This is a genomic window from Prevotella scopos JCM 17725, from assembly GCF_018127785.1.
Classification (GTDB): domain Bacteria; phylum Bacteroidota; class Bacteroidia; order Bacteroidales; family Bacteroidaceae; genus Prevotella; species Prevotella scopos.
Genome location: NZ_CP072389.1, coordinates 173,015 through 288,357, shown reverse-complemented (window position 1 = coordinate 288,357; position 115,343 = coordinate 173,015). Strand labels below are relative to the sequence as shown.

The 115,343-nt window shown below is 41.8% G+C and carries 64 protein-coding genes, 3 tRNA genes, 3 rRNA genes, 2 pseudogenes and 1 CRISPR repeat array (1 of these 73 cut by a window edge); of the genes and pseudogenes, 37 read left to right on the top strand and 35 right to left on the bottom strand.

Annotated features, from left to right (window positions below; genetic code table 11):
- The 4 genes from dpp5 to J4856_RS01020 all read right to left on the bottom strand — a co-directional run.
- Nucleotides 1–1,096, bottom strand: partial view of a dipeptidyl-peptidase Dpp5 gene (gene dpp5, locus J4856_RS01035; protein WP_025839740.1) — the 5' portion only. It extends 1,064 nt beyond the left edge of the window; only the first 1,096 of its 2,160 coding nucleotides appear in the window; the start codon lies at nt 1,094–1,096; its stop codon lies beyond the left edge, outside the window.
- 2 nt (nt 1,097–1,098) lie between these two features.
- Nucleotides 1,099–3,030: a membrane protein insertase YidC gene (gene yidC / locus J4856_RS01030; RefSeq protein WP_025839739.1), complete on the bottom strand. Its 1,932-nt coding sequence runs from the start codon at nt 3,028–3,030 to the stop codon at nt 1,099–1,101.
- Nucleotides 3,031–4,641: a CTP synthase gene (gene pyrG / locus J4856_RS01025; protein WP_025839738.1), complete on the bottom strand. Its 1,611-nt coding sequence runs from the start codon at nt 4,639–4,641 to the stop codon at nt 3,031–3,033. It abuts the gene before it with no gap.
- A 115-nt stretch (nt 4,642–4,756) separates the two neighbouring features.
- Nucleotides 4,757–4,993 carry a hypothetical protein gene (locus J4856_RS01020; protein ID WP_025839737.1) on the bottom strand — a complete coding sequence of 79 codons (237 nt, stop codon included), beginning with the start codon at nt 4,991–4,993 and terminating at the stop codon, nt 4,757–4,759.
- Between the two features lie 546 nt (nt 4,994–5,539).
- Between J4856_RS01020 and J4856_RS01015 the strand changes: the two genes are divergently transcribed.
- From J4856_RS01015 to J4856_RS00950, 14 genes are all read left to right on the top strand, one after another.
- Nucleotides 5,540–5,627 (top strand) — tRNA-Ser (locus tag J4856_RS01015).
- A 219-nt stretch (nt 5,628–5,846) separates the two neighbouring features.
- A complete protein-coding gene (locus J4856_RS01010; RefSeq protein ID WP_172823695.1) occupies nt 5,847–6,095 on the top strand; it encodes a hypothetical protein in 249 nt (82 codons plus the stop codon).
- Nucleotides 6,092–6,817, top strand: a complete 726-nt coding sequence (locus J4856_RS01005) for an SDR family NAD(P)-dependent oxidoreductase (RefSeq protein ID WP_025839735.1) — start codon at nt 6,092–6,094, stop codon at nt 6,815–6,817. The genes J4856_RS01010 and J4856_RS01005 overlap by 4 nt, the downstream gene beginning before the upstream one ends.
- Nucleotides 6,818–7,022: 205 nt before the next feature.
- Nucleotides 7,023–7,835 (top strand): PepSY-associated TM helix domain-containing protein, encoded by an 813-nt coding sequence (locus J4856_RS01000; protein ID WP_025839734.1) that lies wholly within the window; start codon nt 7,023–7,025, stop codon nt 7,833–7,835.
- A gap of 826 nt (nt 7,836–8,661) precedes the next feature.
- The gene (locus tag J4856_RS00995; RefSeq protein WP_025839733.1) at nt 8,662–10,281 is read left to right on the top strand and encodes a BACON domain-containing protein; all 1,620 of its coding nucleotides are present in this window, start codon (nt 8,662–8,664) and stop codon (nt 10,279–10,281) included.
- A 33-nt stretch (nt 10,282–10,314) separates the two neighbouring features.
- Complete coding sequence (locus J4856_RS00990; protein WP_065368005.1) at nt 10,315–11,916, top strand: BACON domain-containing protein; 1,602 nt, start codon at nt 10,315–10,317, stop codon at nt 11,914–11,916.
- A 17-nt stretch (nt 11,917–11,933) separates the two neighbouring features.
- Nucleotides 11,934–14,690 carry a S8 family serine peptidase gene (locus J4856_RS00985; protein ID WP_025839732.1) on the top strand — a complete coding sequence of 919 codons (2,757 nt, stop codon included), beginning with the start codon at nt 11,934–11,936 and terminating at the stop codon, nt 14,688–14,690.
- Nucleotides 14,691–14,701: 11 nt separating this feature from the next.
- Nucleotides 14,702–15,655: a PorV/PorQ family protein gene (locus J4856_RS00980; RefSeq protein WP_025839731.1), complete on the top strand. Its 954-nt coding sequence runs from the start codon at nt 14,702–14,704 to the stop codon at nt 15,653–15,655.
- Between the two features lie 44 nt (nt 15,656–15,699).
- Nucleotides 15,700–17,268, top strand: a complete 1,569-nt coding sequence (locus tag J4856_RS00975) for a hypothetical protein (RefSeq protein ID WP_065368004.1) — start codon at nt 15,700–15,702, stop codon at nt 17,266–17,268.
- A 321-nt stretch (nt 17,269–17,589) separates the two neighbouring features.
- Nucleotides 17,590–18,057 (top strand): transposase, encoded by a 468-nt coding sequence (locus J4856_RS00970; RefSeq protein ID WP_244885767.1) that lies wholly within the window; start codon nt 17,590–17,592, stop codon nt 18,055–18,057.
- Nucleotides 18,058–18,070: 13 nt separating this feature from the next.
- Nucleotides 18,071–18,847: an IS3 family transposase gene (locus tag J4856_RS00965; protein ID WP_244885761.1), complete on the top strand. Its 777-nt coding sequence runs from the start codon at nt 18,071–18,073 to the stop codon at nt 18,845–18,847.
- Between the two features lie 731 nt (nt 18,848–19,578).
- Nucleotides 19,579–21,255 (top strand): class I SAM-dependent DNA methyltransferase, encoded by a 1,677-nt coding sequence (locus J4856_RS00960; RefSeq protein WP_065368003.1) that lies wholly within the window; start codon nt 19,579–19,581, stop codon nt 21,253–21,255.
- Nucleotides 21,256–21,262: 7 nt separating this feature from the next.
- Nucleotides 21,263–22,336 (top strand): restriction endonuclease subunit S, encoded by a 1,074-nt coding sequence (locus tag J4856_RS00955; RefSeq protein ID WP_025839977.1) that lies wholly within the window; start codon nt 21,263–21,265, stop codon nt 22,334–22,336.
- A 14-nt stretch (nt 22,337–22,350) separates the two neighbouring features.
- Nucleotides 22,351–25,551 carry a type I restriction endonuclease subunit R gene (locus J4856_RS00950; protein ID WP_065368002.1) on the top strand — a complete coding sequence of 1,067 codons (3,201 nt, stop codon included), beginning with the start codon at nt 22,351–22,353 and terminating at the stop codon, nt 25,549–25,551.
- 428 nt (nt 25,552–25,979) lie between these two features.
- On the opposite strand, the gene J4856_RS00945 is transcribed toward J4856_RS00950, so the two are convergent.
- From J4856_RS00945 to J4856_RS00915, 7 genes are all read right to left on the bottom strand, one after another.
- Nucleotides 25,980–26,870: an IS256 family transposase, variant Zn-binding type gene (locus tag J4856_RS00945; protein ID WP_143150379.1), complete on the bottom strand. Its 891-nt coding sequence runs from the start codon at nt 26,868–26,870 to the stop codon at nt 25,980–25,982.
- Nucleotides 26,871–27,008: 138 nt separating this feature from the next.
- Entirely contained in the window at nt 27,009–28,154 is a 1,146-nt protein-coding gene (locus tag J4856_RS00940; RefSeq protein WP_025839900.1) for a DUF1735 and LamG domain-containing protein, read from the bottom strand.
- Between the two features lie 40 nt (nt 28,155–28,194).
- Nucleotides 28,195–29,313, bottom strand: a complete 1,119-nt coding sequence (locus J4856_RS00935; protein ID WP_025839899.1) for a glycoside hydrolase family 18 — start codon at nt 29,311–29,313, stop codon at nt 28,195–28,197.
- Nucleotides 29,314–29,330: 17 nt separating this feature from the next.
- Entirely contained in the window at nt 29,331–30,956 is a 1,626-nt protein-coding gene (locus J4856_RS00930) for a RagB/SusD family nutrient uptake outer membrane protein (RefSeq protein WP_065368079.1), read from the bottom strand.
- A 6-nt stretch (nt 30,957–30,962) separates the two neighbouring features.
- Nucleotides 30,963–34,073 (bottom strand): SusC/RagA family TonB-linked outer membrane protein, encoded by a 3,111-nt coding sequence (locus J4856_RS00925; RefSeq protein ID WP_065368001.1) that lies wholly within the window; start codon nt 34,071–34,073, stop codon nt 30,963–30,965.
- A gap of 411 nt (nt 34,074–34,484) precedes the next feature.
- Nucleotides 34,485–35,588, bottom strand: a complete 1,104-nt coding sequence (locus J4856_RS00920; RefSeq protein ID WP_025839898.1) for an Mrp/NBP35 family ATP-binding protein — start codon at nt 35,586–35,588, stop codon at nt 34,485–34,487.
- 140 nt (nt 35,589–35,728) lie between these two features.
- The gene (locus J4856_RS00915; RefSeq protein ID WP_025839897.1) at nt 35,729–36,100 is read right to left on the bottom strand and encodes a hypothetical protein; all 372 of its coding nucleotides are present in this window, start codon (nt 36,098–36,100) and stop codon (nt 35,729–35,731) included.
- A gap of 254 nt (nt 36,101–36,354) precedes the next feature.
- Here J4856_RS00915 and J4856_RS00910 point away from each other — a divergent pair, with 254 nt between their 5' ends.
- Complete coding sequence (locus tag J4856_RS00910; protein WP_025839896.1) at nt 36,355–37,773, top strand: PepSY domain-containing protein; 1,419 nt, start codon at nt 36,355–36,357, stop codon at nt 37,771–37,773.
- A 522-nt stretch (nt 37,774–38,295) separates the two neighbouring features.
- Nucleotides 38,296–43,250: direct repeats of the CRISPR family, unit length 47 nt; unit sequence GTTGTGAATTGCTTTAAAATGTGTATCTTTGCAGTATTACGCACAAC.
- Between the two features lie 102 nt (nt 43,251–43,352).
- Here the strand turns inward: J4856_RS00910 and cas2 are convergent.
- From cas2 to cas9, 3 genes are read right to left on the bottom strand one after another with little or no spacing between them, the layout of a single operon-like run.
- Complete coding sequence (cas2, locus tag J4856_RS00905; RefSeq protein ID WP_025838677.1) at nt 43,353–43,685, bottom strand: CRISPR-associated endonuclease Cas2; 333 nt, start codon at nt 43,683–43,685, stop codon at nt 43,353–43,355.
- Complete coding sequence (gene cas1 / locus J4856_RS00900; protein ID WP_025838679.1) at nt 43,685–44,611, bottom strand: type II CRISPR-associated endonuclease Cas1; 927 nt, start codon at nt 44,609–44,611, stop codon at nt 43,685–43,687. The genes cas2 and cas1 overlap by 1 nt, the downstream gene beginning before the upstream one ends.
- Complete coding sequence (gene cas9 / locus J4856_RS00895; RefSeq protein ID WP_065368000.1) at nt 44,608–48,876, bottom strand: type II CRISPR RNA-guided endonuclease Cas9; 4,269 nt, start codon at nt 48,874–48,876, stop codon at nt 44,608–44,610. The genes cas1 and cas9 overlap by 4 nt, the downstream gene beginning before the upstream one ends.
- Before the next feature lie 1,731 nt (nt 48,877–50,607).
- Here cas9 and J4856_RS00890 point away from each other — a divergent pair.
- The gene (locus J4856_RS00890) at nt 50,608–51,195 is read left to right on the top strand and encodes a DUF417 family protein (protein ID WP_025838681.1); all 588 of its coding nucleotides are present in this window, start codon (nt 50,608–50,610) and stop codon (nt 51,193–51,195) included.
- A 105-nt stretch (nt 51,196–51,300) separates the two neighbouring features.
- Here J4856_RS00890 and J4856_RS00885 read toward each other — a convergent pair whose 3' ends face one another.
- The 9 genes from J4856_RS00885 to uvrB all read right to left on the bottom strand — a co-directional run bounded on the left by J4856_RS00885 (nt 51,301) and on the right by uvrB (nt 62,271).
- Nucleotides 51,301–52,593 (bottom strand): Gfo/Idh/MocA family protein, encoded by a 1,293-nt coding sequence (locus tag J4856_RS00885; RefSeq protein WP_065367999.1) that lies wholly within the window; start codon nt 52,591–52,593, stop codon nt 51,301–51,303.
- A gap of 106 nt (nt 52,594–52,699) precedes the next feature.
- Nucleotides 52,700–53,338: a four helix bundle suffix domain-containing protein gene (locus J4856_RS00880; protein WP_025838683.1), complete on the bottom strand. Its 639-nt coding sequence runs from the start codon at nt 53,336–53,338 to the stop codon at nt 52,700–52,702.
- Between the two features lie 114 nt (nt 53,339–53,452).
- Complete coding sequence (locus J4856_RS00875; protein WP_025838685.1) at nt 53,453–53,920, bottom strand: nucleoside deaminase; 468 nt, start codon at nt 53,918–53,920, stop codon at nt 53,453–53,455.
- A 13-nt stretch (nt 53,921–53,933) separates the two neighbouring features.
- Nucleotides 53,934–54,581, bottom strand: a complete 648-nt coding sequence (locus J4856_RS00870) for an HD domain-containing protein (RefSeq protein WP_025838687.1) — start codon at nt 54,579–54,581, stop codon at nt 53,934–53,936.
- 10 nt (nt 54,582–54,591) lie between these two features.
- Nucleotides 54,592–55,533 carry a 1,4-dihydroxy-2-naphthoate octaprenyltransferase gene (menA, locus tag J4856_RS00865; protein WP_025838690.1) on the bottom strand — a complete coding sequence of 314 codons (942 nt, stop codon included), beginning with the start codon at nt 55,531–55,533 and terminating at the stop codon, nt 54,592–54,594.
- A gap of 41 nt (nt 55,534–55,574) precedes the next feature.
- A complete protein-coding gene (locus J4856_RS00860) occupies nt 55,575–57,971 on the bottom strand; it encodes a putative porin (RefSeq protein WP_025838691.1) in 2,397 nt (798 codons plus the stop codon).
- On the bottom strand, nt 57,972–58,199 hold the full coding sequence (locus tag J4856_RS00855; RefSeq protein ID WP_025838692.1) for a hypothetical protein: 228 nt from the start codon (nt 58,197–58,199) through the stop codon (nt 57,972–57,974). It abuts the gene before it with no gap.
- A 132-nt stretch (nt 58,200–58,331) separates the two neighbouring features.
- A complete protein-coding gene (locus J4856_RS00850; RefSeq protein WP_025838694.1) occupies nt 58,332–59,312 on the bottom strand; it encodes a DUF4468 domain-containing protein in 981 nt (326 codons plus the stop codon).
- A 913-nt stretch (nt 59,313–60,225) separates the two neighbouring features.
- Nucleotides 60,226–62,271 carry an excinuclease ABC subunit UvrB gene (uvrB, locus tag J4856_RS00845; protein ID WP_025838696.1) on the bottom strand — a complete coding sequence of 682 codons (2,046 nt, stop codon included), beginning with the start codon at nt 62,269–62,271 and terminating at the stop codon, nt 60,226–60,228.
- A gap of 148 nt (nt 62,272–62,419) precedes the next feature.
- Here uvrB and J4856_RS00840 point away from each other — a divergent pair, with 148 nt between their 5' ends.
- The 7 genes and pseudogenes from J4856_RS00840 (at nt 62,420) to J4856_RS00810 (ending at nt 71,129) form a co-directional block, all read left to right on the top strand.
- The gene (locus J4856_RS00840; RefSeq protein ID WP_025838699.1) at nt 62,420–63,244 is read left to right on the top strand and encodes an outer membrane protein assembly factor BamD; all 825 of its coding nucleotides are present in this window, start codon (nt 62,420–62,422) and stop codon (nt 63,242–63,244) included.
- A 35-nt stretch (nt 63,245–63,279) separates the two neighbouring features.
- The gene (locus tag J4856_RS00835; RefSeq protein ID WP_025838701.1) at nt 63,280–63,621 is read left to right on the top strand and encodes a DNA-directed RNA polymerase subunit omega; all 342 of its coding nucleotides are present in this window, start codon (nt 63,280–63,282) and stop codon (nt 63,619–63,621) included.
- Nucleotides 63,622–63,624: 3 nt separating this feature from the next.
- Nucleotides 63,625–64,077, top strand: a complete 453-nt coding sequence (locus J4856_RS00830; RefSeq protein WP_025838704.1) for a DUF4293 domain-containing protein — start codon at nt 63,625–63,627, stop codon at nt 64,075–64,077.
- Nucleotides 64,078–64,366: 289 nt separating this feature from the next.
- The gene (locus tag J4856_RS00825; RefSeq protein ID WP_025838706.1) at nt 64,367–65,674 is read left to right on the top strand and encodes a hypothetical protein; all 1,308 of its coding nucleotides are present in this window, start codon (nt 64,367–64,369) and stop codon (nt 65,672–65,674) included.
- Between the two features lie 47 nt (nt 65,675–65,721).
- The gene (locus J4856_RS00820) at nt 65,722–67,083 is read left to right on the top strand and encodes an imelysin family protein (protein ID WP_025838707.1); all 1,362 of its coding nucleotides are present in this window, start codon (nt 65,722–65,724) and stop codon (nt 67,081–67,083) included.
- Nucleotides 67,084–67,186: 103 nt separating this feature from the next.
- Nucleotides 67,187–68,884, top strand: a complete 1,698-nt coding sequence (locus tag J4856_RS00815; protein ID WP_025838709.1) for a di-heme oxidoredictase family protein — start codon at nt 67,187–67,189, stop codon at nt 68,882–68,884.
- Nucleotides 68,885–68,964: 80 nt separating this feature from the next.
- Nucleotides 68,965–71,129: pseudogene (locus J4856_RS00810) on the top strand (cytochrome c biogenesis protein).
- Between the two features lie 111 nt (nt 71,130–71,240).
- On the opposite strand, the gene udk reads toward J4856_RS00810, so the two are convergent.
- The 3 genes from udk to J4856_RS00795 form a co-directional block, all read right to left on the bottom strand.
- The gene (udk, locus tag J4856_RS00805) at nt 71,241–71,867 is read right to left on the bottom strand and encodes a uridine kinase (RefSeq protein WP_025838713.1); all 627 of its coding nucleotides are present in this window, start codon (nt 71,865–71,867) and stop codon (nt 71,241–71,243) included.
- A gap of 62 nt (nt 71,868–71,929) precedes the next feature.
- Entirely contained in the window at nt 71,930–72,514 is a 585-nt protein-coding gene (locus tag J4856_RS00800; protein ID WP_025838715.1) for a uracil-DNA glycosylase family protein, read from the bottom strand.
- A 59-nt stretch (nt 72,515–72,573) separates the two neighbouring features.
- Nucleotides 72,574–73,617: an endonuclease/exonuclease/phosphatase family protein gene (locus J4856_RS00795; RefSeq protein WP_025838716.1), complete on the bottom strand. Its 1,044-nt coding sequence runs from the start codon at nt 73,615–73,617 to the stop codon at nt 72,574–72,576.
- 296 nt (nt 73,618–73,913) lie between these two features.
- Here J4856_RS00795 and J4856_RS00790 point away from each other — a divergent pair, with 296 nt between their 5' ends.
- The 5 genes from J4856_RS00790 (at nt 73,914) to J4856_RS00770 (ending at nt 80,909) form a co-directional block, all read left to right on the top strand.
- Nucleotides 73,914–76,493, top strand: coding sequence for a porin family protein (locus J4856_RS00790; protein WP_065367998.1), 2,580 nt, complete (start codon nt 73,914–73,916; stop codon nt 76,491–76,493).
- A 21-nt stretch (nt 76,494–76,514) separates the two neighbouring features.
- Nucleotides 76,515–77,750 carry a DUF5689 domain-containing protein gene (locus tag J4856_RS00785; protein WP_025838718.1) on the top strand — a complete coding sequence of 412 codons (1,236 nt, stop codon included), beginning with the start codon at nt 76,515–76,517 and terminating at the stop codon, nt 77,748–77,750.
- Nucleotides 77,751–77,773: 23 nt separating this feature from the next.
- Entirely contained in the window at nt 77,774–79,120 is a 1,347-nt protein-coding gene (locus tag J4856_RS00780) for a choice-of-anchor J domain-containing protein (RefSeq protein ID WP_025838720.1), read from the top strand.
- 347 nt (nt 79,121–79,467) lie between these two features.
- On the top strand, nt 79,468–79,719 hold the full coding sequence (locus J4856_RS00775) for a type B 50S ribosomal protein L31 (protein ID WP_004361523.1): 252 nt from the start codon (nt 79,468–79,470) through the stop codon (nt 79,717–79,719).
- A gap of 260 nt (nt 79,720–79,979) precedes the next feature.
- Nucleotides 79,980–80,909: a DNA/RNA non-specific endonuclease gene (locus tag J4856_RS00770; protein WP_065367997.1), complete on the top strand. Its 930-nt coding sequence runs from the start codon at nt 79,980–79,982 to the stop codon at nt 80,907–80,909.
- 140 nt (nt 80,910–81,049) lie between these two features.
- Here the strand turns inward: J4856_RS00770 and J4856_RS00760 are convergent.
- Nucleotides 81,050–81,753 (bottom strand): annotated as a pseudogene (locus J4856_RS00760) (ISL3 family transposase).
- Nucleotides 81,754–82,409: 656 nt separating this feature from the next.
- On the opposite strand from J4856_RS00760, the gene J4856_RS00755 reads away from it, so the two are divergent.
- The 3 genes from J4856_RS00755 (at nt 82,410) to J4856_RS00745 (ending at nt 86,121) form a co-directional block, all read left to right on the top strand.
- Nucleotides 82,410–85,226, top strand: a complete 2,817-nt coding sequence (locus tag J4856_RS00755) for an outer membrane beta-barrel protein (RefSeq protein ID WP_025838725.1) — start codon at nt 82,410–82,412, stop codon at nt 85,224–85,226.
- A 45-nt stretch (nt 85,227–85,271) separates the two neighbouring features.
- Nucleotides 85,272–85,454 carry a hypothetical protein gene (locus J4856_RS00750; protein WP_143150353.1) on the top strand — a complete coding sequence of 61 codons (183 nt, stop codon included), beginning with the start codon at nt 85,272–85,274 and terminating at the stop codon, nt 85,452–85,454.
- Nucleotides 85,455–85,635: 181 nt separating this feature from the next.
- The gene (locus tag J4856_RS00745) at nt 85,636–86,121 is read left to right on the top strand and encodes a ferritin (RefSeq protein WP_025838727.1); all 486 of its coding nucleotides are present in this window, start codon (nt 85,636–85,638) and stop codon (nt 86,119–86,121) included.
- A 953-nt stretch (nt 86,122–87,074) separates the two neighbouring features.
- Here the strand turns inward: J4856_RS00745 and rrf are convergent.
- The 7 genes from rrf to J4856_RS00710 all read right to left on the bottom strand — a co-directional run bounded on the left by rrf (nt 87,075) and on the right by J4856_RS00710 (nt 98,455).
- Nucleotides 87,075–87,187, bottom strand: a 5S ribosomal RNA gene (gene rrf, locus J4856_RS00740).
- A gap of 299 nt (nt 87,188–87,486) precedes the next feature.
- Nucleotides 87,487–90,388: ribosomal RNA gene (locus J4856_RS00735) — 23S ribosomal RNA — on the bottom strand.
- Between the two features lie 221 nt (nt 90,389–90,609).
- Nucleotides 90,610–90,683, bottom strand: a tRNA-Ala gene (locus J4856_RS00730).
- 64 nt (nt 90,684–90,747) lie between these two features.
- Nucleotides 90,748–90,821: transfer RNA gene (locus J4856_RS00725), tRNA-Ile, on the bottom strand.
- Nucleotides 90,822–90,979: 158 nt separating this feature from the next.
- Nucleotides 90,980–92,510, bottom strand: a 16S ribosomal RNA gene (locus tag J4856_RS00720).
- Together the 16S, 23S and 5S rRNA genes with 2 tRNA genes alongside form the textbook arrangement of a ribosomal RNA operon.
- Before the next feature lie 468 nt (nt 92,511–92,978).
- The gene (locus tag J4856_RS00715) at nt 92,979–95,849 is read right to left on the bottom strand and encodes a cation-translocating P-type ATPase (RefSeq protein ID WP_025839999.1); all 2,871 of its coding nucleotides are present in this window, start codon (nt 95,847–95,849) and stop codon (nt 92,979–92,981) included.
- A gap of 1,238 nt (nt 95,850–97,087) precedes the next feature.
- A complete protein-coding gene (locus J4856_RS00710; protein ID WP_065367823.1) occupies nt 97,088–98,455 on the bottom strand; it encodes a transposase in 1,368 nt (455 codons plus the stop codon).
- A 142-nt stretch (nt 98,456–98,597) separates the two neighbouring features.
- Here J4856_RS00710 and J4856_RS00705 point away from each other — a divergent pair, with 142 nt between their 5' ends.
- The 4 genes from J4856_RS00705 (at nt 98,598) to J4856_RS00690 (ending at nt 108,621) form a co-directional block, all read left to right on the top strand.
- Nucleotides 98,598–103,040: a choice-of-anchor J domain-containing protein gene (locus J4856_RS00705; RefSeq protein WP_025839827.1), complete on the top strand. Its 4,443-nt coding sequence runs from the start codon at nt 98,598–98,600 to the stop codon at nt 103,038–103,040.
- Between the two features lie 186 nt (nt 103,041–103,226).
- Nucleotides 103,227–105,782, top strand: coding sequence for a C10 family peptidase (locus J4856_RS00700; protein ID WP_025839828.1), 2,556 nt, complete (start codon nt 103,227–103,229; stop codon nt 105,780–105,782).
- A gap of 261 nt (nt 105,783–106,043) precedes the next feature.
- A complete protein-coding gene (locus J4856_RS00695; protein WP_025839829.1) occupies nt 106,044–107,582 on the top strand; it encodes a DUF438 domain-containing protein in 1,539 nt (512 codons plus the stop codon).
- Nucleotides 107,583–108,018: 436 nt separating this feature from the next.
- A complete protein-coding gene (locus J4856_RS00690; RefSeq protein ID WP_025839830.1) occupies nt 108,019–108,621 on the top strand; it encodes a DUF4738 domain-containing protein in 603 nt (200 codons plus the stop codon).
- A gap of 154 nt (nt 108,622–108,775) precedes the next feature.
- Here J4856_RS00690 and aroB read toward each other — a convergent pair whose 3' ends face one another.
- Nucleotides 108,776–109,822 carry a 3-dehydroquinate synthase gene (gene aroB, locus J4856_RS00685; protein ID WP_025839831.1) on the bottom strand — a complete coding sequence of 349 codons (1,047 nt, stop codon included), beginning with the start codon at nt 109,820–109,822 and terminating at the stop codon, nt 108,776–108,778.
- A gap of 334 nt (nt 109,823–110,156) precedes the next feature.
- Here aroB and J4856_RS00680 point away from each other — a divergent pair, with 334 nt between their 5' ends.
- Nucleotides 110,157–113,132, top strand: coding sequence for a TonB-dependent receptor (locus J4856_RS00680; RefSeq protein WP_065367995.1), 2,976 nt, complete (start codon nt 110,157–110,159; stop codon nt 113,130–113,132).
- 265 nt (nt 113,133–113,397) lie between these two features.
- Nucleotides 113,398–114,813: a carboxylesterase family protein gene (locus J4856_RS00675; protein ID WP_025839832.1), complete on the top strand. Its 1,416-nt coding sequence runs from the start codon at nt 113,398–113,400 to the stop codon at nt 114,811–114,813.
- The last annotated feature ends 530 nt before the right edge of the window (nt 114,814–115,343 follow it).

The window sequence follows — 115,343 nt, the reverse complement described above, 5'->3', positions numbered from 1 at the left end:
AGTTAGGGCTCCATGTATATTCATCAACATTTGAGTCAAAGCTTTCTGTTACGTATGTCTTCTTGCCTGTTGACAAGTCATAAACACAGAGGCGGTTGCGGTCACTCTCATATCCGTTGTTCTTCATGCTCTGCCATGCAATATACTTGCCGTCAGGTGAGAACTTAGGATTCACATCATAACCTACATTCATATCTCCAGACTGATGGTTCACAGCCTGATTGCGCATACTCTTGGTTGCATCTATCTTTGGCTCAACATAATCTGCTGGCTTGCAGAGATTCTTTGTTTGGCGAGTCTCCACATTATATATATATATGTCAGCATCGGTAGAGATGGCATATTGCGTACCTTCCTTCTTACGACAGGTGTAAGCCACGAGCTTAGAGTCTTTGCTCCAGTCAATCTGCTCAATGCCACCGAATGGAGCCAACGGACTCTCGTAAGGTTCACCTTCAAGAACATCGACAACTGCACCAACACCCTCAGCTGTTACGTCAGCTACGAAAGGATGAGCATTTGTTGTAACATAATGATCCCAGTGACGATAGTTCATGTCAGTGATGACCATACCCGTGGCCTTTGGCAAGTCACTTGGGTTCTTCTTAATAGTCCCATAGTAAGGGATGCTCTTAATGAGAACAACGCGTTTCCGATCTGGTGAGAAGCGGAAGCCTTCGATGTCAATGTCCGACTTTGTCAACTGCTTACGATTTGTACCGTCTGCATTCATTGTCCACAATTGTCCACCAGTAAGGAATGCCAGCGTGTTGTTGTCGAGCCAAGCTGCATCACTCTCACTCTTTGCAGTAGTTGTGAGCAGACGGTCGTTCTTGCCATCAGCATCCATCACGTGTAACACCTGATGTCCTTTGTTTTCTTTAATACTGTAGTAGCCTACCTGATAGACAATCCGCTTGCCGTCAGGTGAAGCCTGCGCAGCACCGATACGTCCCATAGCCCAAAGTGCCTCAGGAGTCATGAGGTCACTTGTCAGCGTAATGTTGTTACGACCGATGTTCACATCTTGTGCTTGTGCAACGCCACCGCTCATCATAAGAGCTGCAGTCATTGCCATGGTTAAGTTTTTGTTCATAGTTATAGACCTTTCTTTTTATTATTTAGTTCATCTTGTTTACGACGAAGTTCCTCTTGCTGCTTCTGCTGCATCTCTTGTAAAGCCTGCATACGAGCAAAGAGTCCACCACCCTTATTGCTATTAGGGTTGTTCTTTCTTTCCGCACGACGAGCCTCAAGGATAGTAAGAAGTTTCTCCTCATTGGTTGTCTTGCGCAGTGTCCACATGATAGCGGCTGAGAAGAAGAGAGATATAAAGTAGTAGAAGTTCAAACCTGATGAATAGTCATTGAACATAAAGAAGAAGAAAAGTGGCATACCAAACATCATCCACTGCATCACCTTCATCTGATCAGCCTGTTGTCCTACCATCTGGTCCTTCTGCTGCTGCATGGTAAACCATGTATAAAGCAAGTTGGCACCACAGAAGAGAATACATGTCAATGAGATATGATCACCAACGAGCCAAATATCATGACCCCATGAGAAGATTGGGTCGAAGGTACTTAAATCATCCATCCAAAGGAAACTCTGACCACGAAGTTGAATAGCATTTGGAACAAAGTTGAACATCGCAATCCAGATAGGCATCTGTATCAACATAGGCAGACAGCCAGACAATGGACTAACACCATACTCAGCGTACTTCTGCATCATTGCCTGTTGCTTCTTCATCTGGTCCTCAGGCTTATTGAATTGCTTGGTAGCCTCTTCCATTTTCGGTTTCAACACACGCATCTTAGCTGAGCTCATATAGCTCTTCTTCACCATTGGGAAGGTAATCAGCTTTAATAATAAGGTAATGAGAATCAGCACAACACCCATTGGGAACACCTTACTCAACCAATCGAATACGTAAAGTGTAAACCAACGGTTGATAATGCGGAACAATGGCCAACCAAGGTAAACCAAGCGTTCCATATCAAGTTCCTTATTAAACTTGCTCTCTTTTTCAACTGACTGAAGCAATCTGAAGTCATTTGGACCAAAGTAGAACTCGAACTCAGAAGGGCGCTTACCCGTTGGGTCGAAGTTCGCTTTCATGTTAGCTTCATAGTGCTTAAGATAATGAGAAGCCTTCTCAAGTGGTGTACTCTTAAGCTTTGCGCCCGTTGCAAAGTTGTCCTTTGCAATCATCACAGCAGAGAAGAACTGGTTCTTGAATGCAATCCAGTCCACTGGGTCCTCTGTTGTTTCTTCCTTTTCAGATGTCTCACTCAAATAACTCGTACCACCATCGTGCTTCTTATAGGTAAGCGTTGCATAACGGTTCTCAAAAGTGAAACCACGTTCCTGCTGACGACAACGATCCTGCCAGTTGATGTCCATCTGGTTATAGTTTGGAGCAAAGAGTCCGTTCATTCCTTCTGCACGCAATGACATATTGAGCAAGTAATCCTTACCAAGCGTGTAGGTCAAGGTGAGCGTCTTACCCTGTCCGGCAATAGCTGTCAGCGTAACGGTAGAATCAGTCACATTTGAAGGTGTGAAGATAAGGTCTTTTGTCTCGATATTACTGTTCTTTGCAGCCAACATAAAGTTCAGGCTCTGATCATTACCACTAAACAAGGTAACATCCTTCTGATCCTTTGAGCCATCTTTGACAGCGATATCATGACCAACATAATTCTTGATAATCGCCTTTGTTACAACACCTCCCTTGGTGTTCAAAGTCAGTTCAACCTTATTATTCTTCAATGTAATGTCCTGCGCCTTACCATTCAAAGCAGCATAGAACAGAGCTGTAGTATCAGCTGACTGCGCAGTTTTCTGCTGTGCCTGCTTCTCAGCAGCAAGTTTCGCTGTCTGAGCTTTCTTAGCTGCAGCGATAGAATCCTTTACAAATTCAGCTCTTTGCTGTGCTATCTTTTCAGCTGATGGCTGCTGCCACCAAGCAAATCCAAAGAGAATCAGGGCGATAAGTACAAACCCTGTGATAGTTCTTTTATCCATTTATTTGTTTTTCTGATTTTCAATTGATGTCTTAACGAAGTCGAGGAAGAGCGGATGTGGATGGAGTACAGTTGACTGATACTCTGGGTGGAACTGTGTTCCGACGTACCACTTCAAACTTGGAATCTCAACGATTTCTATCAAGTCGCTCTCTGGGTTACGACCCACACACATCATACCATGCTTCTCAAATTCCTTCTCATAGTCGTTATTGAATTCATAACGATGGCGATGACGTTCTTGTATGTGTTCTTGCTTATAGATATTAAAGGTATGTGAACCTTGACGCAATACGCATTCATAGGCACCCAAACGCATCGTACCTCCCATATTGGTGATATTCTTCTGCTCTTCCATAATATCTATCACGTTATGGGCTGTCTTCTCATCCATCTCACGTGAGTTAGCATCTTTATAACCAAGTACGTTGCGTGCAAACTCAATCACCATCATCTGCATACCAAGACAGATACCAAAGGTTGGGATATCGTGTGTACGTGTGTAATGAGCTGCTATGATTTTACCTTCGATTCCACGCTGACCGAAGCCTGGACAAACAACGATACCATCCTGACCTTTGAGTTTCTCAGCTACATTCTCTTCTGTCAATTCCTCTGAATTAATGAAGGTTATAACTGTCTTGCGGTCGTTATAGGTACCAGCCTGCAACAATCCCTCACGAATACTCTTATAAGCATCCTGCAAGTCATACTTACCAACAAGTCCGATGTGTACCTCCTTGGTAGCCTTACGCTGACGGTCTAGAAATTCTTTCCATGGGCCTAATGCAGGTTTAGAACCCACTTCTTCACCACATTTACGAAGAATAGCCGTATCCAATCCTTGCTCCAACATGTTTACAGGAACATCATAGATACTTGGAAGATCCTCGCTCTGTACAACGCAATCGAAATCAACATTACAGAAAGCCGCCACCTTCTTACGGATATCATCATCAAGATGCTTTTCTGTGCGTAACACAAGCACATCGGGTTGAATACCCACACTCTGTAATTCTTTAACACTATGCTGTGTTGGCTTTGTCTTAAACTCACCTGCCGCATTGAGATAAGGCACATAGGTCAGGTGAAGATTTATAGCACGTTTACCCAGCTCCCACTTCATCTGTCGGATAGCCTCCAAGAATGGAGCTGACTCAATGTCACCAATCGTACCGCCAATCTCAGTAATCACAAAATCATAATGATACTTCTGTCCCAAGAGCTTAATATTACGTTTGATTTCGTCCGTAATATGTGGAACTACCTGAATTGTCTTACCCAAGTAATCACCACGACGTTCCTTGTCGATAACGCTCTTATAGATACGTCCCGTAGTCATTGAGTTGGCCTTCGTGGTCTTAATACCAGTGAAGCGCTCATAGTGACCGAGATCAAGGTCGGTCTCCATGCCATCCACTGTTACGTAGCACTCACCATGCTCGTAAGGGTTCAGCGTACCTGGATCAATGTTGATGTACGGATCAAATTTTTGAATGGTAATATTGTAACCTCTTGCTTGAAGAAGCTTACCGATTGATGACGAGATAATTCCTTTACCAAGTGAAGAAACTACGCCGCCCGTAACGAAAATGTACTTTGTTTCAGCCACGATATATGTAAGTTTAATTATTATCTTTCAAAACGAAAATCGTTGGTTCTAAACTAAAGTGCAAAGATACTAATTTTCCGTGAATTAGGTAGAGCATTAAGTAATAAAAATAGCATCAAATATTCCATTTAACTGCAACAAGTCCCAAACACAGTGCTATCGTCAATGATAACAGCGTGCCAGTCAGTACAAATTCAGACTTAATACTACGATCCCAGAGTCCTTCGTATCTATCTTCCAAAAGACATAAAATACCTCTCAGTTTCTCTGTCAGTTCTATCATTGCATCCTTTGATAGGAACGTTGAGAAAACAATATCAGCAAATATAGCAGCATACATAATATCAAACATTTATTTAAGGCATATTAACTTGTTTTATAGGATTACAAGTGTATTTACTTGTTTTGACTCATTACAAGCAGATTCGCTTGTTTTAAGACAGACATTCACTTGCTTACTCATCTGAAAAATTACGGCTCTATAACGAATCGTGTGGGTAATTCGTCATAGAGCCTAAAAATATTGTCAAAAAGTATAGCCTCGAACTAAAAAAACTCCAAATTGACCTTAGTTTTAATACGCTTAACGCACATTAAATCACTACCCTTCCATATACAGCAATGGTGTTAATCCTCCGCACATGTGGTGCATACCATCCGCACCACATGTGCTAAGCACCCGCACCAAACGTGCTAAGCACCCGCACCAAACAAATGGAATATCAGCACATAACCCCTACAATGCGTTATAGAGCCAAGATAATCGAAAGAAACAATCGCCTAAAATTTTAAAGAAACTTAAAATCCGCTTTGTTGCCGCTTTATTGTAAAACTAAAATCCTACTTTTGCAAATCATTTTGAGTCCGAAATACAAACGATAGCTTCTCGGACGCTTTAGGAAAGATGCTCGAGTGGTTGAAGAGGCACGCCTGGAAAGCGTGTATACCCCTAAAGGGTATCGGGGGTTCGAATCCCCCTCTTTCCGCAAGAAAGGTGTAAACCAGCGAATTATGCGGTTTACACTTTTTTTCTTTACCCCAAAAGAAGGAAAGCTACGAGCAATCACAAATATTCTCTCCAACATTCAGCATGTATTTTCCATTCAATTACTTGTTATACGATTTATTTTCCTATCTTTGCAAACCCAGTAAGATGAGGAATGACTTTAACCCATAACAACAACTTTGAATATCCGTAAGAGACAATGATAGATCTCGATACAACCAATATGTGCTCCCATCTGCAGAAGAAGCTTTTCAATAAAGATGGCGTTTACCACCCGATATGGCAGGCGATGCAGAATGATGGAGAGATAACTGCTGTGATTCGGTCACGTCAGTTGCATATCTATCGCAACGGCAAAAAGATATTAATACTCCCGGGCAAGGCTGCACCCAAGATTATTCGTGAAGATAGCCTCAACGAATTATTAACTAAGGACTTGCAGAAATGAGAAAAGCAATCGTCATGGGAGCCAGCAGTGGTATTGGTCACGAAGTGGCAAGACTACTCATCACACAGGGATGGACTGTAGGCGTAGCAGCTCGTCGTACAGACAAGCTGACCGACTTGCAAACGTCTGCACCAGAACGCGTTATCACTGCGCAGATTGATGTAACCAACAGTGTTGCAGATACCCAACTTCTGCAACTTATCGGACGCATGGGCGGTCTCGACCTCTATCTTCATGCAGCAGGAATCGGATGGCAAAATCCAAATCTTGATGCCAATAAGGAGCTTAAAACGATGGAGACCAATGCACTTGGATTTACAAGAATGGTTGATTGTGTCTATCGGTTTTTTGAAACCAATGGAGGTGGGCACATCGCTTGCATCACATCTATCGCTGGAACAAAAGGACTCGGTCCTGCTCCAGCTTACAGTGCAACGAAGGCTATGCAAAACACCTATCTACAAGCATTGGAACAACTCGCAAACAGCAAACACCTTAACATCCACTTCACTGATATCCGTCCCGGATTTGTTGATACTCCCCTACTTGCTGGTACATCAAACTTCCCCATGCTAATGACCACAGAGAAGGCAGCGCAAAGTATCATGAGAGCGATCAACACCCGCCGGCATGTCTGCGTCATCGATACCCGCTGGCGCATAGTCACCTACCTATGGCGACATATTCCGAATTGGGTGTGGAGACGAATGAAGCTGAATTAACCGCTATATGATGAATGGTAATAAAACGAATGCACTCGCACAAACGCAAATAAACGTCAAATAATACATTCAAAATTAAACTTTCATCCCCTCCTTTCATCTAAGCAAAGAAGTCTTACAAATTCTGAATTGTGAAAGATTGGGGATAAGATAGGTAAATGACAAAGTTTTAGTTAAGAAAAAAAATAATAAAATTATTTAGGATATGAGGAAATTCTGTTTAAAGATTCATAGATGGTTCGCCTTACCATTAGGCGTAATAATGGCTGTTTTGTGCTTCAGTGGATTGGCAATATTATTAATCAAAGACATCGCACCACTGTTTGACATGAATGCCAAAGAGTTGCCAATCTATACTGCAATCGTACGACTGCACCGATGGCTTTTTATGAAGCCTGAGAATGCACATGAAGGGGGACAATCATTGGGTCGTATCCTCACTGCCATATCAGCCATCTGTATGACGATTGTATTACTTTCAGGTGTTGTCATCTGGTGGCCAAAGACCAAGAAGGCTTTGAAAAATCGTTTGATCGTCAGCACGAACAAAGGGTTCCGTCGCTTTGTTTACGACACTCACGTATCGTTAGGAATCTATGTTGTCATCTTCCTTCTACTGATGTCGCTCACTGGTCCCGTCTTCTCGTTCGGCTGGTACAGAGCGGGTATGTCTAAACTCTTTGGACAACCAATGCCACCAAAGGGTATGAAGATCCAACAGGGCAAGGACGGAGCTAAGCAGGGCGCAACAAACGACAAGGCCTTTGCACAGGAAGGAGCAAACAAGATACAGGAACAGCCACAAGCATCTAACGCCGGAGCAAAAGATTTGAAAGGCGACCAACATGGGAAGAAGCCAAAGGGTGGAAAGCTTTTTAAACAGCTGCACACAGGAACATGGGGTGGCTGGTTCTCACGCATACTCTATGCCGTAGCGGCCTTCATCGGAGGGTTCCTACCTATTAGTGGTTACTATATGTGGTGGAAGAGAAGGAGTAAGAAGAAGAAAAAAGCTTAAACATAACTCCATAGACACGGAAAAACACACAACGTTCAAAAAACACTACTTCCAACCCCTCCCCCCCATAGGGAGGGGAGTGATTACCGAGGTACCTATTGTGTTTGGTTGACAAATTCTTTTTTATAATAAACAAGTTGTTAGTTGTGATATGCATAATTATGCATTGTAAATTACTAGCATCAAATTCTGTGTATTCTCTTGACCTTTAGGCCCCCATGGATTTTCGTTTGCTATTAGGGATCAGAGAGTTTTATTCTGCAGGTTCTGTGAGAAAAACACTTTATTCTCTGAACTCTGAAGTTTTATCGTTTTTACCTTTTTACCCTTCGAAGTACCCTTTTACTTTTCCTGCAATGGTAATCATAATTATGACGTACTGATGAGAACTCCGTTCGAATAATTATGAATTGTAGAATTACTTAAAAGTAGGTATTGTAGCATTGAGAATAACCAAGTACTTTTGCATCGCTGTTTATAGGACACTTTAAAACAGACGCAATAGAATCAAAAAAAGAACAAAATGGCTATAACGGAGATCCTTTCTGATCTACATTCAAAATTCAAGTTGATGAGATATGGCACAAATAAACTTCAGAAGTTTGTTTGTGTTGAGAAAAACGAAGTAAATATAATAAAATTAAAGTTTACTTTATTTTGACTTCCTTCTTTCGTTTTTACACCTATTATATGATATATTTGCAATATCGTAAACATATCCATGAACAATATTGCTTATAGATTCTTCACTATCAAGTATCAATGATTCAAAAGCCTATTTAGAAAATCAATTAATATAATTATATCAAATAAAACCTTGAAGAGTATGAATTTAAAAAAGACCCTTCTTTACCTATTTTTAGGTGGAATCATTCTTTGCCTGTCGTCATGTGCAAAGGAGGACGAGTTTGAAATGCCTACGTTGGTACTTTCAGAAAACACAGTAAGCTTTGACAAAGGCGTTGGTGAGAAAAACATTAGCGTGACAACCAATCAAAGCAGTTGGATTGCATCCTCTCCACAAGAGGGCGACTGGATTTCATTAGCACAGGATGGGAACGTCTTGAAGATAAAAGTCAATGAAAACAAAGTTGGAAGCGAGCGAACAAGTTATGTCCTCGTGAATGCGAATGGTGCCTCAAGTAAGATAGAAGTAAGACAGAGTTCTGCCGACGTAACACTAGACGTGGTACCGACAGCGATTTACCTTCCTCAGACAGGTGGTGAGAAGACAATCGATGTCACCACGAATTCATCTGTTTATGACGTGACGACCAGTGAGGAAGTTAGTTGGTTGAAGATTGTCAAGGGCGAAGAGGAGATCAAACTAATTGCTGAGCGTAATGACACTTATCAGAAGCGTGAGGTGAAGCTATACGCAAAGAGCGGTAACGTCATCCGCGAGATTGTTGTTGAACAATCCGGCATACAGCGTTACATCCTTCCGATTTTCCCTGGCGTACCACAGGATGTACACAAGATTATGGGCTTCGAGTTAGGGCGTGGTAGTTACCTGCGTGAATATCAGGCAGCTATGCCAGCTTACGGACTTGAGGAAACATATACCTTCATCACTCCTTCTCCAATCTTTACTTTGTTACAATACTGCAGCTCTGATGGCATCAATCCTTCACAGATTATTTGTATTGGCGATGGAAGAAAAGCTATTGATGCAGTAAAGGACAAGGCTTTCGATAAATTCCTGACTGATAATGGTTATGTACGTAGTAATTCTCAATCTAACAGAGAATATACCAATGACAAAGATTTGCTCTCATTGAAAATTTATATTTCAGAGAAGGAGAACAATGAGGGTGTAAACCTTACTTTCACTCCTATCATGAAGCAGACGGGCGACTACAAGACCTTCGCCGATCTACCATTCTATCCACTTGAACTTCTGCAGAAAGATGACGTGAAGCTGGCACAGGTACAGGCATATGAGCAGAAGGCTGGTAGCACAGAAGAAGAGCGCACACTCAACGAAAATAAGAACACTGAGGTTTCACAGATTCAGTACAAGCTGAAAGCAAACTCTGATCCTTCTGCTGCTTACGGCCGCATCCACGTGTTCTATACAACTGATAAGGATGGTGATGCCCCTGACAACTTGGGTTGTGTTCAGATTGGGGCATTGCTCTTTAAAGACACAAGCCTTGGTGTATGGAAGTATGGTAGCAAGTGGGTTGTAACAAAGGAACTTAAGAAGTTACTTGGCGAAGCTGGTTTCTCATTCCTCCGCACATCAGGCAACAACCACTTCTTCGTACGTGAAAGCGACCATTTGGTTATTGATGTCACTTGCTTATTAGACAACAATACACCTGTGCTCGCAATGCTTTACAGCTACGACCCATCTGCAACAGCAGCTGGCAGTAAGGCAGTAAAGGCACAAGCAAAGTTGGTTAAAAACTTCTCTGCTGCTACAAAAATATTGAAGTTCTAATCATGTCGTTATACCTTATTTAAATTATCTGATATGCGTATAATCAATATTTATAAGCTGCTACAGATTTCCTTGCTATGCCTATTAATGGGGATGACCATTGGATGTGCTGAGAAGGACAGCTTTGAACAACCTTATCTGAATGTTTCAGAGAAGGAGTTAGCTTTCTCTAATCAGATTGATGAGAAGAAGATTGCCGTGAACACGAACTGTAAGGAGTGGATTGCAACCACACCGAAGCCATGGGTACACCTTACTCAGAACGGAAATGAACTCTCTGTGCAGGTAGATGCTAACCCTACGGGTATGGACCGAAGTAGCTATATCCTTGTTGATGGCGGCTTGGCTGTACAGAAGATTATGGTTAGCCAGAATGCCTCAGACATCTTATTGGATGTTACAAAGGGCGAGGTTATTCTTCCACAAGCGGGCGGAACGACTACTGTTGCTCTGAAACTAGAAGGAGCAACGTATGACGTTACACAAGGCGAGAAGACTGAATGGCTGCAAGTTATCAAGAAGAAGCATGGCTTGAAGTTTGTCTCTCAGCCAAACTATGATGTCACAGAGCGCACCTCAAAGCTTACACTAAACATAGCGGGAAAGAACTACGATATGGTTGTGAAGCAAGCTGGTGTGTCACTCTTTGTCTTAGCTTGTAATCCAGGTAATCCTTTCAGTCTGCATAAGATGATGGACTATGAGTATCGCCGCGGTAGTTTCCTGACGGAATATGGCGGCCCTGACGAGGTAAACGGCATCTTTGAAGAGAGTTACTTCTTCAAGACACCATCACCTTTATTCAAGGATGTTGTCTATGTACATGATACAAAGCATTTTGTACCAACTCGAATCTATACACGTTCACTGACAAGAGAAGGCGTTAATTCAGTTAAGACACAGGCGTTCCAAGAGTTTATGAAAGCCAATGGATATACACGTGACGAAAGAGATACAAATCATTACGTCAACGTAAAGGAGGCTTTCACGATGGATGTAGATATCCGAGAAGAGAATAATAGTGTTGTATTATTCTTCTATCAGATGCATACGCAGGATCGTAGTTATCCAACCTTTAGCAGTCTTGACCTTGGTCCTATTGATCTCTTAAATAAGAATGACAAGAAGGTTAGCGACGTTGAGAAGTACGAAAAGAGCAAAAACAGCGAGGAGATGAAGCGTCAGATGTCTAAGAGCAATGAAGTGGAAGCACTGCTCTTCCAAACAAATGACCCTATACAGATTGCACGTACCTACTTCTTCTACCTTGGCAGCAATGCCTCTACACCAAAAGAGAAGGTGGGAAGCCTTGAGCAGTATAGTTTGTTCTACAGTCAGCCAAACTTAGGTTTATGGCAGTATGGTAGAGAATGGTTCGTCACACGTGAGTTTGACAAACTGCTTACTTCAAACAACTTTGAGTTTGTTGGCTACAATGGTAAGCATAACGTCTATGCACGTCGTTCTGACAACCTGACCTTGGCTATCTCTGGTGGAGAATATGCCGATGTTAACAATGGTAAGGCCGTCATGCAGATTACAGTTCTCTACAAGGCTAATGTCTTTGCAGGAAGTAAAGAACAGCGTATGGCTAAGGTAGAACGTATGCTCAAACAACACAATCCAAGCAAATAATATTGAAAGAGATAGTAATGAGAAAATCTATTATATACTTATGTGCGTGTGCCATCTCTGGTATGATACTCGCTACATCGTGCCAAGATGGTTTTGACGCTGATGCTACTGCGTCAAACACACGTACGGTCAACATTGACAAAAACCTTTTTGCTGTAAAAGGTTGTATCAACGTAAAGCTGGCGAAAGGTACAAACCAGTCTATCCCAACAACTCGTAGCGGTGGTGTTGAGATGCAGAGTGTTCCTTCTGAAATCGCCTCTGCAATGCAATATTCAGGTGCCTATAAGATGGAAAGGGTATTTAAGCCCGCTGGCGAATATGAAGCCCGAACCATAGCTGCTGGCCTCGACCGCTGGTACACCATCTACTTTGACAAGTCTAAAGATGTCGCTGCCGTATTGGAGCAGTTCAATAAGGCCGAGGGCGTTGAGTGTGCTGAGCGTGTGTTGCCAATGGCAAGGCCGGAGGTAAAGTCTGTACCTTACAGTCCTTCTGGGGCAAGCATGCAGACTACAGGAAGCAATTTTAATGACCCTCTCTTAGCCAAACAGTGGCATTACTACAATGATGGTTCAGTAAATGCACGTGCGATGAAGGGTGCTGACTGTAACGTAAAACCTGTTTGGGAAAAGTACACTACAGGTAAGAAAAACGTTATTGTAGCGGTTGTCGATGGTGGTATTGACATCACACATGAAGACTTGATTGACAACCTTTATGTCAACGAGAAGGAGAAAAATGGCCAACCTAATGTCGATGATGATGGCAATGGCTTTGTTGATGATATCTATGGTTACAACTTTGTGACAGCTAAAGACGTTGTTGGCGGAACTATCGAACCCGATGATGGCGGACACGGAACCCACGTTGCGGGTACTGTTGCTGCTCGCAACAACAACGGTAAAGGTGTGGCAGGTATCGCAGGTGGCGATGGCTCTGCTGATAGTGGCGTGCGTCTTATGAGTTGTCAGATCTTTCGAAACAAGGAAGAGCAGGGCGATGCGGCTGCTGCTATCAAGTATGCTGCTGATAACGGAGCTATCATCTGCCAGAACTCATGGGGCTATCAATCAAATGCAGGTGTCACCTCTATGCCTCAGCTACTAAAAGAAGCTGTTGACTACTTCATCAAAATGGCTGGTTGTGATGCGAACGGCAATCAACGTGCTGACTCTCCAATGAAGGGTGGCGTGGTAATCTTCGCGGCTGGTAACGAGAACAAGGAGTTCTCAGCTTACCCTGCTTGCTATGCACCTACGGTTTCTGTGGCTGCAATGGCATGGGACTTCACGAAGGCAAGTTATAGTAACTATGCAAAATGGGTGACCATCACAGCACCTGGTGGCGACCAAGACCGCTTTGGAACTGAAGCTGGCGTATTGAGTACCGTACCAAAGAAGATTGCTGCATCGGGTTATTCTTTCTACCAAGGTACTTCTATGGCGTGCCCACATGTTTCAGGTATTGCTGCCCTCATCGCTTCTTACTTCGGTAAACAAGGCTTTACCAATGAAGAACTGAAGACACGATTGACTACTGCTTACAGACCTTACAACATCGATGAGCATAACCCAACCTACAAAGGTAAGCTTGGTAAGGGTTACATTGATGCTGAAGCAGCTTTTGAATCAGACACAAAGATAGCTCCTGAAAAGGTTAGCAAACTCACACTGACACCCGACTTCGTTGATATCAATGCAGAGTGGAGCATAGCAAAGGATGAGGATAAGACTGCTGCTTTCTATAGAGTCTATATTGCTCAGGGCGAGCTGACATCTGACAAGCTCAAGGATATGCCTTATATAGAAATCAATGGTATGGGACATAGCTTAGGCGAAACCCTTAAATACGACTTTGATGACTTGAAGGATAACACCACCTACAGCGTTGCCGTAGTGGCTGTTGACCGTTGGGGTAACCTTTCCGAACCAAAGATTCAGCAATGTACAACTAAACTCAATCACGCTCCAGAGGCTACGGGCTTCCCAACAGAAGCCATCGAAGTGATGGAGAATGAACGTAAGTCGTTCAGCTTCAACGTCGCCGACCCTGATGGTCAGAACTGGGATGTTAAAGCAACGGGTGAGACAAAGGGCGTTTCTTACACTGTTAAAGGCAATACTGTAACTGTCAACATTGTCCCTGTACTTGAGGCAGGTAGTTATACGTGTACCTTTGTTCTCTCTGATGACTTAGGAGCAAAGGCTGAGAAGAACTTTACCTTTAAGATTATAAAGTATTTCCCACCACAGCTAACAAAGCCATTCGAGAACTATATCATCGGTTTGGATGAAGGAGTTGTCACGATTCCATTGTCAGGACATTACTCTCACAGCAACAATACGCAGCTTACTTATAAGGCAAATGCTGCCAATGGAAGCATCGCTACAGCTACGATAAGCAATGACAACCTTCAACTAAAACCTATGGCTAAGGGTGTCACTCGTATAAACATCGCTGCTACAGATGGTCGTGAGACATCTTCTGATGGCTCATTCCAGGTACGTGTTGTTGAAAAGAAGTCGGCTCCTGTTTATGCTGTCTATCCTATTCCTGTACAAAATGATATCCACGCCTTACTCAATCCTGAAGTGAAGCAGGCTGAACTTATCATCAGTTCAACTGTGGGTGAGCGTGTGATGAAGGCAACTGTGACTGCCGATAAGAACAATGTGGCAACGCTTGACCTCTCTAAGCTCAATCCAGGAACCTATAAACTTACTGTATATACCAGTAAAGGCAACCATACCCAGATGTTCATTAAACGATAAACACAACAAGTATGAATACAAAACATATCATTCTCTTGGCTTGCGTAGCACTTCTCGGTGCTACGCAGGCGAATGCCCAAGGGCAAGACCTCTCAATATTAACAGCTAACCCTGATGCTCGAACAGCTGCCATGGGTAATGCGTCGGCTGCAGCTGAGGGGATGTATCTATACAATAATCCTGCTGCCATCTTCGCTACTGACAAGAAGTTCACTGCAGATGCTTCTGCCTCTCTCTTTGAAAAGGCAGAGGGTGCTGATGGAACCTTCGGCATTTACGCTCTTTCTGCTGGCTATAAGTTGGCTAAGCGTCATGCTGTCTTCGCTGGTTTCCGCTATGCTGGAGGACTAAGTCTAAAGGGTTCCGACCTCTTTGGCAATCCAACTAAGGACTATAAGCCTTATAACTGGACCCTCGACTTGGGTTATACCTATTTCTTTGGTAAGGGATTCGCTGCCTACGCAACAGGAAGTCTTATCTATAGTCACCTCTCAAAGAATGCTACGGGAGCCGCTTTCTCTGTGGGTGGAGCCTATCAAAACAACGAGTTGACCCTCGCCAACAAACCTGCCAACCTCATGCTTGATGCAAAGGTGGGTGCAATTGGTCCTCAACTCGACTATGGTAACAAGCACAAGACGACGCTCCCAACCTATCTTGCCGTAGGTGGTGCGCTGTCTGTAGAGGTAGCAGAGAAGCATCAAGTTGCTGCAGCCTTGTCTTCTCGCTACTTCTTCCAACCATCAGAGAACAAAATCTTTATGCTTGGTGGCGGACTTGAATACACCTATAACAAGATGGTATCTGTACGTGCTGGCTATGAATATGGTGACCACGACCTCAGTCACATCACAATGGGTGCGGGCTTTAAGTATCACGGATTACGTTTGAACGGAGCATACAACCTAAAGACAGTAGACACAGGAAGTAGCTACTGTACCATAGGTATTGGCTATGATTTCTAAAACAAGGACAAACACAACAATTCATTTAATCAAAAGTAACAGTTATGAAAAGAACTTTATTCTCAATTTGTGCATTAGTACTGAGCCTTACAGCTTCCGCTCAGATAATAAAGGACACACCTAAAGGTAAGCTGATAGAAAACCTGTATCGCTCAAGCAAGTCTTGGGTTAAGAAGGGTTGGACAGGTATACAAGCAGGCAGATATGAAGGCTTGGTATCTAAGATTGTTATCGGCGAAGATGGCTGTATTTACATTTACAATCCACTATCAGGCCTCGACAGCAAATCATGGTTGAAGCTTGAAAGACAAACTGATGGCAAGTATAGAGCAATGCTACCACAGGCGATTCTTACAGACGACTATGGTGGGGACGATGAGGAGGAGGAAAGTAGCGAGCGTACAATCACCCTCAATCGTATGGTTTCTACTGATAATGGAAAGAGTTACGAGCCTGTTGGTACAGCTTTTAACTATGTTGATTTCACTTGGGAAAACAATAAACTCGTGATGAAAGGTATGGGTCAGAAAGCGCAAATATGGGCTGCTGCCTATGAAAATAGCTGGCAAAACAACTATGGTGGTGACTGGACTCTTACGATTGAGCCACTTGGCGAACAGCTAATTACGCCTCCTTCTACAGCAACAAAGAGTCAATATATTGTTTCCTCTAAGTCTGAACCTTCGCCACGTATTGTTGAAGCGATGACAGATAACAACGATATCTACATCAAAGGGTTGTTCAAGGCTGAGAAACTCGCAAACGTTTGGGTGAAACTTACCAAGCAGGGCGACAAGGCTGTCATGTCTACTAATCAGTATTTGGGTATTACCCAGAAGACAGACTTTAAGAAATACGATGCTGATAAGTCGGAGTATCACACCTTTGCCGCAGCTTTCGAGAATGAAGAAAAGACCGCAGAGAACCTTGAGTTCAGCATTGATGCAACTGGTAAACTGACTACTTCTAAGATTCTTAGAACTTCTTTAGGTAAAGCAAGTAATGAAAACATTACTGGTGAAGACTATATAGAGAGCTATGAGAATCTTGTCTTGACTCCTTATAGTCAGCAGGCTGTAGCCAACCCTAAGACCCCAACCCTACATTATTGCTCTGCTTCACTAAGTTATGACTACTCTATTACTACAACGACTTTAGCATTCTATGTTGATAATGTAGATGTTAATGGTAACTACCTCAACCCAGAGAAGATGTATTATAACGTCTATGTCAATGATAGTGCAACGCCATACATCTTCAAGAAGTCACAGTTCGTCTATATGGATGAGAATGAAATGACGAACATTCCATTTAACTATAAAGACAGATTGAATAGCGACTTTAAGATTGACAAAAACGAGCGTTTCGTTCACTTCTATGATAATGGCATCCGTACGCTCAAGGTCGTAATGGTTTACGAGGATGGTGGTAAGAAGTATTCAAGTGAACCACTGAGCACCGCTATCACTACTGGTATCGAGAGTGCAAACTTCAACAAGACTACAACAGAAAAGTATTATACTGTTGATGGTCGTCAGATTCAGAAGCTACAGAAGGGTCTTAACATCATCAAGTCTTCTAATGGTACTACACGTAAGGTGGTTGTCAAGTAAACAAGTTGACGAGTAAACAAGTTGCTTGTATAGTTGACAAGTGAACAGGTTTACAAGTTAACAAGGTAATTGTATTGTTGGTAGGTAGACGAGTAAATGGTTATATCCGTTATAACTAATAACTCGTTTGCTTGCCAATTTTCGTTACTAACAATTCATAATTATTCGAACAGAGTTCTCATCAGCACGTCATAATTATGATTACTGATATAGAGAAAAGCAAAGTTCAAAGTTACACTCACACCCATCTTGTTATAATTTTTCACACATCATGTCTTATAGCAGATTTACTTCACATCATTTTAACATTTAAAATTCAAAATGGGAAGTAAACATTCTAAACACAGAACATTCAGTGAGGACTTTATTCTCACTTTACTTCGTGAGTATTACTCATCAGAAGTGTCAATTAATTTCATCTGTCGTAAGTACGGCATTAATAGTGCCAGCTTTTATCAATGGCAAAAAAAGTATGATTTAGATGAAAAAAAGCTATCTTTGTCGCATGATATTATTACTAAAGTAAAAGCTATGCGTAGTAAGAAAGCTATGGAGAAAGTCCCTCTAACTCGTGAGGAAGAGCTTGAAGAACAAGTATCGAATTTGAAGAAAGCTTTGGAGTATTCTGAACTTCGCAATCAAGGTTTGATGAAAGTCATAGAGATAAGCAGTAAGGAATATGGTGAGGATTTGCTAAAAAAGCTGGCGCCAAGCAGTAGACAGCCTTCGAGTCAGCAACCCTTGTTTATCAATTGGGCTGCTGAGTGGACTGTTTGGCAAGACTCGTGAAGGCTATTACTCTGTGAGTAAAGAGAAGAGGGAGCATCGTAAACTTACTGAGAAAATTGTCGTACGTGCAGTAATGGATGTTCGTGCAGATGCTCCTCGAATAGGTGCACAGAAACTTTTGCACATGCTTATGGATATCTATCCTGGCTTAATGCTTGGGCGCGACAGGTTCTACCAGCTAATGCACAAGCATCACCTTATGCTGAAGCCATCCAGATGTCGCCACACCACGAACTCCAATCACAACTATTTCAAGTATAAGAACACGGCAAAAGGAATGGTTCTTACACGTCCTGCACAACTCTGGGTAGCAGACATCACATATATAGATACTGAGGATGGTGTGGTCTATCTTCACCTCATAACCGATGCATTCACTCATGAGATAATCGGATGGAAGCTTTCTGACAGTCTGCAGGCTGTCAATACGCTTGCTGCCCTAGACATGGCAATAGAACATTCACAGGGTATGAATCTCTCGCTGATGACGCACCACTCTGATCGTGGGGTTCAATACTGCAGCAACGCCTACGTGGCAAGGCTGGAGAGTATACACTCGGGCATAAGCATGACTGAAGACTACAACCCTACAGATAATGCAATCGCCGAAAGAGTGAACGGAATAATAAAGCAAGAGTGGCTCTACCACATGAAACGACCGAAGAACCTCGATGATGCACGATGCACTATTGCTGGTATCATAGACTTCTACAACAATAAGAGACCCCATATGAGCAACGGCATGCTTACGCCAAGACAAATGAGAGAAAAGCACTGCAATGTAGCATAAGGGTTTCTGTGCGTTTCATGGTATTAAATTTTGTAAGTTGAAGGAAAAATACTAACTTTGAACATGTGCTACACACGTTCAGACTTCGTTGTCAAGATTTATGACTATGTAAAGCGAATCAGTAAAGTTTCCATGGGGGTGTAAAGCTGTTCAGGAAGCAAGTAAAAAATGTGTAAACCAATTTAGTAACAATAACCAGAAAAGTGTGAAGTAAATTTAGGCATAGTCACTTCGTGTCAAAATATTTCAAATATCGAATTCTAATTTATGCCCATTTACCTTCTAAAAGATGCCCAATTGGCTTGCAAAAGATGCCCTTTTGAAGTCCAACTAACGCCCTTTTGGACCCTTACTAACGCCCTTTTAGAACACAATCTTACAAGTATTTGATTCTCTGCAAGTTACAAAACCACCAAGATTAGCCCTTTTAAGACCATTTTTCGACCCAAAACACACCGATTTTTGTAAACATATTTCACCCTCACCCTACATTATCAACTAATTACCTCATCCCCCAAAAAACCTGTTAAACATGTTACCCTGTCTCCTTGTCCCCCTGTTACTCTGTCTCCCCTTACCCTATCCGCAAACAACTTGTTTACTTGTCAACTCGTCAACCAGTCAACTTGTCAACTCCTCAACTTATCCACAAAACCTAAGGTATTTTTGTGTTATTTTAATATCTTTGCATAATCATTAAAGAGTCAATACGCAAAAAGAAAAATAAGACAATGACAAGTACCGAACTTAAAGACCTCGAAGGCCGTCTGTGGCAATCTGCCGACATGCTGCGTGCTGGCGCACACCTTGCAGCCAATAAGTATAGTCAGCCTATCCTTGGACTTATCTTCCTCCGCTATGCTGATGTGCTATTTAAGCAGCATAAGGAGGAGATTGACGCAGCCTATAACGAGTATAAGGGCACACGCATGGAGCGTAGCTATAAGGACATAGCCATTGAGAAGTGTGGCTTCTTCCTGCCTGAATGTGCTTATTTTGACTATCTCAATGATGCTCCCGACGATGCCCAAAAGGCGTTGTTAGTAAAGGCTGCTATGGAGGCGATTGAGCAGGAGAACCCACGCATGGACGGCGTTCTGCCAAAGGAGGTCTACGGACAGTTGGTACCAGAGGAAGAACCAGAGCTACTGAGCCGCATCGTACGTGTATTCAAAGACATCCCTGAGAATATCAGTATTGACATCTTCGGACAGATTTACGAATACTTCCTTGGCAACTTCGCCCTTGCTGAAGGTCAGGGAGGAGGAGCCTTCTATACCCCAGCCAGTGTCGTACAGTATATGGTTGAGGTCTTACAACCTGCCACTGGCGATAAGAAGTTTCTTGATCCTGCCTGCGGTTCGGGCGGTATGTTCGTTCAGGCGGCACGCTATATGCACCGCCACAATGCCACTAACGAGCAGATGATGAACTTCCGTTGCTATGGCGTGGAGAAAGAGCCAGACACGGTGAAGTTAGCAAAGATGAACCTGCTACTCAACAATGTGCGTGGCGAGATTACGGAGGCTAACTCCTTCTATAGCGACCCTTACAATGCTGTCGGTCAGTTTGATTATGTCATGGCTAACCCTCCATTTAATGTCGATGAGGTAGTCGTTGAGAAGGTGACAGACGATGCACGCTTTAACACCTACGGTGTACCTCGTAACAAAACAAAGTCTGCAAAGAAGGCTTCTGACAAGAAGGAGACCGTACCTAATGCCAACTACTTATGGATTGGCTATTTTGCTACAGCCCTCAACGAGCAAGGTAAGGCAGCACTTGTCATGGCAAACTCTGCCAGTGATGCAGGAGGTAGCGAACTGGAGATACGTAAGAAGATGATTGAGGACGGCATCATCAGTCAGATGGTGACTCTCCCCAGCAATATGTTCTCTACCGTAACCCTCCCTGCCACACTCTGGTTCTTCAATAAGAAACGACCAAAGAAAGACGAGATTCTCTTTATTGATGCTCGTAACATCTTCACACAGGTAGACCGTGCACACCGTAAGTTCTCTGAAGAGCAGGTGAAAAGCCTTGGAATCATCTCTCGCCTTTACGAGGGCGACAGCGATGCTTTCTGGGCATTGGTCGATGAGTATAAGGCAGAGGGCAAGCAGAGCGAGGCAGACTGGCTTTTAGAACGCTGGCCAGACGGCAAATATCAAGACATTGTCGGTCTGTGCAAGGTAGCGAAACTTGAAGGCGAAGACGGCATTATCGACAACGATTATAGCCTCAACGCAGGACGATATGTGGGCGTGGTGATTGAAGACGATGGAATGACCGAAGAAGAATTCCGCACCGAAATGCTATCGCTAAACTCGGAGTTTGCAAAGCTATCCGCTGAAGCGAAGGACTTGGAGAGTGAGATTGATAAGAACTTAAAGGAGTTGTTGGGCTAAGGAGAGTATGGAAACGATTCGATTCGATGATTTTATCAGACTTAACCGTGGATTTGATTTACCAGATTATAAGATAGAAAAGGGAGAATATCCTGTAATAACATCTACCAATATAAAAGCCTTTCATAAAGAATATAAAGTGGAAGGTCCTATGGTTGTTACTGGACGTTCAGGAAGTTTAGGTAAAGTTCAATATATAGAGGGAAGATGCTGGCCTCTAAATACGTCCTTATATGTTAAAGACTATAAGGGGAATTTTCCAAGATATGTGTATTACTTCTTACAAATGATGCATTTAGAACAATATAATGCTGGAGTAGGTGTACCTACACTGAATCAAAATCACTTACATTCTCTTAAAATTAAAATACATGAAAAAAAGCTTCAACAGAAGATAGCCTCTATCCTTTCCGCCTATGACCGCCTTATCGAGAACAACACTCGTCGTATCCGTCTGTTAGAACAGATGGCAGAGAACCTTTATAAAGAGTGGTTCGTCCGTTTCCGATTCCCTGAACACGAGAATGTAGAAATGGTTAATGGACTACCTAAAGGGTGGAAGGTAAAGCGTTATGAAGAAGAATTAAATATTCGATATGGGAAAGGGTTATCTACCGAACAATTAAAGGAAGAAGGATACCCTGTATTTGGTAGCAATGGACAGATAGGCTTTTATGATTCATATATGTATGAAGATCCACAAATTCTTATATCTTGCCGTGGTGCATCTTCTGGTATTGTGAATATCTCATTGCCGAAATCATTTATTACGAGTAATTCTCTTATATGTGAACGAACAGAAAAAACGGAATCTCTATATGAGTATTTAAAGTATTATTTCTTAAATAATAATCTTGTACAATATCAAACAGGATCAGCACAACCACAAATAACAATTAACAACATTGTGAAACTGAAGCTGTTAGTACCAGAACTAAAAGTACAGAGAAGTTTTTCAGAAAAGATTAGAGTAATAGACATGGAGATTTATAACCTCCAATCACAAATCCAACTCCTCACTCGCCAGCGTGACCTTCTCCTTCCCCGTTTGATAAGTGGCAAACTTGAAGTAAAATCTTAACAAAATAGTCTATTATGAAATCGTTTATCAGTGAAGACGACATAGAGCAGACCCTTTGTACCCGACTATCGCAACCAGAGTTCGGATGGAAGCGTATTGAGTGTGACCCGAGTGTGGAGGCACAAGACGACGTTAGCAAGACGGGGCGACGCAACTCGTCAGAGTGCATCTTACCTGCGGTGTTCCTTACTGCCTTAGAACGACTTAACCCACAGATTGACAAGAGCATCTTAGCGCAGGTTGTAGCCGACTTCCGTAAGGACTATACGGGTAAGGACATGATGGACACAAACTATAAGTTCTATAACTATCTGCGCAATGGCATCAATGTAAAGGTAAAGAAGAATGGCAAAGACGACTTTGACATCGTTCGGCTGATAGACTTTGATAATGTAGAGAACAACGACTTCCACTGTGTCAACCAGATGTGGATAAAGGGTAGGATTCGTTATCGTCGCCCTGATGTCCTCTTGTTTGTCAATGGACTTCCAATGGTCTTCATCGAGTTGAAGAACTCAACCGTAAAGATAAAGGAAGCCTATGAGAAGAATCTCGTTAGCTACCGAGAAGATATACCCAATATCTTTGCACTAAACCAGATATGCGTACTCTCAAATGGTATGCAGACGAAGTTGGGTGCTTGGAACTCTAAGTATGAATTCTTCTTCGACTGGCTAAAGGTCAACGATGAACATGAGAAACTCGACCGTGAGCATATAGCCGAGTATGGTCTTTCAATCATCAACCTCATTGACGGTCTTTTCCGCAAGGAACGCCTGTTAGACTATATAGAGAACTTTATCTTCTTTGACAATAAGCGCGTGAAGATTATCGCTAAGAACCACCAATACTTAGGCGTAAACAACCTCATGAAGAGCGTGGAACGCAGAGAAGAACTAAAAGGAAAGTTAGGTGTGTTCTGGCATACGCAGGGCTCGGGCAAGAGTTATTCGATGGTGATGTTTGTAAGAAAAGTAAGGCGTAAGCTAAAAGGCAACTTCACCTTCCTCGTCATTACCGACAGAGACGACCTCGACACACAGATACACAAGACCTTCGTGCGCAGTGAGGTTATTGGCGAGAAAGAAGAGTGCCAGCCAAAGAATGCAGCTCAACTGCGTGAGTTCCTTAGTGGTAATAAACCGATGGTCTTCACGCTGATACATAAGTTTCAGTATGATAAGACAAAGAAATATCCCATCCTCTCTGAGCGCAATGACATCTTTGTCTTAGTAGACGAAGCACATAGAACACAGTATAAGCAGTTGGCAGAGAATATGCATACAGGTCTGCCTAATGCTAACTACATCGCCTTTACAGGAACCCCTTTGTTAGGTTCAAAGCGATTGACCAACCAATGGTTTGGTGACTATGTATCAGAATATAACTTTGCACAAGCAATTGAAGATGGTAGTACGGTGCGCCTGTACTATAGTCGTCGAGTGCCAGAGGTGGGATTAGAGAATAACTGGCTTGACTCAGACATTGACAAGATAGTCGAAGAAGAAGAACTCAACGATAGAGAAAGAGAACTCTTAGAGAACTCCTCCTCACGTATCTTAGAGGTAATCAAGCGCGACGGACGTCTTGACCGTATTGCACAAGACATTGCCCACCACTTCCCAAGACGAGGTTTCTTAGGAAAAGGAATGGTGGTCAGTGTTGATAAGTACACGGCTGTGAAGATGTATGAGAAGGTGCAACACTACTGGGGAGAAGAGAAGAAAGCCCTCATCAAGGAGCGCAATGCAGCCAAGACGAAGGAAGAACGTGACGAGCTGACAGCACGATTAGACTATATGAATAAGGTTGAGATGGCTGTCATCATCAGTGAAGAGGCTGACGAAGTAGAGAAATTCAAAGCGCAAGGATTAGACATCACTGTTCATCGCAACAAGATGAACGAGATAACACCTGAGGGAAAAGACATTGAAGACAGATTTAAAGATAAGGACGATCCGCTAAGTTTGGTCTTTGTATGTGCGATGTGGCTCACAGGCTTTGACGTCCCTTCCCTCTCAACCCTTTATTTAGACAAGCCGATGAAGGGACATACACTGATGCAAGCGATTGCTCGTGCCAACCGTGTATTCCCCGGTAAGAACTGCGGTATCGTGGTTGACTATGTCAATGTGTTTAAGTATATGCAGCAAGCACTGTCTGACTATGCCTCAAATGGTGAGGAAGGTGCAGAGTTCCCAGCAAAGGATATTACGCGGTTAATCACAACCATTGACGGTTGTATTGAGGAGTGCGACTCCTTCTTACAAGGTTTAGGGATAAGATTAGATAAGATTATCACCGATGGTGACACACTTGACAAACTGGAGTCCTTGCGATTGGCATACGACAAAATCCTTGAGAAAGACGAGAGTAAAAACAGGTTTAAGGTGATGAGTAACCTTATGATGAACCTGCATGATGCTGCAAAGCCAGAGATATTTGAACTTGGATGGCAGAATGAGAAGTTCTCTCCACTGAGTTATCTCAATGGGCTGTTCTGTAACAGAATAGATGATGAGAAACTAAGAAGGGCAAAAGAGAAGATGAGCTACACACTGGACGATAGCGTTACGGTGATGGTTGCAGAAGACAAGCCACAATATAGTATTCATCAGAGTAAGGTGATCGACTTAAGTAAATTAGATATAGAAAGTATTCGTAAGTCTATCAATGCAACACCTTATAAGTCAATGGAGATTGATAACCTCCGCACCTTTATAGAAACAGCTTTGGAACAGTTGATTAATAAGAACTGTACCAGAGTGCCATTCTCCCAAAGATACAAGAATATCATTGACACCTATAATGCAGGTGGTACGGAGAATGAGGATTACTATGAGAAGTTGTTACAGCTGATTGATGAACTCAAGAAAGAGCAGGGACGGTCGGCAGATATGGGATTAAAGGAGGAAGAACTTGAAATCTACGACCTTCTTATCCAAGGTAGAAAGCTAACAAAGGATGAAGAGAAGGAAGTTATCCTTGCTTCTAAAAACCTCTATAACAAGTTGGTGGAGGAAAAAGAAAGATTGTTGGTGGTTGACTGGTATAAAGACCCACAACCAAAGACAAAGGTGTTGGGACTGATACAACGGTCGCTGGATAAGGATTTGCCAAAGACCTATGATAGGGAGGTGTTTTCGAACAAGACAAACCTGCTGCTGGATCACTTTGTAGATATGGCTGTACAGGGGTATGGTTGGATATCATAATGGTTAGGTCTATGCCATGCCATAATGGTTGGAGCTATGCCTTCTCATTAAGATAAACGAACAGCCTACATATATCTGTACATAGATGTGCCTTGCATTCCTATCATGAATTAATTACCTTTGCAACGGTAAAGTTCAAACCTCAATGCTCAAACTTCAAAAGATAAAAACTCATATCATAAAGTTCAAAGTTCAAACCTCAAAGTTCAAAAGATAAAAGAGTTCAAAGGATAAAAAACTCATATCATAAAGCTCAAAGTTCAAACATCAAAGTTCAAAGGATAAAAGAGTTCAAAGTAAAAAAAGAGTCGGACATCGCTGTCCGACTCTTTTATATATTATTTCGGCTTATGTGACAAAAGTGTGCTTATTTTAGCGTCGTTTTCTCTTATGTGACAAAAATGTGCTTAAAATCTCCCATTCCCCTTTTATTTCTTAGGAGAATGGGACTTTATAAAGTCTTGGATGAAGATCTTTCTTCTTTCCATACTGATCCCCTTGTGTAGGTTCAATTTTGTCTTTAAATCTGCATTGAGTGATTCAATGGCATTGTTTGTATTTGGCATCTTCAATTCAGGGTAATCATAGTATGTCCACAATGACGACATATTCCTTTTAAGGCTCAAAAAAGCACTACGTAGAGCTTTATGAGTATAATGTGATTTTCCATCTTCTGTTGTTGTCCGTTCCTTAAGAAAATCCTCCCACTTGGTGTACCATTCCTTTAAAGCCCCAATAAAGGACTCCTTGTCCGTATGACATAACATCTTGGATAATTCAAGCAGTTCTTTTGAAGCCTCAAGCTTGGGTCTTGAAGTTAGTTTTGTCTTTATAGTCATTACTTGATGGAACTGGCATAATTGGAATTTATAATTGGGAAAAGCTTGCCTAAGTCCCTTAAAACCATCGCATACAAGCCCTTGAATGGTATACCCAAGTGACTCCAAGTAGCTTATGCCCTCCTTATAGTCTTCAAGACGTTCATGCCTATTGATAAACTTAAACCAAAGTACATCACCAGACAATGAATCCTTCATGATAACGACACCAAAATTACGTCCCCAATAGGTGGCATCCATTAAAACCACTACAGGGCGAACAAGAAGGTTGGGAAGTTCTTCTTTATAAGATTTGGTGAGTTTTCTATAAATTGTCCTGGTTGAAACTCCGTACTCCTCTGATAGATCTTTGACTGTTAGATTACCCTTGGAATAACGATTATTGACAATGGTATTGGTAAGGCGATTATGTCCAACAAAGCTCCTCTTACAGCACTTACAATACCAGCGTTGACTACCATTAAGATGACCACGTTTTATAGTCGATTTTGAGCCACAATAAAAGCAGATTTTTTGCCATAAAAATATAAATAAAACAAAGATAATGATTATTAGATAGTTACAAGGATTTTAAGCACATTTTTGTCATATAGGCCATTATTTCTTTAAGGGGAAACCTTATTGAAGATCCTTCATTGTGACAGGCTGAGCGAGAGTAGCAAACTCAAGACCACCAGTAGTACACTCAATACCCTTAGCAGCATCCTTAATCTTATTGCCATTTACGGTCTCTGAACCATCCATCTTGAAATAGAGTTCCAGACCATCAGACTTAGGATTAACACCTAACATATTCTGCTTAATCTGATTTTCGGTACGAGCAACACTCCATACACGAACCTCACTCATATAACCATAGAATGGACGTTCACCCCAAGGGAAGCCCGGAATCTTACCAATGTTGAAACCAACATCAGCGTTAGGATCGAAGCCAGAGATATTCCATGCAGACTCAGCCCACTTCGTACCATTGAGATACATAACGGTCTTACCCGTTGCTTGATCGAAGGTTACTGCCACATGATACCACTTATTAATCTGAAGTTTCTCAGGTGCTTCGTAGTGCTGTCTACCTGCTATCTGAAGAATACCAGCAGAGATTCCACCACCAACATCACCAACACGGAAAATCATCAGACCCTCAGAACCCATGATGGTACAGTTGCTGCCCCACCAAATAGAGTGAACCAATGCCTCATAGGTGAAGGACTTAAAGTAGGTTCCTGCTGGGAACTTCACAGAGATATACTTATTATAGAAATCACCAGCCTTCGTAATCTTGACAGGTTTAGCCAAAACAATATACTCAACGTCCTCACCATCAATGATAGGTGTAGAAGCAGAATGAAGCTTGACAGGCAACATATAGTTCTTACCTGCCTCTAACTGATCAAGATTGTTAAGCGTCAACGACACCTTGTCAGCATAGATGCTTCCTGCAGCTATTGTTGAAGAAGTCTTACTGAACGTAACATTCTGATGCTTGAAAGCAACATAGTCTGTTCCATACTTGCTATTATAAAGAGCAACCAATGATGAGTCGGCAAGTGAATAAGAGACATCTACTGCCCCATCTTGCTTGTTAGAAAGGCGAGAAGTAATATCAACATCTAAGGTTGAACCAGTGTCTGGCATTTCGACTTTCTGCAGATTACCATCAAAATAGACCTTCTGCTTCAACAAATCGCTCTCACTGTCCTGGCAACTCACCACACAGCATGCGGCAAACGCCACAGCAATATGTTTGAAAATATGCTTGTTCATATTTGTATTCTATTAAATTTATAATGTGAGATATGCAATGTTAAGGTTGAGTGGTTTGACCCATTCTCTCCTTGAACACCTGTTGGTTAATCTGAATTGCCTGACGCATCCACTTGTAGTTAGGAGTATTGTCGTAGTCGTTATCGAAACGATAAGCACCTACTCCACCCTTGTAACCCTTAGAAGGCATACTTTTGGCTTGTCTTAACAGCTGACCACCACTCTTGAAAGAAGACTCAAAGTTATCGGTTGTGATAATTGTCTTTGGATCAACACCGTAGTAATCGAAGTGAGTTGTACGACCGTAAGCCTGGTCAATCCAGTAATCAACATATCCATCCAAATCCTCAGTAAGTCCACCAAAGTGGCCATCAATACAGATAAGACGGTGGCCCTTGTGCTCTGGATCACTCTTAGGACCGATATACTTGTTCATCTCCTTTACCAAATAAACAAGGTCGGCATTAGTGCTAAGCGTGCCATCCATATCGAAGACACCACTACCAATCTCCCAGTCAATATCGTAACCGTCCCAATCATTGGCTACCAACGAGTCGCAGAGTGCCTTTGCAAAGCGAGCCAAAGCCTGCTTATGGTTATCAGAACCAGCAACACCCTCATAGCCCCAGAACTTCCAACGAGCCTTCTTCTTAGCCTCTTCAACGCGAGCTTGGTCGTTTGCCCAGCCTTCTTTTTCAGCCTGCTTCTCAACAGCAGTGTAGACAGAGTCAGGAGTTCTACCCTTACCAATGTAAGACAAGAGTGTCACCTCCAAAAGCTTAGTACCCTTCACCTTCTGCACGAACTCCTTGTCCTTCTTCTGCTCAGGTGTGATATTAAAGCGGTTAGGTGCACCACTCCACATGGAAACGATGTCCATACTATCTGGCATAGAAGTAAGATAGCCACGGCGGTAGGTACCTGCTGGCGACCAGTTAGAATACCAACCGAAGGCAACAGGACGACCATAGTTAACGGCTTGCTGCTTATAAGCTCTCAAATCGGCATAATACTTCTCGCTCTCAGCATTGTTCATCGTATTATATCCACCGATATGATCGTAAGGTTCGTTCTCTACCTCTGTCATCTTGCTACATCCACAGAAAAGGACTCCTGCACAGAGCAATACCAACGAACTGATATATTTAAAGTTTTTCATATTCAAAATGCTTGATATTAATGATTCTTATTGTCCCACCACAAACGTGTACCAGCCTTATCCAGACCGCCACGAAGTAGCTTGCGTGCACTCTCTAAGTTGGCAATATCCTCTGCCGATGTAGACTTATTAGTTGGGAAACGCATACGACGGATGCCTACCTCGCTATCAATCTCACCGTTGCTATAGTTTGTAACCACACTATGCAACTTAGGATAACCTGTACGACGATACTCAGTCCAAGCCTCTTGTCCGTTAGGATAGAGTGCAATCCACTTCTGTATCATAATCTTCTCAAGTTTCTCCTCATCGGTTCCAGTCCACTCTGTGGTTGCCTGAGTTACTGCTGGTACGTCTACATTCACACCTGGATTAGTGAGATGGAAACTGTAAGCAGATGGCTTGAGACCAGACGACATATAGTCTGCTACCTCAGAACTTGCAATACCATTCTCTTCAAATGACATCTCGATACCCTTCTCATAAAGTGACTCAGCAGTACCACCCACAGCGAATCCATGCAGAGCAGCCTCAGCCAAGAGGAAGTAAACCTCAGAAGCACGCATCCAATAAGTAGGAGTTGTACTTGTGATAGCTGGACGAGAAGAATCCTTGAAAGCATCGTTAGAGCTTACGTCATGACCTGTTGGTACACCAGAATACTTTCCGTATGTGCCCACAGTCACTGCCTGAGAAACAGTACTTGTATTGAAGTACTTTGGCAGACGTGGGTCTTGATAACCACCTAAGTAAGCCAACATAGAAGAACCCATACGGCACTCGTTATACTGGTTGATGAGAACATCGAGGTTATTCTTGAACTCCAAGCTTGCGCCTCTCTCCATCTTAGCCTCATCATCCTTAGTCTTCATCACACCATAAGGATGATTGACAGCCTGTAAAGCATACTGCTTTGAGAGGGCTGCATCGGCATAATAAACACGCATTGCAAGGCGTAACATCAATGAGTTGGCATAGACAACCCACTTGTGAACGTCGCCTGCATAGATAGCATCAGCATTTGGCAAGAGTTTGCTGTTACCATTATCAGCGTACTTTGTCAACACCTCAATAGCATCAGAGAGTTCCTTGAACATTGACTTATACACTTCTTCCTGGCTATCGTATGGCACAGTGATAAGTCCTTTACCTGCCTCCTTATAAGGGATAGGTCCGAACATATCGGTAGCCTTATGCCAAGCAGAAATCTTTAGAATCTGAGCTAAGGCGAAAACCTCTGGGAACTGTGTTTCTGTCTTACCCTTTAAGTCTTGCCACAAAGGTACAACCGTTGAGTAAGACTCGGTGTAAGACGATGCTACCCAACCATCCTTGAGGAAATAGTTGAGGTTATTAGGACCGCCCCAGTTATTGTTCTGACCGAAATAACCACTCCAACAATCTGCTGCAAGGTTATAAGCTGTTTGATATCTATTAGCAACACTGGTACCATCTGCCTGTGTTCCTACTGGGAAGACGCATTTCTGCATGGCAGTTATAGGACCACCAATAGAAATACCATCCATCAATCCCTCCTCTGGGAGGAGTTCAAACTCGTTAGTGTTTACCTTTTGGAAGTCACAAGCCGTAAACATGGACAAGGCAAGGACACCTACGATATATTTATATGCGTTTGTCTTCATCTTCAATTAAAATTTGAATTTAATACTGAAACCATAACTCTTCAGACTTGGCTGCATGAAATAGTCATTGCCCTGTCCATAAGTACCTGTTGAAGCTGTAAGCTCTGGGTCGAAAGGTGCTTTACAATAAATCATCCATGGATTTGTAGCCACAAATGAAAGGGTCAAATCCTTAATGACATTATTAAACAGCTTTGAATTAAACTTATAGCTCAAAGTAAGTTCCTGCAAACGAACGTTTGTTGCACTATAGGTATAGTAACCTGCGAGGTCATTCTCACCTGTAGCAACAAGTGTATAATACTTCTTTGCATCATACAAGCCCTGATTTGGAATCATCACGCCACTAGCATCTCTTGCATCTGCTGATGCCTTAGACACACCAAAACGGTCTAACAATGCCTGTGTTGAAGAAGTAACAATACCGCCAACACGTGCATTAATCAAGAAACTAAGCCCGAAGTTCTTGTAGGTGAAGTTGTTGTTCCAACCCATTGTGAAGTCTGGGGTAGTCTTACCTAAGTAGATAGGCTCAACAGTCTCTAAGTTCATACCGCCTGATGGACTAACATTTACGAAGCCCTGATTGTCCTTTGCCAATACCTTTCTTGCATAAATATCATTGATAGAACCGCCTACCTTAAGCAGAACGCGACCATTATCCTTTGATACTTCAGGGATATTGATTGGCTTTGGACTCAATGGGTGATAGTAGTCCTTCACCATCTCCTTAATCTCATTGACATTCTTAGAGTAAACCAATGATGAGTTCCATTGCAAACCACCGAAGTTATCGCTATAACCTAATGCCATCTCGACACCACGGTTCTCTACATTACCTGCCTGCAAGTAAACAGCCTTGTAACCAGAGCTCTCTGGCAACTCACCGATAAATGTCTGATTGTAAGTATTAGACTTATACCAAGTGAAGTCGAATGATAACTTCTTCCAGAAACGAGCAGTCAAACCGAACTCGTATGACTTTGTACGCTCTGCCTTATAATCAGTAAATGGATAGATGTCTGTCGATTTCAAGCTACCACCAACGATTGGCGTTGTGATAGTGCCAGGAGTCATACCTGAACGTGAAACAGGAGAACCAACTTCAGTATAAGACCCACGAACCTTCAAATAAGAAATAAATGAAGGGAGTTTTGTCATCTCTGAGATAATACCAGATAAACCAACTGATGGATAGAAGAATGATTCCTCAGATGAGTTTACAAGGCGTGAGTTCCAGTCGTTACGACCTGTCAAAGTAAGATAAACCATGCTTCTCCAACCCAATTCGGCACTTGCAAAAGCTGCAACGTTGCGTACCTTTGAGTCACCACCAGCCTCTCGAATCTTGCTATCACTTGGGTTAATATTGTTCAAAGAGAACTTATTTGGTACTAATACTAAGTTACCACCATAACCACGGGTGAGAGATGCATAGTCAGAATAGCTATAACCAACGTTGGCAGCAAGACTGAACTTACCGAAGGTCTTATTGATATTGGCAATAGCGTCAATATAAGTCTGATGATCCTTATAATCAAAGTAGTCATAAGCACCTTTTTCCTTTGCAAAATAATTGAACGATGATGCATAAATCTTACGTTCACTCGTGATAAACGTCTTGTCGAAACGGATACGACCTGCTACGTTCAACCAATCAAAGATATTATAGGTAAGACCTGCATTAAACATAAAACGGTCCTTGTCATCAGGGGCTAAGTTACGATAAGCTGTCCAGTAAGGGTTCTGGTTAGCAAAACGGCTGTCGCTGATTGGCCAATACTGAGTTGGGAAGTTTCTCACGTTATCGTAACGCTCAAAGGTCTTTATACCTTCAAAAGACTCGCCACGTGGGAAGAGATAAGCTGCAACGATTGGGTTCCAATACTCACCCTGTGACACCATGTTATTGTCCTTCTGCTTGATATAAGATGCACCAAGGTCGAGTTGCACCTTATTCTTAAACATACGGGTGGTGTTACGGATTGTGAAGTTGTAGCGATCGTAAGTATTATTAGGTACGATACCACGTGAATTAGTTGTTGCTACAGAGGCAAAAGTCTGATTGAACTCGTTACCCATATTCAATGTTAAAGCATTGATGAAGTTCGTACCAGTGCGGAAAAAGTCCTTCTTTGGATCGTATGAACTTGGTGTTGCAAGTTTCTCACCCCAACTTTCGTATGAGCCAAGCTTATTGCCATAGGTGTTCTGGAACTCTGGCATCAACAAAGGTGAGCTAAAATCTGCAGAACTTGAGAACGAAATATCAACCTTTCCTTCCTTACCTTTCTTTGTGGTGATGAGAATGGCACCATTAGCAGCATTACTACCATAGAGGGCTGCAGCAGATGGACCAGCTAAGACGCTGATGCTCTCGATATCCTCTGGATTGAGATCGGCAATACCTTCACTGCTTACACGACCTTCACCCATGATACCACTATCACGTCCGCCGCTGAAGTTGAAGATTGGAATACCATCGATAACATATAAAACGTTGTTATCGCCTTCAATTGACTTAGCACCACGCATAATTACACGTGTTGCACCTCCGACACCACTGGCACTCTTGGAAATACTGACACCAGCCACCTTTCCATTTAATGAATTCACAAAGTTAGCATCTTTGTTACGTGTCAACTCATTTGAGCCTACTGATTGTACATTGTAACTCAAGGCTTTCTCGGCACGTTTAATACCCAAGGCTGTCACAACGACCTCGTTCATCGTGTTTGCTACTTCCTTAAGCGTAACATCAATTGTAGTCTTGTCACCAACAAGGATTGTCTGAGCGGTATAGCCGACATACGAGATGACCAACTTCGCTTTGGGCGCTGCATTAATGGTGTAGTTACCATCAATGTCAGTCACTACACCATCTTTAGAGCCTTCCACCATGATGGTGGCTCCAATCAATGGTTCACCAGCAGAGTCAACGACACGACCAGTTACCTTGTGATTACCGCTTTGTTGCACAGCCTGTACTGTTGCAGCATCAGGTGAGCCTACGGGATTTCCTACTGCATTAGCACTCGTTGGCACTAATGCAACAGAAAGGGCAAAAGCAACTGAGAAATACAGATGCTTCTGCTTTGATTCATGAATAATTCTCATTAGGTTCAGAGTTTAAATTTTAATATTTTAGGTTTCAAATTGTTGTTTTCTTATGATAGCAGTATGAACGACTGGGTTACGTCATTGCCACCTCTCACTGTAAGCGGTGAAGTAGGATTCTCGCTTTATCAGCAATGGCTACTCAACGAATAAACGTCAATCTCACGAATGATTAATTGCTTAAATAAATAATAGCTTAGGTCAATGAACGTGTCTTAATAAGTGCAAAAGTATAAAATAAATTTGTAAACAACACACTTTTCTCTAAAAAAACAGTCATGGTGTTTGTTATGGTTAAAAGATAACTCTGAGCATCAACAGATTACAACAAACATAAAAAAAGAGACATACGCTCTTCACGTACATCTCTGTTTTTGTTTGATGTTTAAAACATCCTAGTTGCCTGTATGCTTATTCGTTCTTTACATCAACTATCTTTGTTGGAGCCTGCTCCTTGTTACGACGATTAACCACTGTAACCACGCTCTGGGCAAGACTTAGGAAAGCCTGACCGGTAACCGTATCAACCTGAGTTGCTGCTGGAGTTCCCTTATCACCATTCTCACAAATACTCTGTACAATAGGAATCTGGGCAAGCAATGGGCAGTCGAGTTCCTTCGCTAAGTTCTTACAGCCGTCTTTTCCAAAGATATAGTATTTGTTCTCTGGCAGTTCAGCTGGTGTGAACCATGCCATATTCTCTACCAAACCAAGGATTGGAATATTCACCTTGTCATTGCGATACATGTCTATACCCTTACGTGCATCAGCCAGAGCTACATTCTGTGGCGTTGATACAATCACCGCACCTGTAATAGCAAGCGTCTGCATGAGGGTCAGATGAATATCGCTCGTACCAGGAGGAGTATCGAGAATAAAGTAATCTAACTCGCCCCAGTCTGCATCAGCAATGAGTTGCTTGAGTGCTGAGGTAGCCATACCACCACGCCAAAGCGTTGCTGTGTCTGGGTTGACAAAGAAACCGATAGAAAGTAGCTTTACACCATATTTCTCTACTGGTTCGATGAGCTGACGACCATCTTTTTCTACTCCGTATGGACGTGCATCCTCAACACCAAACATCTTTGGCATACTTGGACCAAAGATATCTGTATCCAGCAAACCAACCTTATAGCCAAGACGTGCTAAGGCTATAGCAAGATTAGCAGAGACGGTACTCTTCCCTACTCCACCTTTACCAGAACTTACTGCAATGATATTCTTCACCTGTGGCAATAACTTACCGACCTCAGGACGTGGAGCATTCTTAAATTCTGTGGTGATAGTTACTTCAACCTCCTTACCAACAGAATAGTGTATCTGGGCCTCAGCGGCCTTTATAGTAGATTTGAGAAAAGGATCGGTCTCACGTGGGAAAATAAGCGTGAAACTAACTTTATTACCATTGATGCTGGGTGTGTCTGCCAACATCTCACTTTCAATAATATTCTTCTTTGTTCCTGGATAAATTACTTTCTCCAGTGCATCTGTAATGAGTTTTGGATATAATGTCATTGTTTTATTATTTTATCAATCTTAAATGAAGTCACTAAAAAAGGACCTCTCATTGCTCTAAAAGCCCGTACGCATCCAAATAGGGATTCCTCTTATTTCATTGAATATTCAAAAAGAATGCCACAAAATAATCGGGCACATTAGTTATTCTGCGATTGCTCCCACTTTTCCCACTCTTTAGCAACAGCTTTCCAATCTGTCATCTCACCTGCCTCAATAGCTTGCTGCTCACGTGCAGCCTCGTCACGAGCCTCGTCACGAGCACGCTTTGCTTTCATGTCGGCAATTGTGGCATCGTCAAGAATCTGAATAGCGCCACGTTCAATAGCGTCCTGCAATTCCTCCTCGCCAAAAGCTTTACCGGGTTCATTGAAATCAGATATATTAAACTCGTAGATGGTACGGAGGTCATGACGAACAAGTTTCTGCTTCGCACGATTTCCCGCATTCTTCAGTCGGAGTAGTTTTTTTATTTCTTTTATCTCGTCTTTTGCGAATTTATTTCTTCCCATGTTTTGATTCTTATTCGGATGTCAATGATAGCGTTCTTGTCTGCGAAGATAGCAACAAAATCCCAATGCTGCAAGTTTTTCGTAAGGAATAAATAGAACACTTGTCACTAAGGATATAAACTATTTGTGCGTAAATTCAAAATCATATCGTCGAAAAATGTTCGTTTACGAGACCTAAAATATAGATTTTTTTTTGTAAGTTTGTACTCACTTTAAAAACTGAGTAAATAACAACATATCACAAACAACAAAATATGAAACGCAAAACATGGCGTAAATATCACAAATGGATTGGAATAATCATTACATTCTTTTTGGTAATGTTCTGCTTATCAGGAATAATTCTCAATCATCGCCAATCCTTCGCAGATATCAACGTAAGTCGTGCCATCCTACCAGCGCGCTATTCTTTTGAACAATGGAACAATGGGTTACTGCGTGGAACTCTGCGTTATAATGATGCAGATAAGCATAACAAAGTAATTATCTATGGTGCGGCTGGTGTCATTCAAACGGACTCAGCGGCATCAAAGTTCACAGAATATAACCAAGGACTGCCTTCAGGTGCTGATTATCGCCAGATAAGAGGGGTTGTGAAAACTCCTAAAAATGATATTTTTGCAGCCAGCGTCATGGGGCTTTATAAATTAGGTAAGAACTCACAATGGCAACCGGTGTCTTTACCTCTACAAGAGAATGACGAATTATTGACTGATATCATCACGCATGGTGATACGTTGATTGTGCTTTCTCGTTCCCACCTTTATTATGCCAAGACACCTTACAAGACATTTACTTGTCTTACACTTCAATCCCCTAACGGCTATGAAGGCAAGGTTTCACTCTTCCGTCAAATATGGCTTCTACACAGTGGCGCATTATTCGGAACCATTGGAAAACTACTCGTGGATGGAATCGGTATTATCCTCATCTTACTTTGTGTAACAGGTATATGGTTCTGGCTCCGTCATAAAAGTACATCGGTGCTTGTGTGGCATAATAAAATTGGAGTTTACACCTTCTATATTACACTCTTCCTTGCGATCACTGGCTGGGCCTTACGTCCACCTCTCATGATTTTACTCGCAAAGAATAGTACAAAACCATTGCCGGGCACAACCTTGAGTAGCGACAACGCTTGGAATGACAAACTGAGAATGATACGTTATGATGACCAGAAGCACGATTGGCTCATCTCAACTTCTGAAGGATTTTTCTCACTCAAAACACTTGCTGACAAACCAACAGCTATTGAGTATGCACCCCCTGTAAGCGTCATGGGACAGAACGTATGGCAACGTATAAATGACAACACATGGGTTGTCGGGTCCTTTGATGGTCTTTTCCTTTGGAACAGAGATTATAACGAAGTTGCCCCATACGATGACATAATAGCTTTCAATCCTAGTATTCCTGGTACTGCACCGAGCGAACAAATGATTACGGGCTTTAGTTCTGACTTCAAAAACAAGGAGTGTATAGCAACTTATTACTTAGGTTCATCATTTGCAAAACAACCCGAAGAGTTCAAGAACAAACCAATGTCTCTTTGGAGTCTTGCCTTAGAGGTACACACTGGCCGAATCTATGCAGGAGCATTAGGTTCTTTCCTCTTCATCTTCGTCGCAGGTATCCTCATCATCATCGTCCTCGTGTCAGGTAAGAAAGCGTAGGGGAGCAAATAACCAAGTAGGAAAAAAACACGAACAAATTAAACGAAGAACGAGTCATTGAAATATCTCGATTAGCTATAGTGTGATAAGACTTCTCATGTAAGAGAAAGAATTACATACACGAGAGATTGTTTTATTTTAATTTGCTGTCACTTTTAAAAGTTCATTTATCTTGCTCTAAACTAACAAGTTAAGTATAGAGCATAAATGACAGGAGTGACAGCAAGTTTATTTTATGCCGTGATTGGTAAAACGAAAAAAGACATAAGACTATAGTTCAATATTATAAAAGAGTATCAAGATAGAAAAACAATAGCTACTATTTGATAGTAAGAGCATTCAAAAAGCTCTAATAAAAAAACCTCATCACGGATGGAAATACAATCCTACATAGAATCAGAGCATTCGATTGTAAATATTCAATTATTTCTTGGAGCAACAAATTTCTAAATGCAAAAGATTTCATAAGAGGTATAGAATAACATAGAAAGAACATAAAAATCGATGATTTAATAAAAGCAAGTTGTGATTTACCTTAAAATGTGTATCTTTGCAGTATTACGCACAACCATCAGAAGTGCTGATGCAAAATAGTTTGGTTGTGAATTGCTTTAAAATGTGTATCTTTGCAGTATTACGCACAACATGATTGTTTCATTCGTTATTTTATTTATGTTGTGAATTGCTTTAAAATGTGTATCTTTGCAGTATTACGCACAACTTACCATTGACAGGCTGCAAGTCGGCTGCGTTGTGAATTGCTTTAAAATGTGTATCTTTGCAGTATTACGCACAACATAGTGCGAAACGTCCATTAACGCAGTGAGGTTGTGAATTGCTTTAAAATGTGTATCTTTGCAGTATTACGCACAACCTGCTCACCTCAAATGTCCTTACCACTTGAGTTGTGAATTGCTTTAAAATGTGTATCTTTGCAGTATTACGCACAACTTTTATGTTTATAAATAATCTATCTTAAGAGTTGTGAATTGCTTTAAAATGTGTATCTTTGCAGTATTACGCACAACATGCCTCGTAATTGAAATATAATGCTAATGTTGTGAATTGCTTTAAAATGTGTATCTTTGCAGTATTACGCACAACGCTGTTCAGGTAAACTATAAGGACGGCTATGTTGTGAATTGCTTTAAAATGTGTATCTTTGCAGTATTACGCACAACAATACTCTAAAGAACACATCTAAAGCTAAGTTGTGAATTGCTTTAAAATGTGTATCTTTGCAGTATTACGCACAACATATAGTTACGATAGGATGTGTTAACATGGTTGTGAATTGCTTTAAAATGTGTATCTTTGCAGTATTACGCACAACTCAAAAAGGAAACGCCCGTAACTCCCATAAGTTGTGAATTGCTTTAAAATGTGTATCTTTGCAGTATTACGCACAACGTATAACTGATGAAAAAGTAGGTCCATTATGTTGTGAATTGCTTTAAAATGTGTATCTTTGCAGTATTACGCACAACGAAGCGCAACGATTCTTCGTCATCCTGACAGTTGTGAATTGCTTTAAAATGTGTATCTTTGCAGTATTACGCACAACACCTTTACGAAGATGTAAATCATAAGTTTGGTTGTGAATTGCTTTAAAATGTGTATCTTTGCAGTATTACGCACAACAGTTGGAGTGTAACCCATATTAAACTGATAAGTTGTGAATTGCTTTAAAATGTGTATCTTTGCAGTATTACGCACAACCATAACTCAAAAGTTAATTAAGACCATGACGTTGTGAATTGCTTTAAAATGTGTATCTTTGCAGTATTACGCACAACCATAATACAAAGGTATTTCAATAGTCAGTGTTGTGAATTGCTTTAAAATGTGTATCTTTGCAGTATTACGCACAACACGACCAGTAGCATAGATATAGTTTCTGCGTTGTGAATTGCTTTAAAATGTGTATCTTTGCAGTATTACGCACAACGTATAAGCCGACTAATGTGTCGTTGCAATGTTGTGAATTGCTTTAAAATGTGTATCTTTGCAGTATTACGCACAACGCAAAAAGCCAAAGAACGCATGAGCCCAATGTTGTGAATTGCTTTAAAATGTGTATCTTTGCAGTATTACGCACAACACGGCTTCAACACTTAATATGTCAAAATTCGTTGTGAATTGCTTTAAAATGTGTATCTTTGCAGTATTACGCACAACAATGACCAAAAATCTATTTCTTATCTTTAAGTTGTGAATTGCTTTAAAATGTGTATCTTTGCAGTATTACGCACAACTTATCTCTTTCAGACGTGCAAGAGGAACAGTTGTGAATTGCTTTAAAATGTGTATCTTTGCAGTATTACGCACAACTGGACGCTGTGGGGGCTATGCTGCCCCCTAGTTGTGAATTGCTTTAAAATGTGTATCTTTGCAGTATTACGCACAACACACAGATACAGGATGACTTAACTACTAAGTTGTGAATTGCTTTAAAATGTGTATCTTTGCAGTATTACGCACAACGTTAAAGCCTTTTCAACAACATCAACTGGAGTTGTGAATTGCTTTAAAATGTGTATCTTTGCAGTATTACGCACAACAAATACTCTAAATACGACATCTAAAGCTAAGTTGTGAATTGCTTTAAAATGTGTATCTTTGCAGTATTACGCACAACGTCTTCCTTACTTAGTTGTGGTAGTACGATGTTGTGAATTGCTTTAAAATGTGTATCTTTGCAGTATTACGCACAACTTGTGGAACGATACTATGAATACACATAATGTTGTGAATTGCTTTAAAATGTGTATCTTTGCAGTATTACGCACAACGTCATTAAATCAAAGAACGATGAGCCCAATGTTGTGAATTGCTTTAAAATGTGTATCTTTGCAGTATTACGCACAACCTCGTCTCTTAACTCTATACCCGTGAATGTGTTGTGAATTGCTTTAAAATGTGTATCTTTGCAGTATTACGCACAACATTGTGGTATCTCACACCCTCGTAAGCGATGTTGTGAATTGCTTTAAAATGTGTATCTTTGCAGTATTACGCACAACCAAAGCACTTGACGGCGTTCCATTTTGTAAGTTGTGAATTGCTTTAAAATGTGTATCTTTGCAGTATTACGCACAACATTAACTTCCCAGCAACCAACAGGAAGTAAGTTGTGAATTGCTTTAAAATGTGTATCTTTGCAGTATTACGCACAACCTTATTTTTGTTACGCTTATCAGTGTTATCGTTGTGAATTGCTTTAAAATGTGTATCTTTGCAGTATTACGCACAACTATGCCTTATATAAAAGGAGATACAGCATGTTGTGAATTGCTTTAAAATGTGTATCTTTGCAGTATTACGCACAACCTTATTCTTATTATTCTTATCAATATTATCGTTGTGAATTGCTTTAAAATGTGTATCTTTGCAGTATTACGCACAACTATAAGCCAACAGTATAACATTATAATTTGTTGTGAATTGCTTTAAAATGTGTATCTTTGCAGTATTACGCACAACTAGTCTGGGCAAGGGTGTAGTAATAGAATAGTTGTGAATTGCTTTAAAATGTGTATCTTTGCAGTATTACGCACAACAATACACAAGGGACTGTATCTGTTGCACCGTTGTGAATTGCTTTAAAATGTGTATCTTTGCAGTATTACGCACAACAGCGTCTTGAAACTTGTAATGTTGAACACAGTTGTGAATTGCTTTAAAATGTGTATCTTTGCAGTATTACGCACAACAAGAAGGTGATTGATACTGACGGTGGTAAGTTGTGAATTGCTTTAAAATGTGTATCTTTGCAGTATTACGCACAACGAATGGGAAGAGGAGTATGACCCAGCCATGTTGTGAATTGCTTTAAAATGTGTATCTTTGCAGTATTACGCACAACGTAACTATACAGATAAAAGAGTTAAAGGGGGTTGTGAATTGCTTTAAAATGTGTATCTTTGCAGTATTACGCACAACTTTTCGCAAATGTTTTAGGAAAATAATTCTGTTGTGAATTGCTTTAAAATGTGTATCTTTGCAGTATTACGCACAACCCGAAATCCATAGAACCAGCATCACCCATGGTTGTGAATTGCTTTAAAATGTGTATCTTTGCAGTATTACGCACAACAGGTACATAATCACCCACCGCATAAGGTAAGTTGTGAATTGCTTTAAAATGTGTATCTTTGCAGTATTACGCACAACAATCTTGGTAAGATTCATATTCTCTGCATCGTTGTGAATTGCTTTAAAATGTGTATCTTTGCAGTATTACGCACAACAATTACCTACAGGGTATGGTAAAACTAAGGGTTGTGAATTGCTTTAAAATGTGTATCTTTGCAGTATTACGCACAACCATTGCTCTAGCAGAGCATTTAGCTACAAAGTTGTGAATTGCTTTAAAATGTGTATCTTTGCAGTATTACGCACAACGTAAGATAAGGCAAGTGCGGACGCCCTATGTTGTGAATTGCTTTAAAATGTGTATCTTTGCAGTATTACGCACAACACTTGTTTGATTTATACGTCCCTGTTCGTCGTTGTGAATTGCTTTAAAATGTGTATCTTTGCAGTATTACGCACAACTCAACATAGCAGGGTTAAATTCAAACGTCGTTGTGAATTGCTTTAAAATGTGTATCTTTGCAGTATTACGCACAACTACGAGACCATTTGAAGCCCAAACATAAGGGTTGTGAATTGCTTTAAAATGTGTATCTTTGCAGTATTACGCACAACCTTATACTTTAGCTTAGAATACGTGGGAACGTTGTGAATTGCTTTAAAATGTGTATCTTTGCAGTATTACGCACAACAGGAATAAGCGAAAGTATATCATCATCTGAGTTGTGAATTGCTTTAAAATGTGTATCTTTGCAGTATTACGCACAACATACATCTTCCGACATATAATTAGATGCCGTTGTGAATTGCTTTAAAATGTGTATCTTTGCAGTATTACGCACAACTTATGGTCGCTAAACGCGTATGGGGGCAAAGTTGTGAATTGCTTTAAAATGTGTATCTTTGCAGTATTACGCACAACGGAGTTGAGCAGAAGTAACAAGACCGTTTGGTTGTGAATTGCTTTAAAATGTGTATCTTTGCAGTATTACGCACAACATGTATTCACGCTTCAATTTCGCAGAAGTAGTTGTGAATTGCTTTAAAATGTGTATCTTTGCAGTATTACGCACAACTACCGATTGTATAAGGTAAGGCGAGTGCTAGTTGTGAATTGCTTTAAAATGTGTATCTTTGCAGTATTACGCACAACGAGTTATCAACAAGAGATCGAGCTGATTTGTTGTGAATTGCTTTAAAATGTGTATCTTTGCAGTATTACGCACAACATCCGAAAAGGTTTATAAATTCACGTTTGGTTGTGAATTGCTTTAAAATGTGTATCTTTGCAGTATTACGCACAACAATTATCGGCTTAAATTCTCCTTGCTTATAGTTGTGAATTGCTTTAAAATGTGTATCTTTGCAGTATTACGCACAACCGAAATCAGATATTATTCTGATAATCAGAAGCTAACAAGACATATGTGCAAAATAAAAACTGCTATTTAAAAGAGCCCTGTCATCATTGACAGGGCTCTTTTTTAAAATAACTCAAGCTGTTGACCTGGAGCATTTGGCTCTTTGGGTTGTGTTCCGCTAAAAAGTTCTATTTCCCCAAACTGCTTATCGGTAATAACCATTATGCAAATATTTCCAGAGTTTGGCATAAAAGATTTTACACGCTTCACATGTACGTCTGCATTCTCTTTACTTGCACAATGCCGGACATAGATTGAAAATTGAAACATCGTAAATCCATCTTTCATCAGGTCTTTTCGGAAAATCATGTACGCACGTTTCTCCTTATTTGTATTAGTTGGAAGATCAAAAAAGACCATCACCCACATAACCCGATATTCACTTAGTCGTTGCATCAAAGAAAAGAAGGATAAGATATCTCACGAGCTTCTCCATTATAACATTTAACAAGACTTGCAGCTGTTAAACCTGCAGCTATCATCAAAGGACTACGTTTACCACCAATAAGCACATCAAGTACAGGTATTGACAACATCTCCCGCTTTAATTCTATCGTCAGTTCTTCTGGGATATCCATATTATTCATCGTAGAAAGAACCAGATCATCAACAAATGGACGATATGGTTCCATTATATCATCTGCTAAACAGTACGCATTGTATCGGTTATGATGATGAATACCATAGACTGGTAATAGTCCACTTCCCACCAAAGCTCGAGCTATCACAGCACGAAGAATTGCATACCCATAATTCAAAAGATTGTTAGGAGGAGTTCCTTCCTTATCCCTTGTAAAACCATCTGTAAAGATATTCTTCCAGTAGTAAGCAGCTGCTTGCGCCTCATGGTTATCAACATCACCACTTCTCACTTTACGAGCGAGCACGTGAAGTGGCGCAAATGATTTAGAAGTATTCTTTTGCAAACAATAGGCTTGGTTTACTATTTTGGCTTTTACCGTCTGCTGCCATAGCTGTTTGCGCAATGGTATTGTAGCTTCTATCTGATTGCGAAAACGTTCCTGATGTAATGTATTACCAGAAAGGGGAAGCAACATTCCCGTGGGCATACATTTGTCATCACAGGTTATTACTGCTGCAGAGTTGGCTACTAACTCTGCTAAAGCACCTTGCGTAATAGTTATCTGCTTATTATCCAATACTACTACACCAATATCTTCTATTGGAATCGTTCTAACAGTTTCTTGTTTTACGATATCAGGAAGCTCTGCTTTCTCCACTTCAGGAAGTCGAATAACCAACTGCCCATTACGAAGTGAAAGATAAGCAGGATTCCCAAAATATAAGGTTTTCTTTATCATCGATGATTAAAGTTGATCTTACCATTCTTAATAACAAAGTCACGATTCTCGCCCATAATAAGGAATTTTATCGTTTTTACACCACAGCGAATGACGTCGGGCAAATTCGTATAATCTTTAACAGATTCTCCCTTAACCTCGTTTGCTAACAAATGATTTACCATTTTAACACGTAAACCATCATTTTCAAACCCAATTATCTTATATAGCAGCTTATTCAAATTCACATTGTCTAAATCGAATAGCTCTTCAGGATTATCCTTATAAAGCAAGATCATATCGCCAACATTCAACTTATAATCAAGTTTTAGTCGATTACCTTTTTTATCCGCAATAAATTCAGGTATGTCTTCTATTCCTGATTTACGATGACAAGAGACATCATACAAACTATATATTCTAAAATCACGACTCTTACCACCTGTATAACAACACATCGTATATAGATCACCGACCGCTGCGTAGAAATAGCGTTTGTATTCTTTCTCTGACTTATAAGTTTGTTCTTTTATCTTCAAAGCATTTTTTACATGAGCATAACATCTTATATGTCTTATTTTGTATAACTTCTTATCAGCCTCCCCCTTCTTACCTTTCTTTATCATGTAGATACCCTGCTCACATGCATCTTTAAAAGATGTTCCTTCTGGGAATTGTCCTTTCATCAAAACAAAAAGGTCCTTATCAACAATAGCTTTCTCAAAATCTTCCCACGATGCAAAGCCACTATCGACAGCTGATTTCTTAAACTTTAGTTCTTTGCGTATCACAAACTTAATCTCTGGATTAATCTGTAGATGTCCCTCTTCTATCTGCACTTTTCCATCATTGTCCTTTTTATACTGTGTTATCGCACCATAATAACTTGCCTTATGGATTTCACCTCGTAAGGCATCACCAGTCTGCCAACGAGGATTATTCACTCCTCCGACTACTTGTCCATTCTTTCTTAACCGCCGACGAACTGGAGTGAGTGCCTGATTTTTAACATGATGATTAACAATAATATTTTCATTTATAAACGTACCGATTTCAGAAACATTATGTCCTACCCTGCAAGCCTTAACTTCCTTATTAAGCTGAATCTTCAATCCATCAAGTTCTTGTTTCAACCCCGTTCTTTCTTCATTACCTGAAAAAGATAACATCTTATTTATCTCTTCTATTTTAGCAAACAACTCTAACATACGCTCTTTCTTTGCAGAACTTGGAATTATCGTCAGTGTTGTTGCATCTATTGCATGATGAGAATGTAAACTACGATCTTTCTTTTCATCTACACTTTGTATACCAAGTATCTTTCTGAATTTAGCTGTTATATCTCCACGCTGCACTTCCACATGTGGGAAAATACTCTTAAGGTATAAAACAGCATGACGAGTTATAACTCGAGTATCTACAAGTTGACTATTCTTAAAACCATCTGTTACTTCAGTTATAGTAAAACGCTCGAGCTTCTTCTTCCAGTATTCCAGTTCCATACTCCATAAGTGCATTTCACGCATACATTGATCTTTACGATCTTTATTCTGCGCCCTTCGTGCTTGTCCTTTCCAATATTCTACATTCCGTATCAGACGTTCAACTCTATCTACCCAACGTTGTAGAAGAGAGGTTATTGCAGGATATTCTTTACCATCTATGATAACTGCTTTATCATAATTCGGCATATCAGTTGGGATATGATTTTTCTTTATGAACCGATTATAATGAGCATCGCACAATGTTTGATTCGTATCCGAACTGTCGAAACATAGACTCTCTGGAATAGTATGTTCTATATCAAAAGCATTGGGATCAAAGAGATTTGAAAGATTTATCGTACGACCAGTGTACATACACTGTCCGCCTTGCTCTAACCAAAGTTTATATTTCTTAATATCTTTATTATATGTCTTTGCCCCTATGAAATAATCTTCTTTACGTTGGTCAATAACATAACGTGCCTTATCAACATCCACTGCACTTATATCCTTACGATTGGGATAAAACTCAGCAAGTATATTCTTAATCTTCTTGTTTTCATCTTCTCGGATTCTGTTGTACGTATCTAATGCCCATTTTCTATTAGCATCATTCAGTTCACGTGCTGTTTCAACAACAACCCTTGTTTCATCAGGAGATATGATACCTTCATCCAATAGCTGATTAACCCTCTTTCTTAAAGTATTCAGTGCTTTTAATACCGTAGGATTCTTTATTGCACCAATAGCTGGATTGCCTAATCTTAAGTCTGAGTGATCTCTACCAGTAGGAATAGGATGGTAAATGGCAATTTGTGACGGATGATATAACTTTTCCCATTGTTTCTCATCAACCATCGGGAACTTCTCTATAAGATAGTCCTTAAGATAACATCCTAATTTCGGAGATTCTACAAACTTTCGTTCATAACTTCTAAAAAAGTTCTGATACTTATCCCGTACTTGCTGTAGAATCTCAGTCTGCTCATTAGCATCCATTAAGCACCACGTTCTTTCACCAAGATTACTCTCAATCTGTTTGATGATGTCTTTTTCATCATGTTCATCTAAAAGATACTCATAATCATGATCAGCAAAACGATCTTCCTCTGGGGCTGATTTATACTTAGCTATGAGAGAATTGACGATTCCATTAATTCTTTTCTCATACCCAATCTTAGATTCTAATAGATGATAGTCTTCCGTAATTGATAAGATCTCTTCATCAGAAATGTCTAAGAGTTCAGGAACTTTTGCAAGTAAAACTGCATCAGAGTATTTCAAACCCAACATCAACATCTTATTGATATTACGAATGGCCTTCTGACTTAACATTGCATACCCTTGAGGTATTGCTGACCAAACACGAACAAGTTCTTCTGCCTTTTTCTTCTCCCAATTCAATGTATCTTGTGCAAAAGATAATACTAATTCTGGCTCTTCTGCATCATAACAGAAATGCCATATATCATCTATAGTATAAGAGACTTTATGGTACGTAATGTTATTCTTACCATGCGCTTGTCGCTGTTTTTTTCCATCCATACGGAAAGACTCCCAGTCCTCTCCTAGAATTTTTCTAAACCGAGCAGTTATCGGACAACCTGCAATACTTGTACTATCTTTGTAATTGATAGTTTTATCGTTATAAGAGAAGTGAACACCTAAACGCTTTTCGAGATACTTCCGAATATCCTCAAACTTAAAATCAGTTCTAACAAATGCTAAGAAACAGTCACGGTAAAGCTCCATACGTAACTTCATCGGAAGTTGTTCGGCTTTTTCCGATTCAGGCATTCTAACCTTTATATTATTAATCAACGTCCAAGCACGGAACTTTTCAAACAAAGGATGACCAACAGCACATCGTGGCTTGGTACGTTCAAGTGTACACTTACCCACATTTCCACGTTGTGAGCGTAAAGGGCGCTTATAAAAGATAGTACCAACATTTTTTTTCTCACTAACAAGTCGTTCTAAGAAGTCACTTTTCAACGACAGACCTCGTTGGAACTTAAAAATAATCTCTATTTCGTGCTTGAATTGTGAACGGATTGCTCGATAATCATTATTGTTGCGAACTCTCACACCTTCATCTTCTAATTGAGCAAAGGCCGCACCAACTGTCAATAAATTATTTTCTTTCATATAAGTGGTTAATCCCTTTGACAGTTTCTCCTCCGAAGCTTTCATTTCTCCAGCAACATCGTTAAATTCATTAGTTGATGGCTTCTTACTATCAGTTTCCTGTTGTGACAATGTCTCGCCCTTACTACTCTTAAAACCACGATGTTGAGCAATATGATACAAAGCGCGTCCTAATTTATAACGTTCAATAGGCTGATCAAAATCAAACTGACGTGTAACGAGCTCTCTGCGCAGCTGAAAAGGGCTTGAATAATCAGGCTTACCATCACCATCAAAATCTAAAAGAATCCACGCATTGAAAACCTTATCATCTATAGGGTACTCTCTAAAAAAACCTTTATGTTTATCGTATGTGCGCCACTTTATTAAAGAATTAGGAGACATTGGACAAAAACCATGCTTAATGAGCAAATCCAAGGTTGCCCAAAGCTTACGTCGCCTTGCTTCATTCAAGCCTCGGCTTCTTCTGTGAGCAGAACGCTGGGCCGACAATGAATATTCACGCCCATTACTACCCTTATCCACGCTACTTCTGAAAATGTCAGAAGAAAAGAACTCCAACTGCCCTTTCAAGTCATCTGATAGGTCCAGATTTCTTACTGAAGATCCAATAGAATTAGTACCAAGGTCTAAGCCTAAAATTTTTTGTGTCATATTTATATGTTTTTACTTGTATATTCAAAAAATAGTTGTAAATTTGCAACTAGATACACAGTGAAGACTTTTCACAACAAGGCTATAAGCCGAAGATTTTCTTGCACCCTGCGGACAACCGTAGGGGCTTTTTTTTGTAGTCTTAAGACTCAGGCTTTTTTGAAGGCTCTTAGTTACATCTTTACTTAACTTTTGTAAACGCAAACTTAGATATTTTTTTTCAAAGTTCCAAATTTGTGGATATTTTTATTAAATCAGAAACATTCAAATTTTAATAGAACTCAAAAAACATTTCCATCCCAGTTGAATCGTGGTGATCGTAACTATTTAGCGATAAGACGTATAAGTCATTATGGTTCTATAACGAATCGTGTGGGTTGTGTATTGATACTCCACCGGTTTGGTGCGGGTGCTTAGCACATGTGGTGCGGATGGTATGCACCACATGTGCGAAGGATTAACACCATTACTGTATATGGAAGGGTAGGGATTTAATGTGCGTCAAGCGTATTAAAACTAAGGTCAATTTGAAGTTGTGTTTAGTTTTTTGACAATATTTTTAGGCTCTATAACGAATTACCCACACGATTCGTTATAGAGCCGTCATTATTGATTATCAATAAGTTACATAAATAGATATATACAAATTCTGGTAAAGAATGTCATTTCGAGCCTTTTTACCACAATATTACGTTTATAAGTTATTGATAGTCAACATTCATTATCGCTAAATAGTTACTGCTGATCATAATAACTTAAAAAATGATTAAATAATAGGTTCTGCATTATTTGTGTATGAAATGTTGTGATTATAAAACGAAAAAAGAAACAAGTTATCTAGCAAAACACAACCATATATAAAAATAGAAACTATTATCTTCATCTCAAAAGATAAACAGTAAAGCGTGAAAGGAAATAGAAGGGGTCTTGAATAAGAAACATAAATTGAACGTGCAGGTTTATAGCGATATAGGTTGATTCTACCATTACAGAGAGCCATAAAGAAGATATAAACTAAAAGGGGAATGAACAAAAAGGGAAATGACACCATATCAACTCGTGGTCATATTGTGCGGATTATAAGGTTAACTTAATTCCTTACAGTTGCTATTTGTAAATTATTTTCGCACTTAATAAAATCAATAGATGGTCTTTAGGGTTTCAAAAGACGCCCAATTAGCTTGTAAAAGGTGCCCTTTAAGGACCTTACTAAGCCTCATTGGGCACCTTTTAGAACCAGGCTTGTAACATCTTGATTTATTGATAGTTGCAAACTTGAATTTTTAGAGCTTTTTTGGTATTTTTCGATGGGATTCCCTCTTAACAATGTAATGTTTTTTCATAATATTATCACTATATCTTTATATATTAGAAAGAAACTAAAACAGAAAGATAAGAATGAATAGTTTCAAAATCAGTCATACATATATTTTACCTTTGTTTATTGTGGCACAAAATTGTGCTGTCCCGCCAATAAGGATAGTTTTTCCTACCACAAACATGGTATTTTGCGGATAAAACAGAGATACAACGGCTAAAATTGAAATAAATACAAAATAATTCTTTGCGATTTGAAGATTAATATATATCTTTGCCGAAGAATCAAGATATAAGAATAAAATATTGGTTTACAAGAATAGGTAAGGACTAAACTTAATCTACAGATTCTATAAGTGATTTCAAAAAAGTAAGTATAAATTCAGGACCTAAGTGTCATTAAAAAAACAAATTATGAACAAAGTTAAACTACTATTAGATTTCGTTCTTAACACTGCAGCATCGCTGAAAGGAACAGGTGTTCAACTGATACGAATTGCCATCTTTATCATCTTCATTTGGATTGGTGGTTTGAAGTTTTGGAACTATGAGGCTGAAGGTATTGTTCCTTTCGTTGCCAATAGTCCGTTTATGAGTTTCTTCTACTCAAAGAATGCACCTGAATATAAGGATTACAAACTCAAAGAGGGTGAGTTTGATAAGGCTAAACACGAGTGGCATAAGGCAAACAACACTTATACCTTCTCACGTGGCTTAGGTATTGCCATCATGACATTCGGTTTTTTGACCTTGTTAGGTATTTGGTTCCCGAAAGTTGGTTTTGTTGGATCAGGACTAGTCATCCTGATGATGTTTGGGACTCTGTCCTTCATTGTCACGACACCTGAAGTATGGGTACCTGACTTAGGCAGTGGTGAACATGGTTTCCCGTTACTAACAGGTGCTGGTCGATTGGTCATTAAGGACTTAAGTATTCTAGCCGGAGCTGTGGTAGTATTGGCAGACTGCGCTCAACGAATCCTGAAAAATAGAAAAAGATAAACGATAAAAAGGGGGAATGTGAGATTCCCCTTTTTTTATGTCATTAGGTGAAGTAGATTATAAACTTAGTCAGTTATTAACTTGTCAACTAATATTACGACTATTTTATTCCTCAGCGCTTAAAGACTTACGATGCACAAAGTCGGGAATCATCACGGGCATTGAGCCATGCTCAATAGAAAGCTTCGTAAGTTCTGCGATGCAACACCACTCTGCTAGGTCATATACATCCATATCCAAAGGCAGGCCTTGCTGTAAACATTCGGCAAGTCTGACGTCCATAAAGAATGACATCCCCCCACGTGTATCAAGTTCTTTCGCCAAAGCAATTATCTCCGACGAGAAAGAAGGAGCATAATGATTGAGTAAGATCTCTATTTGCGAGGCGTTCAAAGGCAAGTTGCAGTCCTTCAACTCAATACCAATTTTTGCTGCAGCCTCAGCATTTAATAACACCTCAGGAACAGGGTATTTAGCAGCATATCCATGGGTGCCTACTGCCTGAAACATACGATTGTAGGGGCGAGGTGTCATTACATTATGTTGTATGAGAATGGTCTTTCCCTTCGCTGTACGTATCATCGTTGACGTTTGATCGCCATTCGCAAAGCTTTCGCAAGATTCTCCCATCACTTTTTGATGCATCTCTTTACCCTTAAAAGCATTCGTTTGCATGGCTGTGAGGTAGCACATTCGGTCAGTGCGATGAATATCAAGGAGTTGACAAGCTGGTCCGATGCTGTGGGTAGGATAAATATCACCTGCAGTCATACGGTTATACTCCATACGCCAAGCTGTCCAACGGTCGCCAATAGGATGGGCGTAACCACCTTCGACGTGTACGAGTTCACCGAGCAGACCCTCACGAGCCATCTGACACACCGCATTCTCAAAATGATCATACACCGCATTCTCAAGCATCATACAATGCTGCTGTGTTCGTTCAGCCGTGTCTATCAGTCGCCAAATGTCCTTTAGGGTCAGTGCTGCAGGGACCTCCACAGCAACACTCTTACCCTGCTCCATTGCATGAATAGCAATTGGCACATGCGACATCCAATCGGTACAAACATAGACAAGATTAATCCCTTGCTGCTGGCATAAATCAAGATAAGCCGTCTTGCCCCAATAAATCTTTGGCCGAGGCTTCCCATACTGTTCTACGAGCGTTGCTACCTCCTCTGCCACTTCTCTGGACACATCACAGATTGCAGCTATCTCAATATTAGGAATATGACACCAACGCTTCACAGCCATCCGCCCACGTGCTCCCACACCCACAAAAGCCACTCTTAACAGAGGCATCGGTGGGAGAGCCAATGATAGAACATTGCGCTGACCAGCTGCCCGAGCTGGGACAAAAGTTTCTAACGGATGGGGCACAGAGATTGTTTCCATTGTTGTTATGTTTGATTTTTGTGAGGAGGGCTAGGATAACTAGGATGACTAGGATAACTAGCTAAACTAGCATGACTAGAACAGCTAAAGAAAGCCAAGCAAGCTCCTACTCTTCCTTCTGCCTATCTTCCAGCAGCTTTTTCAGTCTAGCCACCTCCGCTTTCAAGGTTGCATTCTCCTCCTTAAGGGCTTGCATCATGCGGTCTTGCTCCTTTCGATAACCAGTGCGGGCAGCGTACATTCGCTCCTTGATACCTCCTTCTGTCACGAAACGTTTTTGCATGTAGCCAAGGTAACGACACATCATCCGGTCCGTGATATGACATAAAGAGAGGGCTGTATTACAGAACTCCTCTGCCGTCCATTTATTTACGAAAGGGGCATAGTCGGCATAGTTATTATGAAGCCGGCAGAATGTTACGAGAGCGTTGTAACGTGGATGGCTATTCCTCCAAAGATTCAACCCACGCGTGTGGAGATAATCCTCATAATCCTGACGAAGCTCCTGCAAGCTACTACGTGCCACATTGAGCAGTTTCAGTTCCATTTCCGTAGAGGTTAGACCATCTTCCTTACCTTCCACAATGTTTTGTTTTCCCGAGCGAGCCGCCTGAACCATTTGATCAACGGTACGGTCTCCATAGGCAGGTAGGAAGCGTTTGCAAAAGACGAACGTCATTTGGTAAAGCGCATCAGCTTTTTGATAGAAACGCAATGTTCGCCAGTCTGTGCCGCTACGCAGCACCTGTGGTGTGTTATTCCCCCATGGTTATGATACCTGTTTATCGCATATTATTAATGCTTGAACAAGAGTAGATAGATAGTCTAATAAATGGTGAGATGCTTAGCTTGAAGCGTATCAATACTCAGTTTTATCCGTTTTCTCCGTCCATTGCTTGAAGACTTCTAACGCCTCATTACGCAAAAGAATCTCTGAAGGCTTCTTACGATATTGCGGTTGAACCTCAATCTCCTTATAGATGAAGTCATCATCAAAGCCAATGTCGGCAGCATCTTTGCGGTCGTTAGCATAATAGATTTTGTCAAGGTGTGCCCAATAGATGGCACCAAGGCACATTGGACAAGGTTCGCAGGAGGTGAAGATTTCGTAACCAGAAAGGTCGAAAGTATTCAACTTTTGGCATGCTTTACGGATAGCTGTAACCTCTGCATGGGCTGTTGGGTCGTTGAAAAGAGTCACTCCATTGCTTCCTTCAGCAACAACTTCTCCGTTGCGGGCAATAACGGCACCGAATGGTCCACCGCCATTTCGTACACTATCAGCAGAGAGATCGATTGCCCTCCGCATCAATTCTTCTTTCGTCATTACGATTGGTATTTTATTCGTCATTATCTTCTTGTTCGCATATCTGTTTGTAGATGCGGTCGAATACTTCTCGGAGTTCAGCCTCATTATCAATTGTCTTACGGATGATTTCAAGGTTCTTGGCGTTTGGTGAACCAGGAATCCACAGTTTTAGGTAGCCCGAACGTCCGTATTTCTCCTTCATGTGGTCACGAAAGCGTTGCCACATCTCTTCATCATTCTTCTCTGGATAGTTCTCAATACCATAGAGGATGGCACGAGAGAAGACTATCTCAGGCTCTAAATCACGATCAGCCTCAGCAACAATCTTACCATAGATGCTACGCGGAACACGTGAGCTACTGGCACGATGGTCTTCAACTGCTTCCTTCATAATCTTTAGCTGTTCGGTCGAGAACCATTTACGCAAACGCACATCAGCGATGAGAATCTTACCGCTGGTGATATGATGAATGGCTCGAGGTCCTGCCATTCCAAGGTCATGATAGGCCGCAATAATATATACCATATTCACATCAGCACCCGTAACGGCTGCCAACGCAAGCGAATTCTTGATGACACGTTGAACATGTCCGAGTCCGTGGCTCTTACCAAAGTCATTATAGCGTGGGAGAATTTGCCGCTCCACAAAGTTCATTATTTCGAGATTAGGCTGTTGCATAGAACGAAAATTATGAGATAAGTATTGATAACGTTACAGCTATTCCATAGAGCAGTATGTTGCGAGCGGTCAGTGCTAAGATATTATTCAGTTCCTTACCTTTCTTTACCTTCTTCATTAGCATCGCAGTCTTGTGATGTAAAATATTATAAGGTGCAAAGATGATGACCAAGAGAATAAAGGTAAGAAGGTTATACCTCCCTTCTAAAGAGAGAAGGAAAGATAACTGAATAAATGCCATAAGTCCCAAAGCTAAATAAAGTTTTTCAGCCTTTTCCTCACCGATTCGTACGATGAGCGTTACCTTTCCGTCGCGTTTATCATTCTCTCTATCACGGTAATTGTTGACAACAAGCAGGGTGTCTATCACCAAACCGCAGATAACTCCCGACATAATAACATCAAAGCACAGGGCTTGAAAATGGGTAGGAAGGATGACGTATGTGGTGAAAACGACGGGTACAATACCAAAGAATACTAACACCAAGACGTCGCCTAAGCCGAGATAAGAAAAGTAGGTGGTATAGAGAAAAGCAAAGAGAACGCAGGCTAACCCCACGACAATCATTTCCCAGCCACCAAAGAAGATGAGTGGAAAACCGACAAGACAGGCTAAGGCAGAAGTGACGACAAGTCCTAACCGCATAGCGGGAAGTGTTATCCATCCTTCAGAACAAGCCCGCTTTGGACCAAGTCGAGTGGCTCGATCGTCATTGCCTTTCAGACAATCAAAATAGTCATTGATAAAGTTAGAATCCACCTGCATCAGAAAAGCAAAGAGAAAACAAAGAATAGCAGGAAGCACACGGAAGTTCCCCCACCCGCCTAACCTCCAAGCCCAAGCTGTTCCAATCATTACGGGCACCATTGCCCCCGTGAGCGTCTTTGGACGCGCTGCAAGCACCCATGCTGAAAGACTATTGGTCTTTATATTCTTGTTTTCAAAAACCACCTTATCTTATTAATGTCTATATTCTATAAATTTCTTTTCGATTAATTGAAGAAGTTCCAGCTGATACCAAACTGCAATACACGCTGGTTCAACGGATAGTGTGGTGTGAAGAAATATTTACCACCCTCGGCACTGTTCACATGCGTGAACATTATGAAGAAGCGTGTGTGCTGTAGTTGGAAGTTGGCATAAGCGTTAAGATGAGGATAGTTGCCAATCTTTGTACGACTCGCCTCCGTCTCTTGAATACCAAAGGCACCAATTCCTGGTATATACTCTGGCGCATAATAGCTTGTGAAATAACGTCCGTCAACGCCAAGGTCAACATCCAACACACGTGCAACCTTAAAGCGTAAGAACAGATTACTATAAGCATTAAAGATTGGTACAGGGAGAATATCGTCTTTGCTCGATTTCTGTAAAGTCAGCACATTCTGCCAGTTAAAGATACCCAGACGGAAATCCTGTTGGAGTTGTAACGTAAGCAAACTGATAGGACTACTTGACTGGCGAACATTCAAGTCGTTATGCTGAACGAGGTAGTTGTCACCGCTTCGCACACGATCGTTCTGTATTCCGAAGTAAGTATAATTCTTGAGAACATCATAGCCTACACGCAGTTTGGTTCGCGTCTTCTGCAAAGAGAACTCACCGAGGATACGAGAGTGTATCTCCTGACTAAGGTTATTGTCCCACATATAATGCTTACCATAATACTGATTCATATAGAACGATGGGGCAGAACGATGAAAGAAAGCGGTTGCAGCCAACTGAACGGTATCACCGAAGAGTGGGAAGCCAAGGTCTGCATGACCATCGACATGCAACTGTCCTGCCCTACTTCCAGCCAACCAAGCTTCAGCACTGACATCATAATGGAAAGTCTTACCCAAGGTCTTCAGGAGCTGTCCACCCACAGAAATATCATGCTGATTCCATGTCTTATCACCATTAAAGAAGGCTATAGTAGAACCACTTGGCGTTTGCATAGTTGGAAGTGCATAATGACGCAACTCGTAGGAAAGGAAAGCTTTCAATCCAGCTTTCGCCCACTTATTAAATCCTTCCAGCAAAGCGACCGCAAAAGTATTTTTCAATGACCAATGCTTTGTGCTATCATAAATGCTGTCATTGGCTGCAGTACCATAGTTGAAGTAGTTCTGTGCATAGAAGTTAGCCGGAGTTTCGTACGCCTGATAGATACGACGATAGTTATCAAAACGTGCCGTATGAATAAAACTTGTCACAGGAACATATTCCTCCTTCATCCACTTCTGTGTAGAGTCCTTCGCCAGTGCATCCTGCTTCTTGAGTTCTGCCATCTGAGTAGAGTCCTCCAGATTTACCGTTAGGCGATCATTAGCATTCGCTTTATCAGTTTGCGCCTTTGCTTGTGACACATCACCAGCAATGACAGCATCATCAGGACGACCAGCAGAACGCTTCTCCTTATCGTATGCTTCCTCATCAAACTTCTGTCCCTTGGCCTTTGCCTGCCGACGTGCTTTCTCCTTATCTTTCTCTGCATCCTGTGCCTTTTGAGATTTAAGCGCAAACTCCTTGGCCTTAATTTCCTCTTCAGTCATCGGCACCTTACGAAAGAAACCGAGGCTATAACGATGATTGAAAAAGACGTGTTGGTTATCATTTCTATTCCAATTCTGTTTCAAGATGGTTGGAATTTCTTCTTCACTAAAGTTTTCACGGAATGACTCGGGGTGTGTGATATAGGCATCATTGGCAATACCACCATTCTCCGCCACCTTCTGGTGATTCAGAGAAAGAAGCAGGTGTGCTTGATAACGTTCGCCTAAATAGCTTCCCCACATTGAGTAATCAAAATGGGAAGCACTCTGATTGCTGTAATACCCACGTCCGTAAAGGTAGTCGAACTTAAAGCCGAAGCCCCACTCCTTACCAGCGTTTACCGCAAAGATAGCCTTAAATCGGTCTTCTCCGTTATTCCTGTTACCTGCCGTATTGTAGTTAAGAATCGTGATAGGTGAAAGAGTTGAGGTAAACTGGAACTCATTAGGCTGTACGATAAACATATCATACGGATCAAGGAAGAAGAATTCTGATGGACCACGACGATCGATGAAGATACGATTCTGACGTGGAGAGCCCAGGTTTCCCAATGTGTTATATTGTCCGCGCATACCATAGGTAAGGTCAGCATTCATAAACATATACGACAAAGTATCGGGGACAGCAGGCTTGCGGTCACCGAAACGCTCATCTATCGTCCACACCTTCAGTCCACGTGGAATCTCCTTATGCTGACTTTGTATAGAATCAGAACGCCCAGCATTCTTATTCTGTCTAACCCCATCGGCAGTGAATGTCCCATCATCAACCGTAGAGTTATCATCAAATTGTGCCATAGCAGCATTCGCCACTAACACAATGAAGGCAAACAAGAAGGTAAATCTCTTCATTTAACGAATAATACGGAGTATGCTTTCGATCATCTTAAAGACCATCGAAACAAGAATAATAATAATACCTATCGTTGTGTTATCGGTTAAGAAATAGACCGCCATACCTACAATCGCCCCTAACATAAAAATGATGTTAAGGCACTGACGAATAGGCAGGAAACGATCTTTTACCTCACGTTTATGACGACGTTCTGGACGACGCGCCGTACTATTCTGTATTTCCATTTCTTCTAAGTTTTATTACGAGGATTGTAATCTTTTATTAAGCTTATGTTAATAGGTAAGAACCCTACATTAATGGCTCAGTTATCCTTATCCATTACCTCAGACACGCCCTCGTCGATTGCTATTTTTCTCTTACTTCAGTGCTTGTTCGAAACCCTCAAAGATGCTATTCTTACGATCGATTGTAGCACGACGGAACTTACCAGATACTGGCAAGAGACGCGTCTGCTTCTTGTTTACAGCATGCTTATCAGTAATCCATTGCTCTGCATTGAAATCAGAAACATTGCCCTGTACATCGTAACGATAAGTCAAACGATTCATCGTCAATGTGGCCTGTCCGTCACGACAAGTGGCTTGAAGTACATAATTGAATTGGGTATAATCTAATGAAAGGAATGACGAAGAGAAGATGAGCTTCTCACGTACTGTTGCCACAATACTATGTTCGCCCTTATTCACCAAAGCTACCTTACTACCCTCCAACTGGTTACTACCTTGTGTGAGTTCTGTGAGATAAGCAAAGGCCTTGTCATAAAGTTCGTCAGCTGTTGCTCCAGGTACATTAAAGGTTTCAGTCCACACTACCTGACCATTCACCTCAGGTATGATACCCTTCTGAAGATATAAATCCTTGTTAGCTTTGCTGTCTGTATTCATTGTCTTATTGGCACGAGCCGCAGCTGTAGCTGCTGCTGTCGGGACAACCCAAGAATCGGAGGCAGTGTTAGTGACAGACGTTGTTGGAGTCCCCGTAGCCTTTGTTACTGAAGATTCTGGAGCCTTTGTTGTTGGGGCAGCCGTAGTTGTCTGTGCCTTCTTTGCAGCCTCTGTGAGTGCAGCAGCCTCACGTTCCAGACGTTCAGCCTCAGCCTTCATCTCTGCAATCTTCTTCTCAATATCAGCTTTCGCCTTAGCCTCAGCTTCTTTTTTTGCTCTTGCTTCAGCCTCGGCCTTTGCTTTTGCAGCGTTTGCCTTCGCTTGTTCCAAAGCAGCCTTAGCCTCCTCTAACTGGCGTTGTGCCTGTTCCAACTTCTGTTCTGGAGTCAGCGTAGTCTGTGCCGAAGCCATCATAGGAAGGCACAAAAACAAGAATATCAAAATCTTCTTCATAATCTCAAACTTCTTTCTAATAATAATATATCAAGCAAAGATACAACTTTTCGCTTGTTTATCGTGTCTAAAGCAAAGTTTTTTTTTCTTTTTATCACCAAAGTAAACAGGATACCCTTAAGACAGGGTGAATTAAGACCTAGTAACAGAGGAACGTTTTTAGTTGCGCAAAATAACAAAAAAGTTTTATAATGAATTGTGTGGGTAATTCGTCATAGAGCCTAAAAATATCGTCAAAAGGTATTACCTTCAACTAAACAAAACTCCCAATTGACCTTAGTTTTAATACACTTAACTCACATTAAGCCCCTACCCTTCCATGTACAGCAATGGTGTTAATCCTTCGCACATGTGGTGCATACCATCCGCACCATTAGTGCTAAGCATCCGCACCACTTGTGCTAAGCACCCGCACCAAACCAGTGGAATATCAACACACAACCCACACGATTCGTTATAGAGTCACAAAAACAGGGTAATGCAAAGACTAAGCAACCAAAAACGAATATTTACAGAAAGTCTGATTTGTCCTACTTTTTCACAACTTGATTTTCAACAAATGCTCTTTTGGCTTCTTAAAGACGCCCAATTGGCTTGCGAAAGATGCCCTTTTGAAGCCTTACTAACGCCCTTTTGAAGTCCAACTAAGCACCTTTTGAAAAGCAGTCTCATAACCCACTTATTTACTAATAGTTACAAACTTACTTTTTACACGTATTTTTCGCCTATATTAGGAACCTTTTACCTAAAATATTGTAATGGTTTTTCAAGCCCTCGCAGCAACTTTTTCACCATACTCCAAACGAACTAAACATACATTTTTCACCCTTCTCTTACCCTCTTTTTACCTTTTACATCAGGGGTATCTCGCATTTTACTCCCCTCTCCACTCGGAGAGGGGCTGGGGGTGAGGCTATTTCTCCTCCAACTCCTTCTGCAGTCGAATAATCTCATCACGATACTGTGCAGCTTGCAGGAAGTCGAGGTCTTTTGCTGCTTGTTTCATAAGTGCTGTTGTGTTAGCAATACTCTTCTCCAATTGTTCTTTACTCATCTTCGCAACAATTGGGTCAGCAGCAAAGAGAACACCATTATTGGGTTCAACATACGCCTGTCCGACATTCCTATTGATAGCAACTGTCTGTGCGGTGAGGTTCGATTCACCACCCACTGGTAGCGTTCCCTTGATAGCCTTGACAATCTGTGTCGGTGTGATATGATGCTCCTCATTGTATTTCAACTGTTTCGTACGTCTTCGCATCGTCTCGTCGATGGTTTTCTGCATACTCTCCGTGATGTTATCAGCATACATAATCACCTTTCCATTCACGTTACGAGCCGCACGTCCTGCCGTCTGTGTCAAACTTCTATGACTACGGAGGAAACCCTCTTTGTCAGCATCGAGGATAGCAACCAAAGAAACCTCGGGCAAATCCAATCCCTCACGCAAGAGATTGACCCCCACAAGGACATCATAGAGACCCGCACGGAGGTCGTTGATAATCTTGATGCGGTCAAGACTGGCTACATCACTATGAATATAAGCCGTACGAATATCGTGATTTAACAAGTATTCTGTCAACTCCTCCGCCATTCGCTTGGTCAGTGTCGTCACTAGCACGCGCTCTTCTTTCTCTGCACGGATAACAATTTCGTTCATCAAATCGTCAATCTGATTCTCTGAGGGACGCACCTCTATCTCTGGGTCGAGCAATCCCGTAGGACGGATAAGTTGCTCAACAACAACGCCTTCGGACTCTGCCAACTCAAAGTCAGCTGGAGTAGCCGACACATAAATAATCTGATGAATCAAATCATGAAACTCCTCGAAACGAAGCGGACGATTGTCAAAAGCAGCTGGCAGACGGAAACCATATTCTACAAGATTCTTCTTTCGGGCACGATCGCCACCATACATCGCTGAAATCTGAGGTACACTCACGTGGCTCTCGTCTATCACCATTAAGTAATCTTCTGGGAAAAAGTCTAACAAACAGTAAGGACGCATCCCCGCCTCTCTGCCATCAAAATAGCGTGAATAGTTCTCAATACCAGAGCAATGACCTAGTTCCTTAATCATCTCAATATCATACTCCACACGTTCTTTGATACGTTGTGCCTTAATGTTATCCCCTATCTCAGTGAAGAAATCAACCTGCTTCACCAAGTCATCTTGTATCTGACGAATAGCCCCTTCGGTCTGTTCCTTAGACGTTACGAAGAGATTGGCTGGGTAAATCTCGTAAGTATCGAAGGTAGCAAGGCGATGGAAATCGACAGCATCCACCTCCTCAATAGAGTCTATCTCATCATCCCACCACGTAATGCGCAGGACATTGTCGCTATAAGCCATTGCAATATCCACCGTATCACCCTTCACACGGAAGTTTCCACGCTGTAGTTCGATATCATTGCGCATATAGAGTGCATCTACTAGACGTCTTAAAAAATCATTACGATCAATCACTTGACCCTTCTTGATAGAGATGACATTCTCCTTCATTGCGACTGGTGCTCCCATACCATAGATGCACGAAACGGAAGAAACGACAATAACATCCTTACGACCTGATAACAAAGAAGATACAGCAGACAAGCGGAGTTTATCAATCTCGTCATTAATCGCGAGATCTTTCTCAATATAGGTATCCGTCACAAGCATGTAAGCCTCTGGCTGATAATAGTCATAATAAGAGACATAATACTCCACAGCGTTATCAGGAAAGAAAGCCTTCATCTCCTCATAAAGCTGTGCAGCCAAAGTCTTGTTATGCGATAAAATCAGTGTCGGCTTATTAACATTTGCGATCACGTTCGCAACCGTAAACGTCTTACCCGAACCCGTCACACCCAAGAGCACCTGACTTTTATCGCCACGCTCCAGTCCGTCAGTAAGTTCTCTGATTGCCTCCGGTTGGTCGCCCGTTGGCTTATATTTCGATGTTAATTTAAAGTCCATTTTCGAGAATCAAGTGAATCAATCTTTGATTGCAAAGATACAAAAAACCGATGATAGTATGGAATTAATCGTGATTTTTTGCTAAAAAAGCAAACCACCTTTGCGTATTTATAGAATAATATGTAACTTTGCATTTCAAAGTCAAATTATGAAGAAAAGAATTCTCATTGGCCTGTGCGCCGTTTTGCTTTTAACAAGTTGCGCACACGAATATAATCAAGTCTATAAGACAACAAACAACGATTATAAATACGAATTTGCAAAGGAATGCTTTGCAAAGGGAAAGTATGGCTTTGCTGTTCCCCTTTTGCAAGACCTTGTGACAATTGAGAAAGGCACAGACAACGCACAGGAGTGTCTCTATATGCTTGCCATGGCAGAGTATGGCTTGAAAGATTATCAAGCTGCATCAGAAACATTCAAGAAGTATTATCAGACCTATCCACGTGGTCAGTATGCTGAGATGGCATCGTTCTATATCGGACAGAGTCTCTTCGAAGGTACGCCAGAACCACGCCTTGACCAGACACCAACTATCGCTGCCATCGCAGCTTTCCAAGAGTATTTGGATGTCTTCCCTAATGGCAAGATGAAAGCTGCAGCCCAGCAACGCCTCTTTTCATTGCAGGACAAGCTTATCCGCAAGGAATATCTCAATGCAAAGTTATACTATAACCTCGGTTCTTACTTCGGAAACTGCACGAGTGGCGGTAACAACTACGAGGCTTGCATCATTACTGCACAGAACGCTTTGAATGATTATCCTTATAGCGACATGCGTGAAGCCTTCGCAATCCTCTTAATGAAGAGTAAGTTTGAGCTGGCTCAAATGAGTGTCGAAGAAAAGAAACTACAACGCTATCAAGATGCTGAAGACGAGTGTTATGGATTTATCAACGAATATCCAGACTCAAAAGAGCGCAAGACAGCTGAGGAATACATCAAAAAGTGTAAGCAGATTACAAAAGATTAAAAGAATAACAGACTTATAAACTATAAACAATTAGAATGGATTACAGAAAGTCAAAAGCACCGTCAAACACGGTAACCCGAGATGTTCAGGAACTTTGGAAAGATACTGGTAACATCTATGAGAGTGTTGCTATCATAGCAAAGCGAGCAAACCAAATCTCGGTTGAAATAAAGCAGGACTTGAGTAAGAAACTTGCTGAATTTGCTTCTTATAACGATTCTCTTGATGAGGTATTTGAGAACCGTGAGCAGATTGAGATTAGCCGTTATTATGAGAAGTTGCCAAAGCCAACTTTGTTAGCTTCGCAAGAATTTATAGATGGTGACGTTTACTGGCGCGACCCTTCTAAGGAAGCACAGAACGAGGAAGAAGATTAAACCATGATACAAAGGAAACAAACGGTATTCCTGTTCCTTGCATTACTTGCAACGATTGCTTGCCTCTGCCTTCCTGTAGGCCTCTACGAACCGAAAGGTATGGGTGCAGAGAGCATGCTAATGAATCTATGGATAAGTGACGCAAACGGTGGAAAGGATTTCAATGTATGGGCTTTGTTCGCTATTCTTTTGCTTACTTGCCCCATCAACCTCTTCGCCATCTTCGATTATCATAACCGCAAACGTCAAGCTCGTTTCTGTGCATTTTCAATGCTCATGATTATAGGCTGGTACGTGGTTTATGGAGTGTTCAGCCAAGTGTTGATGACAGGATTCAACTTCCATATTACATTTGCAGCCTGCCTTCCACTCGTAGCTTTCATCCTCTTGTGGCTTGCACGTCACGCCATCCTTGCTGATGAAGCTTTGGTAAGAGCAGCAGACAGAATCCGATAGAACAAAAGATTCCTAATTATAATCAAGGAGGTAGTATTAAAATTAACTCTTTAATACTATCTCCTTTTTATATACACTAGAACTCTCACTTATCTGTAAAAGGGTTCCTTTCATACCCATCACTTATTGTAATTATTCCTATTTTACCTAAAAGTAACGACCCTTTTATCAAAAGACCCTTACATAAAAACACAACAAAAGAAATAATATCACTAAATGTGAGTATTGTCCATTCCCAGAATTACCATTACTTTTGTACCCACATTATTAATAATACAAATAGATGTCAATGAATAATTTTACGCTCGGATTGTTTTTAGGTTTTTCCTTGCTTGCAGGCACGACAACTGCTCATGCGCAAATCAATGCGGCAGACTCTGTAATGAACCATGCAAAGGGAAACAAACTTAGTATTGGTGGATATGGTGAAGCCGCTTATTCTCGCAATTTCTATAGTGACAATGGTAATCGTTATACAACACCAAGTCTCTATAAAAAAGATCCTAGTCACGGAAGATTTGATATTCCACATGCTGTACTCTATGTAGGTTATGACTTCGGCAAAGGATGGTCAATGGGTACCGAGATAGAATTTGAACATGGTGGCTCTGGTTCTGCTATAGAATATGAGGCAGACGAGGCGATTGAATTCGAACATGAAACAGAGAAAGGTGGAGAAGTTGAACTTGAACAGTTCTGGCTTCAGAAATCATTCAGTAAGGCCTTTAATATTAGAGCCGGTCATATTGTAGTTCCATTTGGTTTAGTGAATGCACACCATGAGCCATTAAACTTCTTTACAGTATATCGTCCTGAAGGGGAAAACACAATTCTTCCAAGCACATGGCATCAAACAGGTATTTCCTTCTGGGGTAAGGCTGGCGACTTTAGCTACGTCGCACAGATGATTGCTGGATTGGATGCTTATCATTTCAGCCGCGCCAATTGGATTCAGAAAGGTACGTCAAATCCATTCGAGTTTGAGGTTGCTAATAAGTATGGTTTCCTCGCTCGCGTAGACAACTACACCATCCCAGGCTTACGCATTGGTGTTAGTGCATACGCAGGACAGGCTATGCACAACAATGTTCCACATGATAGTGAGAAGGGAGAGAAGAAGAAGATTAAGGGTAATGTTTATCTTGGTAGCTTAGATTTCACCTATAATAAATATAACTGGATTGCGAGAGGAAACATTGACTATGGTTATGTAAGTAATGCGAACCAGATTTCTGGCCTCTCATACCCTAATGTTCAGTATGTTAAGCCATACGAGTCAGGTAGTGGTAAATACTTCGGAAGTCATGCTATGGCTATGATGTTTGAGGTAGGTTATGATATTTTCTCTCAGATTCACAAGTTGCGTGAGGACAATCAGAAGCTCTATGTCTTTGGACACATCGAACACTATGACTCTTACATCCATGCAACAACTAAGCAGTGGACGAATAGAACCGTTCTTGCAACAGGTATCAACTATTATCCTATCCCACAGATTGCTATCAAGGCAGAGTACAACTACCGCAATCTGAAGAAGGGTTACAACGATGAACCTTCTATAAACATTGGTATAGCATACGAAGGTTTCTTCCTCTAAAAAGCAAAGAATAAAGATTGTATAACTATAATTAAAAAGGGATTATAATGAAAAAAGTAACAAAACTTGCGATGTTCCTCCTTGCAGGGACATTAGCTACAGGCTTCGTATCATGTAGTAGTGATGATGATGAAGTTATTAACACAACAATTCTTACACCTGAACAGCAAAATGCTTTAAGCCAGGCTGAAAGCGAAAGTAGAGCAAACGCTAATAAAACAGAGATGGGTAAGGTTGTTGCCAACTACATTAATGAAGTTGTTAAACCTACATATTTAGACTTGGCAGAGAAGTCTGACATTCTTTACAAGGCTTGCCAGAATCTTTATCAGAAGCGTAAAGCAGGTACTTTGACCCAGAATGACATTGATGCAGCTTGTGAGGCTTTCAAAGGAGCACGTCGAGATTGGGAGCAGAGTGAGTCTTTCCTCTATGGTGCAGCTTCTGACAATGAGATCGACCCACATATCGACTCATGGCCACTCGACCATGATCAGTTAACAAGAGCATTGAATAATGCAGATGTTATCGCAGGTATTAATGGAGAGAATCCAGCCAAGTATGTTTATGACAACAATGGTAATTTCGACTCTGTGTTAGGTTTCCATGGATTGGAGTTCGTTCTCTTCCGTAATGGTAAGAACCGTACTGTAGCAGACTTCAATGCTGAAAAAGAGACAGAACAAGGCCTTACAAGCGTAAGTACAGTGAATGAAGCAGCCTTTGCAGCAGCTGTTGCTGGTGACCTCCGTAACATGACTTACCTCTTGGAATATGGTTGGTTAGGTACAAGTATACCAACTTCTCACGTGAACCAGCTTGCTGATGCAATGTGGGTAGTTAATGGGACACGTCACAGAGGACTTTCTGCAAAGTTAATTCCATACCGTGATTACTCACAGTTCGCCACTACTGAGAAAGGTATGTTTGCTTCATGGCATGAGACACTGAACAATATATTCATTGGCGGATGCTCTGGCATCTGCGAAGAAGTTGCTGAACAAAAACTTGGTCAGGCTTATCGTAAGGCTACAGGTACTGGTACGGCAGACGATGCAGCTAACTACATCGAGTCACCATACAGTAAGCGTTCATTCCAAGACTACCAGGATAACATCTATTCTATCAAGAACTCACTCTATGGCGTACGTGGTACAGAGAATATCTCTACTCCAGCTCAGTACTCTATCATGAACTTCTTGAAGAATAACAACTATCCTAATTATAATGAATTGAACACTGCTCTTAACGAGGCAATAGCTGCCTTGGAGACAGCTAAGAAGAGTGGCGTTGCTTTCATTGATAATCCAGGTCATGCACAGGTTAAGACTTGCATCGAGAAGGTTACTGCCTTGAATGAAGCACTTAATGCTGCTGGTACATGGATAAACCAACAGACAGATAAGTAATCCAACTCTTGCAAATCTGAAAAGTAAATATAAATAATAAACGTAGCTTTGTCTTCTTTAGGACAGGGCTACGTTTCAAACGTAAATTTAACTATAAAACATTATGAGACACAACAGCTATAGCAAATACTTACTTGCTGGAGCACTCTTATGTGCATTTGCTGCATGTTCTGACGACAATGTTACGCCAGACAATCCACAGCAACCATCAGAACCTGAGACAAAGTACATTGGTCAGGCAGTAGGTAATTTCTCTGCAGATGAATGGTACCCAGGTGGCAAACTTGGTACAACAGAGAACACCGCAGCAGGTGGTTATGAGGACAACACACCAGCTATCGACGAACAAGGACTAACCGATCTCTTCAACCAAGGAGATATGATGGTAAGTGCTAAGTACACCCTTAGCACCGAGCCTTACAAAGGTTGGGGGCCTGTTGCATCCCGTCGTTCATGCGAGTATTGCCACTCTGGTGGTTATGCTCACGGTCATAGCCGCAATGACATGGAGCCAGTAAAGGGCAACGGATACATCGTTTCTGTTTATACACCTGATGCTCCAGGAAGCAACAATGGTACACCAATTGACCAGTTGACTACCTTTACGATGCTTCAAGCCGTCGAGCCGTTCTTGCCTCCTGTTGATCCGAAGCAAATACACATCACATGGCATGACGTAACATCTATGCCAAGTGGATTGCCAATGCAGTTCCCTGATGGTGAGAAGTTTAATCTTCGTTATCCATCAGTATCTATTCCACAGTCAGCATTCAACACTGACCCAGTACCAAGCAATTATGAAGTACGCTTGATAGCATCTTGTAACTTCCAAGGTCTTGGTTTGATTGATGCTATTTCTAATGAAGATTTGAAGAAGCAGTATGAGGCTGAAGGTCGATTTGTGGAACTTAACCCAGAGTTCTTTGATAATACGACAAAGCAGTTGAAGCCAGAAGCATGGGCAGAAGATGCCTTTGGCAATAAGTTTGTAAAGCGTTTCAACTATGATTTGTTGGATGGTTGCCTTGAGAATGACGTTGCTCTTTGGGACGAGTTGAATATTCTTCGTTCAGATATCAAGCACATTTGTTCTACCGAACCATGGGCTAAAGCAATGTCAGAGAACGAGAACGTAATTAGTTACATCCAACAACATGGTAGTGACGCTAACTCTTACGTACATCCATACTACAACGATGGAACACGTGAAGGTATCAAGAAGGCTGTTCGTTACTTGCTCTCCCCAAGCGATAATGTTGACTTGTATAACAACCCTTACTTCAACTTCAAGCCAGAGGTGAGTGATGATGCTTATCATGCATTCATGGTATGGCACAGAGGTATTGCTGTTCCTCGTGCAAGAAATTTGAATGACAAGGATGTACAGCGTGGTAAGGAACTCTTTACTGGTGAGTTAGGCTGTGCTCATTGTCACAAGGCTTCTTGGACTACGGGTGCAGACAACCATGGCTCTTCTAAGATTATTGGCAATAAGCAGTTGCCTAAGTATGCTAATCAGAAGATTTATCCTTACTCTGACTTTATCCAGCATAAGTTGGATATGAAGAATGATATTCATGGTTCATGGTGCCGTACAACACCTTTATGGGGTAGAGGTCTGTCACTTATCAACTCTGGTGCAGATGATCGCCTCCATGATGCTCGAGCACGTAATGAGATTGAAGCAATCATGTGGCATGCTTATAGTAAGAATAGTCAAGCTTATAAGGCTGCTGTGAAGTTCTATAACCTGCCAAAGAAAGACAGAGATGCGGTGGTTAAGTTCATCCGTTCTATCTAATAGATCTTAGTTAACAAAAACAATTATAGAAGGAGATGAGCCTTTACGAAAGACTCATCTTCTTTTTATCATTTTTACAAATGCGAACAAAAAAGATACTTGCAGTTATATACATCCTCCTTGTCATAGTGATGGCAATGGCGACTATCTTAGGGAAATATACCAGTCTGGACTTTGTTTCGGACAACATCTTCGGTGCATGGTGGTTCTGCCTGCTATGGGCGGCTGGCACTGCTACGGGAATCGTTTATTTCATCCAAAGGAAAATCAGACGTCCTATCGTTGTGATGTTACACCTTTCATTTGTCATCATTCTGTCAGGAGCATTGCTTACGCATCTTACTGCGCACAGGGGTATGATTCATGTACGACAAGGTAAGATTACGCAAACCTATATTACAAAAGAAGGAAACGAGGCCAGACTTCCGTTTGAAATTCTTCTTAACAAATTCAATGTTACTTATCATGCAGGTAATATGGCTGCAATGGATTATGCTTCGCACATCACGATTATCCATAACGGAAAACGAGAACAATATCAAGTCTCTATGAACAATATCTATTCAGGATATGGGACACGCCTCTATCAGAGCAGTTATGATGAAGATTTGAAAGGTAGTTACCTATCGGTCAATTCTGACCCGTATGGTATTCCTGTGACTTATACAGGCTATGCCCTACTCTTCTTTTCACTCATCGCCATGCTCATTGAACCTAAGGGTAAATTCCGTCGGTTGTTGCGTAAAGAGGCTGTGATGGCTTTGATGCTCATTGCAGGATATACCTCAGTACATGCACAGCCTTCATTAACACGTCAGACAGCCGATGAATTCGGGAAGGTGCTGATTGTATATAATGGTAGAATATGCCCTTTGGAAACTTACGCAATCGACTTCACTAAGAAGTTGTATGGCAAAAAGACTTATAAGGACTTTACCCCTGCCAAGTCTTGACGGGCTTTATGTTCTGGGGAGACGAGTGGATGAAGGAACCAATCCTACGTTTGAAAGGAAGTGAACTACGAAGCAAACTGAACATGAACGAGTATATTGCACCAATCAACCTGTTTGGGAAGCAGGGTTACATACTCGGTCCGTATCTACAAGATGCACAGAACCAACAAGATGATAATATTTCGAAACAACTTCTTGATACAGACGACAAGATGATGCTTCTGATGGATCTGACGCAAGCGAAATCACTGAAGATTTTTCCTTATATAGAAAAGAATGGGATGGTTGACTGGTTCTCACCCAGTGACAGATTTCCAGCTTCCATGCCGAAAGCGCAACAACAATATATCCGGTCTATCCTCCCTTTAGCAGGACAGCTGACCAGACAAGGAAAAACGGATATGGTCAACGAACTTATTCTGAAGTTGAGGAAGTATCAATATAGATATGGTGGCAATACAATTCCGTCAGACAAAGCCATTCGTGCAGAACAAATTTACAACAAATACCCATTCACGACCATATTGTTTATCTTTAACCTGACAGCTGGATTGCTTTCCGTCCTTTTCTTCACAAACAGAAAGAGGTATAAGCTCTTCACAGGATTGATGGTAATCTCATGGTTATTCCTCACCTTTACGATGGCGCTCAGATGGATAATTAATGGTACCATCCCTCTCGCTAATGGTTATGAAACCATGCTACTACTGTCTTGGATTATTATGCTTGTGTCAATCCCTGCAACACGGAAGATGCAGCTTATGACAACCTTTGGTTTACTGATGAGTGGATTCATGCTTCTTGTGAGTCATCTCGGAGAAATGGACCCAAGCATAACACCACGTATGCCGGTACTGAATAGTCCTTTACTTAGCATTCATGTCAGTATCATCATGATTTCATACGCATTGCTATCGCTGACATTTATTTGCGCCGTTGCTTATTTCTGTACATACAACAGCAAACGAGAAGGAATCAAATCTGTCAATAGACAACTGACATCACTGTCCCAGATATTCCTTTATCCTGCTATCACGACATTAGGATTAGGCATCTTCATCGGTGCGATATGGGCAAACATCAGTTGGGGAAACTATTGGGGCTGGGACCCCAAGGAGACATGGGCCTTGATAACTTTCATGATCTATGCTATACCTATACATAGCAATAGCCTTTCTTCTTTCAGGAATCCGAAGAAATATCATCTGTTTATGCTATTGTCATTCCTTAGCATCCTCATGACTTATTTCGGTGTAAACTATATCCTTGGAGGTATGCACTCCTATGCGTAAGCGACAATAGTTGGCACGCTGGTGATTAGGCTAATTAGCCTAATAAGGCCAATTGGGCTAATAAGGCCAAATAAGCCCCAAAAAAAGACAGGCAAGTTGCCTGTCTTTTTTTTATTCCTTTGGCATTAAGCCTTCTATATACTTACAAACGATATTGATACCTTTCACATTCTCGCCTCCCTGCGGAATAATGATATTAGCATAACGCTTTGTCGGTTCAATAAACTGTTCGTGCATTGGCTTCAGGACCTCCAAATAGCGATCGACAACCATTGAGACCGTACGACCACGGTCTATCGTATCACGTTGAATATTTCGGATAAGGCGTTCATCTGAATCACAATCAACGAAAATCTTTAGGTCCATCATCTCACGAAGACGTCTGTTGCTCAAGGCCATAATACCCTCAACGATGATTACCGGCTTCGGCTCAACATGAATCGTCTCTGGCAAGCGGTTGCTGAGAATATAACTATAGGTTGGCTGTTCAATAGCTATACCTTCACGCAATTCATTTATTTGCTTAATCAGTAGCTTCCAATCGAAGGCATCAGGGTGATCGAAGTTGATTGCCTTGCGCTCTTCATCTGTGAGGCCTGTTGTGTCATTATAATAGGAATCTAAGGGTACTACAGCTACATAATGAGGAGGAAGACTCTCTACGATTTTCTTCACTACGGTGGTCTTTCCCGAACCTGTACCACCTGCTATTCCTATGATCGTTATTTTATTCTTCATATTGGTTGATTTTATTATTCTTATTATTGGGCTTATTTGCCCAATTAGGCTAATTTGCCTTATTAGCCTAATATCCCTAAATCCCTAAACATCCTTTCGTAATACTCTGCCTTCTTCTCGACCTTCATCGGATAAGCACGACTACTACTTGGCTCACGATAAAGGTATAATGTCCGGTCCTCAAAGCTAAACTCCTTGCGATCTCCCATCTTCATCTTTCGCGCATCAATACCATAATGCTCTGTAAAGACCGTTGTAGCCAACTGACCTGCTGCCAACACAGCCTTACACTCTGGCAATGAACGAAGCATTCCATCAAGGTCGGCACGCTCAATGATTTCTAAGTCTTTATCAGACGCCGTACCTGTTGTACGATAGATACGCAGGGCGGTATCGAAGATAGCGATACCTTTCTCTTTCAAGAATGGCTTTAGTAAGTCGAGTTTATAGGTCTTCTTCTCCTCATCCACAAAGTAAAGTTTATCGCCGAAGAAGATATGACCAAAGATGCGCCACATATCATTCGTGTAATTAGGATAATACCACTCCATACACCAACGTTTTGGTGCTGGTGGGAAGGTCCCTAATAGCAATAGCTTGGCATTGGATGGGAGCCATGGCTCAAAAGGATGAGTTTCGATTTCCATTGTTTTATTATTATCAATAAGGCTTATTGGGCTAATTAGCCTAATAAGCCTAATAATCTTTACTGCTGCTTAACAAAGTAAGTGACAACGGGTAAGTGATCTGAATAACCATCGAGCCAAACACCACCAGCAGTGGTTCGCTTGGTATTACCCTTATACTTACCTGACTCCTGCAAGAGATAATCACGGCGGAAGATTTGGTTCTTCCAGAACTTCAACTCTGAGAAGTCTCTCTTACCAGCCTTATTCAATAAGTTAGGAGTCATGATTATCTGGTCGAAGAGATTCCATTTACCCTGATACTGCAAGGTTCCTGTCCCCTCCTTTACAAGAACATTATACCAAGGGTTATACATATCATTTGAACCTACTTCTTTGATTTCTGGCTTTGCTGACAGACACTCATACATGCTCTTATTGGTTGGGTCATCATTCATATCACCCATAACAAGCACCTTCACCTTTGGATCTTCACGAAGAAGTGAATCCTTCAATGCCTTTACCTGCTTACCACCTAACTCACGATAGTAAGAACCAGCACCACGACTTGGTAAATGGCACACTATGATTGTCACATGTTCGCCAGCCAATGTACCGCTTACTGTAAGAAAACCACGCGTTGCACGAGTACTATCTTTAGGAAGATCATAAACATAAGGCACTAACTTTGTATCTCTTACCGTAAAGAACTTCGGATTATAAATCAAGGCACAGTCGATGCCACGATGGTCGGGTCCTTCAATATGCACATACTTATAGCCACGTGCTGCCAACTCTGGCTGAGCTGTAAGGTCGTTCATTACATGGTCGTTCTCAACCTCTGCTAATCCTATAGCCGCACAACCAACATTCGGAAGTACATCTGTACCCATCTCTGCCAATACCGATGCCATATTATGCAACTTATGACTATACTTCATTTCGTTCCACTGATAACTACCAGTCGGAGTGAAATCGTAGTCATTTTTCCCTTCATCATGTGTTGTATCAAACAAGTTTTCTACATTGTAGAAGCCTATAGCGTAAACAGAGAACTTCTTTTGAGCAGAAGCTGGCGCACTAAAGAGTACGGCACAGAAAAGAACTAATAGTAACTTTCTCATTATTATTTTATGTTGTTGTTTGTTATCAAAAGAATATCAAACGAAGACTTGTATATTCCTGTAAATCAGTAATATCAAACAAAATAAGCATAATCTGCATGTCCTCCGACTAAAATTACAGGCATACACCATCTTAAACTGAATCAATTAACACAGTCACGTTTGGTTTGCAAATATCGGTAAATAATCCGACATTAACGCATAATCTTCGAAAAAATCATCAAAAAGACTTTCTATTTTCAAATTTATTTCGTTACTTTGCAAACAAAGTATAACACCTATTAATGTAATTAACTATGCAGAAAAAGCTGAAACTTGCCGTTTTAGCACTATGCAGTTCGTCTATGATGGTAGCACAGAATACCGACCCCAAGACGAACCAGCAGGCGCAGACGGCCAACGCTATGGATGAATCGGCGTTCACCTTCACTGAAGCGCAGTTAGGTGAGAATAATGACATGAATGAAAATGTAACGATTCTCAACTCAAACAGTAACGTCTATGCTTCACAAGTGGGTTTCTTGTATTCGCCCATGCGGTTCCGTTACCGTGCTCTGAACCAGAAATATAACGATGTTTATATCAATGGTACACCTATGAACGATATGGAAAGCGGACAGTTCCGCTACTCTATGGTAGGTGGTATCAACCAACAGACACGTAACGTTGACTATGCACTTCCTTTTGAGAATAACAACTTCTCAATGACTGCCTTGGCTGGAAGTAACAACTATGACTTCCGTGCTGGTTCAATGGCTGGCGGACATCGACTCACACTTTCTGCAGCAAACCGCAACTATACTCTCCGCGGTATGTACAACTATGCAAGTGGTTTCAACGCTAAGGGCTGGGCTATCGCTGCTAGTGTTGCTTATCGTTGGGCTAATCGTGGGTACGTTGAAGGCACTTTCTACAATTCATTGTCTTACTACTTCGGTGTTCAGAAGAAGTGGAACAATGGTCATTCTTTAGCTTTGTCTACATGGGGTAACCCTACTGAGCGTTCTACACAGGGCGCAAGTACTGACGAGGCTTACTGGCTTGCTAATGACTATCAGTACAACCCATATTGGGGTTATCAGAATGGTCACAAGCGCAATAGCCGTGTTGTTAATGACTTTGCTCCTTCAGCTATCCTCTCTTGGGATTGGGACATCAACAAGAAGATGAAGTTGACAACAAGTCTTTTTGCCCAGTACTCTATGTATAAGAGCACAAAGCTGAACTATAACAACAGCGAAAACCCACAGCCTGACTACTGGAAGAACCTTCCAAGTAGCTACTATGACGTGTGGGATCAGAGCGATGCACGCTATCGTACAGCACAGACTTTCTCTGATTGGCAGACAGCTGTCAACTGGTGGGGCAACAAGGAGAACCGCCAGATTCAGTGGGATCGCCTTTACTATGCTAACCGTCAGGCTGCAGCCAACGGTGAGGATGCACTTTACTACGTACAGGCTAAGCACAATGATGCGATGACAACTGCACTTTCTTCTACTCTTACGAACCATCTTGGTAAGAACAAAGTGTTTAATGCTGGTCTTTCACTCGGTCAGACTTTAGCTCGTCACTATCAGACAATGGAGGATCTCTTGGGTGCAAAGAGTTTCCATAACATCAATACTTATGCTCTCGGAACCTATGCTGCTTCAGACCCACGTGTTCAGTATGACCTTAACACAACTAGTACTTTGGGGTTAGGAAAGCTCGTATATGAAGGTGATACATTCGGTTACGATTACAACATCAACGTACGCCGTGCTAAACTTTGGGCTAATTATGCACAAACTATTGGTAAACTTCACTATATGGTAGCTGGTAGAGTTGGCTATGATAACATGTATCGCGTAGGTAACATGCGCAATGGTATGTTTGCCGATAACTCTGCTGGTAAGAGTAAGGATGCTAACTTCCTAACAGGTGGTGTGAAGTCTAATGCTACCGTTACACTTGGTGGTGGCAATGCGCTCTCTCTCGGTTTGGGTTACGAGCATCGTGCACCAAATGCTAACACTGCTTTTGCAGCACCTGAGATGAACAATGACTTCGTTCTCAACCTCCACAATGAACGTATCTTCTCAAGCGAACTCAGCTATCAATACTCTGGTAGTTGGCTCCGTGCTAACCTCAGTGGTTACTACAACCATATGACACACGTAACCGAGTGGCAGAACTTCTACTTTGATGATGCTAACTCTTTCACATACGTTAGCATGACAAACATGAAGAAGAATTATTATGGTATTGAGTTGGGTCTCGACTTCAAACTCACAAGCTTCCTTAACTTCAAGACTCTCGGTACTTGGAGCGAGGCTAAGAACGCTAACAATGCTGATGTTATCTACTTGATCTCTACTAAGAGCACCTACAACAAGGATGTTGTTTACAATAAGGGGATGCACGAGGCAAGCACTCCGCTGAGTGTTTACAGCGCAATCCTCAGCTACCACAAGGGTGGTTGGTTCATTGACCTGAGCGGTAACTACTATGATCGTATCTACCTCTCTTACGCACCAAGCCTCCGTAATGGCAACACACTCCGCACAATGGGTACTGCGCTTGGCGGTATGGATGCTAATGGCAACTATACTCCTTATGCACAGAGTGAGGGACATGGTGGCTTTATGCTCGATGCGTCTATCGGTAAGAGCCTTTATCTCCGCCATGGAAGTCTGTCAATCAACTTGATGATTACTAACTTACTGAACAACCAGAAGATTGTAAGTGGTGGTTATGAGCAGGGCAGAAGCAACTACACTGTCAACAAGACGACTGGAGCTGCTACAACACGTGCTTACGACTTCTACCGCAATCCTAAGAAGTATTACGTGAATGGTATCAATGGTATGTTGAACGTAGCTTACAAATTCTAAAACTAAATACAGGAAACGATTATGAAGAAACTGAAATATTTAATGATGGCAGCTGTCTGCGCACTCTTTGCATCTTGTATGGGTGATAGTTACGCAGAGCCAGCTGAAACAGGTTCTGCGCCTTACGGCAATAATGAACTGACCGAAACAAATGTCATTTCTATTGCTCAGCTGAAGAGTAAGTTTGCTAACTATATCGCTACTGACTACCGTGATGGTGTCAGCTATGCTAAGGTTACAGACGATATCAAGATAAAGGCTATCGTTACAAGTTCTGACGTTGCTGGTAATATCTATCAGGAGGTAGCTTTACAAGATGCAACAGGTGCTATTATCGTTAGTGTTGCACAGGGTGGACAGCATGGTCCTCTGCCAATCGGAACAGAAGTATTGGTAAGTCTGAAGGACCTTTACGTTGGCAACTATGGTAAGCAGGCACAGATTGGTGTTACTTCTGTGAATGCTGCTGGTGCAACTACCATTGGTCGTATCAGCCGTGCTGTCTGGGATCAGCACTATAAGATTCTTTCTACGGGTAACAAAGTTGAACCTACTGAGTTTGCTTCTGGTACCAACGCAACAACTTGGGACCTCGATACTGATGGCGGCAAGCTGGGTATTATTCGTAACGTAAGCTTCAAGAGCAGCAACAGCAGTAAGGTTACTGATACTTTCGCTGATGCTAATGGCGGTGCGGGTAGCGTTAGCTGGACCCTAAACGAGCAGGATGGCAGAAAGGTTATTGTGTACAACAGTAACTTTGCTAAATTCGCTAATAGCAAGGTTCCAACTGGTAAGGTTGACATCGTTGGTATCTTCAAACGCTTTAATAACCAGTGGGAGATCATCATCCGCTCACTTGATGACATCAAGCCTGCTGAAAAGGTTGACCCATTCAAGGGTCTCCCTGGTAAGGGTGATGGTACACAGGCTAACCCATTGGATATCACACGTGCTTTGGCATACGCTAAGTTGAACAAAAAGGATGCTAACACTTACTATATCAAGGGTACAATCTCACAGATTGATGAGGTTTCAACGCAGTATGGTAACGCTCGTTACTACCTCTCTAACGATGGTACAACAACTGACCAGTTGCAGGTGTTCCGTGGCTTGTACTTAAATGGCGATAAGTTCACTGACCCTTCACAAATTAGTGTAGGAAAGAAGGTTCTTATCCTTGGTACTTTGGATTTTTACGAGGCAACATCAAACCCACAGGTTGGTCGTAACAGTAAGATTATCTCAATTAATTAACAAGACAAATAACTATACAGAATATGAAAAAGATTATTTATTCAATGATGGCGCTGGCTATGACAACAACAGTCCTCACAAGTTGTGAGGATGTTCCAGCTCCATACAGTGTTACTTTTGAAGAGAACACCAATACCAACACTAACACTCCTACCACTCCTGCTACTGGAACTGGTACAGAGGCTGACCCATTCAATGTTGCTGCAGCGTTGAAGTATATTGATGCTGGTCAGAACCTTGATAAGGATGTATATGTTTCTGGTACTATCGTTAGCGTTAAGGAGATTGATGCTGCCAACTATGGTAATGCTACTTATCTTATCTCTGACGACGGAACAACCAACGGACAGTTGACTGTATATCGTGGCTATGCGCTTGGTAACAAGAAGTTCACTGCAAATGATAAACTTAACGCTGGTGATAAGGTTGTTGTATATGGTAAACTTGTAAACTTCAAGGGTACTAAGGAGTTCACGCAGGGCAACTATATCTACTCTCTCAATGGTAATAAGGCTGCTCAGCCAACACCAACAGCTGACTTGAATACTGAGTCTACTGCATGGACTGTTGCGGAAGCTGTACAGAAGATTCAGGCTAACCAGACTGCTACGGGCGAGGCATACGTAAAGGGTATCATCTCTGAGGTGGTTTCTTATAATGATAAGTATAAGAGCATCACTTACTATATCTCTGACAATGGCACAGACAAGACGCTCCAAGTATTCTCTGGTAAGGGGCTCAATGGTGCTGACTTCGCTGCAAAGACTGACATTCAGGCTGGTCAGACTGTAGTTGTTAAGGGTAACCTGAAGTCATTCACGAATAAGAAAGGTGATGTAATCATGGAGGTTGATAAGGATAGCAAGATTATCTCTATCAGCGGTACTTCTGCTCCACAGCCTACTGCTACTGGTCTTACTGCTAAGTTCGAGGCTGGTATGGACAACTTCACTATCAACAATATCACACTCCCTTCAGACCTTACCTTTGTGTGGAAGCATGATGCTACTAAAAAATACATGAAGGCTTCTGCATTTAAGAATTCTAACAACTATGCTGCTGAGAGCCGTCTGACTTCTCCTGCCTTTAGTCTTGCTGGTAAGACTTCTGCTACGCTTTCTTTCAAGCATGCAGCGAGGTTCTTTGCGAATGCAGCTAACGAGTTTAAGGTACAGGTTTCTACAGATGGTACAACATGGCATGATGTTGCAGTTTCTGCTTATCCTACAGGTAATGACTGGGGATTCATCGATGCGACATGCAATCTCTCTGCTTACGCTGGTAACGCAACTGTTTACATTGGCTTCCTCTACACCAGCACCGCTACTAAGGCTGGTACATGGGAAATCAAGAACGTAGAAGTTAAGTAAATACACTTATCTTATTAACGTGCGAAGGCTCCGCACCAATGGTGCGCATGGTAAACACCAGTGGTGCGCATGGTAAGCACCAATGGTGCGGAGGCTCATTACACACAGAATTACTAAAGATAAGGAAACTCTTGGGTTACGAAAGAACCTGTAGGGAAGTAAAGGTTTATACTATAAAGATTTTTAGTTGTATCACTCGGAATATCGAATGATCCTAAAAAACAGCTTGAAATATTTGGCTACCTACAGAATTATTCGTAATTTTGCACCTTGAAGAGTGTCTATATCCTTTTTAGTTAAGGGAAAGACTACAGCAAGTATATTATTAACAATTAGATAACAATAAAATGAAACAAGGTATTCATCCAGAAAACTATCGCCCCGTCGTATTTAAGGATATGTCCAACGGCGATATGTTCCTTACAAAATCTACATGCAAAACTTCAGAGACAGTAGAATTTGAAGGCGAAACTTACCCAGTGGTAAAAGTCGAAATCTCAAGCACCTCTCACCCATTCTACACTGGTAAGAGTAAGCTTGTCGATACAGCAGGTCGTGTTGACCGCTTCATGAGCCGTTACGGTAAGTTGAAGAAGTAATCGATAATACCCTTCGACATTATTACATACAAAGTGCGGACAAACGTAGTTGCATATACGTTTGCTCGCACTTTTACTTTCAACAGAACAGGAAAGAATGCTGCTCTGCCTACAGATTGTATAAGATAAAATAGATAACAGAGGATAAGGCTTCACTGAAAGCTAAAGATTGGGGATAACGTAGAGAATAGATATCTACTCACAAGCCGTCTGTTTCAAGCAAGCTAAAACTTCATAGTCAACCATCCAAAGACAAAAGAATGAATAAGATAATACGATACACAGCTGTATGGGCTTTAATACTCCTTACAGTTAGCACAATCACGTCATGTAATAAGGACGATGATAATTCTAATAGTTCAGGAAGAACAGAAACGATAACCAATAACACAAACTCCAACTTCAAAGATTTACGTACAGCAACGCACCGCTTGGAGTTTCTTAAACTGAAAGGTGGACATAGTACTGTCCTCACTCATAAACTAAGCAATGGGGAGATTAATTACAGCGTAGAATGGGATATCGATAAGATGTCGAATCGTTGGACCTGCTATCAGATTTACGCAAGCAATGCTCTAAAAAGTGTAAAAAGAAAAAGCCAAGAAAGTGACAACCTCTACCCTAGGGACCCATTCTGGACTTCAAACGCTTTCTTTCCATACGATCCTTATCGCGGTTCTGGCTACGACCACGGGCATCTCTGTCCATCACAAGACAGAGTAAACAGCCGAGATTCTAATGACCAGACCTTCTATCTCAGTAATATGCAACCACAAGTTCACGGCTTCAATGCGGGTATCTGGGCAGAGATGGAGAAAAAAATGAGAACATATATCACCTATAAAAGTGGCTCTAAAGATACATTATTCATCTGTCGTGGCGGTACAATTGACAAACAAGACCAATACACCTATATTAGAAATAAATTTATTGTACCGACTTATTTCTTCTCTGTAGCACTGATGAAATACAAGATTAAAGGACAAGGTGATTGGCAATATAAAGCCATCGGCTTCTGGTTCAAACATGAAAATAACAACGGGACCTCTCTCAAACCTTATGTTACCAGCATCAAGGAAATCGAAGAAAAAACTGGTATTGACTTCTTCTGTAATCTTCCTGACAACATAGAGCGCGATGTAGAATCGAAAACTCCAGCCCAAATGATTCTCACTTGGAACATAATATAAATAAATACATCGTAGATAAAAATTAAAGAGCACATTAAGTACTGTTATATTACAGCTTACCTAATGCGCTCTTTTTTCTACAAAAATATTCTTAGCTATTTCTGTCCTATAAAACCTCTACTTGCTGCAATATTTTTGGTTCATCCGACATTTCGAGTGATACGACAGTCATGCAGTGCATAGAGTCTTAGTGTAAAGTATCTTTCATCCCTGAATCCATACGCATTTCGTTTCATTACCTTAATCTTGTTGTTGATGCCTTCAACTTTTCCTGTTGATAGATGGCAGTCGTACCATACAAGGATGCCTTTTTGTAGTTTCGCATGGTAACAGCCATTTTCTGCAGTTGGGTAATCTTGCTCTGTTCCGCCTGCCTTATCCAGTCGTCAAGCACTTCTTCTCCCATAGCCTTCATGGGTTGAGACCATACCTGACGGAGCTGTTCCTTCAGATAGTATGCTTTTGACAGCGACTCGTTCATCGCCAAAGCATTTTCAAGCCTTGCTCTGTGCTGTTTGTCAAAGATGTCGGCACCATTGCCAAGCAGCAGAAACCTTGTCCTCTTCAGCACTTTACGCTTATTTACATCTTTCTCCATGCTATAGACTTTACGTCTGATATCGTCAAGTTTCTCGTTCATTAACTTCACCACATGAAAAAGGTCAAACACATGTACCGCATCGGGACTATTCTCCATGACAGAGGCTATGAAAGCTGCAGACAGGTCTGTTGCCATATGTTTTATCTTTATATTCTTACGTATGATTTTCCGCCAGAATTTCTTCAGAGCTTTCGTACCCTTTCCATTGCCAACATAGATTACCCTGCCACTGTCCAAATCCACGACAATCGGGTTGTGCTTATTCAAATATACAATATTTACAGCGGTTTCTTTTTTATTTTATCTGTTTTATCACTCCAAATTCCAGAAGAACCTGATTTCTTACTCTGAGAGTATCTTCCTAGTTACATTACGGCGGGAAAGCGTTAAAAAATATAAATTTTGAAAAAAAGAAATCGTTTTTCTTATTTTAAACTTCTTATTAATATACATTTGTAGCGTGTTTAAAAAGAAGACCATTCATATGATTAAACTTTAAATTATGAAATACACCTCTTGTAGAGAATATAATTGCAGGCAAACTGATAGAAAAGTTCGGTTTATGCCTGTAAAATCCATTCGGTTCTTTTCATCCAAGAACTCTAATCATTATTGGACAGAGTATGACCAGACAAAAACGTAGGATATGGCTAAAATGCTCTACCTTCTTGATATATCTTAGAAAGAATCTTCTGGATTTACGAACTACAAGTAAGCGTTATTTCTTTACCTAAAAGATAATTTAGAGGAATTTCTATTCCCCATACCGCTTGTGAACAATACGAATCAGAAATTGAGAATAAAATATGAAAACTCTTTGTACAGCTTTAATTCTGTTGTGTATTACAGTCTCCATTTCGGCACAAACTTTAGACAATACAATTACCATTAAAGGCAGAGTGCAAGATTTTGTAACTCATGCAGATATCCCTGGAAGTTTAGTGGAAGTACTAAATGCTAAAGATAGCTCGATTATTGCTTCTAAGAAGGCTCTCACTCAATATGAGAGTGGTGAACAAAGATGGGAAACATCAGAATATTGGGTGGAAATTCCACGTAAGGAGGGTGATTATATCCTTCGTGTTACCGAAGAAGGTTATACACCTACCTACGTAACCTTACCACTGCATCACTTTTATAAGCGAGAGGTAAGCAGGGAGATTGAAACAATCTTCTTGAAGCGCCCTAAAACAGTAGACTTAAATGAGGTGGTTGTTAAGGCTACAAAGGTGAAGTTCTACCATAAAGGCGACACGATTGTTTATAATGCTGATGCTTTCCAGTTAGGTGAAGGCTCCATGCTCGACGCCCTTATTCGTCAGTTGCCCGGTGCTGAACTAAGCAAGGATGGACGCATATATGTTAATGGAAAGTTTGTTGAGAGTTTGCTTCTCAATGGAAAAGATTTCTTCCGTGGAGATAATACTGTCATGTTTGAGAATCTGCCTACTTATATGGTAAACCAAGTAAAGGTGTATGATCGTCTTGGCGAAAATAGTCGTTTTCTCGGGCAAGAGGTGGCAGGAGACAAAAAATACGTGATGGATGTTCAACTGAAAAAGCAATACAACATTGGATGGGTTGGTAATGTGGAAACTGGTGGAGGAACAAAGGAACGCTACTTGGCTCGTCTGTTTGCTATGCGGTTCACTGATCACTCCCGTTTGGCTGTCTATGGAAATATGAATAATCTAAACGACGACCGTAAGCCTGGTGAGAATGACAACTGGTCGCCTTCTGATCTTTTTGGTGGGTTGACACAGCAACAGTTAGGAGGTCTTGACTATAATATAGATGCACGCAGTGGTAAGTATAAACTTAGTGGAAATGCACAGGTTAAGCATGCTGACAACACGATAGTGAATAACACTAATCGTACAAATTTCCTTGCTAACGGAGATACATACGACCGTATGGTAGCTAATAATAGAAATCACAATTTTACGCTCTCCACCGATCATCAGTTCTATTTTGAGTTTAAGAATGCCAACTTAAATATCAAGCCACGTTTTAACTACCAATATTATAACAATAAAAGCGGATATTCTTCGCTGACGCTTAATCGTAGTTTTGCATCTTTCTCAAAGGCACAGTTGGATAGTTTGTACACACCAATGATAGGTAGGGAGTTGGTTCGTACAGCCATTAACAGAAATCTTCGCAATGGATTATCAATTGGACATTCTTTAGAAGGTTCGGTTTCGATGGAGTCGTTAATTAAGTTCAAGCATTCTCCCGACCATATCACCCTTTATGCTGACGCTTCTTTGAGGCATGCTACTGAGGATAGCTTTGATCGTAACCGCATTGATTATTATACCAACGGTCAGCAAAGTAATACAGACTTCCGCAATCGATATTTCAACAACCGTCCTGACCACGGCTATAGCATGACAGGTAAAGTGACTTACAGCTATTTAGTAAAGCGGGGCTTGTTCTTCGACTTTAGTTATAAATACAATCGTACTACCTCAAACCGATATTCTTCACTCTATCGTCTTGACCAGTTAGCAGACTGGGGAATTAATTCAGAGCACGAGCTTGGAATACTTCCTTCTGTGGATGCTTATAACAGAGTAATGGATATTCATAATAGTTATGACAGCAGGCAGACGGATAATACCCATACCCTCGGAGCCTTTCTTGTATGGAATAAGAGAACGACGAAGTCAGAGTGGTGGGCGCAGCTTGTACCTAATTTATCGCTGCTTTCACGGACGATGCATTATCATAGTGGAAATGTAGATACGACTTTTACGAAACGTTCTATACTTTACAATATGTATAGTACGTTCATCAAATGGCGTAGTACTGATCACAAATATGAATTCATGCTTCAATATCATGTGAACGGACAAGCTCCAGACATGAACTTGTTTGTAAACATCCTCAATACCACTGATCCCTTAAACGTAACAATGGGTAATACCAACTTGAAACCATCCTATAAGCACGAACTTATATCACACTTCCTACGTATATATCCGAAAAAAGGTATGATGTGGTTAATAGAGGCTCAATATATCCCCACTGTTAACGCTATTGCTATGGGCTATACCTACGACAAGGCTACAGGACAACGAACATTCAGACCAGACAATGTGAATGGTAATTGGCGAGGTCAGCTTGCTTTAGGTGGCGCTGGACCATTGACCAAAAATCGCAAGTTGGATTTTAAAGCTATGGCTGGGTTAAGATATGAGAAGAGTGTCGACCTTATTGGTTTAGCAGGTACGTCTGCATCTAATAGGAGCATAGTAGAATCGTTAAACTACATTGCTGATTTACAGCTGAACTATAGGCTTGGGCAATCTTCCATTGGTTTCATTAGTAAAGGAAACTGCGCACATGTCGATGGCACTCGTGAAGACTTTAAGGCATTTAATGTGAGTGATTTCAATTACGGTTTAACAGCACAATTACAGTTGCCATGGGATTTCCGACTTGGGACTGACCTGACAATGTATAGTCGCCGAGGTTATTTAGATAAGTCGATGAATAGTGATGATTTAGTATGGAATGCCCGTCTATCACGATCATTCTTCAAAGGACAACTTACCTTATTGCTTGATGGATTTGATATTCTTGGTCAGCTGAATAATGTCACACGGACGATGAATGCACAAGGAATCATAGAAACTTACAGTAATGTTATCCCCCGCTACGTGATGCTACATGCCGTCTATCACTTCAATATTATACCTAAGAAAAAATGAAAAGTATAATCTCTTTTACACTGAAACAACGAATGTCTCAGGACGGTGAGAAAGATTATTGGAAACCTCAGGGGCACGGTAATGGAGGGCAGCTTCGGAGGCTCATTATTTGAGATTTTTGAGCAGAAAACACTGCAAATTCTTTTTCTAGGAGCTTTTCCAAGAAAAAGAATCCAGTTTTTGAATGCTCTTGGCAGGTTCAGGAGTGAATTAACTGAAATTCCCTAAATAGAATTCGTATTATTGGCGCCCGATAGAAGTTGATTGCGTGAGATAGGCTTAATAAGTATGAGTAAATTCATATTCTAGGCTAATAATTTGGAAAAATAACAATAATGTTGTACCTTTGCAAAAGGTATTAATATTAGTGACTAAATAAGTAATTAATTGCTAATTAAAAAAACAAGAAATGAATATATCAAAGAAGATGCAGGATGCGTTTAATGCGCAGATCGTGGCAGAAATGTGGTCATCAAATCTCTATTTACAGATGTCATGCTGGTTCCGCAAGGAGGGTTGGAAAGGTTTCTCAAGCTGGATGTACAAGCAGGCAGAAGAGGAGAGACAGCATGCAATGGATATGGCTCAGTTTGTTCTTCATCGTGGTGGTGAGGTTATCCTTACTAGTATCGATGCTGTTAAGACAAGCTGGACAGATGCTAAAGAAGCTTTTGTTGATACATATGCACATGAACAAAAGGTTACAGAACTTATCAATAAGTTGGCAGATGTTGCTGATGAGGAGAAGGACCGTGCGTCACAGAACTTTATTGCAAAGTATATTGATGAGCAGGTAGAAGAGGAGAAGAATGTTAAGGATATTCTTGATTCATTTGCTCACTTAGAAAGTCATGCTATTGCACATATTGATAGCAAGCTTGAGCAGGCTCGTTAAGAGTTGCAATGATATAAAAAAGTGTCAAAGATAATTCTTTGACACTTTTTTTTTGTATTTTGTTGTTCTGCTGGGATTAGTGAGAATTGACTAATTTATTAAGTGTTTGTGATGTATGTAACGTTAATGTAACCCTCTGTAATGTCCTCCCTTCTCTATGTGCAATTTATAGAGAGGGGCTACCTTATTAGTTCATATTCTATATATTTTTAAAGCTGTTACAAAGCTATCAGCCACTTTCATGTTATGTCTCTATCACGTATTGTGCCATCATCGCCTTCTTGATATAGCTTTTAGCTATGTACTACCCTCTCTCTGTGCCAAATAATATTGAGTGCTTACATTTATCACTTCAGATTTTGGAAGATAAGAAGTCTATAACAAATCGTCTATTTCGTTTTGCAAGACAATTAATAAATCTAAGTTCCTGTCATTCCTGTCGTTTGTAAGATGCATGAAATATTAATAATGGCAGCAACATTAAATAAAATTAATCTTGTATTTATGCGATAATATTTGTCTTATCTGACTAGGGTTCTGTAGGAAAAAGATGAGGAAATAGATACACAAAAGGCTAATAATAAAAAGCGCTTTCAAAATTAGAAATAATAATAATTCCCAGATAAAAAAATAGTGCATAAAATGCAAGATTAATTTTATATTTAGTTGCTGTCATTATTAACACTTCGTAAAAGTACCTGTAACCAAACTAATTAGCAAGCTAATATGGATGACAGTAGTGACAGCAAATTATAAAACGATAGTCTAAGAAAAAATAAACTCATCATTAACATAAGACATTGGTCTCTAAATATAAATATTTGTCCTATTAAGTCCAATTATCCTTATTACTCCTATTAGCCTTATTAGCTCTAGTAGGCTTATTAGCCAAATAAGCTTGACCTCCATAAACACAAAAAGCCCTGAAGATTTCTCTTCAGGGCTCTCGTAAAAGAAGGCGGCCACCTACTCTCCCGCATTGCATTGCAGTACCATCGGCGCAGTCGGGCTTAACTTCTCTGTTCGGAATGGGAAGAGGTGGGACCCCGACGCAATAACCACCTGATATTTCTCTCGGTTGACTAGTTCACAGTTGACAAGTTGACCAGTTATTTGTCATTATTCTTGTCTTCTTTCTGTCTTCTTATCAGTAGATCCATTATTAAATATTGTCCATAGAACTAATAACTTGTTTACTTGTTAACTCGTTATCTTGTCAACTCGTCTACTGACTTGTCAGCCGTATAAGGTGACGTATTTCCACAAGCAAAACATATTAGAACTTTTCTTCTTACTTTAGAAGAATACACAGCTCAAAGTCTGAGTCACTGGTCCCCGCACTCCAATATCTAGAGGCGGGAGACCCGAAGAAAGTTTCGGGCAATTAGTAGTGCTCGGCTTTGACGTCACCGTCTTTACACCTACACCCTATCAACGTCATCGTCTATGACGACCCTTATGAGGAGTTCTCATCTTGCGGCTGGCTTCGCACTTAGATGCTTTCAGCGCTTATCCAATCCAGACTCAGATACCCAGCGGTGCACCTGGCGGCACAACTGGTAAACCGGAGGTCTGTCCAACACGGTCCTCTCGTACTAGTGTCAGCACCACGCAAAACTCCAACGCCCACGATAGATAGAGACCGAACTGTCTCACGACGTTCTGAACCCAGCTCGCGTGCCACTTTAATGGGCGAACAGCCCAACCCTTGGGACCTTCTCCAGCCCCAGGATGTGACGAGCCGACATCGAGGTGCCAAACCACCCCGTCGATATGAGCTCTTGGGGGGGATCAGCCTGTTATCCCCGGAGTACCTTTTATCCTTTGAGCGACGGAGTTTCCATACACATCCGCCGGATCACTATGCCCCAGTTTCCTGCCTGCTCGGCATGTCTGCCTCCCAGTCAAGCGCCCTTATGCCATTGCACTCTATAAGGCCGGTTACCAATCGGCCCGAGGGCACCTTTGGAAGCCTCCGTTACGCTTTTGGAGGCGACCACCCCAGTCAAACTACCCACCAAGCAGTGTCCGCACCACAGGCGCGTTAGACCTCAGACAGCCAAAGGGCCGTATTTCAAGGATGGCTCCACGAATGCTGGCGCACCCGCTTCGAAGCCTCCGGCCTATCCTACACATCGGATGACCAAGGTCAATGCTAAGCTGTAGTAAAGGTTCACGGGGTCTTTTCGTCCCATCGCGGGTAATCGGCATCTTCACCGATACTACAATTTCACTGAGCTCATGGTTGAGACAGCGTCCAGATCATTACACCATTCGTGCAGGTCGGAACTTACCCGACAAGGAATTTCGCTACCTTAGGACCGTTATAGTTACGGCCGCCGTTTACCGGGGCTTCAATTCAATGCTTCCCATTGCTGGTGACATCTCCTCTTAACCTTCCGGCACCGGGCAGGTGTCAGGCTGTATACATCATCTTTCGAGTTAGCACAGCCCTGTGTTTTTGTTAAACAGTTGCCTGGACCTATTCTCTGCGCCTCATATTGCTATGAGGACCCCTTATTCCGAAGTTACGGGGTCAATTTGCCTAGTTCCTTAACCATGAATCTCTCAACGCCTTAGTATATTCTACCCGACCACGTGTGTCCGTTTGCGGTACGGGTCGCTATTACATTAAGTTTAGCGGATTTTCTCGGAAGTATGATTACCTGCACTCAAGTTATCCCGAAGGATTACCTGTACTTTCATGGTTCAGCTCGGAAGGTGGATTTGCCTGCCTTCCTCATAGCCTACGCACTTAAACGCCCTATTCCGTCAGGGCGCGGCAGTGTCACTGCTCCGTCTCCACATCACTGTAATAGCGAGTTGCGGAATATTAACCGCATCTGCCATCGCCTTCGCCGTTCGGCTGAGACTTAGGACCCGACTAACCCCGGGCTGATTGGCATCGCCCGGGAAACCTCGGTCTTTCGGCGAAAGGGAATCTCACCCTTTTTATCGTTACTTATACCTACATTTGCTTTTCCATAAGCTCCAGGATCGGTTACCCTCACCATTCAACGCCAATGGAATGCTCCCCTACCGATACTTTTAATATACATTACTATCCCGCGCCTTCGGTATCTGACTTATACCCGATTATTATCCATGCCCGGACCCTCGACTAGTGAGCTGTTACGCACTCTTTGAATGAATGGCTGCTTCCAAGCCAACATCCTAGCTGTCACGGGGACCAGACTTCGTTAGACTAACTTAGACAGAATTTCGGGACCTTAGACGGCGGTCTGGATTCTTCTCCTCTCGGGGACGGACCTTAGCACCCGCCCCCTTACTGCACGATTGCGGTCCATAAGCATTCGGAGTTCGTCAGGTCTCGATAGGCGGTGAAGCCCTCTTGACCTATCGGTCGCTCTACCTCTTATGGAGATCATCGCACGCGGCACCTAAATGCCTTTCGGGGAGTACGAGCTATCTCCAAGTTTGATTGGCCTTTCACTCCTACACTCACCTCATCGGGAAGCTTTTCAACGCTTATCCGTGCGGTCCTCCATCCGGTGTTACCCGGACTTCAACCTGGGCAAGTGTAGATCACTTGGTTTCGCGTCTACCCCATCTGACTCGACGCCCTATTCAGGCTCGCTTTCACTGCGGATGCGCGTCTCATGACGCTTATCCTTGCCAGACATGGTAACTCGTAGGTTCATTATGCAAAAGGCACGCCGTCACTGCGTAAGCAGCTCCGACCGCTTGTAGGCGCATGGTTTCAGGAACTATTTCACTCTCCTTATTGGAGTGCTTTTCACCTTTCCTTCACAGTACTCGTTCACTATCGGTCTCACGGGAGTATTTAGCCTTACCGGATGGTCCCGGCTGATTCGCGCAGAATTTCACGTGTTCCGCGTTACTCAGGATACCACTACGTCTCGTCATGCTTCGAATACGGGATTATCACCCTCTATGATTGTTCTTTCCAGAACATTCTTCTCACAATCTAAGTACGACAGCGTGGTCCTACAACCCCTGCTAAGCGTTGCCACAAAGCAGGTTTGGGCTATTCCCCGTTCGCTCGCCACTACTAGGGGAATCATTATTTATTTTCTCTTCCTAGAGGTACTAAGATGTTTCAGTTCCCTCCGTTCGCCTCACTACTTATGTAGTGATAACAGGTCTTCAACCTGATGGGTTGTCCCATTCGGAAATCCTTGGATCAAAGGTTATTTGCACCTACCCAAGGCTTATCGCAGCTTATCACGTCCTTCATCGCCTCCGTGAGCCAAGGCATCCGCCATGCGCCCTTTCTTACTTTCTTCGCCTTTCTCGTTGTTGACAACAAGAAATGTAGCTCATACTTTCAGCTGTTGTGTGATTCTAAAAAAATGAAGTTTAAACCTCATTGTTTAGAATACTAATTCTTCCAATCATTGAAAGAATAGTTCTACTTTACAGTCTTGCTTGTGTCAATATGTCAAAGATCTTATGCTGTTACTTTGATTGTTCTGAGGCAGTGCCTCAGAAGCGTGAACAGCTAAGTGGAGAATAACGGATTCGAACCGTTGACCCCCTGCTTGCAAAGCAGGTGCTCTAGCCAACTGAGCTAATCCCCCAAGGGATAGAGAAATATAGGTTATCAGGCTCTGACCCAGTTCACATTGGCTTAGCGCCGATGTGTAGTCCCAGGCAGACTTGAACTGCCGACCTCCACATTATCAGTGTGGCGCTCTAACCAACTGAGCTATAGGACTGAGTTGGAAGAAACTCTGCAGCTTCTCTTGCCAGACTTCCTTTCTCTTATTCTTAAAACAGTGTCAGTGAGTACAAGAAGAAAAACGAACCAAGGTTCTTTTTATCTTTACAATACTTTTAACTTGTCAACTTGTCAACTAAAAAGCATTCTCTCCAGAAAGGAGGTGTTCCAGCCGCACCTTCCGGTACGGCTACCTTGTTACGACTTAGCCCCAATCACCAGTTTTGCCCTAGGCCGATCCTTGCGGTCACGGACTTCAGGCACCCCCGGCTTTCATGGCTTGACGGGCGGTGTGTACAAGGCCCGGGAACGTATTCACCGCGCCATGGCTGATGCGCGATTACTAGCGAATCCAGCTTCGTGGGGTCGGGTTGCAGACCCCAGTCCGAACTGGGACCGGCTTTCAAGATTTGATGCAATTTGCATTACACCATCCCTCTGTACCGGCCATTGTAACACGTGTGTAGCCCCGGACGTAAGGGCCGTGCTGATTTGACGTCATCCCCACCTTCCTCACACCTTACGGTGGCAGTGTCTCCAGAGTGCCCAGCATCACCTGATGGCAACTGAAGAGAGGGGTTGCGCTCGTTATGGCACTTAAGCCGACACCTCACGGCACGAGCTGACGACAACCATGCAGCACCTTCACAGGAGTCCCGAAGGACCTCAACATCTCTGTATCGTTCTCCTGCAATTCAAGCCCGGGTAAGGTTCCTCGCGTATCATCGAATTAAACCACATGTTCCTCCGCTTGTGCGGGCCCCCGTCAATTCCTTTGAGTTTCACCGTTGCCGGCGTACTCCCCAGGTGGGATGCTTAATGCTTTCGCTTAGCCGCTGATACCAGGTACCAACAGCGGGCATCCATCGTTTACTGTGCGGACTACCAGGGTATCTAATCCTGTTTGATACCCGCACCTTCGAGCTTAAGCGTCAGTTGCGCTCCCGTCAGCTGCCTTCGCAATCGGAGTTCTTCGTCATATCTAAGCATTTCACCGCTACACGACGAATTCCGCCAACGTTGTGCGTACTCAAGGAAACCAGTATGCGCTGCAAGTCAGACGTTGAGCGTCTACATTTCACAACACACTTAATCTCCGGCCTACGCTCCCTTTAAACCCAATAAATCCGGATAACGCCTGGACCTTCCGTATTACCGCGGCTGCTGGCACGGAATTAGCCGGTCCTTATTCGTATGGTACCTGCAAAAAGGGACACGTCCCTCACTTTATTCCCATAAAAAAGCAGTTTACAACCCATAGGGCCGTCATCCTGCACGCTACTTGGCTGGTTCAGACTTACGTCCATTGACCAATATTCCTCACTGCTGCCTCCCGTAGGAGTTTGGACCGTGTCTCAGTTCCAATGTGGGGGACCTTCCTCTCAGAACCCCTACTGATCGTTGCCTTGGTGGGCCGTTACCCCGCCAACAAGCTAATCAGACGCATCCCCATCCATTACCGATAAATCTTTACTTCAAATCTGATGCCGTCATCGAAGACCATGCGGTATTAGTCTGCCTTTCGGCAGGTTATCCCACAGTAATGGGAAGGTTGGATACGCGTTACTCACCCGTGCGCCGGTCGACGTCCAAAGAGTGCAAGCACTCTCCGCCGTTTCCCCTCGACTTGCATGTGTTAAGCCTGTAGCTAGCGTTCATCCTGAGCCAGGATCAAACTCTCCATTGTAAAATATCTGTTGGTGATAAATGATGGATAATAGGTGATAATAAATACCACTACTTCCAAACACGTCACCGAGTAATCTCTGTTTCAGAACGCTTATCCTAAAAGTATCAAGTAAAAAGCACCTCTTCGCTTGTTTCTTAATTGTTTTGAGGCGGTGCCTCAAAAGCAAGAACAATGAATTGATCGGTTCGTTTCTTTTACCCATCCATTTGATATAAAATCAAACAGACGCTTCTTGTACTACTTCTCTGTTTATGTAAATCTTTTCAAAGAACTCTTTCTTTATTGCTTTAATCAACTTGCCAGGTGGCTTGTTTTGTAAAGCGAGTGCAAAGTTACATACTTTCCCTATAACCTCCAAATGTTTTAGAGGAAAATTTTATCAAAAAAGTATTTTTTCTTCTTTAGAAAGAAAATCTACAAGCCTTCACCTTATTATATTATGCCATGTACGGAGAGCGCATTCGGCTATCGATTCAATGTCTTTAGTAGGTGCCAAGCTTCTCTAATCCATAAGACCATGGAAGAAGCTGTTAGAATAATAATCCAATCTTCTAAGGAGAGTCCTCCCTTAACAATATTAAAGAAATTCTGCAAAATAGGAATTTCCACCATTGCAATTTGTCCTATAAAGATAATTGAAATAATAAAAAGCAATCCACGACATCCCTTGAAGTGTAATGCACTTCTTCCTGTTTCAAACGCGCGAGCATTGAATAAATAAAAGAAATGTGTCATTACAAAGATTGTAAAGAGCAGGGTCAGCTCGTACGGGCTAAGTCCATTTTCTTCACCAAGTTTTAGATGAAGAATATCCTTCAATGTTGTGATATTGGAATGTTCGAAGATATAAAGTAAAGCAAACAGCAATAGAAAGAAGAAGCCACCGACACCAATAATATTCCACCCCATAGATCGATTGATAATAAAAGCGTTACGATCACGTGGTTTATCCTTCATTACCTTTTCAGAAGGAGGCAAAGATGCTAGTGCCATTGCTGCAAAGGTATCCATAATCAGATTTACCCATAACATCTGCGTTACGGTCAGGGGAGACTCAGTGCCCATAAACGCACCAGCAAGAACAAGGAAACAAGCTGCCACATTGACCGTCAGCTGGAAAAGTAAGAAGCGTTGAATATTTTGATATAGTGAGCGACCCCACATCACCGCCTTCCCAATACTACTAAAAGAGTTATCAATAATTGTAATATCCGATGCATCCTTAGCTACGGAAGTGCCATCACCCATAGAGAGACCTACATGAGCTGCTTGAAGTGCAGGTGCATCATTCGTACCATCACCCGTAACAGCCACCACCTCATTACAACGCTGCAGCGATTCGACAAGCCGCTTCTTATCTAATGGACGTGCACGGGATATAATTTTCAAATCCGCAACTCGTTTATCAAGTTCCCCATCAGAAAGAGCTGCAAACTCAGGCCCCGTGATTATATTCCTCTCATTATCATGACTTGTCCACAATCCAATTTGTCGGCCAATCTCTTTGGCTGTCCTTGAGGTATCACCAGTAACAATCTTCACATCAATACCAGCCTTCATGCACTCGGCGACTGCCCCAGGCACATCACTACGCACAGGGTCACTGATAGCAACTATTCCCATAAAAGTCAGATTATCAGTAACAACAAATCCTTCCTTAAACACATTAGTATTATCATCTAGAATCTGATAAGCAAATCCTAAGGTTCGCATAGCCTGTTCCTGATAGCCTTCTAACTGTCGTTCTATCACCTCTTTTGGCACATTTCCTTCCGTCTGCTTGCAGAGCCCATAGACAATTTCAGGTGCCCCCTTTACATAGAGAATCTGCTTACCCTCCACCAAAGCAGACATCACGAGCACAGCCATATACTTTCGTTCCGTTGTAAAAGGAAGTTCTTCAACAATATGAACCTCTTCTCTTATTTCCTGATAAGAAACATGATGCTCGTGCAACCAAAGCAGCAATGCTCCTTCTGTAGGATTACCTAAGACTTTAGGGTTACTTGCATCCGTATAATCAAGAGAGGCTGTAGAATTGACGGCTATACCCTCCTCCAACAAATGCGAAGTCAGATTCTCATTTAATGTCTGATTAGGCAAACCATAAAATTGCGTCTGATATACCCGCATCTGATTCTGTGTCAACGTACCCGTCTTATCCGTACAGATAACCGTCGTAGCCCCCATTGTCTCACAAGCATGCATCTTACGTACGAGATTATTAGTCCTCATCATTCGGCGCATACTATAAGCCAAACTTAAAGTCACAGCCATAGGTAGTCCTTCTGGCACCGCAACAACGATTAGGGTTACGGCAATCATCATTGTATTCAGTAAATGCGCAAACAGACCAGACATACTTTTATCTGGTAAGAGATAATCATGCAAGACTATCACACTACATATCAAAATACAGAAATAAGCCACTGTGATAATCGTTTTCACGTACCATTTCCAGCGATTGAACTTTTTAATGACAAGCCAGAAAAAGATTATCGTAGGGATAGCCAATGTCCACACGATAGGCTTCCAATGGAAGAAGACTATCAACCTACCTATAATAATGAAACCTGCAAAGATATAACTTATTTTGGTGATAAGAACACTCAGTCCGTCGAGCTGTTCACTAAGAGGTGTTTTGACACTATCATCAATCTGTGCAGCTTCAAACACCTTACCATTTTCTGTTTGATCACCAACAGCCTCAACTACAAAAAAACCATGTCCTTCCATCACCTTCGTACCACGCAACACTTGGTTTGTAGCATAGGAAGCATCCTTTTCGAACTCCTCTTCGTTTGTTGATTTATGAGCAGGCACACTCTCCCCATTTAGCGTTGATTCATCAACATAAAGTGAGATTGCCTCCAACAACCTACCATCTGCAGGTATTTCTGCACCCGTATTGATGATTACGATGTCCCCAACAACAATATCTTTTTTAGCGACAGTTGTTGTAATACCATTCCTAATGACCTCAACCTCCTCTTCGTCATTCACTTGATTAAGAACAGAAAATTCTTTATCCGCTTTCAGCTCAAAAAAGAAAGCAATGCCCGTAGCCAGAAAGATTGCTATAAAAATACCGATTGGCTCGAAAAAGACAGCTGCTCCATCTTCATTATGAAGGCCCCAATATTCCCAAAAAGAAATACATATTGAGAGAAAACCCGCAATGAGCAAAACTATTATCAGCGGATCTTCAAATTTCTCCAAGAACTGTCCCCAAAGAGAAATTTTCTCTTTAGGCGTCAACACGTTAGCCCCATATTGTTCACGACTCTTCAACACCTCTGTGTCCGTCAACCCTTCATAATGTTTTTTCTGTACCATAAATAATTTATTAATTTATTTAGAAGGAACCTATCCTACGCTCCAGTCTTGTTAAGCACAAATCCGTGGAGTCTTCGATCCAGTGCTAATCAATTCAATATTAAAAAGTCGGGAGCCAATCCTACATACATCATTTCTATAATCATCAGGCAACTGCAAGCTTACAGAGAGATGCTTCATGCATTCTTATCCATAACAATTTGCTACCAATAACTTTATCAAAAATTCCTCATAATCCTCTGTACACTAGAATCTATCCTTATCTTGTCGTCTTGAGGACATCTTACCATGACGCTGTAATTATAATAGTGACAGACCATCCAACTGGAACTGCAAAAATACAAATAAAATCTGGGAAACTCACCTTTCTTATAGTATATTTGGCGTTATAAGGAATCGCAATGTATGGGATAAATCCCAAAATATCATTTTCATGGTATCAGACTCACTTCACATGATGCTCAAACATTGCTACTAATTAAGGCTCTTTAACAAATCGTGTGGGTAATTCGTCATAGAGCATAAAATATTGTTGAAAGGTATAGCCTCCAACTATACACAACTCCAGATTGACCTTCATTTTAATATGCTTAACGCACATTAAATCCCTACCCTTTCATATACAGCAATGGTGTTAACCCTTCGCACATGTTGTGCATACCATCCGCACCACATGTGCTAAGCACCCGCACCAAACCGATGGAATATCAACACACAACCCACACGATTCGTTATAGAACCCTAATTAAAACTTAAGATAAAAGGTTAAGATAAGATTTGGTCAGACAGACATAACTTAAGGGTCTAGTTTCAATGATAATTTTTGTTTACAATAAAACTTATCATTTCGTTTTAAAACCAACATTTTGTTTATTATTTTTCATTTTATCACTTCATAATTGCATAAATCATTAGTTTTGTGCAATAATAATATTTAAATCATTAATTAAATTCAAATATTTCTTAAATCCGTTTGCATCCATTGCAACTTTTTAATATATTTGCGAAAACTATATCATGAGTATTAAATAACTCTATTATTAATTAGGGAATTTCAGTTAATTCACTCCTGAACCTGCCAAGAGCATTCAAAAACTGGATTCTTTTTCTTAGAAAAGCTCCTAGAAAAAGAATTTGCAGTGTTTTCTGCTCAAAAATCTCAAATGTTGAGCCGTATGGGCATACCTGCCCCTTCCATACCTGCCTATGGATGGATATAAAATCACCTTATCTTTTTATCAAGCCACCTTCTTCATGTCCCTGGCCATCTGCCTTGCGGCAAGAATGGCGGCATTAGCCGTATGGATTCCGAAGAAGAGCAGTAATGTTTCGCTGAACATGTTACGTGCCTTGATTCGCCCAACGGCATAGTGCTGTTTCTGATTCCCGAAGCTGCCCTCCATTACCGTGGCCCTGAGGTTTCCGATAATCTTTCTTGCCGTCCTGAGACACTCAGACTCTTCTTTGGGTTTGGGACCTTTTCTGACGAAACAGGTGGTTATGCCTTTTTCCGTACACATTGTTCGGTTGGCATTGTTGGCGTATATGGAATCGGCACCGACACGCTTAACTTTGACTCCCGTCAGAGATTCCTGATACTCAACACATTGCTTAAGACGGACACCCTCGTTGAAAGCCTCAAAGCTGTGGTGTTCTATGAATGATATGCCGTCAATCTGTATGTTGTTGACCTTTGCCCCAAACTCCACACGCTTGTTTTCCTTGCCCCTGACAATGGGACGGAGGTAGGGACGGTCGATGCTGACAATACGGTGCCTGACTTCCTTGCCTGAAAACAAGGCTGACTGTTGGCGGAATACGGCACGTATGGCGGAGAGACGCTTTTCCTGTTCTGCCGACAGGCTGATACAAGGGCTATACAATTTGCAAAGACGGTACCACTGAGAAAGAAGTTTGGAGAGCAGTTTCAGAAGTCTTCTCCTGAGCTTGCGCGTGGATGATGCTGTGTGCTTGCGCTGCTTGGCGTATGCAAGCCTAGCCTTGTCAACATCATTATACTTGCTCCTCGGAACACGCTCCGACAGGTGCTTACACTCGGAGACGAGCAGCTTGTGAAGCCAATGGCAACACTCCCAGAGTAGCTTGATGTCTGTCGGGAAGCGCAGGTAGCTCTCATAACAGGTCGCATCCGTCAGGCATAGGTCCTTGTCCTTGAGGCTGTCTTTCCATTTGGCGTACAATATGCCCTGAAGGCTGTCTATGTCAAGAAGACGGGCAAGACGGTTGCGTATGGCACTTACAATCTTTCCATCCCTGATGGGACAGGAAGGGTCTATCAGAGCGTCACAGAACATCTGCATGTGGATGCTTCCGTTAAGCATCTCTATCAAGCCATCGTCAGACAGACCTGTGTATGACTTGAGGAACATCAGGGCTATTTCTCCCTCACACGAAAAAAGAGGCTTTTTGCCCCGCTTGCTCTTATGGCTACGACTCGTACATGCTGCTGCCAACTCCTTAAGTGGGAGCTGGGAATGGATACGTCCAAGTTCGCTTTTTGCAAAGCTGTCACGATAGCTCTGTAAAAAATCAAACTCTGTAAAGGGCAAAGTTGGTGTTATATCAGAAATTTTTTGTATCTTCACGACGTTTTTTTTAAATTTTTCCCCCGATTCTGCCCGTGAAGGGTCGTTCGGGGGATTTTATGTAAAGGTACAAATAATATATTACACTGACAAACAATTAGTTAGAAAAATTCTGAATATCCCTAATTAAAACCATGTAAGAATGAGCAAAAGATTTACTAAACTTATTGCAATTTTCACTGCAACCATGGCAGTATTGCAAGTTTCCGCACAAGTGAAACAAGAGGGTAAGAGGTCACTACTCATTACCAAGTCACAAATCACACAGGAGACAGAGCAGCAAAAGTTAGACCAGCTCAAGGCCTACCCTAAACTCCTGGGGAAAACACTTTCCATGGAAACACCATCACCGTTCTTCACTCCTATGACAACGATTCGTCCGAAAGTTACGAAGAACATAGCTACAGTAAATCCCGAACTAGCCATGTGGGGAAATATTGTATCAAAAGACTTGGGTGGTATGTTCTCCTTCCATCCAGTAGAACCTATCAATTTTGAGCAATTGATAAACTACACGCAAGCCAACTTTAATGGAGGAAGTGGCATGGTTGACAACGAACTCCATGGTATGTTCCTTGATACCAGTTTGTCACAACTTGGTATTATTCTTCTAAAGCACTTTGCTTTCAACACAACAAACTGGCAACTAACAGAAGAGCCAGGTTATTCTAGCGACTTTTCACTCCTTGCTTTAGAAACAGCTAACGACCCAAAGACAGGTGAAATCTTCGGTGAATTCTACACAGCAAATCTTGATAGCTTCGAGTGGGGTGTAATTGATTACAAAAATCTAGTCCGTACAACGATCGCTCCTGCAGCACATACGTATGTAGCACTCGGTATTGCCAATGATGGATATGCCTATGGTATCAGTAAAGAAGGCGACCTCTATCAGATTGATCGTAAGACAGGTACCGAGACATTGAAGGGTTCAACAGGCATAAATCTCACCGATGATGAAGGTCGTTATTATCATCAGAGTGGTGAATTTGATAGCCGAACGAATGAGTTCTACTGGGCATCTACGGATAAAGATGGCAAGTTTGAACTTTACACCGTCGATCTCGCAACAGGTCATGTAACACCAGTTGGTAGCTATCCAACACCACTTACACTTATGGCTCTTACCTTCCCTGCCAAAGCTACTGCTAGCGGCGCTCCTGCAGCAGCTGAAGAGTTAAAAGCTGAATTCGCAACAGGTGCAGTCACAGGTAAACTGAAGTTCAATGTACCTACAAAGAAATTCGATGGTAGTGCGTTAACAGGTAATGTTAATTACACCATTTATGTTAACAGTACTGAAGTTTCTAAGGGTACAGCTGAAGCTGGAAAAGAAGTTTCCACCGATTTAACAGTAGATGAAGGTGTAACAAACTTCATCATTATTCTCAGCAATGAGGCTGGTGAGAGTCCACGTGCAAAACTTTCTATGTACATTGGAAATGACAGCCCAGAAGAGGTAGAGAATCTGCAGTTGACACTTGACAAAGATGGCAAAGCAACCGTAACATGGGAAGCTCCTAAGGAAGGTGTACACAACGGCTACATTGGTCAACTTACTTATGATGTCTTCCGCAACATAGGTGGACAATCTGAAAAAGTTTCTACAGGCCAGACAGATACAACATTCAGCGAAACAATTACCAAGGGTAAACTCTCTTCTTACTCTTATTCTGTACAAGCTATCAACTCAACAAAGAAGAGTGCTATAGCTACTACCAATGGAGAGATTTATGGTAATGCCATTGAGGTTCCATTCAGCGATGACTTCGCAACGAAGGAAAGCTCTTTGATCTACACCATTATCGATGCTAATAATGACAATAGCACATGGTATTGGAGTGATGCCAAGGGCGGAGTCTTTAAGTGCAAATATGATCCTAAGAACCATGGTGACGATTGGTTGATAACTCCTCCAATTCACATGAAGCCGGGTAAGACTTACAACGTTTCATTCCAGGCGATGGCTGTTGGTGGCGCTACTTATCCAGAACGCTTAGAAGTAAAGTGGGGAACAAACAACACAGCAGAAGCAATGACGGGTGAGTTGCTTCCTAAAACCGTACTGAATAGTAGCACTTATAAGACCTTTACAGGCCAGATAAAGGCTACTTCAGATGGAAACTTTTATGTTGGCTTCCACGGAATATCAGATCCTAACATGTTCTCTATCTTCCTCGACAACCTATCAATTGAGGTTGCAGCTGACGAGAAAGCTCCAGAAACAGTTCAGAATCTCACCGCTACAGCTGACCCTACAGGTGCACTGAAAGCCACACTGAGGTTCAAAGCTCCGTCAAAGGCAGTTGACAAATCCGATTTGACGAACATTACAAAGATTGTTGTTCTTAACGAAAATCGTCTTGTTAAGGAAATTGTAAATCCAACTCCAGGTAGTGAGCAGGAAGTTGTCGATGAGGCAGCTGTTCAGGGTATGAACAACTACGAAGTTATTGCCTACAACGATGCTGACTTTGGTTTGAAAGCAAACGTATCAGTATATGTTGGACAGGACGTTCCTAAGTTGGGTAAGATTGCAGCAACCGACCTCGTATCATCAGCTTTACTTAAGTGGGACGTTCCTACTGGTAGTCATGATGGTGTTATTATTCCTGCAGAGGTGACTTATCAGGTAAATGATGTCACTGACGGGGGCGAACTTGGCGAAGAGCTTGCTAAGTTTAAGGGTAAGACGGAATACACCGTTCAAGGTCTTAAGACAAATGAAGGTGACCAGACCTATAAATACTGGGCTATCAAGGCATCTAATGAAGCTGGCGAAAGTAGTTGGGCAGTTGGTGGTTTCATCATCGGTAAGCCTTACACATTACCATTCCACAACAGCTTCAAGAATGGTTCTATCGAAGGTCAGTTCATAGGCTTAGAGCGTCCAAACAACAGCACAACATGGGGCCTTACCAAGGATGTATCTTCTGACAATGACAATGGAGCTATCGTCTTCAATCCTTCACAACCTGGAACATCCGCACTGGTGACAGGTAAGATCAGTCTCCGTGGAGCTGACGAACCAAAGCTGATATTCTACTATCGCGCTGACGAAAATGCTCAACAAAAGGTTGAATTACGCTTTGCTAAGAAGAATGGTGAAGTAACTGACCCTGTTTGGAGTAGCGAAAAGGCTAATGTTACTACTACAAATGGTCAATGGAAGAGCTTCATCGTAGATGTTCCTACCGACCTGACGACCGAAGAATTTGTCTTCTTGCGTATCATTGGTAAAGCAGATTCCATTACAAAGGTCCCTGTTTACATGGACAACATCAACATCGTTGACCCATTACAGAATGATGCAGCTGTTGAAGTAACAGCAACAGAAAACGTCATAAAGGGACAGATGGCAAACATCAACGTCAAGGTCACAAACATTGGACTCGACGAACTAAAGAATGCCAAGCTCGAACTCACTGTTAATGGTAAGCTTATTAAGGAAGATAATATTGACGGCCTCAACCTGCTTGACAAGAAGGAGTATAATATTGATTATAGAACAACCACACTTGACAAGTCAGAGACACTTAACGTGAAGGCTACAGTAACACTTGATGAAGACCTCGACACAGAGAATAATGAGTCTGAAGCAATCATCAACTGCAAGGCAGCTGACGTACTTGCACCACAGAACCTCACAAGTGAAAAGGTTGACGCCAACAAGCTTAAACTAAAGTGGGACGCTCCTAATTCAAAGACTGAACAAGTAACTGACGACTTTGAGAGTTATGAACCTTGGAGCACATCATTCGGTAACTGGACAACCATTGATGAAGACCATGGATTCGCTGCCCCACTTGCTAAGGATGGCGCTTATCACCACCAAGGTGAGCAGTTTGCATTCATGGACTGGCAGCCTGCTGACATCTTTAAGACTGGTCAGGGCCTCGACCCACACTCTGGTGCCAAGTCACTTGTAGCTATTTATCAGGTAGGTGCAGACAAGAAACTTACCTCTTCAAGCAACTGGCTCATCTCACCAATGCTTTCTGGTAAAGCACAGACCATCAGTCTCTGGGTTAACAACGTTAATTCATCAGATAAGTCGTATGGCAAGGAGAGCTTCGATGTGCTCGTGTCAAGCACTGACAACCAGAAGGCAAGCTTCCAGAAGATGGGTGAAACACACGAGCAGAGTACTGCTACATGGACAGAAGTGAAATTTGATGTACCAGAAGGAACAAGGTACTTCGCTATACATCACAACACTTCTAAAGACCAGGCTTTCATCTTCATGATTGACGACATTACTTACGAGGGTAGCACAGGACCTGTTTCTTACAACATCTATTGTGATGGTGAATACCTCGCAAATAGTGTCAAACTGGAAAGTGCTGATTTAGTTTCTGACGGAAAAGACCATAATTACAGCGTTACAGCTGTTTATGCTGACGGTGCAGAGTCTGAACCTATCCAACTTGTTGTAACAGCCATCGAGAAGATAGGCGCTAATGGTGAGATTCTCTATGATGTTTACACTATTGATGGTAAACTACTTCTTAAAGATGCTAAGACCCTGAAATCATTGGTTAAGGGTATCTATATCATCAATGGTCAAAAGAGAATCATTAAATAATGAACTGAACGCAGTCCATAAAAAGGATTGACACTAACGGAACCGAAACCCTCTGAAGGGTTGCGGTTCCGTATCCTTCTCCTTTAATATTAAGCAAGTGGAAAACTGGTCTCGTCACAAGATAAAGTAAATCTCTCGATATACTGATGACGTAAAGCCAGCATAAACCAATAATCTATCATTTTTATGACTTTCAAAAAACGATTATTCCTAGCACTGCTATTTACATTCATAGCAGCACTAACGATAACGGCAGCACCTAGATCAAAAGCAGTGATCAGAGCTGTAGCAGCCAAGTTCTTCAAACAAACTCCATCATTATCGATGGCAAGTGCAAACACGGGAGAGCCCAGAGCCCTCCTCGCAAACAAAGCTTTTACAGTCATGGGGTATGACAATGGTGGTTTCGTCATTGTTAGTAACGACGATCTCCTACCGGACATCATTGGCTATTCAAGTTCTACATTCGACAAACAAACAAACAATGATGGCTTAAAGTGGCATCTAGCAGCTGCAGAAGAAGCTATCAATGGCGTGGTAAAGTCAGGCAAGCCACGTACTATGATTGCCCCTGACCAAAGTAAGTATGAAGCTAAAATCCCTTCATTAATTTCTTCTCAATGGGGACAAGAGAGACCTTACAACAACCTCTGTCCTGAAGGAACAACGTCAGGTACTGGCACATGGCAGGGCTATGGTAGTACAGGACGTACCGTAACAGGTTGTGTTGCCACCGCTTTGGCACAGATTGTGTATTATAACAAGTGGCCAGAGAAAGGTATTGGGACCCATTCTGTTTACGTAAAACAAGCTGATGGCACAAAGAAACTAGTGACCGTCAACTATGAAGAGAGTTTTTATGACTATGCAAACATGCTTGATAGTTACAAAGGACGCTACACAAAGGAACAAGGCAATGCTGTTGCTAGGTTGATGCTGGATTGTGGTGTTGCTGCCGACATGAACTATGCTACGGATGGATCAGGAGCCTACACCGAGAATGCGGCTCAAGGACTCAGACGAAACTTTGGCTATCCAGAGACGACTCAGATGTTGATACGCCGTAAATACACTGAAGAAGCATGGATGGACATCATATATAATGAGATCAATGAGCGTCGTGCTATCTTCTATGGAGGTAATGACAAAAAGAATGGTGGACACGCCTTCGTTCTCAGTGGATATGATGAGACAGGTAAGGTTTGGATCAACTGGGGATGGGAAGGTTCTGGAGATGGATACTATGACATTGCCCTACTCAACCCTAAGTCGTATCAATTCTCTGAACACCAAGATATGATTATCGGTATTGAGGGAGAGAAAACAACTCCTCTTGAGGAGACTGTCAACGTCGAAAAACCTGGAACACTCAATGAACTCATTGTTGACTCTATAAAGAGTAAAATAACATCATTGAAAGTCAATGGAAAAATTAACTCAACCGACCTCCGCACTATCCGTCAAATGGCAGGTAACAACCCTGACGGAACTGTCCAGCGCAGCATACTTACCTCACTCGACCTTGGCGATGCTGTTATCGTAAGTGGCGGTGAGCCTTATCTTGCTGATGAAAAGCGTCAGCTGACAACAACTGACAATGAGATTCCTGAGCGTGCCTTCTTCAATTGTAGGTCAATTCGTAATCTTATCCTGCCGAAGACAATCACTGCTATCGGTGATGGTGCGTTTGGAAGAGTACTTCGACTCGAAGAAATAAGTATTCCAACAGGTGATGACAAGAACTATGTCTTTGATGGTCATGCCTTGATGACAAAGGATTCAAAGGAACTTATCGCCGTTTTACCAAACAACAAGGGCAACTACAATGTAGCAAAGGGCATCACGAAGATTCACAACTATGGCTTCTCTGGATGTAGTAGATTATCAACGATTAGTCTCCCTAACACCATTACAGCCATTGGCGATGAGGTCTTCTCTAGTAATAACGCTCTCGGTGTTATCCGTCTCTATGCAAAAGTAGTTCCATCATTAGGACGCAATGCCTTTACCGACATCAACAAGAGTGAAATAAAGCTCCAGATTCCTTCTGGAACGAAAAACCTCTATAAGCGCAATGCGCAGTGGAAGAATTTCGACATTGTAGAGTTTGGTACAACCATTAAGGCTCGTAATGTAATTCGTACATACGGAAGCGAGAATCCACAACTTGGTTGGCAACTCAAGGGCGATTATGTTGAAGGTACGCCGGAACTATCATGCGAGGCTACAAAGACATCGCCTGTAGGTAAGTATGCCATTGTCGTAACACGAGGAACAATAACCGAAGAACAGGTAGAATTTGCCAATGGTTATCTTATCGTAAACAAAGCAACGGCAAAGATGCATGCAAAAGATGTGACCATCGAGGTTGGACAGACTCCTTCATTCGAATATACTATTGATAGTTTACAGAATGATGAGACGTCAATCACACTGGCGAAAGAGCCTACCTTCATTATCACAGATAAGGATGGCAAAAAGGTTACTGATTACAACGTGCCTGGTACATATACGATTACAGTGAGCAATGCTGAAGCTAAGAACTATAAGTTCGACTATTCAACTGCGGTCCTAACCATTAAATCTGCAGCGAATGGCATTAACACATTAGAAAAAGCTGACACAGCCACCTTCGACGTTTATAGTCTGAATGGTACTTGTGTAGCCAAAGGTATTTCAAGCCTAAAAGGCCTTGCCAAGGGCGTTTACCTCGTCAATGGTAAGAAGCTGATAATTAAATAACTCAAACAATTAGGGGATGTGACAAATGATCACATCCCCATTTTTTTGAAACTTTGAGCGTTAACGGCTCACTCTCGTCATATAGCCTTGATTCATCAACATAAAGTGATAGGATGGAAAACATTAATCAGACTAAACCATCACAGTAACATAAGTAACAAATTATCATTATTTAACTTTAATAGGTAACATTTGTTATCCTCCTATTTCCCAAGAACACAGTACCTTTGCATCAGAAATAATAAAATCAGTAACAAAGTTATGACAAATAAGATGAAAGACTTTCTCCCAGCAATCGAGATGGAGAAAATGCAGGCAATGCTTGAGCTTGAAGAAAAGTACGAAACAGGTCAGCTCTCACTAGAAGAGGCACGCGAAGTGATGAAGACAAAGGTTGGAAAGATTCGTCCTTATCACCTTGCTTTCATCGAACAAAATATGAAATCGCGCGAAGACGACGAGTGTATTCGTGCTGACATGCGCAAGATAATCGAACTCGTTGAAGGCTTTATGGATTACAGCCGTCCTGATGTTCCTGAAGACCATCCACTGGCACATTATTACAAGGAGAATGACGAGATGCGCCGACTGCTACTTGCAGTTGAAGACTTGATGCAATATCCTGTCATTAAGAATCAGTGGTTAGAACTCTATGACCAGATAAGTCAATATCCTATCCACTACCAGCGTAAGCAGAACCAGCTCTATCCACTTTTGGAGAAGAAAGGCTTTGACCGACCAACAACAACGATGTGGAACTTCGACGATATCGTTCGTGACAAGATTAAGGAGTCACAGCGTCTTCTTGAAGCTGGCGATGAAGAGGCTTTCATCAAAGCACAAGGCGAACTCATTGCCTATGCACGCGACCTGATGGAAAAAGAAGAGACCATTCTCTACCCTACTTCTTACGCTCTTATCTCTGCAGACGAGTTTGAGGATATGAAGTCAGGCGATCAAGAGATTGGTTTTGCCTTCTTCAAAGTGGATACTCCATCAACACCCAACAATCAACAATCAGCACCACAACAAGGATTTGCAGAAGACCTCCAAGCATTGCTCAGCAAGTATGGTTACTCAGCAGGGCCACAGCAGGAACTGGATGTGGCAACAGGTAAGCTGACCTTAGAGCAGATAAACCTTATCTATAAGCATCTGCCTGTTGACATCTCATTCGTAGATGAAAACGAGTTGGTGAAATTCTATTCTGATACCGACCATCGCGTCTTCCCACGCTCAAAGAATGTCATTGGCCGTCAGGTATCTAACTGCCATCCACGCAAGAGTGTTCATATCGTTGAGGAAATCGTTGAGAAGTTCCGCAGTGGCGAACAAGACAAGGCTGAGTTCTGGATTAACAAGCCAGAAGTGTTTATCTACATCGTCTATTTCGCAGTACGCGATGCACAGGGTCGCTTCCGTGGTGTCCTGGAGATGATGCAGGATTGTACACATATCCGTGAGTTGACAGGTTCGCAAACCTTACTAACTTGGGCAGGAAAAGATACGGAGGAGGCTAAAGACACCACGTCATCAGACAAAGAAGGCGAGGAGTCAACAGCTGCTCAATCAGATGCGCCAATAGAGATTACTCCTGATACCCGTCTGAAAGACCTCTTTACAGCCTATCCAAATCTGAAGAAGGAACTTGCTTCTCGCTATCCCTCTTTCAAGATGTTGAACACCCCATTGGGTAAGTTGATTCTTAAGAAGGCTACTGTTCGTACAGCTTCTGAGCGTTCAGGATTGGGCGAAGAGAATTTTATCAAGTTGATTAAGGAGTGTATTCAAGCTGATTAAGGAGCGTATATAAGAGGTCATCCCCTGAGAGCATCTTACGATACTTCCAAAAACAAATTACAATGTAACTTATTGATTTTCAAACAGAATCTCATAAGGATGCACACACGTGCATCCTTTTTTTATTATTACCATCGACTAAAAAACAACAAAGGCTTAATAGGCATCGTGCGGAGGCTCCGCACAGTCCGTGTGGGGCCTCCGCACCATCCGTGTTCATACCCCGCACCAATCTTATAGTTCTATCATCATGGGATTATAGCTTAACACTTTCGGTGCAAGTAGCTGTTGATATTTGCGAAGGGTTCTGTGTACAAATCTCATTTAATGCCCTGAGCCATGACTCTCATTGCGCCGCCGGCGAAACTATCTTTTAGACCACACATTTGCAGGGTTCAAAGAAAATCCGTACTTTTGCGTACAAGAATAACGTATTATGACAAGAAAAGTATTACATCTATTGGTTATAGGCTTGTGCGTTTTTGGTATCACAGCCTGCAAGCAAGAAAAGAAATCAAACGATATTATCACGAAGATAGCACCGAAACCAAAAGTGCCGAAAGGTCCACAATCAATGACTGAATTCAAATATGAAAAGAAGGTTGAATGGATGGGAAGCACTTACACGATTCGCATTCATCGTTTTGCAGATAAGTCGTTGACTGTCGTCAGTGATGAAGACGGACGTAAATACTACGATAATAAGTTTCAAGTGCAGATTCTCCGCCATGATGGCTCATCTTTCTATGACCGAACACTCACGAAGGATGATTTCAGAGAATTTACTGATAACCAATATGGTAAGAATGGCGCACTTCTTGGCTTCATGTTTGACCGTGCAGAAGGCGACAAACTTTACTTTGGTGCAAGTGTTGGCTCACCTGACCCTAAGAGCGATGAGTATGTTCCCTTGGATGTGACCATCGATAAGATGAGCCGTATGCGAATCAACAAGGCTACAGAACTTGATACTCCAAGCGACCAACCACAACAACAACCAAAGAGTGAGTTGGAGAAGGCAGAGGAAGAGGGAGTGTAGGGAAGCCTCCCCCAGCCCCTCCGAAAGGAGGGGAGCCCAAATAGATTAAAGTGGGGTATGATGAACTTGATAAATAGTTAAGGATAAGGGTCAAAGGTTTAACCCAAATCATAAAGTTCAAACCTCAAAGTTCAAACCTCAAAGTTCAAAGGGTTTACGCTTCCCTCACAAAATCAAGGGCTTCCTTAACTTCATCCTCACTAACAGACTGGTTGATACGGATATCACCCACACCACCTAAAAGCGTGACATTGATTTCATTACCACAATTCTTCTTGTCATGATGCATGAGATCAATGAGCCGTGGATAATCATTACATGTTATAGGTAATGTGCCATAATATTCACGAATGAAGTTGATGGTCTGGCGCATACGGTCGGTTGGAAAATCAGCCTTCACTACTGACAGATAAAGCTCAGCTATCAAGCCGAAGGCTACTGCATAACCATGAAGAATAGGACTCTTCTCTAATGCCCATGACTCAAACGCATGACCGAAGGTATGACCGAGGTTCAATGCCTTCCTCAAACCTTTTTCATACGGGTCTGCCTCTACAATACGTTCCTTTATCTTCACACTCTTGCCAAGCATTCCACTCAACTGCTGTAAATCTGGCTGAGCAAGATTAAAGTTTATCAACTCTGCCCACATGGCTTCATCAGCGATCAATCCATGCTTCAACATCTCTGCATAACCGCTGCGTATGTTTTCATCATCTAAGGTTTTAAGCCATTCAGTGTTCAGCAGGACTGCATCCGCCTCACTAAACACGCCAATTTCATTCTTCAATCCACCAAAGTTCACACCCGTCTTACCGCCCACACTGGCATCTACCATCGCAAGCAACGTCGTTGGGATATTAATAAAGTTGATACCCCGCTTGAAAGTTGAAGCCGCAAAACCACCGAGGTCGGTCACCATCCCCCCCCCAAGGTTTATCAACAGTGAGTGGCGCGTAGCACCTCCCTGCTGCAATGCTTCCCATACAGAAGCCAACGTTTCAAGCGTTTTACTACTATCAGTCGTGCCAATCGTAATCACTTGTGCATTTCTCAGACAGAAGTCATCCTTGATAAGATTCCAGCACTTCTCGTGTGTCGTTTCATCAACGAGTACAAAAATCTTATCCTTCTCACATTCCGAGATGGCTGTAGCCAATTCACTCTTGAACTGTTTTGATATAATAATATTCTGTCTCATAGGCTTTCCCTCTTTAAAGTTCAATACAAAAATACGCCTTTTCTTTCTACACAAACATAAAAACACATAGTTATTTCACACACTTTAATAGTCAGACCAATGTTTTTGCGCACTTCACTCCAGCCATGTGCAATGTTTGCAAGTTGTTTACTATCAAATAACTTCTGCACCACAAAAGGACAAAGAATATTCCTCCTTAGACTCCAAATCCCTCTTACATATAAGCACCTTAAAATATTTTCTCAATAAAATATTAACCTGCATTAAACCTTTTCACTTTCTCTTCGTCATACATATCGTTCAACGACAAGATTTAGAAATTAACAATAAACTTATGGTAAAAAGACTGTTGACATTTGTTCTTTTGCTGACCAGTGCTGTTACAATGCTGGCACAGAACAGAACCGTTACGGGAACGCTCTATGATGCAGAACTAAAGGAGAAAGTGCCATTTGCTGTTGTTCAGCTGTTGAAGCAGGACAGTAGCTATGTTGTTGGCGCAACGTCAGATGAAGCGGGAAGCTTTAAGGTTACCGCTCCTACAAACGGCCGATTTATTTTGAAAGCATCATATGTTGGTTACAAGACTATTTTTCAAAACATCACGATTGCCAATGAGCAAGACGTCTCAGTAGGTCAGTTAGAATTCCAAGTGGATTCTCATACACTGAAAGAGGTAAAAGTTACGGCAAGTGCGCCGAAAGTTGTCGTGAAGGCAGACACCTTTCAGTATAATGCTTCGGCTTATCGCGTGCCAGAAGGTTCAACCATTGAAGCCCTTGTGAAGCGATTGCCTGGTGCGGAAGTGTCAAGCGACGGAACGATAAAAATCAATGGTAAGGAAGTTAAGAAGATTCTTGTTGATGGAAAAGAATTCATGGTGGGCGATACCAAGACTGCTATGAAGAATCTCCCAACGTCAATCGTGCAGACCATCAAGTCTTACGACCAGAAGAGCGACTTGACGCGTGTGACGGGTATAGATGATGGCAACGAGTCAACCGTACTCGACTTTGGCATCAAGGCGGGAATGAACAAGGGTTTATTCTCAAACATTGACTTGGGTATCGGAACAAAGGGCCGCTACTCTGAGAAGGCAATGGGTGCCTTCTTCAATAGTAAATTCCGCATGATGGGCTTTGCCTCAGCCAATAATGTCAACGACATGGGCTTCGGTGGTGGTCCACGTGGTGGCTTCGGTGGCGTACGACAGGGTTTGAACGCAACGAAGATGGTAGGTTTGAACATGAATTATGACAACGGGACAACGTTGCAATGGGATGGTAGTGTGCGTTGGAACCACTCTAATGGCGACTTGAACTCACGCGTGTCAAGCGAAAACTTCGTAGCACAACAGGGTTCGTTTGCAAATCGACTGGCACAAGAATACACGAGGACAAACTCTTGGGATGGTCGTTTCCGCTTAGAGTGGCGTCCTGACTCGGTGTGGAATATCATGTTCCGTCCGAACTTCAGACTTTCAAAGAACGATGGACAAGTCGTTAGTTCATCTGCTTCCTATAACGCTGACCCTTACGAAACTGTTGACGACCCTTTGTCAACAACCTCTATCGCACAGCTGAAAGCATTAGGGTTAATGGTGAATACACAACGTAACATGACCATCAGCTATGGCAACACCACTGCTTTGGGTGCTATGTTACAGGTAAATCGCAAGCTCTCCAGCAACGGACGAAATGTTACCTTACGTGTAGATGGCAACTATAGCGACTCCGATTCAAAGACATTCTCAACACAAGACATTCAGTATTTCCAATTACGGGATGCACTCGGGAACGACTCTACTTATAGGGCTTATCGTTACAACCTCATGCCAACAAAGAGCTGGGACTATGCTTTGCAGGCAACTTACAGCGAACCGATTGCTCGCAAAACTTATCTGCAATTCAGCTATCAGTTTAAGTATGGCTTCTCAAAGAGCGATCGTGACACCTACGACCTCTCTGCAATGCCATCAGGAACCTTCGGTAGTCTGCAACCAGCTTACCGCTCATGGGATAACTACCTCGGGTTGTTGACAAATCCTTTGGCAAGTTACCTCGATAATAACTTGAGTCGTTACTCTGAGTATCGCACTTATACACACGACATGCAGGTAATGATGCGAATGATTCGTGACAAGTGGAAGATGAACGTGGGTGTAATGTTCCAACCACAGCACTCTACCTATATGCAGGATTATCTCAGTGTTCATGTTGACACGACACGTACTGTCTTCAACTGGAGTCCTACCTTCGACTTCCGCTATAAGTTTAGCGAACAAAGCAATCTGCGTATCAATTATAAGGGTTCGATAACTCAGCCTACGATGAGTCAGTTGCTAAGTATTGTCGATAACACTGACCCACAGAACATCGCAGTTGGTAACCCAGGTCTGAAGCCGGCCTTCACCAATAACTTCCGTTTGTTCTATAATACCTTTAAGCAGAGTCACTCACAAGCATTGATGACTTTTGCAAACTTCTCAACGACACGAAATGCTATCGGCAATAGTGTGACCTACGACGCTACTACCGGCGCACGTACCGTACAACCAGTGAATGTGAATGGTAACTGGGATGCCGATGCAGGATTGATGTACAATACAAGTATCGACTCAGCCGGTGTGTGGAACCTCCATACTTTCACCCGTGCAAACTTCAACCGCTATGTCAGCTATCTGCAACTAAACAGAACAAGCAACTTAGAGAAGAATATAACAAAGTCATTGACCTTTGGAGAACGACTTGCTGCCAGCTATCGTACTTCTTGGTTAGAGCTCGAGTTGGATGGTTCTGTTGACTACACAAACACAAAAAACAACCTGCAGAGTGTTAACAACCTGCGTACTTGGCAGTTTGCATACGGTGGAACACTGAGTCTTAACCTTCCTTGGAACATGAGTATCTCCACGGACCTTCACCAGAACAGCCGTCGTGGATATAATGATGCCGCTCTGAATACGGACGAACTACTTTGGAATGCGCAAATCTCACAGAGTATGTTGAAGAGTAACGCACTGACATTCAGTTTGCAGTTCTATGACATCTTACATCAACAGAGCAATCTCTCACGTGTCATCAACTCAATGAGTCGTACAGACACAGAATACAATAGCATCAACAGCTATATTATGCTGCGTGCCACTTATCGCCTGAATCTCTTTGGTGGTAAGAATGCTATGTCAAAGCCAAAGGATGGTCCTGACTTCGACCGCAATGGGCCTGGAATGGCTCCACGTCCAGATGGAAAGAAAGGCTTTGGCGGTGGACGTCCTTTAGGTCCTCCACCATCAGGCGGTGGATTCTAATAAAGCCTCACCCCCAGCCCCTCTCCGAATGGAGAGGGGAGTGATTACCGTGATATCCCTATAAAAGATATTAAAATGTATTATACAAATCTATAATACCAATCCATCTTGTAGGGTATATCGGTGACTACTCCCCTCTCCATTCGGAGAGGGGTTGGGGGTGAGGCTCTTGCACAATTCTCTAAAAATGCTTACCTTTGTCTGCAAAACTAAATCATTTAAAGGATTAAACCCAACAAATAGATTAAAGACACAAAGACAAACAATGAAGCATATCAACAACTTTATCGTAACTGTGAGTTTAACGCTCGCACTCTCTACTATTGCTGACAATGTGCATGCACAGGGAAGTAATATGCAAGAGAAAGTGAAAAACTACTTTCTTCAAACGCTTAAAATGAAGCAGAATGAGGAGCAGCAGAGCAAAGATGCCTTTCAACGTAACAAGATTTATACTACAGATATACAACAACTGATAAAACGCAAAGATATTGCTCAAAACCAAAAGATGGTATGGGCGGCATGGTGTGACGCGAATCGTGAGTTGAATGAACAGAAACTTGCGAAGCCTGAAGACCTACAGAAGGGCGTAAAAGCTTCGTGGAATTTACCTGAAGCATTGGAAAAGGATGCCGTCATGCCTTACTACTATGGTTTAAAGGGAAGCGCAGCAGGAAAACTTCCGTTGTTCCTTTACTTGCATGGCTCAGGTCCTAAAGCACAAGAATGGTCCACTGGGCTTATCTTAGGCAACAGATTTCAAGATGATCCTTCACTCTATTTCATTCCGCAAATTCCTAACGAAGGCGATTACTATCGTTGGTGGCAGGTAGCTAAGCAGTTTGCTTGGGAGAAACTCATTCGTCAAGCCTGTGTCGATGGTAAGGTGGATGCCAACCGCATCTACATCTTTGGAATATCAGAAGGTGGCTATGGCAGTCAACGTCTTGCCTCGTTCTATGCTGATTATTGGGCAGCTGCGGGTCCAATGGCGGGTGGCGAACCATTGAAAAATGCACCCGTTGAGAACTGTGCCAACATTGGTTTTTCATTCCTTACAGGCGCTGACGATACAGGTTTCTATCGCAACACCTTGACCTATTACACGCAAGTGGCTTTCGACTCGGCACAACTCGCACGCCCTCTCGATGCCGACAAGCATCCACTCTTCCAGCACCGTATTAACCTCCTGCCAGGTATGCAGCATCATATTAAATATGACCTCACTACCCCATGGCTGAAAAAGTTCGTCCGCAACCCATATCCTAAGACTGTGCTCTGGGAAGATTATGAGATGGATGGTCGTCATCGCTCGGGCTTCTACAACCTTCAAGTACTCACCTCTCCGTCTGAAAATCGCACTTTCTATGAAATGAATATCCATAACAACGTAGTAACGATTAATATTAAAGAGGTGGAATATACCGCTGTTGAGAAGGACAAAAACTGGGGAATCGAAATGAGGTTCAACCGTAGCTACAAGAAAGCCAAGGGCGGACAACTGCGTATCTATCTGAACAACGAACTTATAGACTTAAACAAACCAGTGACTGTCATCGTAAATGGCAAGGAACGCCTTCGTAAAAACGTTCAAGCAAACCTTCGTGACATGATTAACAGCTGTACCGAATACTTCGACCCCTACAGAGTTTACCCTACTTCCATTGATATCAGTTATTAATCTCACAATAGCAGATAGAGAACCTTCACACCCGCTATTTTGTAATAATAATTCATAAGCTAAATTTTCATTGATGCCCTTTTAGCTTGCAATGAACGCCCTCCAAGCTTGCAAAAGGTGCCCTTCAAGGACCTAACTAACGCCCTTTTAGGTCCTTGAAGAGCACCTTTTAGAACACACCTCATAACCACTTCATTATCACAAACTTACAAAGGCGTGAAATTTAGTCATTTTCACGCCTATTATAACAATGCAAGTAGTTATATTGTAAAGATAATTCATAAATAACAGGTGTAAAATATTCGCGAAGAGAAGAAGTTTATAACAATTAGCTGTTTTAGTTTTCCCAGACAACTCATAAATCTAAGTTCCTATCACTCCTATCATTTATCAAAGGCGATTAACCTGTTATAATTCAGAAAGATGCATGAAATATTAAAAATGACAGCAACTTAAAAGGCTCTATAACGAATCGTGTGGTTAATTCGTCATAGAGCCTAAAATATTGTTGAAAGGTATAGCCTCCAACT

Excerpts from the sequence above, each read along its gene's own strand:
- J4856_RS00955 (WP_025839977.1), top strand. The coding sequence starts at position 21,263 with ATGGAAACGATTCGATTCGATGATTTTATCAGACTTAACCGTGGATTT.
- J4856_RS00705 (WP_025839827.1), top strand. The coding sequence starts at position 98,598 with ATGAGCAAAAGATTTACTAAACTTATTGCAATTTTCACTGCAACCATG.
- J4856_RS00785 (WP_025838718.1), top strand. The coding sequence starts at position 76,515 with ATGAAGAAACTGAAATATTTAATGATGGCAGCTGTCTGCGCACTCTTT.
- J4856_RS00925 (WP_065368001.1), bottom strand. The coding sequence starts at position 34,073 with ATGAGAATTATTCATGAATCAAAGCAGAAGCATCTGTATTTCTCAGTT.
- J4856_RS00820 (WP_025838707.1), top strand. The coding sequence starts at position 65,722 with ATGAAAAAAGTAACAAAACTTGCGATGTTCCTCCTTGCAGGGACATTA.
- J4856_RS00940 (WP_025839900.1), bottom strand. The coding sequence starts at position 28,154 with ATGAACAAGCATATTTTCAAACATATTGCTGTGGCGTTTGCCGCATGC.
- J4856_RS00850 (WP_025838694.1), bottom strand. The coding sequence starts at position 59,312 with ATGAAGAAGATTTTGATATTCTTGTTTTTGTGCCTTCCTATGATGGCT.
- J4856_RS00830 (WP_025838704.1), top strand. The coding sequence starts at position 63,625 with ATGATACAAAGGAAACAAACGGTATTCCTGTTCCTTGCATTACTTGCA.
- J4856_RS00975 (WP_065368004.1), top strand. The coding sequence starts at position 15,700 with ATGAAAAGAACTTTATTCTCAATTTGTGCATTAGTACTGAGCCTTACA.
- J4856_RS00890 (WP_025838681.1), top strand. The coding sequence starts at position 50,608 with ATGAACAAAGTTAAACTACTATTAGATTTCGTTCTTAACACTGCAGCA.
- J4856_RS01005 (WP_025839735.1), top strand. The coding sequence starts at position 6,092 with ATGAGAAAAGCAATCGTCATGGGAGCCAGCAGTGGTATTGGTCACGAA.
- J4856_RS00835 (WP_025838701.1), top strand. The coding sequence starts at position 63,280 with ATGGATTACAGAAAGTCAAAAGCACCGTCAAACACGGTAACCCGAGAT.
- J4856_RS00675 (WP_025839832.1), top strand. The coding sequence starts at position 113,398 with ATGAAGCATATCAACAACTTTATCGTAACTGTGAGTTTAACGCTCGCA.
- J4856_RS00935 (WP_025839899.1), bottom strand. The coding sequence starts at position 29,313 with ATGAAAAACTTTAAATATATCAGTTCGTTGGTATTGCTCTGTGCAGGA.
- J4856_RS00995 (WP_025839733.1), top strand. The coding sequence starts at position 8,662 with ATGAATTTAAAAAAGACCCTTCTTTACCTATTTTTAGGTGGAATCATT.
- J4856_RS01020 (WP_025839737.1), bottom strand. The coding sequence starts at position 4,993 with ATGTTTGATATTATGTATGCTGCTATATTTGCTGATATTGTTTTCTCA.
- J4856_RS00700 (WP_025839828.1), top strand. The coding sequence starts at position 103,227 with ATGACTTTCAAAAAACGATTATTCCTAGCACTGCTATTTACATTCATA.
- J4856_RS00870 (WP_025838687.1), bottom strand. The coding sequence starts at position 54,581 with ATGCAACAGCCTAATCTCGAAATAATGAACTTTGTGGAGCGGCAAATT.
- J4856_RS00980 (WP_025839731.1), top strand. The coding sequence starts at position 14,702 with ATGAATACAAAACATATCATTCTCTTGGCTTGCGTAGCACTTCTCGGT.
- J4856_RS00950 (WP_065368002.1), top strand. The coding sequence starts at position 22,351 with ATGAAATCGTTTATCAGTGAAGACGACATAGAGCAGACCCTTTGTACC.
- J4856_RS00970 (WP_244885767.1), top strand. The coding sequence starts at position 17,590 with ATGGGAAGTAAACATTCTAAACACAGAACATTCAGTGAGGACTTTATT.
- J4856_RS01000 (WP_025839734.1), top strand. The coding sequence starts at position 7,023 with ATGAGGAAATTCTGTTTAAAGATTCATAGATGGTTCGCCTTACCATTA.
- J4856_RS00990 (WP_065368005.1), top strand. The coding sequence starts at position 10,315 with ATGCGTATAATCAATATTTATAAGCTGCTACAGATTTCCTTGCTATGC.
- yidC (WP_025839739.1), bottom strand. The coding sequence starts at position 3,030 with ATGGATAAAAGAACTATCACAGGGTTTGTACTTATCGCCCTGATTCTC.
- J4856_RS00800 (WP_025838715.1), bottom strand. The coding sequence starts at position 72,514 with ATGGAAATCGAAACTCATCCTTTTGAGCCATGGCTCCCATCCAATGCC.
- J4856_RS00770 (WP_065367997.1), top strand. The coding sequence starts at position 79,980 with ATGAATAAGATAATACGATACACAGCTGTATGGGCTTTAATACTCCTT.
- J4856_RS00875 (WP_025838685.1), bottom strand. The coding sequence starts at position 53,920 with ATGACGAAAGAAGAATTGATGCGGAGGGCAATCGATCTCTCTGCTGAT.
- J4856_RS00920 (WP_025839898.1), bottom strand. The coding sequence starts at position 35,588 with ATGACATTATATCCAAAACTCATTACAGATGCACTGGAGAAAGTAATT.
- J4856_RS00690 (WP_025839830.1), top strand. The coding sequence starts at position 108,019 with ATGACAAGAAAAGTATTACATCTATTGGTTATAGGCTTGTGCGTTTTT.
- J4856_RS00910 (WP_025839896.1), top strand. The coding sequence starts at position 36,355 with ATGAAACGCAAAACATGGCGTAAATATCACAAATGGATTGGAATAATC.
- cas1 (WP_025838679.1), bottom strand. The coding sequence starts at position 44,611 with ATGATAAAGAAAACCTTATATTTTGGGAATCCTGCTTATCTTTCACTT.
- J4856_RS00985 (WP_025839732.1), top strand. The coding sequence starts at position 11,934 with ATGAGAAAATCTATTATATACTTATGTGCGTGTGCCATCTCTGGTATG.
- J4856_RS01010 (WP_172823695.1), top strand. The coding sequence starts at position 5,847 with ATGATAGATCTCGATACAACCAATATGTGCTCCCATCTGCAGAAGAAG.
- J4856_RS00960 (WP_065368003.1), top strand. The coding sequence starts at position 19,579 with ATGACAAGTACCGAACTTAAAGACCTCGAAGGCCGTCTGTGGCAATCT.
- J4856_RS00915 (WP_025839897.1), bottom strand. The coding sequence starts at position 36,100 with ATGGGAAGAAATAAATTCGCAAAAGACGAGATAAAAGAAATAAAAAAA.
- J4856_RS00695 (WP_025839829.1), top strand. The coding sequence starts at position 106,044 with ATGACAAATAAGATGAAAGACTTTCTCCCAGCAATCGAGATGGAGAAA.
- J4856_RS00815 (WP_025838709.1), top strand. The coding sequence starts at position 67,187 with ATGAGACACAACAGCTATAGCAAATACTTACTTGCTGGAGCACTCTTA.
- J4856_RS00715 (WP_025839999.1), bottom strand. The coding sequence starts at position 95,849 with ATGGTACAGAAAAAACATTATGAAGGGTTGACGGACACAGAGGTGTTG.
- J4856_RS00680 (WP_065367995.1), top strand. The coding sequence starts at position 110,157 with ATGGTAAAAAGACTGTTGACATTTGTTCTTTTGCTGACCAGTGCTGTT.
- udk (WP_025838713.1), bottom strand. The coding sequence starts at position 71,867 with ATGAAGAATAAAATAACGATCATAGGAATAGCAGGTGGTACAGGTTCG.
- J4856_RS00860 (WP_025838691.1), bottom strand. The coding sequence starts at position 57,971 with ATGAAGAGATTTACCTTCTTGTTTGCCTTCATTGTGTTAGTGGCGAAT.
- cas9 (WP_065368000.1), bottom strand. The coding sequence starts at position 48,876 with ATGACACAAAAAATTTTAGGCTTAGACCTTGGTACTAATTCTATTGGA.
- J4856_RS00795 (WP_025838716.1), bottom strand. The coding sequence starts at position 73,617 with ATGAGAAAGTTACTATTAGTTCTTTTCTGTGCCGTACTCTTTAGTGCG.
- J4856_RS00745 (WP_025838727.1), top strand. The coding sequence starts at position 85,636 with ATGAATATATCAAAGAAGATGCAGGATGCGTTTAATGCGCAGATCGTG.
- J4856_RS00885 (WP_065367999.1), bottom strand. The coding sequence starts at position 52,593 with ATGGAAACAATCTCTGTGCCCCATCCGTTAGAAACTTTTGTCCCAGCT.
- J4856_RS00780 (WP_025838720.1), top strand. The coding sequence starts at position 77,774 with ATGAAAAAGATTATTTATTCAATGATGGCGCTGGCTATGACAACAACA.
- aroB (WP_025839831.1), bottom strand. The coding sequence starts at position 109,822 with ATGAGACAGAATATTATTATATCAAAACAGTTCAAGAGTGAATTGGCT.
- J4856_RS00855 (WP_025838692.1), bottom strand. The coding sequence starts at position 58,199 with ATGGAAATACAGAATAGTACGGCGCGTCGTCCAGAACGTCGTCATAAA.
- J4856_RS00775 (WP_004361523.1), top strand. The coding sequence starts at position 79,468 with ATGAAACAAGGTATTCATCCAGAAAACTATCGCCCCGTCGTATTTAAG.
- J4856_RS00790 (WP_065367998.1), top strand. The coding sequence starts at position 73,914 with ATGCAGAAAAAGCTGAAACTTGCCGTTTTAGCACTATGCAGTTCGTCT.
- uvrB (WP_025838696.1), bottom strand. The coding sequence starts at position 62,271 with ATGGACTTTAAATTAACATCGAAATATAAGCCAACGGGCGACCAACCG.
- J4856_RS00840 (WP_025838699.1), top strand. The coding sequence starts at position 62,420 with ATGAAGAAAAGAATTCTCATTGGCCTGTGCGCCGTTTTGCTTTTAACA.
- cas2 (WP_025838677.1), bottom strand. The coding sequence starts at position 43,685 with ATGCAACGACTAAGTGAATATCGGGTTATGTGGGTGATGGTCTTTTTT.
- J4856_RS00930 (WP_065368079.1), bottom strand. The coding sequence starts at position 30,956 with ATGAAGACAAACGCATATAAATATATCGTAGGTGTCCTTGCCTTGTCC.
- J4856_RS00825 (WP_025838706.1), top strand. The coding sequence starts at position 64,367 with ATGAATAATTTTACGCTCGGATTGTTTTTAGGTTTTTCCTTGCTTGCA.